Genomic DNA, 112,301 nt, shown 5'->3' with positions numbered 1-112,301 from the left:
GATTTTCGAAATGTTCTTGGATGGCTCGCTCATTCGCTCACCGCCAGTCGCTTCTCGCCGCGGCGGACGATGATGGTGAGCGGGATCAGGATCGCCGCATAGGCGACCGCGACCGCCGTGTAGGTCTCCAGCGGCCGGTAGCTGTCATGGGCCGCGACCTGGCTTTGATAGACCAGATCAGGCACCGCCAGCACCGAGACCAGCGAGGTGTTCTTGAACTGGATGATCGACTGGTTCATCAGGGCCGGGATCATGCGCTTGATCGCCTGCGGCAGCACGATGCGCCGCATGCTCTGGCCCGGCGTCATGCCGAGCGCGGCGCCGGCTTCCGACTGGCCCTTGTCGATCGAGATGATGCCGCCGCGGATGATCTCCGAATAGAACGAGCCGCCATAGAGCGAGAGCGCCAGCGCCGATGCGGTGATCGGTGTCATCTCGACGCCGGCGAGGATCGGCAGCGCGTAATAGAACCAGATCAGCTGCACCAGGATCGGCGTGCAGCGGAACGCCTCGATGAAGGCGAGGGCTGTGAGACGCACGGCCCTGAACCGCGACAGGCTGCCGAACGCGCCGAGCAGGCCGAACAGCAGCCCGCACACGACGATGACGATGGTGAAGCCGACGGTGACGCCGAGCCCGTTGAGAAAGAGCCAGCGATAGCTCCAGAGGATGCCGAAGTCCCACTGATACATGCGTGCGATTACTCGTCGTCGGTGCCGTCATTCCGGGGCGCCCGAAAGGGCGAACCCGGAATCTCGAGATTCCGGGTTCGATGCAGCGCATCGCCCCGGAATGACAGTGTGAAAATTTACAACGACACGCCCGGCGGAATGTCCGCTTCCGTCACGCCCACCAGCTCCATATTCGTGATGATCGCGTTGCGGATGAAGCCGAGGCCCTTGTTGAAGTCGATCCAGGTGTTGACGTAGTCGCGGAAGGTCTTGTCGTTCTCGCGGCGGAAGCCGGCGTTGGACGTGGTCGCGAAGATCGGCGTCGGCAGCACGAACTGGCCGAGCGAGGGGTTCTTCTTCAAGACGGTCAGCGAGAGCATGGTGATCAGGCACTGCGCGTCGACGCGTCCGGTCTGCAGCGCGGCGGTGGCATCGTCGGCGGTCTTCAGGCGCGAGATCTGCGCCTTTGGCGTCAGGCGGCTGACGACCTGGTCGTGCGAGGAGCCCTGGTCGACGGCGATCTTGACGTCCGGCGAGTTCAGCTCGGCCCAGGTCTTCGGCTTGAAGTCCTTCTTGCAGAGGATGCCGAAGGCGTTGTTGAAGACCGGCACCGAGAAGTCGACCACCAGCGCGCGCTTCGGCGTCGGGTTGAGGCCGAAGAAGATGTCGATCTTGTTGGACTGTAGATCGAGCACCGAATTGCCCCAGGTGGTTTCGGTGATCTCGAGCTCGGCCTCCATGTCGTCGGCGAGGCCCTTGGCGATGTCGATGTAGAAACCCTTCCACTGGCCGGTGGCGAGGTCCTTCATGTAATAGGGCGCGCCGCCGCCGACCGCACCGATCCGCATCTTCTTGGTGCGACGGATGCGGGCGAAGGTAGATTCGTTCGGGTCGCCGCGGTCTGGGCCACGGCCGGGGCGGCCAGCGCGGCCGCGGTCACCGCGCCAAGTCCGACAATCGATGCAACATCACGACGTGTAACCATTGGGATCAATCGCTTTTCTGGTTGGGTGGAGTTCCGGCAGCGTTCTTAGCAAGGTGGTCCCATCAGTGAAAGCACAGCCTATCGGCTGGGCAGATCCGGATTTGCCCGGATGCTGGGCAAACCCCGCTGGTTCGAGCCGATACCCGCTTGCTTTCCGCTTCCTTTGGCCCCAAATAGGGACCGGGAGATTGGCGGTGGACGAGCCACTCGCCAACCGGGTCAGGTCCGGAAGGAAGCAGCCCTAACGAGGTCCGGATCGGGTCGCTCGTCAGTCTCCTACCTGTTTTTCCGAGCGAATTGCGCCGGCGGGCCTCCCGCCAGCGCGCTCCTTTCCGCAAAAGCCGGCCGAGAGACATTTCATTGCGGATCGACCGATGACCGACGCTGGCGCCCCTCCGAACCCCGATAGCGCCGGCCAGGCCAATGCCCCCTACCGGGTGCTGGCGCGCAAATACCGCCCCTCTTCATTCGACGACCTGATCGGCCAGGAGGCCGTGGTCCGCACCGTCTCCAACGCGTTCGAGACCGGGCGGATTCCGCAGGCCTGGATCCTCACCGGCGTCCGCGGCGTCGGCAAGACCACCACCGCGCGCATCCTGGCCCGTGCGCTCAACTACGAGATGCCGGATGGCTCGGTGAAGGGCCCGACCATCCACATGCCGACCTTGGGTGTGCATTGCCAGGCGATCATGGAAAGCCGGCACATGGACGTGCTGGAGATGGACGCGGCCTCGCACACCGGTGTCGACGACGTCCGCCAGATCAATGACAGCGTGCGCTATGCGCCGGCCAGCGCCCGCTACAAGGTCTACATCATCGACGAAGTCCACATGCTGTCGACGGCGGCGTTCAACGCCTTCCTGAAGACGCTGGAGGAGCCGCCGGAGCACGCCAAGTTCGTGTTCGCGACGACCGAGATCCGCAAGGTTCCGGTCACCGTGCTGTCGCGCTGCCAGCGTTTTGACCTGCGCCGCGTCGAGGCCGACGTGCTGATGAAGCACCTCGCCAACATTGCCGCCAAGGAGAGCGTCGAGATCGAGCCGGAAGCGCTCGGCATCATCGCGCGCGCGGCGGAAGGCTCGGTGCGCGACTCTCTGTCGCTGCTCGACCAGGCGATTGCGCATGCGGCGGGCCAGGTGAAGGCCGACGCGGTCAGGCAGATGCTGGGCCTCGCCGACCGCACCCGCGTCATCGACCTCTTTGATTCGCTGGTCCGCGGCGACATCGCCGCCGCCTTCAAGGAGTTCCGCGACCAGTACGATGTCGGTGCCGATCCGATCGTCGTGCTGTCCGATCTCGCCGAGTTCGTGAACTTCGTCACCCGCGTGAAGATCGTGCCGGCGACCGCCGACAACGTCGCCTATGGCGAGACCGAGCGCGTCCGTGCGAGGGATTTCGCCTCCAAGATCTCGATGCGGGTGCTGTCGCGGATGTGGCAGATGCTGCTCAAGGGCATCACCGAGGTGCAGGCTGCGACGCGTCCCGCCGCGGCCGCCGAGATGGTGCTGGTGCGCATCGCCTATGTCGCCGACCTGCCGACGCCGGACGAGGCGATCCGGATGCTGGAGCAGAATGGCGGCGGCTCGCCGGTCGTGAACGGCGGAAGTAGCGCGCGCAGCAGCGCGCCGGCCGCACCGATGGCCTCCGCGGCGGCCGCCCAGCCGCCTCGCCGCGCTGCGCCTGCAGCAGCGCCGCCAGCGCGCGCTCATCCCACCACTGGGGCTTGCCTTGCGCCAGCGCAGCGACCGCATGCGCGGTGGGATACAGCCACGAAACGTGCCATTTTTCGTTGTCCCATAGACCGTGCGGGTTGCGATTGGCCTCGACATAGGCGCTGGTGCCGGCGGCGGGCTTTCCCAACAGTCGCAACGCATGCAGGGCGTGGATGTTGGTCGACAGCGAGGCATTGCGCTCGCCGGGAAAGGTGACGAACAGCTCGCCGATTTCAAAATGGCGCAACGCATCGACCGCCGCGTCGCGGCCTGCAATGTGCAGGACACACAACGCAACGGCGGTGTCGTCCGCATCAGCCGCGAAATGCAAGGCCGGACCCAGACCGCGCACGCTCAGGCGAGCGTCGAGCTGCGCGACAATCACGCGGACCGGCTCGGCGAGCGCGGGATGCGCGAACAGCCCGGCCAGATGAAGGGTGTACAGCGACCAGCATGGCTCGAACACATTGATCGGCCACACGTTGGGAACGACGCCTTCGATGCCGCTGCGCGTCGCCCGCGATGCCATCTGGAGATACGCATCCGCGCGCCCGACCTGTGGCGTGCTTCCCCGCGTCACGGCGTACGCACGCCACGCGGCGGTGGCCGCCGGACTGATGCCGATGCTGCCCTCGTCATCCGGGTATGCGGTCGTCGGCGACGTCCCCCAGGCTTCCCAGGAGTGCAGCAACGGATGACCGCTCGGCAACATCGCCAATGCCCGCAGCTTGTCCAGGCACGCTTGTCGCAACGGCAACAGCGCTGGATGGCGCGGAAACGCCGCGTCACCCAGCAAGGATGCGGCCTCACCGTAAAACTGCGGCAGGATCAACTCCGCGCCGATCGGCGCGTCTTCTGGCACCGCATGCGCGTAGGGATCGGGTTGGACCTGGAGGAACCGGATTGCAGCCCGGACAGCGTCGGCAGCACCGGGAAGAGGATCGGCACGCTGCAATGCCAATAACGCTGCCCAGGTGGGCGCATGCCGGAACTGCGGGAAGTCCGCGCTTCCCCATCCGCCGTCGGCCTGTTGCTGCGCGATGAGCCACGCGTATGCGTCCTGCCGACCGTTGACGTTGCCGTGGAAGCGCAGCGCCCGCGCCGTGTCGTAGACCGACGGACCGACGCTGCCGCCATCGCTCATTTCGCTCAGCAGGCCGCGCAATTCGGAAAGAATCTGTTCGGACAGCGCGTTCACGATGGATGTTCCTTATGCAGACGATTGAAGAGAACCGGGATCGGGCAGACGCAGTCCATGTCGCCCGCATGCTCGTCGCGTAGGCAGCGCCGGACGGCCGCCCTGCTCCGGCGCGGCGAGGTCCCCAATGCTCGCGCCGGTCCGCCGCGTAGGCTTGCGCGCGGGGCGCCGCGTGCGCCGGGGCGGACGATCGGCACCGCGACTCGGACAAAGTGCAGCATGTATCTCTCGCCGGTCGATCGCAGCGGCACGAGGGCGTCTCCATCCGGACGGGCGCGCTCATGCGCATGGCGCGTGCTTGAAGAGATACGCGTTGGCCCGCTCTAGGAGTTGCGCCAACCGTTCCGCACGCGGCCCCAGCGGCGCAATGGCGTCCCCGGCATCGCGCAACAGATCCAGCGCGAACTGGCGTGCTGCCTGCAGTCCCATGATCGACGCGCAGGTCGGCTTCTGCGCCGCCGCGTCCTTGCCGGGGGTCTTGCCCAGCATCGCGGCATCCGCTGTCACGTCGAGAATGTCATCGATCACCTGCAACGCCAGGCCGAAACAGGCGCTGTAGTGATCGAGCGCACAGTACAGCGCAGCGTGCGCGGCATTCTCCGCGAGCGCGCATAGAGCGCCCATGCGAACGGACGCGCGCACTAGCGCTCCGCTCTTCATCCGGTGCATCGCCACGATCCTGTCCAGCTCGACGTGCTTTCCCACCAGAGACAGATCCATGGCCTGCCCGCCGGCGGCACCCTCGGCTGACACCGCCCGCGCCAGTTCGCGCACGAGCGCAATACGGTTGTCGCCCGGCGCGTCCAGGCTCGCCAGGGTCAGGAAGGCGTGCGCTTGCAGCGCATCGCCGACCAGGATCGCTGTAGCTTCGCCGAACTTGACGTGCACCGTCGGAAGGCCGCGGCGAAGCACGTCGTCGTCCATCGCGGGCAGATCGTCGTGGACCAGGGTGCAGGCGTGTATCATCTCGATGGCGGCGCCAACGTCATCGAGCATGTGCGCCGGCGCGTCGGCCAGTGTGCCGGCAGCCAGACAGAGCAAGCCGCGGGTGCGCTTCCCGCCATGCAAGGTGGCGTAGCGCATCGCCGCCATCAGCTCGGTCTCACCGTCGTGTTGGGCGCAGAGAAGACGCGCCAGCACCTGTTCGACCCGGTTTGCGCCCTCATGCATCCAGATCTGGGGCAGCAGCCCGCCGGATGCGCCCCGCGCTTGCGTGCCCAATCCGCCGAGCGCGGAATCACCACTTCTGTCATCCTGTGGCGTAGAGCCGGTCTGCATGTTGTTCATTCCTTGTCCCTGACAGGCGAGCCGCCGCGGTGTTGTCTGCGTCGCAGGGAGTGCAGCAATCCCGCGCCTCGCCAGCGCCGCTGCCTCACCACAGGGGCATGTGATGCCAGCTCATGAGAATCCGATGCGGATAGTCATGGACGGATGTGCGGTCGGGTAATAGCGCCGGCCTTTTTCGACGCCGTTCAGCAACCGCGGCCGCGTCCCGCCCTCGTGCATGGTCAGCGCCAAGGCGATGCAGAACTGCACCAGTTCCAGACATGCCAGGTGGTAGCCGATGCAGACGTGTGGGCCGGTACCGAACTGCAGCATGTCCACCGGCCGGATAGGCTCGGTGCGTTCCAGCCAACGCGCCAGGCGAAACTGATGAGGCGCCTCGTACAGCAGCTCCGAGGTCGAGAAATGCAGCACCGGGATGCATAGATCAGTGCCCGCGGGAATGCGCCGTTGGCCGAGTCGCAATTCACGCACTGCGCGACGCACCAGGAGCGGCGTCGGCGGATGCATGCGCAGCGTCTCGCGGAACAGCGCTTCGGCGACCGGACACTGCGCCAAGTCCGCGTGCCGGGTCGGCACCGCGCCCACGCGTTGCGCCTCCTCGACCAGAGCGTCCCACAGCCCAGGCTGCCGCGCCAGCTCGATTACTATCCACGCCATAGTCGACGCCGTGGTGTCGTGACCACCGAGCAGCAGCAAGCGGATATTGGCGACTAGGATCTCATCGGAGGGCGCATCGTCGCTCCGATCGAAGGCGCTCACCATGTCGTTGATCAACCCGGTGGGCGCGACATGTTCGCGCGCGTCGCGAACGAACTCACGCAACCGCGCATCGATCCAGTCTCGGGCGGCGCGGCCGCGCCGCAAGGGCAGTCCGGGCAGGTCGACCGGGGGCGCGACGATCAACTGCAGCAGTTGCCGGTACTTGCGACGCCATTCCGGCAGGTCCTGCGCGGGGATTCCCATGAGGCTGAAGATGAGTTTGAGCATTAGATCGCCGCTTTCTCGCAGGATGGTTACGTCGCCCCGGTCGCGCCACCTCTGCACCCGCGCCCGGATGATGGGCGCGAACAGCTCACCGATGCCGGCCTGGGTCAGCGCCGTGGGCAGGAACGTCGCCTGGATCGCGCCGCGCGCCTGCCGGTGCGCGCCGCCGTCCTGGGCGACCAACGTTCCACAAAACAATTCGGGCGCGATATCTTCGATTAGCGCCGAGGACACGTCCTTGTGCCGGAGCAGTGCGATCGCATCCGGATCCAGACAGGTCACCATGTGTCCGGCAGGGCCGAAGTCCAGCCAGAAGTGGCTGCCCAGCGTCCGTTCCGCACGCCGCAGCAGGCGCGGCAGGTCGCAGACGATAGCGGGAAGGTGCCCGACCAAGGGGAAAGCGCCGGGCACGACCGGGATGTCGTGCCGCAGCCGATCTCGACGGTTCAGCGGGTTGAGCAGCATGTCCATCACCAGCGCGACGATGCAGCCGCTTCGGCGGTCTCGCCGGAAGGCGGCGCGGCGCGGCTGTTTCCACCGTCGGCGTACGTCGGCACATGCGCCAGCATGCCGCCGTCGATGCACACCACTTGGCCCGTGATGAACGCAGCATCGTCAGAGAGTAGGAACGCCACCAGAGCGGCCACGTCTTCGGGGCGGCCGACGCGCGGCAGGAGCTGGTGCCGGCGCAGATGCCGTTGCATGCACTCGTCCAGCTTGGCCAGGAGACGCTCGGTCATGATGAGACCCGGCGCAACCGCGTTGCAGCGGATCTTCGCATGACCGTACTGGGTGGCGAGCGAGGCCGATAGCATGTTCATCGCCGCCTTCGATGCGGCGTAGGACGTCAGCGTGGTGTCACCGCTGAGCCCCTGGCACGACGACATGTTGACAATCGCGCCACCGCCGCGGGCGATCATCCCTGGGATGGCCCGCCGGCAGCAGAGCAATGTGCCGCGCAGATTGGTTGCCATGGTCTCATCCCAGACCGCCAGGTCCAGGTCGAGGATCGCCCGGTCACGCGGAGTCAGGTGCATGGCGCCCGCATTGTTCACCAGGAGATCGACCGCACTGAAGTGCCGCTCCGCCGCATCGAACAGCGCTGCCACAGCCTGCGCCTCGGCGATGTTGATGGCCAGAGCCAGCGCGTGGCCCGCCTCGGCCGCGATTTGGGCGGTACAAGCCGTGGCCGCCGAACCATCAACGTCGGCGACCACCACTTTGCCGCCCTCGCGCGCGATTGCGAGGGCGCATGCCTTGCCGATCCCGGCGCCGGCGCCGGTCACCACGGCCACCTTGCCTTCAAACCGTCCCATCGTGTCCTCTTGGATTGCGTTGGTCTCTCGCGGCATGCCGCTCCGCGTCCGCCGGAGAAGGCGCACTGTCGGCGCTGGCGCGCTCGTCACGGCTAGCTTCGCTTCTGATGACCCGAATGGCGGCGACCGGGCACTGGCTGGCTGCGAGCCGCACGGCCGCGCGCAGCGCCTGCGGAACTGTCGCCCCGCACACTTCGGCCACGCCGTCCGATTCGCGCTGGCGAAAAATACCCGGTAGCGTCACCGCGCACTGTCCGCTGGTTCCGCACAGATCCTGGTCGACTAAGACTCGCATCGCAGCCCCTGCGCATGCAGCCGCACCGGCAGCGCGCGGAACGTCCTAAGGAATGCGGAGGGCTCCCGGGTCGCAGCTCGGCCAATGTCAGCGTGGGGAAGCGCGCCTGAATCCGCGGCAAACTTTCGGCCAACTGCACCCGGGCCAGTTGCGCACCGAGGCAGAAGTGGATGCCGTGGCCGAAGCTCAGCATGATCTTCCCGTCGGTCGACATGCCGGGACTAGTGCCGTAGAACCGGGCAGGATCGAAGCGGTCGGGATCGGCGAAGGCGTCGGGATCGCGATTCCCAGACGCGATCAGCACGCGCACGTCCGCGTTCTTCGGGATCACCACGCCGCCTAATTCGATGTCGTGCTGGGCGATACGCGGAATGGAGCTGAACATGGCGGGCGCGTCGCAACGCAGGACCTCTTCGACGAATGCCTTCACCCGCATGGCGTCTCCCTGCAGCCAGTGCCGCTGTTCGGGATAGGCCAGCATCGCCAGGACCGCATGGTCGATGGTCGCAGCAGTGGTGACGAAGCCACCCAGCAGCATGCCCCACAACATGCTGATCAACTCCGCATCTGAAAGCGTGTCGACATCATCGTCGTGTGCGAGGACCAGCATCGACACGATGTCGTGGCACGGATCGGTGCGCTTACGCTGTATGAGAGCGCCAAAGTAGGCCTTCACTTTGGCACTGGCCGCGTCCGCCGCGGCGAGCCGGGAATCGCTGGCGTGTGGGCTCAGGCCTTCCAGAATGGCGCCGATGCCCGCGGCGAGCCCGAACATGTCGTCCTGAGGCATGCCGAACAGTTCGGCGAAGACCAGTATGGGCAAGGCCAGCGCGAATTCCCGATGCAGGTCCACGGCCTCCCCGCGCTCCAGAGCGGGCGCCATGCCGTCCAGCCGCGCTTCGACGATACGCGCGATGCTCGGCCGCAGGTTGTCGATCTGGCCCATGGTGAAATCGCGCGAGATCAGCCGCCGCAGACGCGTATGCGTCGGTGGGTCCTTCATCGCTAGCGTGGAGGCCAGCAGATTGAGCGACAGGCTGGTCGCCGCATGCGGAAAATAGCGCGCCAGTTCGCCCGGCGCCGGTCCCCGAAACGCATCGCCCGTGGCCTTGAGGGCCCAGTAGATGTCGGCGTGGCGGCTCAACAGAAAGAGGCCCGACGCCGCGCGATGCACCGGGTCGTGCTCGCGCAACCACCGCATGAACGGATACGGGTCGTGGATCCACGCTGGCGACGCCAGTTCGGCGAACGCGTCCCGGCATGCTGCCGTGGTTTCTTGCACGTCCATCTTCGTTACCTGTTGGCTGGCTGATCTGAGCGGTGCAGGCAGGTGCGCCGGCAAACCGCGGACACGATTGCGTCCCCCCAGCGGCGTCCGCACATCACCAGAAAACCGGGAACTCCTCGAACCCGCCAGTGATGATCTCCTTGCGCAACTTCAATTGTTCGGGCGCGACGGCCAAGCGCAGCGCGGGAAAGCGCTGGAAGATCGAACCGAACACCGCCTTGAGTTCCAGCCTGGCCAGCTCTCCGCCGATACAGGAGTGCGGACCGTAGGAGAACGCCAGGTGCGGCTTTTCCTGGCGCCCGATGTCGAAGATTTCCGGCGCGTCGAAATGGCGCGGATCGAACGACGTTGCCGGCAGGCCGACCAGCACCTTGCTCTCGGCGGGAATATGCACGCCCGCGATGGTCACGTCGGTTTTCGGATAGCGCATGATGCCGTCCCAGCCCGCGCCCGGCGGATACATGCGCAGGATTTCCTCCACGGCCTTATCCCCCAGGGATGGATCGCCGACCAGGCGTTCGCGCTGTTGCGGATGGCGGAACATGGCCAGCAGGCCGCATTCGATCTGCGCGACGGTGCTCTCGTGCCCCGCCACCAGCATGCCTGCCGCCAGGCCGATCGCTTCTTCCTCGGCAGCCTTGCCCTGGTCGACCGCCGCGAGCAGATCCGTCAGCAGGTTGTCGCCCGGATTCTGGCGCTTGTCCCGCATCTTGTCCCGAATGTAGGCGCGCAGTTCTTCCCAGGCCAAGCGCGACGCTCTGCGCGGGCCGCTTTCATGCTGGTGCGTCATCACCTCGTCGGACAGCGGAGCGAAAAAGGCCTGATCCTCGTAGAGCAGGCCCATCAGGGCGCTGATGACCATCGCCGGAAGCGGAAACGAGAGGTGGCGCCGCAAGTCGGCGGGCTGGCGCTGGGCCGCCAGGTTCTCGAACAACTGCGCAGCGATCGCCTCGACATGCGGCGTCAGCAGCTTCACCCTGCGGCTGCTGAAGGCCGGCGCGACGAGCGTGCGTAGCCGGACATGCTCGCCCCCCTCGTGCGACACGAGCCACCCCGGCGAGCCAAGAATCACCGAATCCGGGGTGAACGCCGTCGGCGGCATTCCCGCCGGCCGGAACGCCGCGTCGGACAGCGCCGCCTTGGCCTCGTCGTAGCCTGTCACCCACCAGCCTTCGTGGCCGGACGGGAAGCGCACGCGGTGTATCGGACCGTTGGCGCGTAGCGCCAACATCTCGGGCGAGGGCTCGATGTGATCGACGCGCCACATCGGCAGCATCGGCAGGGGTTGTTCGGACACGGTAGCACTTCACTCTCTAAGCGATGGAGGGGGCGCAAGGTGCCCACAGGCGCTGCGGTCACCGACTTTACGTGCGCTTGTGTTCACTTCTGTTGGTCGATGATGCCGCGGGGAAGGAGACCGAATCCTAGGGCGTCAAGTTGGCTTTAGCCAGCTACCAAATCTTGTAGCCTCCTAAGCTAAGCGCCTGGTGCCACAAAACATATGCGGAAACTCTGTCGCCTCGCGCTACCATACGGAAACCTATTTCAGATGGGTATCCGCCTATGTTGGTTGGCGTCATGCGCGTCTCAGAACACGGACCTGCAGCGCGATGCGCTGCTCGGCTCGCCATCGTGACCTCGCTCGAAGGACAATCGGGTGGCGTTCCACTCGCTGACCGAGAACCTGCACACGGCGACGCCCTCGGGCGAATTCCTGTTCCGGCTGCACCGCGCTAGCACAGAGCGCGCTTTAATCTAGGACCATGTTGCCAGCTACTTGCGCACGTTCGCGTTGGCACCATTGCCAAACTCGAGAACCGCGTTCTCGTCGATGAAATACGCGGTTGCGGAATCCGGCGCGGCGCAACCTCGCCCGCCTCAGCTTCGTCATCGAACCCAAGGGCCGGGTAGCTCTGCCAGCGCCCGCTTCAGACACCGGGGAGATACGGGCACCTTCGCTACGGCTTATTCGAGCGCGGCCTCAACCTGATCGCGCGTCGACGGTGGAAAATCCTCGACAACCTCCTCGGCCGATTGCCCATGAGCGAGGGCGTCCCCCATAGACGGGAACTCTCGTGTTTTAATTGATGGGTTGGTTGCGATCACCTCCGACTTGTACCCATCGACGCAGTTCAGACGATGAACACGCCTTTGCGGGCGGCGTCGATCTTGCCAAGATCAAGGACTAATTCGCCAAAACGCGATTCGGTGCGAATCGAACGACAGCTGCCGGATCGCTTCATACAGGCGAGCCGGAGTAAGATCTCTGAAGGTCCATGAATGCCCGGCTCAGCCCGCAGGAAATAGCTACGGAAACACCCACCCAACGGCAGCTCGACGGACTGAAGCGGCTGAGTGGAATTGCCCGCGTCCCGAATAAATCCGAAGCCGTCACGTCAAAAGAGGAAGCGGAGAAGCTCTACGGGAGCGACTAAAACTGGCAGTTTTCTCGCATATTGACTTGCGTCTATCTCGACGACCTCCAACGGAGAGCCTTCATGTACATACCAACCCACTTTCGAGATGACGACATCGAGAATATTCGAGCGACAATCCGCTGCGCCCGATTGGCCAACCTAGTCACAGCGACATCAGATGGGCCACTTGCGACGCCTCTTCCGCTCTTCCTCGACGAGAGCGAAGGCGAACACGGCGCACTATACGGGCACCTGGCGAAGGGCAATCCGCAATGGCGCACGGCCCCGATCGGAGAAGCTCTGGCGATCTTTACTGGCGCAGAGGCTTATGCGACGCCATCCTGGTATCCTAGCAAGCGACAAGCTGAACATGTGGTTCCGACATGGAATTACATCGCGGTCCACGCCCATGGGCCGATTGAGTTCTTCGAGGATCCCACTCGCCTGCTTGAGGTTGTGACGCGTCTGACGAATATCCATGAGACATCACGTGCGACGCCCTGGGCCGTCAGCGATGCTCCCGCGGATTTCATCGGCGCCCAGTTGCGTGAAATCGTCGGCGTGCGCATCCCGATCACCATGGTCGAAGGCAAACGCAAGATGAGCCAAAACCGCCCCACGCCTGATCGTATTGGTATCGCCACCGGCCTAGCGGCGAGCAAACTGGCACGGGACCAGGAAGTTGCAGCTCTTATCTTGGTTCAGGACTGAGACGAAAATGTGCATGACCAGCAGTGCCGCAGCCATCTTACATCTACAGCTCTCACGAATCCAAGCGGTCGGGCCATCAATTAACTCGCGAAATTCACGAACGGAAACGTCAGCTCGGGCTTGCCGCACTGTGCAGGCACTTGTCCGTATTCTGACAGCGGCACAATCTGGTGTCAGGTCCAGCACAACGCGCATAGTAAGTGTCCAGACTTTCGAAAGCCCATCCGACTCTGCGGCTCCCTGCGCCGCCCGGGATGGCCATTGCTTAAAACAAAGCAATCCAGAAAAGAGCCGCGGAGGCAGCAATGCTCACGCTCTGCAAACTCCATCTCGCCCCCGGAAGCAATTACATTGTTGAACCAAGTCGCGCACAAGTGACAACAACTTGGAATGGAGACTCACGTCAGCGACATTTTGACAGTTGCGCGCCGCGCATCTCAGTCTAGGAGCATGAGCAAGCAAGAGCCGCGACGCTTGTATATGCACCAATGATTTGTCCCCAGAAAGAACCGTCATCGTCTAGTGAGCGACATGCCAGTTGAGACGGAACTTGCCCGCAATCTCGGTTCGTCAACGTATCAATCGTGGGATGATATGTTTTCGAGGCGCGCTTCCGCGCGGCAGGGCCGGACTACATAATTCATGAGCACCATAAACTATTGCCAACTCAAGATCTGCCGTTTGCTCGCTCCTGCTGTCGCTTCGCGATTCGACATTCGAAGGGTTGGCTCGGTGAGCGAATTCTTTCGTCACTCGGCCCAACCACTGGCTCAGTTCGAGTGACTCGCGCCAAATGCCACGATTCGTTTACTGCCCATGATCGAGTACATGCTAGCCTTTTGCTTGGCACGATGCTTGCTGAAGATCATTTATCCCAAGGGGTGAGGAAGAACTGCAAGGGCTTGGAAAAGTAAGATGAGCACAAACGCTTTGATCGGAGGCGCCATTCCGAGCACCGATGTTGTGAAACGTGCAGCGCGCATCGGTGCCGAAGTCAAAAATATCAAGCTATCAGGCGACCTACCGGACCACACGATCGCCGCGATCAACAGCTTACTGCTCGAGCACAAGGTGATCTTCTTCCGCAATCAAGGACATCTCAATGACGCTGAGCATGAGCGCTTTGCCGCTCGTCTCGGAAAGCTAGTGCCACATCCGATGCTCGGTGCTACCAAGGGGATGGCGTCGCTCCTCGAACTGGACTCCACTCGCGGCGGCGGTCGTGCCGACGTTTGGCATGCGGATGGGACCTTCGCCGACGCCTATCCCAAGATTTTGGTCCTGCGGGCCGTTGTAATGCCAATGTTCGGAGGCGACACCGTATGGTCGAACACCGCTGCTGCTTATCTTGGTCTGCCGCCGCCGCTACAACGGCTTGCCGAGGCCCTCTGGGCCGTTCACAGCAACGTCTTCGATTACGCCGGGATCGCGCGGGTCCGCGAGGTCGACAAGAAACATTTTGACGAGGTGTTCACCAGAACAGTTTTTGAGACCGAGCATCCCGTCGTACGCGTCCATCCCGAAACGGGCGAGCGGACGCTAGTGCTCGGCGCTTTGGTGAAGGACTTTATTGGAATCCGGAAATACGATGGACAAAAGCTGTTCGATCTGCTCCAGTCTCACATCACTGCGCCCGAAAACACTGTGCGTTGGAATTGGTTAGAGGGCGATATTGCGCTGTGGGATAACCGCGCAACGCATCATTACGCGGTCAACGATTACGGGAACCAGCATCGAGTCGTACGTCGGGCCACGATCGAGGGTGACGTGCCTCTCAGTGTCGATGGCCGGAGCAGTGTAACGCGAAAGATGACCGAATAACTGCACGTCGACGCCTAGCGCCCCCCGGCTGAAAACTGGGAAAAATTGGTAATCGGAGTTGTTTCGGGCAAACTCGAAAGCACACTTTGCGTCGCCATATCTCAGCTCTTGATGCCAACTCGGCAGCGCTTCGCTGTGCTGGCAACTATTTAGCGTGGGCAATGGCTTCGAGGAAACCACGAGCATCACTGTCCTTCGCCGGCGGCCGGTACGTGACCTTCACGTTTCAGTTTAGAAAATCCGCGGTCAGTAGCCATGAAACGCGCCAGCATGGGCGCGATCAGCTTCGTAGGATCGACGCGTTGCCCGTTTTCGCGTGCCAAAGCCACTGCATAGGCAACGAGATCCCGATGCACCGCTGCCGGAAGCTCAGTGGTGACCTTGACCGGCTTGTCGTCTGGAAGCGCTCCTATTCTAAGTTTCGGCATCGCTCATCCTCCCTATGGCGCAAGTATGAGGTCGCGATTGACGAGAACGCGAACCGGGAAACCAGGTCGTACGGTCAGCGTGGGCTGGATGTTGAGACTGCGCCGAACCACCTGCTGTCCGGTCTGGTTCAGCGAGTCCGAGGCGCCGTGCCGCAATGCTTGGATGATTGCGCTGTCGTTGCTGTTGGTGTCCGAGCCGGCACCCAGTTCGGTCCCGACAGCCAAAAACGTCGAAAGTGCCGCAGCCTTGAACAGCTCACCCCAGTGATTGTCGACCTGGTCTTCGAGGCCTGCATATCCGGCAGTGTCAGCGCCAGGCTGACGCTCGAGAACGATAGAACGTCCGTTCGGCATGATCAGCCGGGTCCAGACCAGCTGGACGCGGGATTGGCCGAAAGCGACCTGACTATCGTAGACCCCGATCAGACGCGCTCCCTGGGGCACAAGCAGAAAGCGGCCCGTCGGTGTGTCAAAAAGGTTCTCGGTGATCTGCGCGGTCACTTGGCCTGGAAGGTCCGATCGGATTCCGGTGATCAGGGCTCCCGGAATAACCGTCCCAGCCTGCACGATATACGGTGAGACTGGCTTGGTGACGCGATCAGGGCTGACTGTGCGGCGGTCCACAGAGGCGTTCACGAAGGCAAGCTTGCGGTCCTGACCATTCTGCACAAATCCGTCGTCATTGGCACTCGTCGGGCTTTGTGATACGATGCGATCGCCCCCTACACCTGCAGCCGTGGGCTCACGCACTTCTCTCCCATTGGTCGAAGCGAACAGATGGCTGATGCGGGCTGCTTCGATCTCTTGATCCCGGCGCTGCCGTTCCGGATCAGCGCCGATCGTGGGCGACTGGCCTTGGGCGGCAAGGATCGGCCGACCGAGGTCCCCGGGAAGCGGCGGACCCAGTTGCGGGATTGGCTGGCGTGGAACGCCAGCATAGTCCTTCGGCAGCCCTGTAATACCGTCGGCGACATTGTGATGGTCGGTACTGTAAAGCTCATCGGCCGCCTGGTCTCGAGGGCCAGTCTTCTGCAGCGACCACAGCACGGCTCCGCCGATGACAAGGAGGGCGACCGCGCTCCCTCCCGCCAGTACTTTCCGCGACAACCGCGTCACGCGCGGGTGCTCCGCTCTCAAGCGAAAGCTTCCGGACTGATCCTCTTGGGTCTCAGGCTGCGCCGCTTGCTCCTGATCGTTTCCATTTCTGACATTCATGACGACGGCCTCCCGTCGGTCCGGACAATACGGACCTTCTGCTGGTGCTCGCCGCCAAGCCGCAGTTCGGCGGCAGCAAAAAGCCGATCGACGATCAATACGTTGCCGTAAGCGCGATAGTTGACGAGTTCAGTCTTGCCGTCTGGACCGATGACGAAAAGCGGAGGCATCTCGCCCTGCACGATGCCTTGCGGGAATTCGACATAGGCCTTGCGGCCATCGTCATATGCGGCGAGCGGCCGCCAGGGAGGCCTGTCGCCTTCGATGGCATAGCGGAAGATACGCTGTGCCGGATCGGGAAGAACGGGTTTCAGAGCGACCGAACGCGATCGTTCGCGTACCGTTTCAGGATAGTACCAGATAACGGATGGCATGTATGGCCGCTCGCGGGAGCGGAGCTCAATCAGGTACGTGCGCCGGTCGGTGTTGACGACAAGATTGGTCTCGATCGATGCGCGGGTCGGCTTGACCAGGATATGGACGCGTCGTGTATCGCCGCTCCCGCTCTCGGTGTCGCCCACGACCCAGCGGACAGTATCTCCGGCCGCGATCGGCCCCGATCCCGTCAACTGCTCTCCTTCCTCGAGTGCGATATCCGTGATCTGCCCGGGTGCGGCATAAATCTGATAGAGGGCACCCGGGCTATAGGCGTAGATCTGGGCTGCGTTGAAATACCCTCGCTTGCGCGGTTCGACCCGGGCTGCGCTGTTTGCGGTCTCGACCCGGCTCACGGGTTCAGCGTCTTCCTTCCCTCCCGACTTGCCGCCGAAAGCCGGCTTCCAGAGGGGTGGAACGTGAAGCGGTCGCGATCTGTCGTCGAGAGCCACCGGCGTCGCCGGCAGCGCCGGGACCTCCGCGTCATAGCTGATCTCCGGCGGTATATAAGTCGCGCACCCAGCGAGCGCCGATGAACAAAGCAAGAGCACGGACAGAAGCGCTCGTTTTGAGCTGACCAACTCGGACCGAAGCGAATTGAGCTTGCTGTGCGAGAGGAAACGTTTCAAACGAAACTCAGATGGCGTCTTGGTCACTGACTCAACTCCTTTGACCAGTTGATAGCGTGGACATAGACCCCAAGGGGATTCTTGCGCAGGCGTTCGGCATCGCGCGGCGTCTCGGTCACGATCGAGAGAATTGCAGTCCAGCGTTCGGTCGAACTCAACGAGCCGTTGTCGTAGACACGCTCAGTCCACGCGACGCGAAAGCTTTCTGAAGAGGCGCGAATGACGCTCGAGACGTCGACTGAGATTTGCGCCTTACCTAGCTTGGCAAAGGGGTCATTGCTGCGCGCATAGTCATTCAGCGCAGCCGCGCCACGATCCGTCGTAAAATCATAGGCCCGGAGCCAGTTCTGGCGCAGAACGATACCGTCGGCCGGCAGCCCTCTGACGTCCTCGATGAAGCGCGCCAGATGGTAGGCGATCTGAGCGTCAGTCGGTTGATAGTCGATGCTGGCCGGCGCGACCCTTTGGGCCTGGCCGAGATGGTCGACTTCGACCACCCACGGCGTAATCGCGCCCCTGCTCGATTGCCAGACAAGGCTACCTGCGAGACCGCCTGACAGCACCAGGCAGCCGAACGCCATCAGGCGCCAGTTCCTGGCTTGCACGCGCGCCGATCCGATGCGTTCGTCCCAAACCTGCGCTGCCTTTTGGTAAGGCGTGATCGGCTCGGGCATGCGCCCGTAGTGTACGGAAGATCGTTTGAACATCGATAGTTGCCCCTGAGATCAAGTGATCGGTTTCAAGTCGTGCGATGGAAGGGTTTGGGCGCGGCTGTGCGGCAGAGGCGCAGTGGCTGCGTCTCAGCGCTCTCCTTCGGATAAATCGACGGAGGAGCCGCTGCCGCCATGATCGCCGGAGCGGACGGCGTGGCCAGCGGCCGAGGCCCCATGCCGAATGGTCTCGGCGCGCTTCATGCGTCGCGCCCAATCGGGCCGTCCTTCGGCCGAAGTGCTCGCGGCCTGCGCGCCAGCGTCGCCACCTGCGCCGAGCGCAGCAGCTGCGCGACGCAACGGGCTCATTGCAGCCGAGCTACCGCCTCCGTAACGCCAGCAATGCCTCCGCTCCGATACGCTCCACTCATGACAGCGCCGCCACCGCGCGCGGCACCTGCCATCGCGCCGCCAGCGAGACCAGCACCGCCGGCGGCGAGGCCTGCGCCGGCGGCAACAATACCGCCAGCGGCAAGGCCCGTTCCAATCGCCGCACCGGCGCCGAGCTGAGGTCCGCCGGATACCAGGCCATCGGCGATTCCTGGACCGAAGATGCCCAAGCCCAGCAACGAGAGTGCCGCGAGCACCAGAGTCATCGCGTCCTCTATGGTTGGCTGATTGCCGCCAAAGCCGGCGGTGAACTGCGAGAACAGGGTCGATCCAATCCCGACGATGACGGCCAGGACCAAGACCTTGATTCCGGAGGATATGACATTGCCCAGGACCCGTTCTGCTGCGAAGGCGGTTTTGCCAAACAAGCCGAAGGGAATGAGCACGAAGCCGGCGAGCGTCGTGAGCTTGAACTCGATCAGGGTGACGAAGAGCTGGATCGCCAAAATGAAAAAGGCGAGCAGCACCACGACCCAAGCGAACAGGAGAACGACGATCTGGACGAAATTCTCGAAGAAACTGATGTAGCCCATCAGATTGGAGATCGAGTCGAGCAACGGTCGGCCGGCGTCGAGTCCAACTTGAGCGATCTTTCCCGGCCTCAGGAAATCGGATGCGGACAGGCTTGCACCCGATGCTCTCAGTCCAAGGCCGGCGAAGCTTTCGAAGACGATGCGGGCCAGGCTGTTCCAGTTGCCGATGAGGTAGGCAAAGACGCCTACGAAGAGCGTCTTCTTGACGAGCCGCGCGATGATGTCTTCGTCCGGCCCCCAACTCCAGAACAACGCGGCAAGCGTGATGTCGATCGCAGCAAGGGTCGCTGCGAGATACCCGACGTCGCTACCGAGCAATCCGAAACCGTTGTCGATATAACGCGTGAACGTTTCCAGAAACTGGTCAATGATCCCCGTACCCGTCATGGCTTGCTCGCCTCAGGTGTCGCCAAGTTCGGATATCCCTGTGGAATCCGGCTTTGGTCCTTTGGAGCGAGCGCAACGCCAGCGGCGGAATCGTCGTGGCCAGGAGCTGCGGCACTACCTATCTTGCCAAAGAAGCGACGGCGGTTTTCGGCCCAAACGCCCTTACAATGGCGATAATCCGCTGTTTCTTCCGGAGTGACGCCGCGGCAGCGCGCGAGGTCGGAGCTGGTTGCATCGGTCGTCTGCTCCGCCTTCGGTGCCGGCGGAGAATTGTCTCCGCCACGCAGCTGAATCGTGCAGGCAGCGACGGCCACTAGGCCGATCGTCGTAAGCAGCGACAGAGCCTTGAATGCCTTTACGTCGGTCATTAGTGGAACATCTGCACGTTGGATGATTGATAACCCTGCCCAGGTGTCAGGAAGCGCCGAAGTTGTTCTCGCCCCTGATCCTGAGCCGAGGCGCGCTGAGCGGCTTCAAGACTCTGCGCCCGACCTTGCGCCGTCACGACAGCGGTGAGGTCGGCGAGCTGCTGCGCGTTCAGCGCGAGAATCTGATTGCCGGCCTGCGTTGCTTGCAGAGCGCCGCTGGCGCCTTGACTTGATGTTACAAGCGCGGACGTCTGGATGCGGTTGGTGTCGAGGTTGCCAACGATGCCCGCCTGGACGCGAAGCGCGTCTTGTGTTGCCGCGTAAGCATTTTGCCACCGCGATTGAGCGTTGGTGACCAGCAACTGGCTGGATTGGTTGCCAGTGGCCGGCGCGTAGCTTGTCGAGAAGGCATGATCGATCTGCTGGACGTCGTAGGCAATGCGCTGGGCCTGGGCGAGCAATTGCTGGGTGCGCTGGATCGATGATTGCAGTTGCTGCAGCGATGAATACGGCAGGTTTGCCAGGTTCTTCGCCTGATTGATGAGCATCTGCGCCTCGTTCTGCAACGAGGTGATCTGATTGTTGATCTGCTGGAGCTCCCGCGCGGCGGTCAGGACGTTCTGAACATAGTTGTTGGGATCAAAAACGATCCACTGCGCCCGCGCGGGAACAGTGACGCCGAGCATCAGCGCGACCGTGCCAGCGGTCGCCAATAGGCCAAGACGCCTCATAGGGATTTCTCCAGATTGACGAGATTGGGGATCAGGTCGAGGGCCCAGGCGACGCCGCGGTGCTGGAGCCAGGCGGGCACGAAGCCGTCGGCTCCATGTTCGGCGATGAGTTGCGTGATGGCGGCCTGGTCTGTCTTGGAAGAGGCTGCGGTGAATGCGAGCGCAACCTCACCAAGGCCAAGTTCGAACATCCGGTTGCCGCGACGAGACTGGCAATAGTAGTCGCGCTTTGGCGTTGCCCGGCTCAGAAGCTCGATCTGGCGGTCATTGAGGCCGAAGCGGCGGTAGATGGCAGTGATCTGCGGCTCAATCGCCCGTTCGTTCGGCAGCAACAATCGCGTTGGGCAGCTTTCGATGATGGCCGGCGCGATCGCAGATCCATCGATGTCCGAAAGCGACTGGGTGGCGAAGATGACGGACGCGTTCTTTTTCCGAAGGGTCTTCAGCCATTCCCGGAGTTGCCCTGCAAACTCCTCGTCATCGAGGGCAAGCCACCCTTCATCGACAATCAGCAATGTCGGCCGGCCGTCGAGACGATCCCCAATTCGATGGAAGAGGTACGCCAGCACGGCCGGCGCTGCACTCGTTCCGATCAAGCCTTCGGTCTCAAACGCCTGCACCGAGGCCTCGCCAAGGCGCTCGAATTCAGCATCGAGCAAGCGCCCGGAAGGTCCGCCCAGGCAATAGGGTTGCAAGGCGCGTTTCAGAGAGTTCGATTGGAGCAGGACTGACAGGCCCGTCAGGGTCCGCTCCTCCCTCGGCGCCGAAGCGAGAGATGTCAGCGCCGACCAGAGATGATCCTTGACCTCCGGCGTGATCTCGACCTTTTCCCGTGCCAGGATCGCGCCGACCCATTCCGTGGCCCATCCGCGCTCAGTGGGATCATCGATCCAGGCCAGCGGCTGCAGGGCGACGGGTTGTTCACTGCCGTCGGACAATGCGCCGCCGAGATCATGCCAGTCGCCGCCCATGGCAAGCGCGGCCGCCCGGATCGAACCGCCGAAATCGAACGCAAAGACCTGCGAGTTCGGGTAACGACGGAATTGTAGCGCCATCAGAGCGAGCAGGACCGACTTGCCGGCACCTGTCGGCCCTACCACGAGGGTGTGGCCGACGTCGCCGACGTGGAGAGAGAATCGGAAGGGCGTCGATCCATCCGTCTTGCCGAACAGAAGCGGCGGACCCTTGAAGTGCAGATCCCTCGCCTCACCGGCCCAAACGGCCGACATTGGAATCATATGGGCGAGGTTGAGGGTCGAGATCGGCGGCTGCCGCACATTGGCATAGACATGTCCCGGCAGGCTGCCGAGCCAAGCTTCGACGGCGTTCACCGTCTCGATCATGCAGGTGAAATCGCGGCCCTGGATGACCTTCTCGACCAGCCTCAGCTTTTCGTCGGCAGCACTGGGATCGCGATCCCAGACGGTAATGGTTGCCGTGACAAAGGCTTGTCCGATCTGATCGGACCCCAGTTCCTGCAACGCCGCGTCGGCATCAAGCGCTTTGTTGTGGGCGTCGGTATCGAGTAGCGTCTCCGCCTCGTTCGTCATCACCTCTTTGAGGACGGCGCCGATGGACTTTCGCTTGGCAAACCACTGCCGGCGAATCCTGGTCAACAGCTTGGTGGCATCGGTCTTGTCGAGCATGATCGCCCGGGTCGACCAACGATAAGAGAATGGCAGGCGATTCAGCTCATCCAGAATTCCCGGGGTCGTCGCGCCCGGGAAGCCGACAATCGTCAGGACTCGAAGATTAGCTGAGCCCAACATCGGCTCTAGCCCGCCGGTCAGCGGCTGGTCGGCCAACAGCGCATCGATGTACATGGGAATTTCAGGCACGCGAACGCGGTGACGCTTGGTCGAGATCGTCGAGTGCAGGTAGGTCAGCGTGTCCTGATCATCGAGCCAAGCACATTCCGGCATGAACCCTTCAACGAGTTGCAGCACGCGGTTTGTCTGGTCGATAAACCCGCGGAGGACCTCGCGCGCGTCGGCTCCGACGGTGCGATCGCGCCCCTCGTAAAGCAGTTGCTCTGCCCTGGCGGCCCCTTCCTCTGGAGGCAAATAGAGGAAGGTCAGGAAATAGCTGGACTCATAATGGGCACCGGCCTCCTCGAACTGAGCTCTGCGCTCGGCGTCGACCAGTGCGGACGCGACATCCGGGAAGGTGTTCGGAGGATAGGCCCCAGCAAAATGACGCTGCGCCTCAACAAATAAGGCCCAACCAGATCCCAGGCGACGCAAGGCGTTATTCAAGCGCCCCGCGACCGCGACGAGTTCAGCCGGCACTGCGCTATCTAGGTCGGGTCCTCGGAACTTTGCTGTCCGCTGGAAAGAGCCGTCCTTGTTCAGGATGATTCCTTCGTCGACGAGGGCTGCCCAAGGCAGGAAGTCGGCGAGGCGCGCGCTGGAATGGCGATATTCGGCAAGGTTCAACATGACCGAGAACTCAGGTGTTGAGATGTTCGGGAATGCGCAGATGTCGACGCACCACATCGACAAAGGCGGGATCGCGTTTGGCGGCCCAGACCGCGGCCATGTGGCCAATGAACCAGAGGACAAGGCCCGCGATCCAAAGCCGCAATCCGAGCCCAAGGGCTGCCGCAAGCGTGCCATTGACGATCGCGACCGACCGCGGCGCGCCGCCCATCAGGATTGGCTCAGTGAGCGCGCGGTGAACGGGAACGACAAAGCCTGTGACTTGACCATCCATCAGATCACCACGCCGCCGCCGAAGGAGAAGAACGACAGGAAGAAGCTCGAGGCGGCAAATGCGATCGACAGACCGAACACGATCTGGATCAGTCTGCGGAAACCACCTGACGAGTCCCCGAACGCAAGCGTGAGCCCCGTCACGACGATGATGATGACGGCGATGATCTTGGCGACCGGACCTTCAACCGACTGCAATATCTGATTGAGTGGCTGCTCCCACGGCATGTTCGAGCCAGCCGCCCACGCCGGTGCCGACGACAAAAGCACCGCGCCGAAGGCGGCCAACGATGCACCTCGAAGAAAGCGAAATTGCTGACGCATGTCAGTATCCTGCTGATGAAAGGTTGTAATCACCGGCGGCCCCGAGCCCGCTGACGATGGCGAGCTCAGCGAGACGACGGTCAGCGCCGCGACCCGCAAGGACAGCGACGAGGTTGATGGTCTCGGCGATCAGGGCGCGGGGAACCGTGATGACGGCTTCCTGGATGAGTTGCTCGAGCCGCCGCAGCGCGCCGAGCGCGCTACCCGCATGAATGGTGCCGATGCCGCCGGGATGGCCTGTGCCCCATGCCTTGAGCAGATCGAGTGCTTCGGCACCACGAACTTCGCCGACCGGAATGCGGTCAGGACGCAGTCGCAGCGAGGAGCGAACGAGATCCGATAGCGTGGCCACACCATCTTTGGTCCGCAAAGCCACTAGATTGGGCGCTTTGCACTGAAGCTCACGCGTATCTTCGATCAGCACGACCCGATCGGAACTCTTTGCCACCTCAGCCAGGAGCGCATTCGTTAATGTTGTCTTGCCGGTCGATGTCCCACCGGCGACCAGAATGTTCTTCCGTGCGGCGACCGCATCCTGCAGGATCTTGGCCTGCTCCGAGGTCATGATCCCCCTGGCGACGTAATCGTCGAGCGTAAACACGGCGACAGCCGGCTTGCGGATAGCAAAGGCCGGGGCCGCAACGACCGGAGGCAACAGACCTTCGAAGCGCTCGCCGGTCCCGGGCAATTCGGCCGAGACCCGTGGCGAGCCGGCATGCACCTCGGCGCCTACGTGATGCGCGACCAGGCGAACTATGCGCTCGCCATCCGCAGCCGACAGAGTTTCGCCTGTGTCGATCAGGCCATTCGACAACCGGTCGATCCACAGCCGCCCATCCGGGTTGAGCATCACCTCGATGATCGCTTCGTCTTCGAGGTAGCTGGCAATCGCAGAGCCAAGCGCGCTGCGCAGCATCCGCGCACCGCGCGAACTCGCTTCCGATTGAATGGAATGGACTGCCACCGTTCGCCCCCACCGAATGAGAGCGTCCACAGACCGCCCTCAGATGGGGATGATTAAAAAAGGCACCAACGGACTTGGTGCAACAATTGCTTTCAGCGATCGTAGACTGGCGTATAAAAAGAAAGACTGAGAACTTATCTCTGAGGCCTACTCAATCGTATCGGTTCGCTGCGAGTTACTGCTCACCACTCGGCATCATCATCCGCGGGCAGGAAGATGACCGGATCTTCATACAGCCCAACTGACTCGACAGCGTAGGAAACATCAGCCGGATTGAAGAAGAGGATTGAACTCATCCACGAAGCGATGGATCGGCGCCAAGGCAGCGCAAACCAGACCAACGCCGCGATCTGCAGTGCTACGTTCAGACCGAATGCGACTTGATAGGCTCGGACGGAGCTATGACCATCGTTGGCAGGCCATTGCTCCAGGATCAGGCCCGTCGCGTATTGTGCCAGAAATGCCCAACCAAAATGCAAGACGTTCAAGGCGCCATTGGCACGACCGGCAAGCTCCGGCGGGAAGTAGTCCGCTATCACGGCGAAGCTGATGACGGTTGCCGTTCCGACAATTGCGACAACGGACCAGGGCACAATGGACGGCAGAGGCGCTCGCAGGATCAAGGCTAACTCGGCTGCGATAAACAGCACCGCAACCATCGCCAATACCGTCTCCGCCCCGATTCCTCTTCGTTTGATGTAATGGACGGTCATACCGAACAGCCAGGCACCGCCGCTCAAGACGATCGACATTATGAAGAGCTGTCTGACGAGACTTGCGCGATCGACCCCCTCGACGTCTGTCAGCCACGGCGACGCCCACAATCCTTGCAGGGACCAGGACGATCCAACGCACGTCGCCGACAACGGGGCGATTCGCCAGAAGCGCCGATCCCTGAAGACGGAGCTCAGGGTGGTGACCGTTGTTGATGGGGCCACGCTTCGTTCAGGCACCACGAGATAGATGAGAATGGCCGTCGCACCGGTGGCGGCCGCCAGGATCTCAAAGAGCTGCCGCCAGCCCATCCAGGCGAGCAGGTGTTCGACGGGAGTCGTAGCGGTCACCGCTCCTAGCGAGCCGAGCATGACCATGTAGCCGTTCAGCAAGGCAACGCGTTCCCTGGGGAACCAAAGGATGATGGACTTTAGTCCTGCCGTGAGCGCCGCCGCGACACCAAGCCCGATCATTGAGCGCGCAATCAAAAGGGATAGGAAGCCGGTCGATACCGCGAACAGCCCGGCGCCGACTGCTGCGAGCAAAAGCAAAACGCTCTGAACGCGACGCGGACCAAAGCGGTCCAACAAAATGCCGACCGGGATCTGAGCCGCCGCGAACACCAGGAAATACACTGACGTAAGCAACCCGAGGTCGGCAGCCCCAAGCCCAGCATCCGAGATGAGATGACTGGCGATCAAAGCGTTGATCGTTCGAAACAGATATGAAAGATAGTACCCAGCTGCAAAAGGGAGAAAAACGCACGCGATGCGACGCCATGTTGTTGAGATTTGCATGCTGGCTCCTTTGCTCTCAGCTCGCTCGAGCCGATAGCGCGTCCAGCTTTTGTCAGTTCGGCTAAATCGCTGCGGTCGTGGGCTGGCGTAGAAAAAGAAGGACCGGCGCAATGGTCCTTCTACATGGTTCAATCAGGTTTCTTCGGCCGGTTCCTGACGGCGGATATCTTCTGGAATCTCGCGGAGAAAGCTTTGCCCCTTTTGCAAGCGGCGCCCGAGTGCCTCGACAAATCCTTCAAACCGCTCCCGGCCCTTTGCCTGCGCGGCCGCCTGCGCGTCATTGGGTAGCGGCGGCGTGATCGTCAGCCAGAACCGAATGAAGAGCGCCAAGCTTTCGGCCGTCAAACCCACGTCGCGCTCCAGCCTTTGCATCTGACGCGACAGCCGATCGAGGCGCCGGGCGAACGCTGCCTCCCGCCTGTCAGCGCCATCCGGCGATAGAAACGAAGCGACGGCGGCTTCCACGATCGCAGACCGGGAAAGCTTCTTGCGATCGGCAAGTTCAGAGATCTTTTTCAGAAGCTCTGGCGGGAAATAGACGTTCATCCGGTCGCGCATCTTGCCTCAGAGCTCCATACCGTCATTCGGGTCTAGGACTACTTGGCGGGCGACACCGCGCATCTGTTGGCGTATGAGCCGGGACTGACGGACCGCGTCCTCGTCGTCATCAAGAACGGCGGCAAACTCCTCTGCCGGTGTCGGTTCGGTCGTCTCCTTGGCGATCGCGACGTGATCGGGGAGTTCGGGCTCACGACGCAGTCCGCTATTCACCGCGTCTTCCTCGGCGTCGGAACCTTTGTCGGCTGAACCTGATGTCGGCTTCAGCTGCCCCAGCGCTGACCATCCGTCCGTTCGCGACGATCGGCCGGCGCTCGCCGGATCGGGCGGCGGCAGAACCCGCTCGTTGAACCGCCGATCCTCGTAGTAGCGGACCTTCTTCGCCCGGATCGGCGGCGTGCCGGCCACCATGACGATCTGGTCCATCGGCGGAAGCTGCATGATCTCGCCCGGGGTCAGCAGTGGCCTCGCCGTCTCCTGCCGCGAGACCATCAGGTGTCCCAGCCACGGGTTCAACCGATGTCCCGCGTAATTTTTCATCGCACGCATCTCGGTCGCCGTACCGAGCGCATCGGAGACCCGCTTGGCGGTTCGTTCGTCGTTGGTCGCGAAGGAGACGCGGACGTGGCAGTTGTCGAGAATGGCGTTGTTGGGCCCGTAGGCCTTCTCGATCTGATTGAGCGACTGCGCGATCAAGAAACTCTTGATGCCGTACCCAGCCATGAAGGCGAGCGCGGACTCGAAAAAATCGAGCCGCCCCAATGCTGGGAACTCGTCAAGCATCATCAGGATTCGATGCCGGCGGTCGCGGGCGTGCAAGTCCTCGGTCAGGCGCCGGCCAATCTGATTCAGCACCAGGCGGATCAACGGCTTGGTCCGAGAAATATCCGACGGTGGTACCACGAGGTATAGGGTCGTCGGGCGGCTATCTGCGATCAGATCGGCAATCCGCCAGTCGCAGCGCCGGGTCACCTGGGCTACCACGGGATCGCGGTAGAGCCCGAGGAACGACATCGCCGTGGACAGGACGCCGGACCTTTCATTCTCGGATTTGTTGAGGAGCTCGCGCGCGGTCGAGGCGACCACGGGATGAGCCCCCTGCCCATCAAGATGCGCGGTGGTCATCATCGCCTTCAGCGTCGCCTCGATCGGTCGCTTCGGGTCGGACAGGAAGGCGGCGACACCGGCCAGGGTCTTGTCCGCCTCGGCATAGAGGACATGGAGGATGGCGCCGACCAGGAGGGAATGACTGGTCTTCTCCCAATGGTTCCGCTTGTCGAGCGAGCCTTCGGGGTCGACCAGGACGTCGGCCACGTTCTGGACGTCGCGAACCTCCCATTCGCCGCGCCGGACTTCGAGGAGCGGATTGTAAGCTGATGACCTTGGGTCAGTGGGGTCGAACAAAAGTACACGGCCATGTCGCGAGCGAAAGCCTGCAGTCAATTGCCAGTTCTCGCCCTTGATGTCGTGAACGATGGCCGAGCCGGGCCAGGCCAGCAGAGAGGGAACGACAAGACCGACGCCTTTGCCGGACCGAGTTGGTGCAAAACACAGCACGTGCTCCGGTCCGTCATGGCGGAGGTAGTCGCGGTCGAGTTTGCCGAGCACCACACCATCCGGACCAAGAAGTCCGGCCGCTCTCACTTCCTCGAGACCGGCCCAGCGCGCCGACCCGTAGGTCTCGACATTCTTGGCTTCGCGTGCCCGCCACACCGACATGCCGATGGCCACCGCGATCGAAACGAAGGTCCCGGACGCCGCGATGAAAGCCCCCTCGACAAAGACCTGAGGTGCGTAGGCATCAAAGACGAACCACCACCAGAAGAAGATCGGCGGATAGTAAACCTTGAAGCCCGCCAGTTCGAACCAGGGTCGGCCAAGCTCCGGTTGCCAAGCGAGCCGCCAAGCCGTCCACTCGGTTGCGCCCCAGATGGCCAGCAAAACAATCAGGCCGACGACGATCACCTGTCCCCAGAGGATTTTGGCTCCGGACATCGCAAACCCCCTTCCGTAACTGAACTTGAGAAATTGCTAGAGACCCAGGTCGCGCTTGCGACCAAAGCCCCATTCGATGCCACCGCCGTCCTTCACGACGCCGGTGACGTGTTGACCGAGCTTCTTTTCGAGCTCGCGCGACCAAGGGACGAGCTGGAAGCCAAGCCCGTTGTCGATCATGGCGAAGCGTCCCGACGTGAGCGTCAGCCGCTGGCGATACGTGCCCGCCACATGCTTCCCGGAGTCAGGCTTCACATAAGGCAAGCCGGTGTCCGTCGAGACCTTTGTGGCCACCTCGTCCAGTTCGCGCCGGCGCAGCGTGTTCAGGAGGTCGCGCTGGAAGATGATGCGTTGGCCCTGCCGCCGCGCCAGGCCCTCCTCGATCAGATACTCGGTACGGGCTTCCATGGCGTCACGTGTCTCGCGGCCGAATCCACCCATGGCAAGCGGCATAGAGTCGCGTTCGACCAGCCTGTGGTCGAGCCAGGTCGCACCCTTCGCGGTGACCTGCTCGGCAAGATCGAGATCGGAGCGGATCGCCAGCACCACGGTCGGCCGTGGATCGCTGGCTTGACCGAAGCGTCGGACTTCGACGATGCCGCCGGCCGGTGGCGCCTGTTCGAAAGCGTCGATCCCACGGAAACGGACGTGGTGCGCGCGTCCGTCTGTTCCATCGATCACGGCATAGGCCTCACCGGTCAGTTCGTCATTCAATCCACGGTCGACCAGCCGTCCGATAATTTGGGACGTCGGCTGCCCGCCTTCAATGACGAAGTCGGCAACGCCGCGCGCTTCCCCACGCTCGGTAAAGGCGCGGTGCATGGTCTTGATGATGTCGCCGCGCATGCCGAGATCGCGCAAGCTGCGCTCGGCTTCGAGCCCAACCATCCATTCCCCAGGTAGCTCGGATGCGGCAAGGCCCATCTTCTCCAGGTGCTGAAGGCGGCCGACCATCAGGCGCCGGATCTCGGGATCGGACTTGCCGGGATTCTCTGGGCGAAGATCGATAGAGCCGGTCTCATCGGCCGCCAGCCGGATTTCCCGATCGAGCCGCGTCCATCGGTCCGCCGTGACTTCCTTCTCCAGCGCATTGCGGATCTCGTGCTCCGGCTTTGGGCCTAGTTCGATGGCAACCAGTTCCTCGGCGCGCGAGCGCAGACCCTGGCTGATGTAGTCGCGGGAGATCACGAGATCCGCCCCCTGCCCATCTACGCCCCGAACGAGAAAATGGACGTGAGGATTATCGGTATTCCAGTGATCGACAGCCACCCAATCGAGCCGCGTGCCGAGATCGGTCTCCATCTGTCTGGCGAGGTCGCGGGTGAAGGCCTTCAGGTCTGTCATCTCGCCGGCGTCCTCGGGCGAGACGATGAACCTGAAATGATGACGGTCGTCCTTGCAGCGTTCCGCGAAAGCCGCGCTATCGGCGCGGTCGCTGCCGGCATCGAACATCTCTGCCCGCTCGCCGCTCTGCGCCACGCCCTCGCGTTTCAGATACGAGAGATGGGCCGTCAGCGGCGCTGAGCGGAATGCTCGTCCTTTGTGCCGGACAACACGTGCCTTCACCACGACGCGCCGCTTCGGGCTGAACAACCGGCTGCGGCTGAACGCAAGCCGGCCGCGGCCAAACGTCGAGCGCCCATAAGCAGTGGAACGCGTGCCAACCGCAGACTGACTAGAGGTGTGCCCGGCCTTCTTCGCGGCACGTAGCACCTGGTTGATAAAGCTCTTCGGCTTCGGCGCACGGGTGCTGCGAATGCGCCCGGGCCGAATACGCAGATCACTGTCGCCCACGCTCATGGCAGAGCCTCCCAACGATCCGAAGCGCACACGGTGCCGAAAACGCCTTTGATTACCTTCGTGAAAATGCAAGGCGCGGCACGCGCCGCGACCGACCGGCACGCCAGAACCCAAGCCATGCCAATGGCTTGCGGTTCGACCGGCGAGCCCCTTTTATCTCGCCTTCCTAATCGGGCGTTCAAAGTCAACTCATTCCTACGCTTTTCTTCGACTCTTCGCACTTCAGCCATTGCAGACTCCCTGCATCGACAACGCACACACGTCACCACATCGCGCTCGCGATCAGCATTCACCAGGCGGGGTCCATGCGTTCCTTCGCGTTCAGCACTTTGGCCGTCGCATGCTCTTCATCAGGTTCGTAAACAGGGCTGTCCAAGCAGTCTGGCGCTCTCATCACGTAGATGGCAGCAGGCAAGAGATAGCGGACATTCCCCGTTTCGCGGCCCCGCCAGGGGACGCGCGCGCCGCGGGGGTCTCGGTTCCAGCAGGCGTTCGACGAGTACGCCGACTACTGCACCGAGCTGGTGGACCGGCGCTGGGGCCGGGTGCCCCGCAAGGAGACGTTCGACAAGAATATCCGGTACGCCTTCACCCGCCCCCTGGAATGGTGGGGCAAGCGACCGGTGTGCGAGATCACCAGCAGTGACATCAACGAGCTGTACAAGGCCATCGTCGCCGAAGGCAAACCGGCGCAGGCCAACAACGTGCGCGGCCAGCTGGGCACCTTCTTCGTCTGGGCCATGCACGATGACCGCGAGTACGTCACCGCCAACCCCTGCACCAAGATGCTGGAGGACGACATCGCCGTCGAGAAGGCGGACATCGAGGACGGGCGCGTGCTCACCGCCGACGAGCTGCGCACGTTCTGGTTCGGCCTCGACCGCAAGGTCTGCCCCGGGAGCCGCCTCGCCCGGCTGGCGCTGAAGCTGTCACTGGTCACCCTTCTGCGCACGGGCGAGTGCGTGAAGATCGAGCGCGGCTACGTCACGGCGGAAAGCGTCACCCTCCCGCTCCGCATCGTGAAGAGCCGCCGGTCAAAGAAGGCGCGCCCGGTCGTGCAGCCGCTCAACGCTCTGGCGCGGGAAATCTTGGGTGAGGTGTTCACGATAGGCGATCCGAACCGCCGCTGGGCCTTCCCCGGCAAGGACGAGCGCGAGGGCGAGCACATGACCCAGCAGGGGCTGGGCCGCCTCATGGCGCGCCGGACCACGCACAAGGGCCATCAGGGCGAAGGCATCTGCGAGTATCTCGGCCTCGTCAATGTCACGCCGCACGATCTGCGTCGCACCGCCGCCTGCATCCTTGAGCAGCTTGGCTATGACGACAAGACGATTGGCAAGGTGATGACACACAAGACCGCCGACAAGGAGGCCGCACCCGTCACCCGCGAGCGCTATCTCGTGCCGGTGCAGATCATCGCACGCCCGGTTGACGTGCGCGTCAAGGCGCTCGACGATCTCGACGCCGCCCTGCGCGAGATACTCGGGCTGCCAAAGGCCGGCACCAAGACCCTGCCACCAACGACAAAGCGGCTCCCCAAAGCTGCCTGACGTGCAATAGCCCCGCCGCCCGGCGGGGCTATTCGTTACGGCTTCATCTGGTCGTTGAGCAGCGGACGCAGCCGCGTCAATTCGGCGAGGCATCGCGCCACCACGCCCGTGACCTCATCGACGAAGGCGCGCGACTGCATCAGCTCGTCGAGCCCGTCGAAATTCGAGACATAGCGGCGCCGCTCCAGCCGGATCACGCCCTGCTCCGCGAGCCGCTCCAGATGCCGCACGACGTTGCTGCGGGGCATCTTGAGCTGGCGCGCGATCTCGCTGGTAATCAACGGCGTGCCGTCGGCGGTCGCGACCGACACCAGCATCGACACCATCATCAGCTCCAGCGCGGCGCCGAAATTGTTCGGCGTCATTTCCTCGTACCGCCGCATCCACGCGAGGCCGCACACCTCGATGAGCATGCGATTGACAGCCACCCCGAAGGCAGCAAACCGCAGGTTGTCTTTCTTCATGATCCTCTTTTCACCAATCTGGTGAAATCACCAATTTGGCGACGGTTGTACGAACCTCGGTCGCATTGCGCAGTGAGTTCGCCATGCGATAGACGCCTCCTTCAAGCGCATCGGGCAAAACTTGCAAACTATATTTTATGTAAGGTACTGCGACGTTTTTGCATGGGCGGTGTCACGCACAATTTGCGCGCGCCAATCGCTGCACTTTATAGGCTACGCGAGTGGCCAAACTTCAGCCATATTGCGACAAACAAAAGATGTTCGCACTAAGTACGCATCATTGACTCTTGTCGGAATCTAGGATGAGTTTTCCGACCTCGCCGGAGTTGAAAAGCAAGCAGCGAGATTGCGCAAATGCAAATGTTGCGCACGTAATCACGACAGGAGACCGGGAAGGAATGCCGAAGAGGAAGCGGGCCGCGAAGGGGCCGACGAAAATCGTTGTTGATCACGAGCGCGAATACGGCACCCGCCTGCGGCTGGCGCGCGTCGCGAAGAACATGAGCCAGGAGCAGCTCGGCAGCATGTTCGACCTCTCCTTCCAGCAGATACAGAAATACGAAAAGGGCACCAACCGCATGGCCGGCTCGCGCATCGTGCAGTTCAGCAAGGCGCTCGGCACCACGCCGCACCAGCTGCTGGGCTGGCACGAGACCCAGAGCGCGGCGATCATCGACGCCGAGGTCTACAAGATGGCGCAGGTGTTCATGCAAATTCCCGCGCTGCTGCGCCCGCTGGTGCTCAAGCTGCTCAACGGCATCGTGGAGCTGGTGAAGTGAGCAGAGTGTTCGCATGAAGGCGACGAGGGGCCGATCAACGAGCTGTTCGCTTTGATTTCGAACGACGACAAGGGCACCGCAAGTACAGCCACTGAAGAAGGAGCTAACAACCATGGCCTATTCCAATGAGCTGACCGAGATCGCGATCAACGAGCTGAAGGCGCACGGCATCAAGCCGCATCTGCGCGACACCAATGGGGGCCATATCGAGATCGCGTGGCAGGTGGTGCCCGAAAAGGAGGTTCGCAAGATCATCGTCGCCAAGACCACCAGCGACTGGCGCTCGCGCATGAACACCCGCGCCGACGTGCGCCGGCTGCTGCGGGCCGACAACGTCTCGCTGAAGATGTCGCAGGACAAGCCGAAGAAGCCGGCGCAGCTGCAGGCCGAGAAAGCGATGTCGCTGCCGCAGCCCGACGTGCTGCCGATTCCCGATCAGGTGGCCGCGATGCGCGGCGAAATGGCCGACCTCACCGAGCTGGTCGTGCGCCTCGTCAAGATGGTCGGCAACGTGCGCGACAACATCGCGGCCTACGTGCCGAAACCTGCGCAGGTCAAACCGGCCCCCACCTCCTCACGCAGCGTCAAGCTGGTCGAGTACCTCTCGCATGACCGCTGGGTCAACATCGACACCCTGCCGCGCGACACCGGCCTCGCCGCCGCGCAGATCAGGCTGAAACTGCAATATCTGAAGACCCACGGCGAGATCGAGCTGTTCAGAGGACAGGTCAGGCTGAAGCCGCCGAAGACGAGCGAGCCGAGCGAGCCGCCGAAGAAGAAGCTTCACTGGAAGACCGCGCAGAAGCTGGCGCGGGAGGCCGCAGCAGCGAAGGATGCAAAACATGGGACGACGGCCAAGGGCGCACTTCGTGCCGCTGTGTCCCTCGATCCCGCTCGTGCCGCTCGCGCAGTTTTCGGAGATGCGGCTCACGGAGGAGCAATGGGCGAAGGCGTGGTCGCTGTGCGGCCCAAGCATCGAGCGAAACATGAACGGACCAAGGCCGCTTGCGCTCTGGAAGGTGATCGCGCCGGCATATCTGGAGGGGCTGCAGCACGGGGCCGCAATCACGAGGCAGCCGCATGACTGAGCACACCAAGGACAAGCTGGCCGCCGCCCTGCGCGAGGTCGGCCTCGACGACATGGCCAACAAGGCCGCCACTGGCTACTACCACGACTTCCTGTCGCCGCTCGATCTGCCCGAGGTGACGCTGATGCAGCATCTGCGCGAGGCCGCCAGTGGAGACGGCGTGCGCCGTGCCGCCATCCTGGCGCTGCGTGGTCGGGTGATGGACGGAGACTTCGACGCGACAGCGGCCGAGAGCGAGGAGTGGGCGCAGAGCCCCGAGGGACTGGAGGCATTCCGGCGGCTGCTGGGGCCGAGCTGACGATGCCGAGGAGCTGTCCCATGTTGTGGCTGGGCCTTGGCCTTGGCTGCATGCTTGGCGCGACGCCGAGGGCAGCATCGTCGCGATCTGCGCCATGGGGCAGAAGAGTGACTGAAAAGCAAAAAGGCCCTGTGCCTGAGGGCACAGGGGCAGCTCGTTGCGCGGGAGTCGTTCCAAATTATTTCGTTTGCCATTTGCCATATCACCAGCGACCGGCGCCGGATGCATGGTGAGCTTGGGCTGGCGGATACGACGGCCTCAACTTAGCCCACCAGCGAGTTGGGGCCGCCTTTTTGCGACGACGGCGTCGTTCATCGCGGGCTGGAAGATCGGCCGGAGCCTGAAGTCGCTTCCTAAGTCTCGCTTGACCGAGCTGAGGCGTATGCCCTCGATCGCGCCGCAAGACCTAGCGGCTTGTCTCCGACGCGAGGGCGCGGAATCAATGAGCCGACCGCCAAGGTCTTGTCGCATGCCTCGCCCTATACGACGCCACACCCCAACCCACGCCGACGGCCGGCCGCGCAAGATCACGTTCGGCCAGATGCGCGAGATGGGCTTGCGCGGCGTGCTGGTGTATTGCCCCTGCGGCCACCACGTTGCGCTGGATGCGGAACGCTGGCCGGACGAAATGCGGCTGTCCGACCTCGAACCGCGGTTCGTCTGCCGAGCCTGCGGATCACGCGGCGCCGACGTTCGGCCGGACTTCGAGCGAGGTGATCCGCGGCGCGCGATCATGGGCCAATGCAGCAGCGGCTACTGAGTCAGCGAGACGGCCCCGGCCCGGCGGGGTATTTCGGGGGTGTGGGTCGGGGCCGCTGCGCTTGGTGTCGGTTGCACCTAGCAAAGGCGAGCCTACGCACACGCTGAACGGCTGTTTGTTCGCTTTCGCACAGTCCGTTGCCTATTTTTCCCGATCTGATTCACATAGGCAAATGCAGCCGGGACATGAGCGGCGTACTCGCCGCCTCCGCAGGTGATTGAGAGGCGATGGTGAGTGAAAGCGCGCGGCCAGCGAACAGATTTCTCATTCGCATGGGGGGCGTGGGTTGGATGGTTTACGATCGGGAGCGCCGGGGTCCGGCACTGATCGGCAGCGACTGGGCAGCGAGTTTGACGCGGGAGCAGGCCGAGCGAGCGTATGAAATCCTTGTTGGCTCAGCAGACGACTCTGAATAGGTTCTGCCGGCCGACTTGTGCTGCTCGATCAGTGCGGAGAGGAGCGCTGAACTTGAAAATGATCGATGAACGTGCCTTTACCAACCCCGAAACCGCCGCGCGCAAGCTGATAGAGATCGCCAAGGGCATCGAGGCCGTCCAGGACGGCCGCATCCATATTGAAAAGATCAATGCGCCGTTTCTCTACACGCTAAAGGCTAGCGGGCCCGAGTTCGGCGTCGCCCTCAAGTTCGCCATAGAAACGGGCTGGCTGGAGCTGCACGAAAGCGGAACTTACGTGCGACTCAAGACGGGCCAGGACTCCATTTGAAGCGATAGCGATAGCGAGCCACCAACTGAGGCGGCCTTACCGAATCATGAGCATAGCGATGCTTGCAATGAGGGTGCCGAGGCTCGTTACCATTGTGGCGAGCGCCAGCTTACCCAGCCTATCCAACTTGCTTCCCGTCACTATCAGCTTTCGCATGTGGAGATGGCTTAAGTACCAAAGTGAACACTTGTTCCAAAGCAGCCTAGGTTCATCTTAGGCGTAGCTTCTGGACGATCTCGCGCAACTCGGCAGCAGCTCATACTGTTCAATTATCCGCCGCGCCGGCTTTGGCTCCTTTCGGGGCTTCAGGATCTTGGCGGGCCGCACCTATCCACACCCACGACAGTAAGTGGCTCGCAAAAAAAACGGCCCCAGCACAAATATCCGGAGCCGCTGGAGGCCTCGACGGTAATGGGGGGCCGTCAAGGCTTCTTACGGTCTAGGACGATTCGGCAACGGCGTCTGTATACCTTTGGAGATATGCGCGGTTAGAGGGGCCGCCCTACTGAGGCCGCCCTATTCTTGCGGGATGGTAATGGAGTCCGATGAAGACCTATCGGGCTCTGGTCCTCATATCTGATGGGCAGATTATCCACTTGGTTGAAATGGTCTGTTCGACTGAGGAAAACGCCCGAGCACTTGCTGAGCCGCTAGCTGAAGCTAATCCCGTGAAGGGGCGCAGCGGATAGTACGTTTCGAGCCCAAGAAGACCAACTGAGGTGGCCTTACTTTTCTAGCTCTCTGAGGATGCGGGCCCGGTGCTCGATGTGCTGAGCTTGAGTTGCGTAGAAGTTGTTGAGTAGCTTGCGGGCCTCTGTCGTGTCTGCCCCGATCCGGGCAAGGGCCGCGATGCGCTCTTCCTGCTCGTCAATGTGCCGCTTGCCTTGGGCGATATGCCGCTCGGCCTGTTCCAAATGGCGCTGCTGCATTGGGCGGTCCATAAGCCAGCTTAAAGCGAATTTGGACACTCACAAAGTTAACTTAGGACACCTGGGGTCAAATACGGACAGGAGGTTCAAGAAGGAAGGTCGAGGCTCACTGCCTCCGCAAGCGTTCTACCTCGATCGTGAAGCGCACCCGCATGACCGGTCCTGTATCGTCGCGGACCTCAATGGCGGCCTCGCCGGGTTTGATAGGACGGTGCAAGCTTTCTCGGGCCGCGTCGGCCATGGCTCGCGTGGCTTCCCGCTCTACACCCTCCATGTCCGTGAACTCCAAGCCTTCCTCGTCAACGACAAGGCCCTCTTGGTCGACCAGATCGAAGTAGTAGCGCGCCATTTGATCCCGCCAGTCTTTGGGCCAGTCAATTAACGCGTGTTGGCTTCGTTCCAATTTGGACGCTGCGGAACCACCGGACCTAAAACACCGGGATGGCCAGCTAGGTGGGCACCGTTAATGGGGCCCGCTTGCGAATTACCGCACATCGAGTTCTTTGATCGCGAGAGCCGATATCTTGGCCGGTTCATGGACGCCGCTTTGGGCGATCTTGATGATCTTCTTCGCGATCATTTCGGCCAGGGGATCATCGCGATCCTTGACGCAAAGAGTATGGAGCGCTTGCCCGTAAGCTGCCGTGATGCGGCTGACCATTTCCGGCTCAATCGCGGCATCTCGAATTAGTTGATGAATAACACCCATCTCTCAACGGCGGGCGCGCCCAACAGCCTCCAACTCTTTCAGGATGCGGTCCCGATGCGCTACGTGGCAGACCTGTAGCTGGCAATAGCTATCCAGCAAATCCACCGCCAGGCTCGTATCGTGACCGGCCAGCGCTAGTTCACCAATGATTTCGACCTGCCGGGCAATATGGCGCTCACCGAGTGCAACGTGCTGCTCGGCTTCCGCTAAGTGCTGGCGCACCATGGGAAGGTCCATGGGTTCCATCTTCGCACGAAAGCGGAATCGGACCTAATTACAATCGCCCAGGGCGGCCTATTCTTCCGTCTGGTAAGGCAGCGGAATGGGGTCGTGATGCTTCCGCCCCAAGAAGGTATCGGGCGGCGGCTGGCTCAATAGCTTGACCGATCTTTCCACTACGTCGTGGTATCTGGTCCAAAGGTGAGCGATGCCGGCCTCCAAATTCTCAGGTCGATAGACGGTCATCCTCTGTTGCAGCATCGTCTCCCTCCCATGCTGAGACGAACCATGAGCAAGCTTCCCCAGACGGAATTGTCGAAGGGAAGACCGAATGCTGTGTAACACATCCGAAGTTCAGCGGTTCCCCCCGGAACCGCAAGGCCACGCGGGACGGCTAACCGCCCAGGGAGCAGGGCAGGAACGTTGGCTAATGCTCACGCTTGTTTTCTGCCGGGCTTGCCGCTGAGCCAGGCGGAGCGGCCCCGGCCATACCCCCCAAGCCTCTGCGCGCCGGGGCTGTCTCTCCGCCTTGGAGCAAGAGGGCATTAAAGCAGGGGAATAAAATCTGCCGGCGCCTCTACGGCTTCCAGCTGGACCGCACCCAACGTGCTCGCTGCCCGCTGGTCAGGTCGATCGGCTCTCAGCCTCTCCTGAAGAACCGGAGAGAGTGCGGCATGCTCCTTCTGCCTGCTCTCTCGTTAAATTGGCTGCCCAGTCGGTGCCGATCAGCGCTGGACCTCTGCGCTCCCGATCGTAAACCATCCAGCCGGCGGCTCCCATTCGGACAAGAAATCTGCCTGCCCTCGGCCCTCTTTCACTCACCATTGCCTCCTGTTTCCTGGTTGGGATGCAAATTAGGTTGTGCTCATTCCGGGATTGCATTTCCATGCATGAAACAGGCAAGCCAAAAATGCAATTCCGGGCCGGGCCAACGAGGTGGCTTGGTAAAGGCGCGGGTTCGCCGGCGCTGGCGAAACAGTAGCGCGGCAGCAGATCAATTGATTCGCATTTGTCTGTTTGTGCCCTATCTCTGATCCCAGGTCACTGGAGTTTCGCGTATGGCCTCGCCTTCCATTATTCCGAACGATCGCCTCGACAAAGATTTCTACGTGGTCCTGGAGGAGTTCCGGGACGGCGCAGCGTTTCGCGAGACGGACGAAGGCGTCACCTACGCCACACTGATCGGCGACATGCTCACCGGCCAATACGATCAGGTCCTTCGCGTCGTCGCGTTCAATCCGGTCGAGGGGTGGTCGCGAGACGCCTCCGAAGATGTCGCGCGCGAACTCGAGCGCCGCGTTGCCGCCGAAGGCCACGAGATCTCCGACGCCTTGAGGAACTTTGTTGAGAGCCAGCTCGGCCGCGCCATCGGCATCCAGCTGGCGCTCCCACTGCGGATGGCGAGCTATGCCTCGTGAAGGCAAACCGCACGGCAACTGGCGGCCGCAACGCGAGAGCGATCACTTCATCCGCTGCACGATCTGCGGCGAGTTGCTCGACATGCGCGGGCTCAGCGAGGTACTCGAATTGCGCGGGCAGCAGGTCGAGGAAGAGCCGACACAGCATTGAAGGGAGGCCCGGCATGACTTGCGCCCGCTGCGACGGCACGCACTGGGTTTGCGAGAACCACCCCGAGCGCCCGTGGGAAGGACCGAACGCCTGCGACTGCGGTGGCGCGGGTGCGCCCTGCCCCGTGTGCAACAAGATCGGCCCCGACGAGATGCCATCGCTGCCAAACGGGTTTGAGACCAGCTTTACGACCACCGACATCATGCGCCCATTTCTTCGCAAGCCAACGAAACAATAGTCGCTCTGAGCTACCGAGACCCCTTTTTGACGATGCGTAAAGCGTTTGAGTTTTGCTTACCGACGGCCGCCAATTCTGTCCCAGACGGCCCCGACTGGATTCACGAAGTCAAATACGACGGTTACCGCCTGATGGTGGTGCGGCAGAATGACCGCGTGCGCCTGCTCACCAGGAACGGCCACGACTGGACCAAGCGCTATCCTTTGATCATCGAGGCGGCGCTGAAGAACCGGCAGAAGCATTTCGTGATCGACGGCGAAGCCGTGGTGCTGACCATGACCGGCATCCCCGATTGGGACGCGCTGCATTCGCGCAAGCACGACGACGAGGTCCAGCTCTACGCCTTCGACATCCTCGCGGGCGACGGCAACGACTACCGCCGCCTGCCGCTGAAATTGCGCAAGCCGGCTGCTGCGAGGCCGCCCCGAGGGCATTTTCGCCGCACTGTTCGAGCAGGGCGAGATCGGCCCCGACCTGTTCCGGCACGCCTGCCTGCATGGCCTGGAAGGCTTGGTGTCCAAGCATGGCAACCGCGCCTATCGCGCGGGCCGCTGCGACCACTGGATCAAGGTGAAGAACCGTAAGCACCCTGCGTTCGGCCGCGTCCTTGACAGTTTCGACAGCACGACGAGCTAGGGCGGCGAGGCCAGCTGTTGATCCCAAGCGTCCGCTTATCGCGGCAGAACGGACCAGATTTACTCAACCTGAGTTCTTCGCATTTTTGACCCTCTGCAGACTCGTCTGCGACTTAGGACGCGTCTAGTTCGACGGGCGCGTCCCCGAGCCGCAACGCACTCCGGTCGGAGCTGGGTGCTGTGACGGACCGCAGCTCAGGGACTTGATTTTTCCGGCAGCGCTAAACGACAAAACCGCGTTCACTACAGTTGCCTCGCTGATGTACGAGATCAATATCCCACCGTGCGAGGGCTGAAGATCGTGCAGCTCGGTGGCGGGGCGATTCCGAAGACGAGCAGCCCAGTAGGCTCGAAGGCCTTCTCTGCCGGTGATAGCTACTTCGTCACAATCGCAGTACACCACGGCGTCGTCGGCGTACATTTCGAGTATCGCATCGATATCGCCCGCACGGTAGGCATCGAGCCAATCGACGGCAGCGGCCATCGGGTCGAAAGACATACATGCGCCTCCATGCCACCAGCATCAGAGATTTGGCCGGGGTAGCCAGCTAAGTCTCTTCGCGAATCAATCGCTGAATTTTGAGGTTCTCCGCGGCTAAGCCCATATGCCGAATGCCTTAGGGTGGAACCTGTCTGTGACGCGGGCTAATTAGCATTGGCGGCCGCAGTGGGCAGGACGGGAGCGGTCGCGCCACCCCATACATCGAATGCCATATCGCTAGAACCCCCGAGCCCTGTGGCCGTTAAGCCTTGGGCCAGCCTGATCCCCATCGGCTGGTCCGGCGTAGTGCATCGGCCCCAACTCACCCCCCGGAGTTGGGGCCGCTTTTTGCGGGACGGAAGCGTAGTGTTTCAACAAGCTCCGCTACGCCGCGCTCTTTGCTTCACGATTTCCGAAGTGAAGAAGCTCGGCCGATGACATGCCAGAAACTCCCGCTTTAAGGACTGACTGCTTGCCCAGCGCAAAGCTCAATTGACACCAACCAAAACGAGTATTGCCAGGTTTTCCCTAGCTGGTTGCATCGGCATTAACATGTGTAAAGCGTTTTCTCGTTGTGGTCTGCTTCAAAGCATCGCGGCCGCGCCACTGTCATGCAAATGGACGATGACGGTGTGCCCCTCAGTCTCCAGGGTCCGGCCAACTCGGCTTACTCAGCGCGAGAGCGCTCTACGTTGGCTTCGGATCAGGTCGAGCGGACCCGAGGGCGATCTTCAGCAATCGCTTCTTAATGAGGAGCTATCGAATGGACAGGTTGCAGGCCAAGCGGCGCGGCAGCTCCCGAGGCCAGCCATTCATTTCGGTCGCGATACCAACCTTCCGCCGTCCAGACATGCTGCGCCGTGCGGTCGAAAGCGTGCTGCAGCAGGACTTCTCCGATTGGGAATTGGTGATCAGCGATGACGAAGGCCCGGCGGGCGAGAGTTGGCATATCGTGTGCGAGTATGCCCACAAGGAGCCGCGCATCCGAGTTATCGAAAACCGCAGAGGCCGTGGTCAGGTCGAGAATACGAACAACGCGATGCTTACGTGTCGCGGCCCCTGGATCAAATTGTTGCACGACGACGACTGGCTAGCGCCAGGAGCGCTCACGACTTTCGCGAGGCTTGCGAGGGCTTACCCCACCGCGGCATTCATGACCTCCACATGCCATCTCGTGCAGGACAACGGCATAAGGTACCGACGAGGGGGCGAGATTTACCGCTATTCAAGTCAGCAGTGCCTAGTGGATCTCTATTTGGCGGGGAAGACCCGGTTGCTGCGGATGGTCCCTTCCACGCTGCTCGTCAACGGCAAGGTCATCAAGGCCGGATGCCTGATGCGAAACTACCAGTCGATAAGTTGGGGAGTGGATCAACTGTTCTTCGTTGATCTGGCCTGTCATGGCGACATGGTGGCGATAGACGAAGGTCTTATTTTTTACGACGCGACGAACCACGCCAGCATCACGGCTTCCGGATCGTTCAACCAAATTGACCGCGAGACTTTTGATCTCAAGCGCCTCACCTGGAGCCTTTTAGAAGATAAGACAGCGCTTCCCAATCCTGAAACGGTCGTGCGTGCACTACGGGTTGCTCGACTGCGCGGACGGATCGGCCGCCAACCAATCGCCGCAACTATCCGCGACGCCGTTCAAATCCTACGTCCCTCGGTTCTGAGAGCTGCCAACAGGACCATGCAAGCCTGGGCGCGCGCTCCGGGGACAATCATATTCGTGCTTTCTTGTGGAAACGCTCTGATCTGATGTGCTCTTCTGGGCAGCATTTTGGTGTGCTTGCTGGCGAGGTCCAAAAAGCAATGGAGAACCTGGCAGAGTTCATCTTAAGGAGCTTTTGGCCTTCTCCAACTTGGCCGGGTGATGACACCGCACGAGGTTCGACCTGAACGATCATCGCCGACACAGCCGCCCGATATCCTCAACGAGTTTTAACGGATCGAAAGGCTTCTGCCACCGTTTCACCCCCGCAAAGCGCTCCGGGATGATGTCGCCGCCGTATCCAGTATAGAAGACAAAGGGTACGCCCTGCCGGATCAGTTCGTCCGCGATGGGATAAGCCGCCCTATCGTGAAGATTGATGTCGATGATGGCGGCGTCGAAGTGATCGCGTGCGGCTCGGCGGTACGCTGCGTCAAAGTCACCAAAGGGTCCAATGATACTCGCGCCGCGGGATTTGAGCGCTACTTCCAGATCGTTCGCCAGAAAATACTCGTCCTCGACGATGAGAACACGGCAACCGTTTAGCTTGTTGTCGCAATCACTCATGGCACGCCCCATGAAAGAACGACTGCCACAGTACAATGGACGGGACTGCCCGATGGTTCCGCGACTAATCTTCACCTTTGAACATTCCGCCCCCGTCACGGGGCGGTATATCAAATGCTCTTTGTTGGCTGTAGCTAGAGTTTGACCGCCCCTCCTCCTTCGCGGCGCATCTCTCCACAAGCCGAATCATGACCTGGTCGCGCCGCTGCGACGACGCGCTGATCTCGCGCAGCATCAGCATGAAGCTGGCGAGGAACAGCACATTGAGGATCACCAGCGCGAGCGCGCGCGGCTGCGCCTGCAGGCTGGCGACGATGGCGCGCGCTGTCCGACGCATTAGGGAAGTCCTCCCGAAGCGAGTGAGGTCACGAGTAGAAGCTCGTGCTGTCGAAGGAACCGGCAGTGGTGCCCGGAATAACGTTCGCGCCGCCAAATCCCGCCATGCCACCGCAACTGGCACAGGAGTAGCGCTGCCCCGTCACCGTGAAAACGCCAAGGCTGAAGATCACGCCCGTGCCCTCGACATAACCGAAGCGACGCGCCGTGATGGTTGTCCCATAGGTCACGCTCGCGCCCCATGTGATGGTGGCGCTGTTGAGGAACGCTGTCGCCTGCATCTCAACGCAGATGAAACCGATGCCACCCATGAAAACCTTGTGGTTGGCACCCGAGAACGTGATCGCCGCGCCCCCTTGGCCATAGACGCGGTAGTTATTGCCCGATCCGTTATACTCAATGTTCTGGAGCGTCAGCTTGCAAAGCGTCGAGACTTGCACGTCCTGCGTGGTCGAGGACTGCAAGCGGAAGCCGCTGATGTTGAAGTTGCCGCCTGTACCATTCACAAGAATGGCGTTGCCCGCACTCGAAATTACGCATGACGAGGGTGAGGCATTGTTGCCGGTGAACGACACCTGCCCCGACCCGATATAACTCTTGAGAATAAGGGTGGCATAGGTGCCGTTCGCCACCGTGACGCTCGCGCCATAGATCGAGGTGTCTACGCTCGCGATGAAGTCCATTGCCTTCTGCAACGTCGCGAACGCGGTGCCAGCAGTCAGCCCATCGTTGCTGTCGCTGCCGGTCGTGCCGTTGACGAACAGGTTGAGGGTCGAAGTGATAATGAAACGCGAGCGCCCATCGACGTAAGCCTTGGTCGCGGCGTGCAGGCTGGCGGTGGGCGCACCCGACAGCGTGAGCAGGCCGCTCATGGTGTCACCCGCGAGCGCCACCGCGCGCGCCCATGCGCCCGTGCCTGCCGTGTTCTGCCGCCCGTACATGGCACCGTCAGCCGGTGGCTCTGCAATGCCGCCGCCACCACCCAGCAAGGAGATCGGCACTTGCGCATACTTGCCCGTCGCCGGGTCGTAAATCAGCGCGTAGGTGGCGCCTGCCGGGACCGCACCAATGACCGGGAAGTCGGTGTAATCGAGATCAAAGATGAAGTTGCCGCCATCCTTGGTCACGTCGATGCCGTTGCGACCGATCACGTTGGCGGGAAACTTCGGTGAGACCTTGAGCCTGATCGCGCGCGGTTTGACGGAGAGGAACGGGACACTCATGCGCCACCATCAGCCATAGCAGGTTGCCGTTAGCTGCGCCGTGATGGTCGGCGCTCCAACCTTGGTCCACGTCAGGGTAAATCCATCGGCATTGAGGGAGGCAACGACAAAAGACTGATAGTTGCTGGTGTCCTGCCGTTGAATGCCCGCCATCGTGGCTTGCGCGAACACGCTCCCCGCCATCTGCAACTCCATACAGCTATTGGACACGCTGTCAGACTGCCCGAACGACGCCCACGTCGCGCCGCCGACCACGCTGGTCTGAAATTGCAGCAAACGCGGCTTGAAACCGACCCCCGTCACGGCTTGTGCGCCGGATGCCAGGGTCAAGTCTCGACTGAATGTCACTGCCTTGTAGAGCCCGCTCGCACCGCTCCCCGCCTGCGCCACCCACTTCTCGCCGTCCCACACATAGACGGGCAGACCCGGTCCCGGCGAATAGGCCGCGCCCGGGGCCGAAGCGTCAGGGAAATTGAACATCAGCGCATCCTTCGAGCCCGGACGATGCCGTAAGAAGACAATGTGGAAACCGCAAAGTTGACCAAGCCAACGAGATAGATCGTCGTCGTCGCCGTAATGTTGAAGCGGTTCGGCAGAACAACGTTGTTGAACGTGCCGCCGCCACTCGCGAGCGCTGCCTGATAGAAGTCGGAATAGGAACCGACATTGCCGCCGATCACGCCAGACGTAACGTTCAGACCAGCGGCATAGCGGGTCACCGTCGTTGTCGCTGCGGGCGCATGGAACGCCATCGCGGTCACGTCCCAATCACCGGGGCTCAAGGTGATGCTGGTGATGTTCCTTTGCGTGCCGGTCGTCATCGACACTGCGGACCCAATCGTCGTGACGCTTTCGACATACTCGCCAATGTCGCCAGCCGCTGCATTGTCGCCCGCCACCGTGCCTTTCATCGACGGCGCGGCGGCTGCTGCCGAAACCCATTGCGTAGACGTGCCGTCGTTCATTCGCACAAACAGCCGACCGCTGTCGCTTTCGAACCACAGCGAGCTATCGGCCGCGCCCACAGGCGGCGTGTCGCTCACATAGACCGTGCTCCCGCTGCCGCCGAACAGCGCGACGGGCAACTGCGCATACTTCCCGGTCGCGGGATCGAAGATCAGCGCATAGGTTGTGCCCGCAGGCACACTGGCGATGACGGGAAAATCAGCGAAGTCCAGATCGAGCAAAAATTCGCCGTTCTGCTTGGTGACATCGATGCCAGCGCGCCCGGTCAGCTTCGCCGGAAATTTCGGGAGAACCTTGAGCTTGATCGCATCGCTCATTGCGCGTCGATGCCTTCCATCACGTTGATGTTGCCGATCACGAGCTGCACCGTGCGGGCGTCGCGCGAGATGCGGACGCCGACGTTGTAGGCGCCGGGGCACAGCCCGCCCATCGCGGTCGCGTCAAAATCCCACTGGAACGTGCCGACATCCGGCAGCGTGATCGAGCCGTCATCGGTCGAGGCCTTGAGCCGCACGCAGCCGCGTTCGTCGGTGACGCTGAGCGTCACCCGGCAGCCTGTGATCTCGATCACCTCGCCGCTCTCCACATCGGTGAGCACGACGGCTTCGGACCAGTCGGACCGATTGGAGGTGGTCGCGAAATGTCCGGTGTACATCGCGACCTCACAGCTTGATGTAGAGCGTGCAGAGCTTGCGCGGCGACACTATCGAATGCGGCCCATTACCAAGGGCAGCGCTGCCGTCGGTGTTGCCGCTGAAGGAGTGTTGGTGTCGCGCGTTCGCGCCGCCCGTTGTGTTGCCCGTGGTTGACGAATTGAAATAATTCGGTGTCGTACCTGTGCCTGCACCTACTGCGGGCGACGTATAACCATGCGCGTGATCGGGAAAGTCCGTGCCGGTCGTCCCGCTGAAACCATGAGAATGCTGCGGGATTTCAGCCACAGTCAGATAGTGATATTCCGAGCCTCCGCGCGATCCGAGCACGAGCGGATTTGCGCCGAAATAGGTTGCCGTCAGCCGCCCGGCCGCGCTGTTGCCCATATCGTCAAGGCCGCTGATCGCACAACCGCGAAAATCCGGCGTGCCAATCGTCTTGTTCGCCGCCCAATCGGCCGCCGACGACGCGCCACGGCTTGGCGACACCGGCAAGGCACCATCAGCATTCCAGAGAAAATTGAACAGCGCTTGGCAGTCGGCATTGGCGCGTTCCGATGCGCCCGACGTGGCCGAGCCAATCGTCCGCCCGTTCAAGCGCACAAAGCCCGCGAGCACGCCAACGCCGTAGAATGGCACGATGGCGCCGGTCTGGATCAGCGTGGTCGGATCGACACCACCACCGCTACCGCCGCCCGCGCTGGGGCCAATGACGAGGATGCCGTCGCGCGCGAGTTGGGTGACGCCGAACTTGTCGTCAAGCCGCACTTTCACATAGCCATCGGCGAGAAAAAACTGCGGAATGCGCCCGGCGGCATCGAGCGGGATCGGGTTCGGCTGCAAGATGGTCAACGCGGCGTCCTGATAGGGTTGCTGCGGCGTCGAGACCGTGCCCGCCTGGATGATGTAGAGCAGCGCGCCCGACAGCGGTTTGCCGTACTCGTCGAACTGCTGCGTCAACGAAAGCGGGATGGTGCCTGCCATCAGGTTGCCTCAATAAAAAACCCGCGGAAGCGGGTCACTGGTCGCGATTGGGTGAAACGTAGATGCGTGGGATGGGCCCGGCCGTGCGGCCCGCGATCTTCAGCGCGGGATACGCACTGTCCATGTAGCGCTGCGCCACGCCGAGCGCGTGCATGCCCACCCCTGCGAGACGCGGCGATGTGGCCGCGAGCGTTGCGGGGATCGCGGCCAGCGACCATGCGGAGCCGTGGTTGAGAACCTCCAGCAAAGCGGACCCGATCTCGCCGCCAGCAAGATATTTCGAGAGGCTGCGAGGCTCCCACGAGTTGAGCGAAGCACCCGCGATCTTGCTCGTCAGGTTCGGCGCGCCGACGCGCTCCAGCTCGCTGACCATCTCTGCGCGCTTGCCGAAGCTGGAGTTGACGTTGTTGCGCATGATCGAGGTCAGTTTGCGCAGCGCGGTGTCAACCGTCGCGCCCGGCTTGAGCGACAGCGTCTTCTCGATCTCACGCAGAGCGGTCGAGTAGCGCTCGTAATTCGCCATGGTCTTCGCGTAGAGTGGATCTTGCGCTGCGATAGTGTCCTTGATTGCGCCAAAGACATCGCCCGCCATCTTGCGCTGGGTGCCGTGCTCGAAGGGCAAGCGCTCGATGATGTCGTAGACTTCCTTTTTCAGGTTGTCGAAGCCTGCGGGCGTGTGAAACTGTTGTGGCGGCAGCGCCTTGTACTGGTTGACGAGATCGACCAGATCGTTGCGCACGCCGAGCAGCTTCTCGCGCGGCCTGCCGTTGAAGTAGACCATGTTGTCCACGCGCTGCAGAGCGGCGTCGATGTCCTTGAAGTCGAGCACTGCAGGGTTCCTGCCGATGGCCTGCATGTCGCGCTGGTAGGACGCCTGAGCGTTCTTGCGCATCTGGTCGGCGGCCGAGCGCGCGTCGGCGACGATCTCCTCGATGGGGGCCTTGCCGCGCATCTGCGAGGTCAGCGCCTCCGACGCCGCGCCGCCCTCGCGCCCGACCAGCCGTGCCTCCGTAACGGGGGTGGCGCCGACACCCGTCAAACCGCCGAGGGACCACTCACCCATCTTGACCGGGAGCATTGCGGGCTTCGTGACCAGATTGATCGGATCGGTGTAACGACCGACCTTGCCAGCGACGCTCGCAGCCTTGCCAACCATTCCTGGCGCACGCGCCAGCAGCGCTTCGCCGCCCGTAAGGAGCGACGAGATGTCCGCAACCACACCAGCCGGGTCTTTCGCCAGCGCCTGTTTCCAGCCCTCTGCCGAGCCGTAGCGGTTTACGAAATACTGGCCAACCGCGTCAGCATGTTGCGTGTGCTCGTCGCCCGACATCAGCCCGGTCTTTTCGAGCACGCCCTGTCCCACGTTCTTCAGCGCGGTCGCGGTGTCGATGGGGTGGATGACGGGCTGCACCAGATCGCGCATCACGCCGCTGAGACTGGGCAGGAAATTGCGTGCCGCTTGCCCCGGCACGTCCGACCAGTTCAGCGGGGCCTCCGGGGCAGCCGCCTCCGGTGGCGCTGCATCGATCACCGGAGCACTCTGCCAGCCGCCGCCAGAGACGACGGGAGCGTCCTGCCAGCCCATCAGGGTTTCCTTCGCGGCTTGCCGTCTGGCCCGACGAACACCGTCTTCGGCGGCAGTGCGTCGTACTCAGCATCTGTCGTGATTTTCACCGGAGCACCCGGCGCTGCAGGAGCAGGCGCAGCTGACGGCGCGGTGAGCAGGTTGCCGCCACCGCGTCCCTTGCCGAGCAGTTCGCCCATCGCGGTGAGATGACGCTCAAGGCCGTTGATCTTGGAGGTGATCGTGAACTTGGTGTCGCGCGGCGTGATGCGATACTGCGCCGCGTTCTGCTCTGCCTCCGTCTGGCTCATGCCAGCGCCGGTCAGCAGGCGAATGAGGCTTTCCGCCCCGGCATCGAGCATGCGCTTGGTCTCGCCGGGCGTGCCGACATTCGCAATCGCCTGCGCGTGGTTCTGCCAGTTCTCGATGCCGACATCGCCACGCTCAACGCGCTGCCGCAGTTCGGGCAGCGTGCTCATGAACGATTTGGCGAGACCGATACGCGCGACGATCTCGTCACCGATCTTTTCGGGCGTGGCACCGGGGATCGGCTCGACGCCCTTGCTGTGATCATTCGGATCGGCCCAGCGATAATTGGCGGGAAGCTTGCCGCCCTTGCCGCTGGCGTCGGCTGCGGCACCGGCAGCGTCGATGGGCCCTTCCGGCCCCTGCTTCTTCACGCGGACCAGCCGCTCGTTGCCGTCGCTGTCCTTGACCGTCTTGACCTCGTAGTCGTTCTTCACGTCGGTCATCATGATCTCGGAACGCCCGGTGCGGCTGTTGGTCCGCACCAGATTGTCGCCGACCACCTTGAAGTCGTAGCTGCCGGGGTCGAGCTGCTTCTGCAGCAGGCCAATCGCCAGCGGTCGCGTCACCGGGTTGCGATAGAGCGCCGCCATCTGCTCCGCGCCGATGGCGGGCTGCTGCGGCTGGTTGCTGGTGATGCTGTTCACGGCGCGGTCCTTCACCGCGTCGAACGCGAGCGCACTCTGCGCGCCGGGACGCGAGGTGCCGTCCGTGATCTCGGGCGGCAGGCCGAGGTTGCGGTTGAAGCGATCCGCGTAGGCCGACACCGTGGTGTAGCCGTCGCTCGCGCGCGGATTGTTCATGCCGCGCTCGCCCGCGAACCATGCCTTGGCCGCGCCGGTCGGGCCGTACTTGTCGGCGAGCCGTCCGAACTCGCCCTTGTAGACCGCGTCCTGCGCTTCGGGGTTGATCAGGAACTCGCGCGGCGTCAGGCGCTGGCCGTAATAGCGCTCCGTCCAGTCGGGGACATTGGCGCCCATGACCTGATAGCGGCCGAAGGCGCGGTCGCCGCTCCGAGTTGGCGGGCCGACCAGCCGGTAGTTGCCCTGCGGGCTGCCGCTCTCGATGGCGGACGTTGCGCGCGCATAGCGCGCCATGGGATCGGCCTGCGTTGCCATCGCCAATGCGTCAACGGGCTGCCGGGGTGCGGCAGGCGCAGCCTGCTGCGCCGGCTGCGGCGTCGGCCACGGCGCCACGGCGACGGCTGCGCCGCCTGAGGTGCAGCCGGACTGATGCCTGGCCGCCGTACCAGGCGCTCGCGACTCAGTTCGGCCGTCCTCAGCCTCCTCGCGGTTTTTCTGGAGCTGCTCGCCGATCCGCTGCAGCGGCGACCAGTCGATGGTGCCGATGAAGGAGCCGGGCGTGTCGTAGCGGGACGGATTGATTGCCATGGTCGCCTCACGCCATCCCGAACATTCCGCCCAGCTTGCTCAGGCCCTGCCCGAGCGGTGAGCCTGCGAAGTTGTAGGTGCCGTTGCTGTATGCGCCGCCACCGCCGCTGCCGCCAAAGACGGAGCCGAGGCCGGGCATGCCGAAGGCCGCGCCCGCGATGGACAGACCGGCACCGAGCAGGTTCTTCGCACCGGCAGCCTCGCCCGCGGCCTGCTGATTGTTCGCCGCGACGTTCTGGCCCATGTAGTTGTTGGCGACGTTGGTCTGGTTCTGCGCGTACTGGCTGGCGAGATCGGCGAGGCTGGAGTAGCCGACCTGTCGCCCCTGCGCAGCGCCAGCTGTGTACTGGCCGCCCATCCCGGCGGCGCTCTGCAGCCCCGCCATCCACGGCTGGTACTGCGTCTCGTAGAGGTTCTTGGTGATCCAGTTGGCGGTGTCCTCATCGGCGTTGCCGCTCGCATACATGCCGCCGATGGCGCGCCTGCGGTCGATGGCATCGAGCGCCGCCTGCTGCGTGAGTTCGTAGCCGGGGATGGTGGTGAATTGCGACCGCACCTGCTTCTGCGCGTCCGTGCCATTGACGCCGAGCGCATTGAGCCATGTGTCGCCTGCGGCGCTGTATTTGACGCTGAGCGCGGCGAGCGGATCGTAGGCCGCGATGCCCTTGTTGAGAGCGTCGGTCCCGGTGCCGTAGCCGGTCTTGAGATAGTCGAGCGCGCTGGTCTGGTACTGGGCCGCGAGCGCCCGGTTCTTTTCCGCAGCCTCCTTCTCGGCGCCACCGCCGAAGAGCGTGTCGAAAAAACCAGCCATGTCAGTTTGCTCCGGCCTTGAACTGGCCCTGTGTCGCGTCCCAGATCAGCACCTGATTGTTGGCAATCGCGGTGACGGTCGGCGGCGCAGCGGGTGGCGAAGTCGGCCGCAAAAACTCGATGTAGCCGAACAGATTGACGAAGCTCTCGATCACCTTGAGCTTCTCGTACCAAGTCGGGTTCATGCTGCCGTCAGGCAGCAGGATCGGCACGTCCTGCGCAGGCAGCGAGAACTTCGTCCTCATCGCAGCTTGTCTCCGAGCATGTCGGCACCCATGAAGGCGAAATCGACGCCCGCGCTTTCCTCGAAGCGCCAGCGCACGCCCTGTACTTCGGCCTGCCCCCAGATCGAGGACCGCACGCGCCCGTTGGTGATCGCCTGCCGCCCGATCCTGACGTTGCGCGGATTGCTCCAATCCTGACCGCCGTTGCGCGAGATCGAGATCGCGATCTCGGCGTTGGTCTCGTCGGGGTCGTGCCCGGTGGCGTCGCTGGCCCGCCAAGAAGCAGCCTGCTGCGAAGCGCGCGCCCGCCGCTGCTCCGGTTCCGCTTGCGCCGCCGGCCTCGACACCGGCTCCGCCGGCTGCGGATAACGAATAGATCGGCATTCCCAATGCGTGGCCGCCCGGCTAATGCTGGGGCATGCCACTCCATCTGATCAAGCTCGCCGTCGGCTGCGACTCCGTCAAGGAATTGAAGGAGTGGGTGGCCGAACGGATGCAGACCGCCAAGAAGAAGGGTCTGCCGCAACGTCACATCCACATCACGCGCATGGTCCCCAAGCGCGACGCCGAGATCCTGGCGGGCGGATCGCTCTACTGGGTGATCAAGGGCGAGATCGCCGCGCGCGAAAAGATCATCGGCATCGAGCCGTTCCGCGACAAGGACGGCATCGGCCGCTGCCGGATCGTGATGCAGCCGAAGGTGATCTCGGTGTCGCCGCGGCCGATGCGCCCGTTCCAGGGCTGGCGCTATCTCACCGACGATTCCGTGCCGCCCGATCTCGGCAAATCCGCCGCCGGCTCGATCGCGGCCATGCCGGAGCCGATGCGGCGCGAGCTGCGCGATCTCGGGCTGCTCTGACGAGCCCGCTTAGGGCGATGTGACGATGTGGAGCCGCGCCAGGTCGGCCGGCGCCATCACCATCGGGCGTCCGCCTTCGCCGATGCCGTCGACGATGTCGACCAGTGCGGGCTCGACGCCCATCTCGAGCAGGTATTTGCGGTACTGCTCGCCAAAGATCACGGTCAGGCTCTCGCGCTGCTCGGGTGCGACGTTGGGGGCGCGGCGGTTGCGGATCGAGCGGCCCGTCAGCACCACCTTGGCGCCATCAGGGAGACTGCGATGCACGCCGCCCGCGAGCATGAGGACGCAGGCGAGATCGCAGGCCGGATCCGGCATCGACACCTTGGCGTCGAGCGGGCCGCCCGGACGCTTCAGCGCAAAACACTCCGTCTCGGATTTGCCGGCACAGGCTTCGACCTCGGTCGCGCCTGCGGTGGCATCGAGGCCGTGGTCGCGCAGGATGCGGCCCATGCTGACCGCAACATTGAGGTTGGACCCGCCCCAGCTATGGATGACGAGCGGCAGCTTGTGTCCCGCCTGGCGATCGAGGATCGCGATCAACCGCTTGTAGCTGTCCCATTGCACCGTTCCCTCGGCAGCGATCCAGTCGGAACAGCCTAATCCGCAGGCGCCAGCGGGGCCGTGGGCGACGTAGAAGATCATCGCGTCCGGCGGTGAGCCGTACGGGCCGATCGGCGGCCGTTGCTGCGCCGGCGCAGCGGTCGCTGCGACGAGCGCCAATAGGCCGCTCAAGGTCATCGTGCGGATGGATGACATGCCTTGCCGCTCGGCTCGTTCCCTCGCGCCGATCATCCATCCGGGCGAGGGCGCGTGCAAGTCGATCCCGCCGGTTACACCGCGATATTGTCGATCAGCCGCGTCGTGCCGAGCTTGGCCGCCACCAGGATCCGCAAGGGGCCGTCCTTGCGCGAGGTGACCGGCGCCAGCGTCTCGGCGTGGCGGGCTTCGAAATAGTCGAGCGCGAAACCGGCCGCCTTGATCGTCTCGGCGCCGCGCGCCATCGCGCTTCCGAGGGCTTCGCCCGCCTTGATCCGTCCGGCGCTGTCCTTCATGGCACGGTAGAGCGTGGTCGCGGTCTGCCGCTCCTCCGCCGAGAGGTAGACGTTGCGCGAGGACATCGCGAGCCCGTCGCGCTCGCGCACCGTGCGGGAGCCGATCACCCTAACGCCGAGGTCGAGATCCCGCGCCATCTGCGTCACCACCCGCAGCTGCTGAAAGTCCTTTTCGCCGAAGATCGCAACATCCGGCCGGCACTGCGTGAACAGCTTGCCGACGACGGTGGCGACACCTCCGAAGAAGTGCGGCCGGAAGCGGTCCTCAAGGCCGGCGAGCGCTGGTCCCTCCGGCACGATGCGGGTGGCAAAGCCGTCCGGGTACATGGCCTCGACGCCGGGATGCCAGACGATGTCGACGTCCTCGGCCGCGAGCTTGGCGATGTCGGCCTTCCAGGTGCGCGGATAGCGCCGAAATCCTCGGTCGGTGCGAACTGGGTCGGGTTGACGAAGATCGACACCACGACGCGGGTGGCGCGCCGCTTGGCGAGGCGCACCAGCGACACATGCCCGTCATGGAGTGCCCCCATGGTCGGGACCAGCGCGATCGTGGCCTTTCGCTTGCGTAGATTGTCGACGGCGCGTCGCAGGGTGGGGACCGTGCGGGCGATCAAGGGGCTTCGTGACATCGGGACTCGAATCGGGACTCGAAGGGGGTGGGAATCGGCGCGGGCGCGGCCCGACGGCCGGCCGCCTAACCTTAACAAGCGGCGGTCGTGGACGCCATGCATCCGGATGCGGCACAGCAATTCGCATCGAGCCGCGCGCGATGTCGCGCGTGTGTGGGCTGGATCACAGACGCGCAGCGGCACTGCTACTCATGATGAAGAACGGCGCGTTGCGATTTGCATTACCTGTCACGCATTTCACTTGACCGCAGACGCGGTCAACTCGAAGATATTCGTTAGGGGTGTTGAGGATCGCAATGCTTGTGCAAGCTAGCCAAGGCCAATCCGGCTCGGCGCATGTGGTCGTGCTCGGCAATGAAAAGGGCGGCTCCGGCAAGTCGACCACCGCCTTGCACATCGCCGTTGCGCTTCTGAAGGCCGGCCAGCGCGTCGCCACCATCGACCTCGATTGCCGCCAGCAAAGCTTTACCCGCTACATCAGCAACCGCTCCGCCTGGGCCCGCCGCACCGGGCTCGGCCTCGAGCTGCCGGTGCATCGCTGCATCAAGCTCGGCGAGACCATGCAGATCGCCGACAACGAGAACTCCGAGTTCCAGCAGTTCATGGAGGCGGTCTCGGCGGTCGAGCGCAGCTTCGACTTCATCGTCATCGATACGCCCGGCACCGACAGCTATCTGATGCGGCTTGCGCACTCGATGGCCGACACCCTGGTGACGCCGATCAACGACAGCTTCCTCGACTTCGACGTGCTCGGCACCGTCGACCCCGCCAACTACGCGGTGACGGGCGAGAGCCATTACGCCGAGATGGTGCGCGATGTCAGGCGCAAGCGCCGCCAGCTCGACGGCGCGACCACCGACTGGATCGTCGTCCGCAACCGTCTGTCGATGCTCGGCTCCCGCAACAAGCAACTCGTTGCCGACGGCTTGAAGGATCTGTCGCTGCGGCTCGGCTTCCGCTACGTCGACGGCTTCGCCGAACGTGTCGTCTATCGCGAGTTCTTCCCGCGCGGCCTAACCGCGCTGGACGAGATCGACGAGGCCACGCTCGGCATGCGGCCCAATCTCGGCCATCTCACCGCGCGGGAGGAGGTGACCAGCCTGCTCCGCCAGCTCAAGCTGCCGCTCGACGAGCGCGGCCGCCGCCGCGCCGCCAACCGGGCCGAGTGGTTCAGTCAGGTCGACAAGCCGCTCGAGGTCCACGACATCCTCGGCGCCTGACGAGGGGCGGTATAGGACTACTTCCGCATCGATCCGCTTGGTCAGTTCCCAACGGAACCGGGCCCGCATTCGCCCGTTTTCACCTACGTTCGCTGCGAAATTGAACCGGATCGAGACGGGTTGCGTCCGACAGGGACCTGCACGCTGACGTAGCCGTAGGAGTACGGGTTGCCCAAGAATCGTGTGCGGCGCACAATGAAAGGGCTGTCAGCTCACAATATTTACGCTTCCTGTCACGTGGCTGTGACATATATTAGGGAATAGGCGACAAGGGGCCAAAGAGCCCCGGAAGAACACGATTTTCAACAGGGATTCAGGCCGCAAGAGCCTGAGGCTGAGGACGAAAATGAAGCGTGGAATTGCCGTTCTGGTTTCGGTCAGTGCCCTCTGCGGCATCGCTTATTTCACGGCGAGCAAGTGGGCGATCAAACACGAGACCATCACTTTCTACGACGCTTCGCGCGACAACCGTCCTGTGCCCGTCGACATCGCGGTGCGCCGTGACAAGGAAATGCAGGCCACTGCCGGCATGATCACGCTGCCGGTCGCGGTGATCAATCACGGCAACACCGTCAAGAACACCGAGTACGGCTTCCTCGCCAACATCTTCGCGGCGCGCGGCTATCTCGTCGTCAGCCCGCAGCATGATCTGCCGACTGATCCTCCGATGGTGACCAAGCCTGGCGAGCTCTATGTCGGCCGGCTGCCGCAGATCCTGCGCGGCGTCGCCAACATTCATCTCGCCATGCAAGAGATGAAGAAGGTTCAGCCCAACGCCGATTACGACAAGGTGACGATGGTCGGCCACTCCATGGGCGGCGACATCACGATGTACTTCGCCAAGCAGTATCCGGACGAGGTCAAGAAGGTCGTCACGCTCGACAATCTCCGTGTGCCCTTCGTCACCGCTGGCAAGTTCAAGATCCTGTCGTTCCGCTCCAAGGATCCCCAATTCAAGACCGATCCGGGCGTGATCCCCACGGACGAGGAGTGCGAGAAGGCCGGCATCCAGGTCGTGAAGACCGATTTCCAGCATAACGACATGCGCGACACCGGTCCGGACGACGCCAAGAACTCGATCCAGGGCATGCTCGACAAGTTCCTGAGCTCGACTGACAGCGAGGTGGCGCCGGTCGACACGCAATCGTCCCCGCCCAAGATTCTCGAGCCCGGTCCGGTCGCTCTGATGGCGCCTGCCAAGAGCTAACCTCTCGCTCCGGCCGATCCGATCTTTGAAGCCCCCGTCGGCGCCCGCCCGCGGGGGCTTTGCACATTGACCGGGCCGTCGTTGCTGACCACATTAGCTGCTCACGCAAGGCGAAGAGAAGAGATGTCGGGCGAACCGATCAAACCGCATGGTGGCGAGGCCGTCTCGGCGCGAGCGGACGGTGGGCTGCCGAAGGCAAGGACATCGACCTCGGAGGACATCGCCGCCTTCGTCGCCAGGGCACGCTCCCTGTCGCCGCATGCGCCCGGCGCGAAGGGGCGGCTGATCTTCGCGCTGGATGCGACGATGAGCCGGCAGCCGACCTGGGACATGGCCTGCGCGCTCCAGGCCGACATGTTCCGCGAAGCCGCGGCTCTCGGCAGTCTCGACATCCGGCTGGTCTATTATCGCGGTTTCAACGAGTGCCGCGCCACGGGGTGGATCTCCGACAGCAGCAAGCTTGCGACACTGATGAGCAAGATCGATTGCCGCGGCGGCGACACCCAGATCGGAAAGGTACTGAGCGAGGCGCGGCGCGAGGCGGTCGTCTCCGGCGTGCGCGCCGTCGTCTTCGTCGGCGACGCCATGGAGGAGAAGGTCGACGACCTCTGCGCCAAGGCCGGCGAGCTCGGCATGCTCAAGGTGCCGGTGTTCCTGTTTCAGGAAGGCGATGACACCGTGGCCGAGCGGACGTTTCGCGAGATCGCGCGACTGACCGGCGGCGCCTGGTGCCGGTTCGATCCCGGCGCGGCGGCGCAACTGCGCGAGCTGCTGCGCGCTGCCGCGGCCTACGCTGTCGGCGGCCGCGAGGCGCTGTTGAAACTGGCGAAGGGTGAGAGCGGCGCGGCCAGGCTGATCGGTCAGATGAAGTAGGCTAAAGCGTGATCCGGAAAAGTGCGCAGCGGTTTTCCGAAAAGGTCATGCGCAAACAACAAGCTAAAGCGCGATGACGATTCATCCTGATCTCATCGCGCTTTAAGCCGGCGCGGCCTGCGCCGGAGATGGCGCCGCGACCGGCGGCGGCAACAGCCGTCCCTGCAGGATCAGGCGCAGCGTGCCGAGGGCGGTCAGTCCGACCACGATGTTCGCGGCGCCAAACAGCCATGGCGCAAGCTGTGCGGTCGCGCCGGTATCGCCATGTCCGACCATCCGGACCGGTGCGATCGCAAGCGCGGTCGCGCCGAACGTAAAGCTCCAATAGGACACCGAGAACGGCTGCTCCATGATCCAGGGCAGCAGGCGGAGCAGCAAAAGCGCCATCATCAGCCCATAGCCGACCAGGACATGCGCGACCATGTCGGGCACGCCGCCATTCATCGCGAGATAGGCGACCGCGCCGACCGAGGGGGGCGCGAGCTGGATGCCAAGCGTCGGCCGCAACGCGACGGGAAGCGTCGCGGCGGTGTAGAGCCGGTGCAGCAGCACGGATTCGATCGCTAGCCAGGAAAAGAAGGCGACGCCGAAAGCCAGTTGTCCCCAATCGGGGTAGCCGAGCGCCGAGGCAACGCCAGCGGTGACGAAGCCGCCGGCAACGGTGGGCAGATAAAGGACCGGTGTCGTTGCGGTGTGATCGCGGTTACCGCGCCACAACAGCCCCGTCCGCCACAGCGCGAAACCGAGTGTGAACGCGGCGCCAGAGCCGAACAGCATGAGGGCGGCAAGATGCGAATAGGGCTCGGCTGCGATTGCGATCAGCATGGTCGAGACACCGGCAAGACCGATGAAGCAGCACTGCACGGGGTGATGGGCTTCGCTGAGCGACTCGGCACGCGCAAAAATCCAGCGCAGGGCGAACAGGACGATCAGCAGCGCCCAGACGATGGACGCAAGGCCGAGCAGGATTTCGCCGACGATCGCCGGCAGTTGCCAGACTTGGTGCGCCGCGCGCCAGGCATTGCCGAGGCCCGCAAGCCCAAGCACGATGCCGAAGAAGGCGGCTGGCACGATCGGCGGCTTGAATCCGTTGCTCATGGTCTCCCCCAACAGCTCGCTCATACCTCTACGGTGCTGATGCGGTCCTAGTTACCGCTGGGCGTGCCGGAATGATCGGACAGGGCGCTTATCGGCAAACGAACGTCTCGTGTCATCAGCCGATCGTGGACGTGAGCGAAGGACGCCATGCTTTTTGACAACAGGGCGACTATATTCCGGCCATGACCCTGATCGCCGGCGCTGTCGCCGTTATCACGCTCTATCTGCTGCTCCAGATGTTCCGCTCCGCCAATCCGGCGGTGCTGGCGCGCACCATCAAGTTTGGCGGCGGCGTCGTCGCGCTGGCCGTCGCGGCCTTCACGGGTCTGCGGGGTGAGTTGGCGGTGGCGATCCCGCTCGGAATCATGGGAGCTGGGCTGCTCGGCTGGACGCCGCTGGCCAACGCGGGCTTCGGCAATGTCGGCGGGCTGTTCGGCGGCGGCGGGACGCGTCCGACCGGCCAGGCCTCGCGCGTGCGCTCGCAGTTCCTGGACATGCGGCTCGACCACGATTCCGGCCAGCTCGCGGGCCAGATCGTCGCCGGGCCCAATGCCGGGCGCGACCTCGACGAGTTCGATCTCGCTGGTCTGTTGGCGATGGTCCCGGCGTTCGACGCCGAGAGCGTGGCCTTACTTGAAAGCTATCTGGACCGCCGGTTTCCCGCTTGGCGTCAGAACGCGCAAAGCGATGCGGCAGGGCGGCAGCGCGGCGCGGCGCCGGGCGGCAAAATGACGGCGGAGGAAGCCTATCAGATCCTTGGCTTGCAGCCGGGCGCGGGGCGCGACGACATCAGCCGGGCTCACAAGTCCCTGATGAAGAAACTCCATCCCGACCAGGGGGGCTCGACGTATCTCGCTGCCCGTGTAAACGAGGCCAAGGATACTCTGCTTCGTACGCATAACGGCTAACTCCGGCAACACGCCACAAACGCCCGTACCGCGTCAGCTCCGCTTCTCCGTTTACCGTCGCCCTGATGCCCGCCATTATCGGCGCGGTCGATCCCTTGCGTAAAGTTTTAACCGTAAAATCTTGACGAGAGGTTGTCGTGGAACAGCCTTTGGCGTCACCGCATCGCAAACGAAAAATGCCCGCGCAAGGCGCGGGCATTTGCTCTGGGAAAGGTCCGGCAGGTCAGTTGCGGACCGTGATGCAGGAGATTTCGGCGCGCTTGAGGGCGCGGCAGACGGCCTCGGCCTGGTCGCGCTCGAGCCCGGCGAAGCGGGCGCGGTAGAGCTTGCGATTGTCCTTGGCGACCACAGGCTCGGTGAACGGATCGGCCTTGCTGAGCAGGCCGCGGGCCGAGTTGCGCGCCGCGTCGATGCGATGCTGGGCTTCGGTCTCGCTCTCGAGCGCGCCAACCTGGACGATCCAGCCGCTATGGGTGACGACCGGCTTGGTGGTGGCGCTCATCTGGATCGGCTGCGGCGCCGGATCGGCGGACGCGAGCTTCGCAGCCGCCGGGGCAGGAGCGGCGGCGGTTCCGGCCGGCACCTGGACCTGCGGCGCGGGGCGGGCCGGGGTGTCCGAGGCATCGGCAACGTCGCTGCTCGCGTCTGCGCCGTTGCGTTCGGTGACCGCGGCGACGGTGTGGGTGGTTGCGCCCTTCTCGAGATTCTCGGCGAGCAGGTTGCGCATGATCGCGTCGCGCGAGCCGCCGCTGCGGCCGCCGAGCACCACGCCGATCAGGTGGCGGTTGCCGCGGCGCATCGAGCTCACGAGATTGAAGCCGGAGGCGCGGGTGTAGCCGGTCTTGATGCCGTCGACGCCCTCGACGCTGCCGAGCAGGTGATTGTGGTTGCGGATCGACTGGCCGCGCCAGTTGAACGTCGAGGTCGCGAAATAGCGATAGTAGCGCGGGAAGCGCTCCTGGATGGCGCGGCCGAGGGTGGCCTGGTCGCGTGCGGTCGTGACCTGCTCGTCGTTGGGAAGGCCGTTGGCGTTGCGGTAGACTGTCCTGGACATGCCGAGCGAGCGCGCCTTGCGCGTCATCATCGCGGCGAAATCGTCCTCGTCGCCGGCGATCGCTTCGGCGATGACCACGGCGGCGTCATTGGCGGAGCGGGTGACGAGACCCTTGATCGCGTCCTCGACGCGAATGGTCTGGCCGGCGCGCAGGTTCAGCTTGGTCGGATCCTGATCGGCGGCGTGCTGCGACACCGGCATCTCGGTGTCGAGCTTCATCTTGCCGGACTCCAGACGCTCGAACAGCAAGTAGAGCGTCATGATCTTGGTCAGCGAGGCGGGATGGCGGATCCCGTCAGGGCTGGTCGCCTGGAGCACGGAGCCGGAATTGCCATCGACGATGATAGACGCGAATTTGGGGCTGGAGCTCTCGGAGACATCGCGCTGCACCCGATGGCTCACGTGATGGCGGCGATGGCGCCGCGCCTCGGCCGCGTCGGTGGTGAAGATGACTGCGGTGGTGACTGTAAGAAGCCCGAAAACGCCGACCCGCGCCAAGCGCGAGGAAGACAAGCTTTTACGAAGCATGGAACCCCGTCCCCGTTTCTCACTTGATCACCGGCTCGTGAGGCGAAATTGTGCCCACTGGACCCGGGATCATTACCTGCTCAAGCTGTCCCTCCGCTGGCGTTCGCCACGGGAGACGTTCGGCCTGAGCCGCTGTTCTGGCTAAGGTGATGTTCTCAAACGGCTTTTGACCGCCTGCGGAAGCTGAACACGTCCAGGGAATCAGGGTAGGGCGCCGCGGTTTCCAAAAGCTTAAGGAACCATTGCGGGAACGCCCGGGAATTTCCGCGACTTGCATCCATTCTTGCATCTGCTTTTGTGCGTCGCACAAGATTCTTGACATTTTTGTGCGTTGCACTAATTGTGGGCAGAGTCAGGGAGCCGGGGCTTCCCGACGAGAGCCAGGGAAAAGGATTGCGAATGTTCAAGGTTGAAGACTTTCAGAACTACGGGAAAGAGCAGTTCGAGCAGTGCGTCGCCTCCGCGACCTCGGTGCAGCACGGCCTCCAGGCGATCGCGAGCGCCTATGGCGACTACACCAAGAAGTCGTTCGAAGACACCAAGTCCTTCGTCGAGAAGCTTTCCGGCGTGAAGTCGCTGGACAAGGCCATGGAAGCCCAGACCGATTTCGCCCGTTCCGCCTACGAGACCTTCGTCGCGGAATCGCAGAAGATCGCCGGCCTCTACAGCGACCTCGCCAAGCAGGCGTTCAAGCCGGTCGAGACCATCGTCTCGAAGTTCACCCCGGCCGCCAACTAAGCCTTCCCGGTCATCCTGGAATCAAAAAGCCCGGCTGATCCAGCCGGGCTTTTGTTGTTGTTGTTGTGGCGGGTGGCCTCAGCGCGCCACGCGCAGCTTGGACAGCGAGGTGCCGATGTCCTTGAACACCGAAACGGTCTGGTCCGCCGACGTGACCAGATAGAACTTGTCGGAGCTGCTGGCGCAATATTGCAGCACGCTCGAGGTCGCATCGTGGCCGGTGTTGACCTGCACCGTGTAGATCGTGATGTTCGCGGCCTTGGCGTTGTCGCACAGCTTCTTCTGCCGCGCGTCGATCTGCGAGGCATTGTTGTACCAGCGGTTCTGCGTGTTCAGACCGTCCGAGAGCAGCACGATCGCGTCCTTGTAGGTGTAGTTGGTGTCCTTGGCCGGCGCGTTCATGGGATCGCCGGTCGACAGCGTCATCCAGCCCCAGGCGAGCCCGATGCCCTGGTTGGTGTTGCCGGTCGGCTTCATGTTGTCGATCACGGTCTTGAGCGAGGACCAGTCGTAGCTCAGCGGCACGATCGGCTGCAGATAGGCCGAGCTTCCGGATCGGCAATACGAATATTGGTCGGCCGGGAACAGCGTCCCCGCATTGCCGCTGGTCGGCGTGGTGTTCTTGGTGTCGTAGTCCTGGTCGCGGTCGACCACGCAACCGGTCCAGGTGCTGTGATCGGCCGGCGTCCACTTCCAATTGTTGCAATTATTGTTGCTGCCCGATGTGCAACTCCAGCTGCCGTTGGCGGCGTCCCAGTCGCTGAAGTCGATCCAGTACTTGTTGTAATTGCTGGCGCCGACATTGACGTCCTTGGCGAACGGCACGATCGAGATGTAGACGTCGCCATTGGTCTTGGCGAGGGCGCTGAGCTGATCGACGAGGTTCTTGGCGGCGGTCTGCATCGCCGGCATCTTGCCGTCGTCGGCCATCGATCCGGTGTTGTCGAGCACCATGGCGACGCGCATGCGCACCAGGCCCCAGGCGCTGGTGGATGTGGTGCCGATGTCGAGCGTCGGGAAGCCGGCGATCTTCATGAAGCTGGTCGTGTAGGTGCCGCTTCCGGTGACCTGGATCGTCGAGCCCATACTGGTGCTCGCGGTGTAGGTGGCCGCGACGCTGACCGTCGGGATCGCGTTGGTGCCGGTGAACAGCGCGTTGAAATACTGCTGCGCCTTGGTGCTCAGCTGCGACGTGGTGATGGCACCGGTCGACAGGTCCTTGGAGAGCATCAGCGCGGTGGAGTCGAGGGCGGCCTGCATCGAGGTGCGGGCCTGGACTGCACGGCTGTAGTCGACCGCGGCGCCGATGAATGTCAGCACCGGGACCAGCGCGATGGCGAAGATCACGGCGATATTGCCTTGCTCGGCCGCTGCAAAGCGGGCGAGCTGTCGACCAAGACGGCGGATAACGGGCAGGCGAAACATGACGATCCCCGAAATCTGTAAATTTTGCCCGATTTCGCGCCAAGCCCTTGAACGGCAGGTAAACGGGGCCGTAGAAAACCGGAGATACCCCGCGAGAAACCGTCGCGGCCGCGTTGCAGCCGGGTTCCTGGTCAACAGGTTCTAAACGGGTGGGCGGAAATTTTTGTCAAATCGATCCGGATTGATTAACCTTGGCCAGGATCGCCCGGACCGGAGTCGGGACCGCCGCGGCCGCATCGGCCAGACCTTTGCACGCTTGCGGCGAGCCGGGGGCAGGCCCATATTGCTAGCGAACGATCCGGCTGGACCGGATCCGTCGGGAGCGGCGATCCAACAAGGCGGCGCGCCAGTGCGAAGCTCCGGAGGGCGGGGTTGCGCGGCGAGCCGTAATCCGCTTCCGTTGGGAATTTGAACACCTGAGCCATGCCGCACCTGTCTTCCAGACTCGACCTGTCCGCGCCAGCCGCTGCCCACGCTCCGCGTATGAGCAATGACGACAACCGCTCGGGCGGCCCGACTGCGCCGAGCACGTCGGTCATCACCAAGGTCAAGCCCAAGACCAAGCGGCCGAACCTGTATCGCGTGCTGATCCTGAACGACGACTACACGCCGATGGAATTCGTCGTCCACGTGCTCGAGAAGTTCTTCCAGAAGGATGTCGAGGCTGCGACCAAGATCATGCTGCACGTCCATCACCACGGCATCGGCGAGTGCGGGGTGTTCACCTACGAGATTGCCGAGACCAAGGTGACGCAGGTGATGGATTTCGCCCGCAAGCACCAGCATCCGCTGCAATGCGTGATGGAAAAGAAGTAATCGCGCGTCGCGTTCCTTAGAGTGGTTCTGTTTGTGTGGTGTGTGACGGCAGCAGATCCCGCTGCATGATCCGACGAACATCGGCGCGCGCGTCAATCCTGCCCAAATGGGTAGTCCTGCCCAAATCGGAACGGGTTTTGCATTGAAAATACCGCAGGCGTGTCGCTGCCGAGTCGCGGAACCGGTCTTTCGCCGCGATCTTGTATAACTATATGTGACAAAGGTTGTTGTTGCCTGACCGGGCGATGGCGATCATGATGGTGGGGGCCATAGAGGACGCGAATGCCGACTTTTTCCCAAAGCCTTGAACAATCCCTGCATCGTGCACTGGCGATCGCAAACGAGCGTCATCACCAATACGCGACGCTCGAGCATCTTCTGCTCTCTTTGATCGACGATTCCGATGCAGCTGCGGTCATGCGCGCCTGTAGCGTCGATCTCGACAAGCTCCGCACGAGCCTCGTCAACTATCTTGAGACCGAATTCGAGAATCTGGTGACGGATGGCGCCGACGATGCCAAGCCGACGGCCGGTTTCCAGCGCGTGATCCAACGCGCGGTGATCCACGTGCAGTCGTCCGGTCGCGAAGAGGTGACCGGCGCCAACGTGCTGATCGCGATCTTCGCCGAACGTGAAAGTCATGCAGCGTATTTCCTGCAAGAGCAGGACATGACGCGCTATGACGCGGTCAACTACATCAGCCACGGCATCGCAAAGCGGCCTGGTGTGTCCGAGGCGCGCCCGGTTCGCGGCGTCGACGAGGAGACCGAGGCCAAGGGCAACGAGGACGCCAAGAAGAAGGGCGAGGCGCTCGAGACCTATTGCGTCAACCTCAACAAGAAGGCGCGCGACGGCAAGATCGATCCGGTGATCGGACGCAATTCCGAGATCAACCGTGCGATCCAGGTGCTGTGCCGCCGGCAGAAGAACAACCCGCTGTTCGTCGGCGAAGCCGGCGTCGGCAAGACCGCGATCGCGGAAGGTCTCGCCAAGCGCATCGTCGACAGCGAGGTGCCGGAGGTTCTGGCGGCTGCAACCGTGTTCTCGCTCGACATGGGCACGCTGCTCGCCGGCACGCGCTATCGCGGCGACTTCGAGGAACGCCTGAAGCAGGTGCTGAAGGAGCTCGAAGCTCATCCCAACGCTATCCTGTTCATCGACGAGATCCACACCGTGATCGGTGCGGGCGCGACCTCGGGCGGGGCGATGGATGCCTCGAACCTGCTCAAGCCGGCGCTCGCCTCGGGCACCATCCGCTGCATGGGCTCGACGACCTATAAGGAATACCGGCAGCACTTCGAGAAGGACCGCGCGCTGGTGCGGCGCTTCCAGAAGATCGACATCAACGAGCCGACGGTCGAGGATGCGATCGCGATCCTCAAGGGCCTCAAGCCTTATTTCGAGGACTACCACCGGCTGAAATACACCAACGAGGCGATCGAGGCTGCGGTGCAGCTGTCCTCGCGCTACATCCACGACCGCAAGCTGCCCGACAAGGCGATCGACGTGATCGACGAGTCCGGTGCGGCGCAGATGCTGGTGGCCGAGAACAAGCGCAAGAAGACCATCGGCATCAAGGAGATCGAGACCACGATCGCCTCGATGGCGCGGATCCCGCCGAAGAGCGTGTCGAAGGACGATGCCGAGGTGCTCAAGCATCTCGAGCAGACCCTGAAGCGCACCGTGTTCGGTCAGGACAGGGCGATCGAGTCCCTTGCCGCTTCGATCAAGCTGGCGCGTGCCGGCCTGCGCGAGCCGGAGAAGCCGATCGGCTGCTACCTGTTCTCGGGTCCGACCGGCGTCGGCAAGACCGAGGTCGCCAAGCAGCTCGCGGCGACGCTCGGCGTCGAGCTGCTGCGCTTCGACATGTCCGAATACATGGAGCGGCACACCGTGTCGCGCCTGATCGGCGCGCCTCCCGGCTATGTCGGCTTCGACCAGGGCGGCCTGCTCACCGACGGCGTCGACCAGCATCCGCATTGCGTCGTGCTGCTCGACGAGATCGAGAAGGCACATCCTGATCTCTACAACGTGCTGCTCCAGATCATGGACCACGGCCGGCTCACCGACCACAACGGCAAGCAGGTCAACTTCCGCAACGTGATCCTGATCATGACCACGAATGCGGGCGCGGCGGATCTCGCCAAGCAGGCGTTCGGCTTCACGCGCTCGAAGCGGGAAGGCGACGCCACGAGGCGATCAACCGGCAGTTCGCGCCGGAATTCCGCAACCGTCTCGATGCCATCGTCTCGTTCGGCCATCTCAGCGTCGAGGTGATCGGCACCGTCGTCGAGAAGTTCGTGCTTCAGCTCGAGGCGCAGCTCGGCGATCGCGACGTCACCATCGAGCTGTCCGAACCCGCCAAGGCCTGGCTGGTCCAGCACGGTTACGACGAGCAGATGGGTGCGCGTCCCATGGCACGCGTGATCCAGGAGCACATCAAGAAGCCGCTGGCCGACGAGGTGCTGTTCGGCAAGCTCAAGGGCGGTGGCCACGTCCGCGTCGTCCTCGTCAAGGACGAGGCCGACGAGACCAAGGACAAGATCGGCTTCGAGTTCGTCGAGGGCCCGGTCACGCCGAAGCAGGAAAAGCTGCCCGGCACCCGCAAGCGCCCGCCGGGCAAGTCCAAGCCGGGCGGCGGCCCCGGCGGCTCGAAGGGGCCGACCTCGAAGGGCCCGCTGGTCAAGGCTTGATCGCGAGCGACATGAATCGAAAAGGCCGGCTGCAAAGCCGGCCTTTTTGTTTTGGCGAAGCCGGCAGCGCCTCGCTCTAAACCAGGCGTCGCGCGCTCAATCGCCCTTCATCCGCTGCCCGTCCTGCACCCGCACATGCTCGGCGCCGCGCGCGCCGGTGGGCGACAGGCGCAACATGCTGAGCAGTGCGCCGCATAGCGCAAAGCCGACGGCGGCCAGCAGCGCGATCCTGGTTCCTTCCTGCGGATAGCGGCCGAGGAACAGCGCGACCAGGGCAGCGCCGGTGGTCTGGCCGAGCAGCCGGGCGGTGCCGAGCAAACAGGAGGTTAGAAATGCCAGTCCAGAAGCCAGTTCTCACGGCGCTCAAGGGCGTGCGGCTTGCGTCGCGGCTGCGGGCTTCGCGGCCGGGGTCTGCGACCATGCCGCGCCCGTCATTGCAAGAGACATCGCGCTTGCCAAAATCAGTCCTGCCGCCACACGCATGGTGTTGTCCTCGAGATTGATCCCGTTGTTCCGCCGCGGCTTTTAGCCTCCGGCAAAACCCATCCTGCCCCAAACGATCCTAGCCTAGATGGTGGGCCATCGCCATTGCAACGGCTGTTTGGCGCCCCGCCACAATTGTGCCCAGCCGGATTGCGGCGCGGCGCCTCAACTGTCAGCCAGTGCCTTCGCGATGGCCGTCTTGACCCGGGTGTCGGCCGGCTCGACCGCGGATGAAAATACCTCGGCGATATAGCCGTCGCGGCCGATCAGGTATTTGTGGAAGTTCCAGCGCGGAACTTCCCGGGGGCGCGCCTCGGCCGCCCATTTGTAGAACGGATGCGCTTTCGCCCCGACCACAACGGACTTGGCGGTGATCGGGAAGGTCACGCCGTATTGGTGGTGCGCGGTCTCCGTGATCTCGCTGGTGCCGCCGGGCTCCTGTCCGCCGAAATCGTTGGAGGGAACGCCGATCACGGTCAGTCCGCGCCCGCGAAACTCGCTCCAGAGCTCCTGCAGGCCGGCATATTGCGGGGTGTAGCCGCACAGCGAGGCGGTGTTGACCACCAGCAGCGGTTTGCCAGTGAAAGCGGCAAGGCGGATGTCGTCGCCTGACAAGGCAGGGAAGGAAAACGCGTAGGCGGAGATCCGGCTCATGCCGCCGTCGGCGAGCGCGCGGCCTGCCGGCGCGAGCGTGCCTGCCAGCGCCGCGATCAACATCGTCCTGCGGTTCATCATGAGCGGCGTCCCCCGAAATGAATCCGGGCCGGATGTTACTCCGCCGGCGCGAGCGGGCCGCTCAACACCGCGTTATCGGACGTGGCGACGCGCGGGCTAATACAGGCGAACGATGAAGTCGGTGCCTTCGCCGGTCTCGCCCTGGTTGATGCCCTGGTCGGAGACGATGATCGAGCCGCCCGATGTCAGCATCTCGTTGACCTTCGCCATGGTGTCGGCGGGGATCGTGATGCGGTCGAGCGCTTCCGCCGGGCTATCCGGTGTGACCACGGGCTTGGCCGCGACCGGGATCACGGCGGCACCACCCTTGCGGCGCGACACGCGTCCGTCGTCCTCGCGCGCGGCGGCGCGGACCGAGACCGGCAGCGATACCACGGACCAATGCAGCGCATTGGAATCGGTCTTGTCGATCTCGGCGGTGAAGACGTGGGTGCCGAGCGGGCGGTCGCTCGCGGCGATCGTGATCGGCACCTCGAACAGCGGCGCAAAGTTCTGCCGCACGTAGACCTTGGAATCCTTGCGGCTGATGAAGACCGCGATCTGGCCGGCCCGCTTGGGCGCTTCCGGCTTTGCCGCGGGCGCAGGGTCTGCGACCCGCGTCTCATCCTTCTTGGCGTCCGGCGCAGGCGCCGTCGCGGTCACGGCCGCGTCGGGCTTCTTGGCGGTGTCGGCGGCTTCGGCTTTCGCGGGTTTGGACTTTGCAGCTTCGGACTTCGCCGGTTCGGATTTCGGTGCGCTCGCCGGCTCGGTCTTGGTGGCCTCGACCTTGTCCGCGGGCTTTTCGTTGGCGGAGGCCGCGGGCCTGGCTTCGGCACGCGCCGGCTTGGCGGCTTCGTCCGACGGCGGCTTGGCCGCATCAGACGCCTCGGCCATCTTCATCTCGGGTTGGGTGGCCGCTTCGATCTTGTCGGTCGGCGCCCTTGCCTCCTCGCGGGCCGATGCATTGCCGGTCGTCACGTCGGACATCACGGTGTGACCGACCGACGCGCGCAGCTCGAGCGCGCCATCGGCGCTCGCAGTCTTCGTCTCGACCGGCTTTGCTTCAGCGGCCTTGACGTCGGCCGCGCCCTTGTCGGCCTTGTCGCCGGCATTGGTCTGCGGCTCGAGGCTGGCGGCGGGCTGCGGCGGCACGCGCACCGAGGCGAGCAGCGGATGCGAGAAGCTTTGCGGCGACATCTGGCCGGGCGCGACGATGACGCGCGCGCCCATCTTGGTCCAGTTCCACATCTTCACCGCGAATGCCATCGGCATGCGGATGCAACCATGCGAAGCGGGATAACCCGGCAGCACGCCCGCATGCATCGCAACACCGGACCAGGTGATCCGCTGCATGTACGGCATCGGCGCGCCGCTATAGATGTTGGAGTGGTGGAATTTGTGCTTCTGGATGACGCTGAACACACCCATCGGCGTCGAGTGGCCCTTCATGCCGGTCGACACCGGCGATTCCGCGAACACGCCGTTGCTGTCGTAGATGGTCACCTTCTGCCGGTCGATCGAGACGACGATGACGAGCGGCCCTTGCGGCTTCGTGCCGGCTTCCTTCTCGGCGACGAGTCCTTTTTTTCTTGCTCGAGACGCCCTGCTTTTGCGGCTTCTGGCGCGAGATTTCGGGATGCCGCTCCTGCCGGGCGTAATAGGATCCGTCAGAATAATCCGTCCAATAATAAAACGCTGCGTCCGCCCGGCTGGTCGTGCCGAACGCACCCGCCGCCGCCAAAATGGCGACCCGCCACAGCCGCGCCGGCTTGGTAGAGAAACCGGACCCGTTCACGCTGTTCATCCTCGAATCCACAATCCAAATCAGACATTAGTCTCGCAGAGGGGTCATGCGTTCACCAGCGCGGCGGTTCCGCGGTCCGCTACTTTTGTCCAAGACGTAGCAAAAAAGCCTCACAGAGCGGTAAACGGCGGCCGGGCCTGGCGGGCCGTCGTCTTCCTGTCCGCCTGCCGCGCCCCTACATTGCGGGGACTTGTTACCGGAGAACTTCATGTCATCTCGTTTCCCCGGTCTTTCCGGCATCCGCTTGAAGGGCCTCGCTTTATTCCTCCTGGCTTTGGCTCTGCCGGCCACTTCCGCATCCGCCGCCGATGAGCCTGATCTGATCTTCCGCCGCTCCACCGTGTTCAAATGGATGAGCCCGAACGACAAGCTCGCGACCTATGGCCTGGACGATCCCGAAGTCGAGGGCGTGGCCTGTCACTTTACCGTGCCGGAGAAGGGCGGCTTCAAGGGGTGGCTGGGCCTGGCCGAGGAGGTCTCGGACATCTCGCTGGCCTGCCGCCAGGTCGGACCGATCAAGTTCAAGAACAAGATGGAGCAGGGCGACGACATGTTCCGCCAGCGCCGCTCGCTGTTCTTCAAGAAGATGCAGATCGTGCGCGGCTGCGACGCCAAGCGCAACGTGCTGGTCTACATGGTCTATTCGGACAAGCTGATCGAGGGCTCGCCGAAAAACTCGACCTCGACGGTGCCGATCATGCCGTGGGGACCGGCCGACGCCAACGTCCAGAAGTGCGGCGAGTTCTTCACTCAGTGACGTAGTTGTGTTCACCCGGTGACGGTGGCGCGGCTGGATTGCGGTCGCACGAGGTGCGAGCCGGTCAGCCGCACGAACGCTTGCGGCGCGGCGTCATAGCCGCGGCCTGACTGGAGCGACATCGCGCCGACGGAAGCGACGCTGTTGCGCATGGATTGTTGCTCGGCGCGGCCCGTCTCTGCGTCGCGCGCCGCTGCGCGATCTTGCGCCATCATGATGGCCATCCCTCACGTGATTGCGCCCGGTGTACCGGGCGTCCTGGTTTCGATGGCTTGGGTCGCTGCCGATGCGTCTCGCGTTCGACTTGGCCCAGCCTTCGTTCGGGCTTCTCTTCAGCAGAAAAACGTAAAATGCATGTGAAGTGCGGAAGGCACGGGCGTGACGGCGTGCGGTGCGTGGCATCCCTACCGGTGTGGACGGTGCTTGCGAATCGGCTTTGAGCGGCCGGGCGAGCCATCTGAAAAGATTGGGATTTTCCGCCGAATGTTTCGTCGCTCCGGCCGCGACGAAACAATTATCACGAAGACGAAACCATTTTCCGCTTTTGGCGCATCACGCGCGAAACGACGCATGGTTATCAGCGTCCCAACGACGACGACGGACCGCCGGCCATCGAATGGGACAGACGATCATGCGCGCACTCAGCTTCATCCTTGCTTTTGGTTTCGTGCTCGCGGGTTCCTCGTTTGCGGGTACGCCGGACGGCAACCTGCCCGGCGTCGGAACCTTCCAGTACAGCGGCTCGCCCATCACTCCGGCCCCGCAGCCGATCGTGGTCGCCGCGCGCTTCTGATCGCCTTCAAGAACATCAGCTGATGAAGGCCATTATGATTGCTCGTTTCTGCGTCGCCGCATTCGTAGCTGTTCTGACGATCAGCGCTGCCCAGGCGCAGGTGCGCGCTCCATCAAGGCTACCGGATCCCCGCAGCGAATTCGTGCGCCAGTGTGCGCCGCGCATGCTCGGGCGCTGGGAGCATCCGGAGGAGGTGTGCGGCTGCCTGCATGATCATGCCGCCGCCGCCGTCGAGGACCGCGATTTGCGCGAGGCGCTGCTGCGCGGCATCAGTGAAACCGGCGTGCCGACGATCGAGACCGATTGGGTGCCGGCGTCCAAGCAGAGCGAGATCGGCCCGACCTTCACCAAGATCGCCAAGCCGACCCTTCAGTGCATGTTCGATCCGGCGAAATCCTGATCCGCTATTTCGATTTCGGACCATAGCGCGGCACGCAGGTGGCGGTCCGCGCCACGCCCTTGTCGGTCATCTTCGAGCCCCGCACTTCCTTGACCTGTCCGGCGGGGCAAGTTCCGTCGTCCACCTGCACGCGTTGGCCGAGCTTGAGATCGGTGATGTCCTGCTCGCGTCCGACGGTGACGGCATGCGCCGTCGTCACGAGCGCGGCGGAGATCAGGAGCGAGAGGCAGGCTGCACGGTAGAGAGGCATGATGAGAGGTCCCGGCATCGATGCCGCAATGTAGGGACGGGCCCGCGATTCTGATAGTGAACCTTCGTCACGCCCGCCGGGCCGATTTGCTTCTGGCGCGCAAGGCTGCGCGCGATTCCCGCGCCAGCCGCCGGGCAGAGGCGACGAGCTCAGGAACCGCGTGCCCCGAAAATCCCAGCACGAAGCCGGGCAGGGGACGGGCGCGCGAATAGGTGTCGGCGAGCAGCCAGCCTTCCGCACCGGCGGCCTGCTTGGCCTCTGCCGCGACCGACAGATCGACCGCTGGATCGAACCGGGCGACCAGATGTAGTCCTTGCGAGGGCACCGGCACCGACAACGCGCCCTCGGATGTGGCTTCCAACGTCTCGGCCAGCACGTCGCGCGCTTCGCGATAGAGTTTTCGCACCCGCTTCAGGTTTGCGGCGAAGGCGCCGGAATTGAGCATGTCCGCGACCGCGCCTTCCATCAGCGTGCCGGGAAAGCGGTCGAGCGCAGCACGCGCGGCGGCGACGTCAGCGATGAGGCGCTCGGGCAGGGCGCAATAGCCGATGCGCAGGCCCGGAAACAGCGTCTTGGCGAACGTGCCCATGTAGATCACGCGCTGGAGGTGGTCGATGCCGGCGAGCGACATCAGCGGCGCGCCGTCATAGCGGAACTCGCTGTCGTAATCGTCCTCCAGCACGAAGGCGTCGGCTTGCCTCGCCCAGTCCAGCAGCTCGAGCCGCCGCGGCATCGACATCTGCACGCCCAGCGGAAACTGGTGCGATGGCGTCACATAGGCCGCGCGCGCGGACCGCGCTGCGGTACGCCCCTTGGCGACACGCATCCCATGCTCGTCCACGGGAGCGGGGACCGCGCGATAGCCGCAATGCGCGATGGTTTTGCGTGCGGCAGGGTAGCCGGGGTCCTCGCACCAGACCTGATCGCCAGCCTTCAGGATTGCGCTCAACACGATGCGCAGCGCATGCAGCGTACCTGACGTGAGCATGATCTGATCAGGGTCGCAGCGCAGCCCGCGCGCCGACAGCAGATGATCGGCAATCGCCGCGCGCAGCTCGCGGCTGCCGCGGGGATCGCCATAATGCAGATGCTCGGACCCGAAGGCGCGCATGCGCCGGCCGACAAAGGCGCGAAAACGCTGCACCGCGCGCTCGTCGATATGGGTGCAGCCAAGCGCGAACGCTCCTTGCCGGGGCGCCTCGACTACGATCTTCGAACTCTTCGGCTCAGTCGCGCGCGCCGGAATGCGCGCCGCAACGAACGTACCGGAGCCGACGGTCGCCTCGGCAAAGCCGTCGGCGATCAGACGCTCATAGGCGGTGACGACGGCGTTGCGGCGGAAGCCGGTTTGCTTCGCCAGCGTGCGCGATGGTGGCAACGGCTCGCCCGGTTTGACGAGACCGGAGACGATCTTTTCGCACAGCGCCTGGTACAGCCGGTGCGCGGCGGAAGCGCCTGGCGTGATGTGCGCCCCGGTGAGATCGAGCGGCAGCTCGGCTTTGGCGGGCGCAGAGGAATTGGTCGGAATTTTTTGCATGGAATTGGCACTATCGCAGACCAAATCGGCCGCTACAACTCTCCTGGAATTGTTCCAATCCCGACAGGAGCGGCCGTGAGCCAGACCGAAAGCCCAAATTCCTACCCGACGTCGCGCGCAACCAGGTCAAGCGCCGTCATGACCGCGGCTTCTACGATCACGAGACGGTTCATCGCATCCTGGATTCCTCGATGCTGTGCCACGTCTCCTACGTCATCGACGGCCAGCCCTATTGCACGCCGACCTTCTTCTGGCGCGAGGGCACGAAGCTCTATTGGCACGGCTCGAGCGCCAGCCGCATGCTGCGCAACCAGACCAAAGGCGAGCGCGTCTGCCTGACGGTCGCTCATCTCGACAGCCTCGTGCTGGCGCGGTGCGGCTTCAACCATTCCGCCGACTATCGCGCGGTGATGGCGTTCGGCACGGCCTATCTCGTCACCGACGCGGAAGAGAAGAAGCGGGCGGTGGTCGCCATGGTCGACCGCTTTTTCCCGGATCGCACCGCCACCTTGCGGGCAAGCAACACGCAGGAGATCAAGGCGACGTCCTTCATCGCGATGGAGATCGAGGAAGCCTCGGCCAAGGTCCGCGCCAAGGGGGTTGCCGACGACGACGAGGACTATGCGCTGCCGATCTATGCCGAGCGCATTCCTGTCCGTACCGTGCTCGGCGCGCCGGAACCTTGCCCGCGCCTGCTCGACGGCGTAACGCGCCCTGCGACGCTCAATGGCTATTCGGAAGGCCGGTTGCTCGAAGATGCATTGCGGGATGCTTATTTTGTGGAGTACCCGAACAGCTGAAATCGGCTAGCTTCGCGCTCCCAAGGATCATTGAAATGCCTGGAGTTGCCTGATGAATGCCGAAACGCAGCAAAGGATTCTCGACGCCGTCGACGCCGGCTTCGAAGCCCAGCTTGCGACCACCCGCGATTTCGTCGCGATCCCTTCGACCCGCGGTGCGGAGGGACCGTGCCAGGACATGATCGGCGACCTCCTGCGCGCGCGCGGCTATGAGGTCGACGACTGGCACATCAACGTCGACGATCTCAAGGATCTGCGCGGCTTCGGCCCGATCGAGCACGATTTTTCCAAGGCGCGCAGCGTGGTCGGCACCTATCGTCCCGCGACCGAGGCCGGCAAATCGCTGATCCTCCAGGGACACTGCGACGTGGTGCCGGCTGGACCTTTGGAATTGTGGGACACCCCGCCGTTCTCGCCGGTCATCAAGGACGGCAAGATGTTCGGGCGCGGCGCCTGCGACATGAAGTCCGGCACGATCGGCGCGCTCTATGCGCTGGATGCCATCAAGGCGGCCGGCCTCAAGCCGACGGCCCGGATCCACTTCCAGTCGGTGATCGAGGAGGAGAGCACCGGCGTCGGCGCGCTCTCGACATTGCAGCGTGGCTATCGTGCGGATGCCTGCTTCATTCCGGAGCCGACCGGCGGCAAGATGGTGCGCTCGCAGGTCGGCGTGATCTGGTTTCGCCTGCGCGTGAAGGGCCACCCGACCCATGTTGCCTTTGCCGGCTCGGGCTCGAATGCGATCATGGCGGCCTATCATTTGATCCAGGCGCTGCAGAAGCTCGAGATCGAGTGGAACGAGCGTGCCAAAGCCGATCGGCACTTCAAGACGCTCAACCATCCCATCAACTTCAACCCCGGCATCATCAAGGGCGGCGATTGGGCCTCCAGCGTACCGGCCTGGTGCGACGTCGATTGCCGCATCGCGGTGTTGCCGGGCTGGTCGGTGGCCGATCACCAGAAGGAAATTCTGGCCTGCGTCGCCGCCGCCGCGCGCAACCACCGCTTCCTCGCCAATAATCCACCGGAGGTGGAATGGTCGGGCTTCCTTTCGGAAGGCTATGAACTGACCGACGCCGCCGCGCCGGAAGCCGCGTTCGGCAAGGCCTTCAACAAGGTCTATGGCGGCGCGGTGGAAGACCTCGTCTTCACCGCGCTCACCGACACCCGCTTCTATGGCCTCAATTACGGCATCCCCAGCCTCTGCTTCGGCGCCAGCGGCGGCGAGATGCACGGCTTCAACGAATTCGTCGATCTGGACTCGCTGAAGCAATCGACCAAGGCGATGGCGCTCTTCATCGCGGAATGGTGCGGGGTGGAGAAGGCGTAGGCGCTGCCGCAGCTCTCGTAGGGTGGGCAAAGGCGGATTTGCGCCGTGCCCACCAGTTGTATCCGACATGACCAGGGCGTGGGCACGCTTCGCTTTGCCCACCCTACGACGTCTTGGCTCGAGCGCTCAGTTGCCCGAAGCAATGGCGCGCCCAAATCCTTTAAGCTTAAAAGAAAGACTAGGATGCGGCCTTTAGCGGTGGCAGACTGGCGCCCGGTTCGGTGGACGAGTCCTCGGGAGCAACAATGCGCGATTGGGATGATGCTTACGCCAATTCGGCCCATATCCCGGGCTCCGACAAAATGCCGGCACAATGGGCGGAGCGGGCGGCGGCCTACCGCGCCGGGCTGAAGCATTTTCGCCCTGACATCGTTTACGGCTCCGGCGAGCGCCAACGCCTCGACCTGATCCTGCCCGACGGCGACAGCAAGGGCCTCGTCGTGTTCGTCCATGGCGGCTACTGGATGCGCTTCGACAAATCGACCTGGACGGATCTGGCTGAAGGCGCACGGCACCACGGCTGGACGGTCTGCTTGCCGAGCTACACGCTGACGCCGGCGGCGCGCATCTCCGACATCACCGCAGAGATCACCGCTGCGATTGCGAAAGCGGCTTCGCTTGTCGCAGGACCGATCCGGCTCGCCGGCCATTCCGCCGGCGGCCATCTGGTCACCCGCATGCTGTGCGACGACAGCCGGCTCGAGGGCGCCATCTACAACCGCATCGCCGGCACGCTCTCGATCAGCGGCCTGCACGACCTGCGTCCGCTGCTGAAGACCAAGATGAACGACACGCTGCGCATGACCATGGAGGAGGCGAGCCTCGAAAGCGCCGCGCTGCATCTGCCGCGCGGACATTCGCCTGTGACCGCCTGGGTCGGCGGCAGCGAGCGGCCGGAGTTCATCCGCCAGTCCGATCTGATGGCCAATGTCTGGACCGGGTTCGACGTGCCGACCCGCCTCGTCGTCGATCCCGGGCTGAACCATTTCACCGTGATCGACGGGCTCAAGGACCCGTCGTCGCCGATCACCGCGCGTCTGATCGGCCTCGACTGAGCAAGGGCAGGGATGTGATCGATCGGGAGGGATTGTCATGACGTCCAGCGATTACGATCCTGCAAGCGAAGGCGCCGAGACCGATTTCGCCCGGCGCATGTCCTATGGCGACTACCTGGCGCTCGATGCGATCCTCGGCGCGCAGCATCCGCTCTCGGAAGCGCATGACGAAATGCTGTTCATCATCCAGCACCAGACCACCGAGCTGTGGATGCGTCTCGCCATCCACGAGCTCAGCGCCGCGCGCCGCGCCATCGCCAAAGACGAGGTGCAGCCCGCGATGAAGATGCTGGCGCGGATGTCACGCATCTTCGAGCAGCTCAACAACGCCTGGGACGTGCTGCGCACGATGACACCGAGCGAATACACGCGCTTCCGCTCCCAGCTCGGCCAGTCCTCGGGCTTCCAGTCGCGGCAGTATCGGCTGATCGAGTTTTTGCTGGGCAACCGCAATCACGCCATGCTCAAGCCGCACGCGCACGATGCGGAGACGACGAAGCTGCTTGAGGACGAGCTCGCGACGCCAAGCCTCTATGACGAGGTGTTGCGGCTCGCCGATCGCAATGGGCTGAAGATGCCGGCGGCTGTACTGGCGCGCGACGTCCGCGAAACTCATAGTCTCAACGAAGGCGTGCTTCAGGCCTGGCGGATCGTGTACGAGGCACCGGAGACGCACTGGATGCTCTACGAGCTCGCGGAAAAGCTGGTCGATTTCGAGGACTACTTTCGCCGCTGGCGCTTCAACCATGTCACGACGGTCGAGCGCGTCATCGGCTTCAAGCGCGGCACCGGCGGCACCGGCGGTGTCAGCTATCTCAAGCGCATGCTGGAGGTCGAGCTGTTCCCCGAGCTCTGGCGCGTGCGTACCATTCTCTAGAGATGTCCATGACCAAGCTTCGCGTCTACGACGACACCAGGGCGCTGTTTCATCTGCCCGACGGCGTGATCTATCTCGACGGCAACTCGCTCGGGGCGCTGCCGCTGGGCGTCGCCGAGCGCGTCAATCGTGTTATCACGGACGAGTGGGGCCATGAGCTGATCCGCGCCTGGAACACGGCCGGCTGGTATGCCCAGCCGCGCCATGTTGGCGATCGCATCGCGCGGCTGATCGGCGCGGAAGCCGGCTCGGTGATGGTCGGCGACACGCTGTCGCTGAAGGTCTATCAGGCGCTCGCCGCCGCGCTCGATATGAACGCGTCGCGCAAAATCGTCCTGTCGGACACCGGCAATTTCCCGACCGATCTCTACATGGCCGAGGGCCTGATCGCGACGTTCGGGCGCGGCCATCAATTGCGCCTGGTGGCGCCGGAGCAGATCGAGGCCGCGCTGTCGGAGGACATCGCGGTGCTCTACATCACCGAGGTCGACTACCGCACCGGCCGCCGCCACGACATGGCCACGCTCACCGCAAAGGCGCATGCGCTTGGGATCGTCACGGTGTGGGATCTCGCGCATTCGGCCGGCGCGCTGCCCGTTGACCTCGCCGGCTGCGGCGCCGACTTTGCGGCTGGTTGCACCTACAAATACGTCAACGCCGGCCCCGGCGCGCCGGCCTTCCTCTACGTCGCGCCGCGCCATGCCGATGATGCACGCGCTGCGCTGTCGGGCTGGATGGGGCACGCAAAACCCTTTGCATTCGAGCTTGGCTATGCGGCTGCCGGCGGCGTCGAGCGCATGCGCGTCGGCACGCCGCCGGTGCTGGCGATGGCGGCGCTGGAGGCTTCGCTCGATATCTGGGATCGGGTTGATATTGACGAGGTCCGCGCGCGTTCGCTGGCGCTCGGTGATTTGCTCATCGCCGAGGTCGAACGCCGTTGTCCGTCTCTGAAGCTGGTGACGCCGCGTGCGCATGCGCGCCGCGGCTCGCAGGTCTCGTTCGCCTTCGACGGCGGCTACGCCGCCATGCAGGCCCTGATTGCCCGCGGTGTGATCGGAGACTTCCGCGCGCCTGACATCATGAGGTTCGGCATCACGCCGCTGTATATTGGAGAAGATGAAATCATCCGCGCAGCCGAGATCATCGAGGAGGTGATCGCAGGCGAGGTGTGGCGGCGGCCGGAGTATCAGGTCGTCAATGCGGTGACGTGAAAGGATCTATCACCGTCACTCTGAGGTGCGAGCTGGGCGGCGCCGACGCGCCGCTGGGCGAGCCTCGAAGGGCGACGGCCGAGCTGCATCGGGGCCGTGCATCCTTCGAGGCTCCCTGCACGGTGCTGCGCACCGCGCAGCTCGCACCTCAGGATGACGGCGACAGAGAGGCGGTGCTTGCGCGTTCACCCCACAGCGCTTTCACGATCGCATCCAGCCCGTCCGTTAGAGCCGCCGGCCCCGGCTGCAAAATGATCGTCGACTTGATCTCGACGATGCGATCATGCCGCACCGCCGGAATGTCACTCCACCCCTCACGCGCGCGGATACGGCCAGGGACAACCTTCTTGCCGCACCAGGAAGCAAGGATCACGTCGGGCGCGGCCTCGCGCACAGCCTCGGCCGTCACGATCCGATCCTTCGCGGCCTGCCGATGCCGCAGCTCCGGAAACACGTCCACGCCTCCGGCGATCTCGATCAGCTCGGAGACCCAGCCGATGCCCGAGATCAGCGGATCGTCCCACTCCTCGAAATAGACTTTTGGCCGGGACGAAGGGCGGGGCGTTGCGGCGATCGCGGCGAGGCGTTGCTCAAAACCTTGCGCGAGGTCCTCTGCGCGCCCATTCGCGCCAACCAGCGCGCCGAGCGTGCGGATCATCGCGAGAATTCCGGCGATGTCGCGCTGGTTGAAGACGTGGACATCGATGCCGGCGCGCACAAGGTCGGCGACGATACTGGCCTGGAGGTCGGAGAAGGCCAGCACGAGGTCCGGTTCCAGTGCGAGGACCTTTGGAATGTCCGCGGAGACGAAGGCCGACACCCGCGGCTTCTCCCGCCGCACCTGCGGCGGTCGGACGGCGTAGCCGGAGACGCCGACGATGCGGTCCTGCTCGCCGAGCAGGTACAGCGTTTCGACCGTCTCTTCGGTCAGGCAGACGACGCGGCGGGGCGGGAAGTGGCGCATGGGAGGAGCATATGCGCAAATGCGGGCTCTGATGTCACGGCGGCCATTACCTCGGACGTCATTGCTTTGCCGCGCGAAGCCATTCACCCTGAGACAACAAGAAATTGGGAGGACTTTGATGACGCCGCTCGAGAAACTTAAAGCGATGAAGATGCCGTTCGCCGAGCTCAAGGGCGTCGAGTTCGTCGAGGCCGATAGGGATCGCGTGGTGGCGCGGATGACGGTCCGCCCCGATCTCTGCACGCTTCACCACACCATCCACGGCGGTGCGGTGATGGCGCTGGCTGATTCCGTCGGCGCGGCTGCGACCGTGATCAACCTGCCCGAGGACGCCAAGGGTACGACCACGCTGGAGAGCAAGACCAACTTCATCGGCGGCGCCAAGGAGGGAACCACTGTTATCGCCACCGCGAGCCCGGTGCACCGGGGCCGGCGGACCCAGGTCTGGACCACCCGGCTGGAGACCGAGGACGGCAAACTGGTCGCGATCGTGACCCAGACCCAGCTGGTCCTGTAAGATTACGGGGCCTTGATTTTGTTAACGAATTAGTCGCTTCCGATGCCTCTAAGTTGGGCAGGTTCCCGTCTTGAAAAATTTGTTGCGACGCACAATATTGGAGGCCTAGGGATTCGAACGCCTCCTCGAGGGACACCAAGAGGAGTTTTGACGTGGTACTTGAAGACACCGCCCGCACGAGGTCCGTTCCGGGCTATGTGCGGACCCTGAGCCAGCAGGAAGAATTGCCGCTTCTGCGCGATCACCTGCTCAGGCTCGATGCCGCAAGCCGTCACGACCGCTTCAACGGTTTTCTCGACGACAGTTTCATCGAGCGTTACGCCGCCCGCTGCGCCGAGGACGGCACCGTGATCGTCGCCTACATCGTCGATGGCGTGGTGCGCGGCGCGGCCGAGCTGCATCCGCCGGAAGGTGATTCGCTGCCCGAAGTGGCCTTCAGCGTGGAAGCATCAGTGCGCCGCCAGAACGTCGGCACCATCCTGTTCAGCCGCCTGATCGCCGAAGCGCGCTGGAAGGGCTTCAAGCGCCTGCGCATCACCACCGGCGCCGAGAATCACGCGATGCGGGCGCTCGCCAGGAAGTTCGGCGCGCATCTGCAATTCCGCCATGGCGAATCGACCGGGACGATCGATCTCACCAAGACGACCGAAGACGAGCTCGCCGATCTCGCCGCCGCGCCGTTCAAGGCCGGTCGCGCGCTTCTCAGCTTCAACTCGACCTGCTGGAAGATCATCTCCAGCATGTACGGCAGTCGCGCCGCCTAGCTCGAAGAGCGGACGAATCAAAAAGCGGACCGGCAAAACCGGTCCGCTTTCGTATTTTGGGGTCGTGAAATGAGCGCTCAGGTGCCGGTGCGCTTGTCGTTGCCGAAGCGGCGAACGACGCGGCGTTCGACCACGACGGAGCGCTGCGCACCCTGTTCGCCGGCGATCACGCGCGTGGCGGTAATGCGGCTGTTGGTGCGGGCCTGCTTCTTCACCTCGGCCTGAACGACGTCGAGCGGCATGCCCATCAGCGCTGCGGCGATCTCGGCCTGCTGCTCCTGGTCGTCGGTGATGCCGACGGCGGCGAAGATCGCCTCGTCCAGGGTGGGCGGATCGTGGCGCACGCGCCGCGTGCCATATTTGGTATTCCAGTCTGCGCTCATAACGGCCTCATTTCGATGCCGGGATACCTAGTGCTACCGATGTTGCATTGCAATATGGAATCGGTGTGGCATCACAGCTATGCGCCGGTCGGGTGTCAGGGCGGTGACGCGACACCGGCGTCGACCCCAACACGCTGCTGTGGCCAGCGTTTCAGGGCTGCGTGCCCGGCCTCGGTCAGCCCGTAGATTCCCCGGTCGGCCCGTTCGAACCAGCCATACACATTGTTAAGCAAGATCTTGCCGGCATCGGGACAGCGCTCGCGCAATTCGCGCACGCGCCGCGGACCGTCGGCGAGCGCCGATGCGCAGGCGAGCGCCTGCTGGCGATACGCCGTCATGATCGGCGCGCGCGTGCTGCCGCCGAGCACGGGATCGCCCTGGCGGCGCTGATGCTCGGCGACGAGACGTGAGCGCACCTTCGGTTCGCGGCGCGGCGCCGCGGTCGGCGGCTTCACCAGCACTTCGACCTGGCCGCGATCGGTCACCCCGAGCATGCCGAAGCCGAGCCGGCGGCAGAGATTGCGATAGCGCGCATCGCTCTCGCGCCCCTTGCCGCGGATCGACATCTTGGCGGCGATCCAGACCTCATCGGCTGCCGATGCACGATCGACCGCCTGCAGGATCAGCTCGAGATTGAACGCGAGCTTGAGCTCGCCGATCACGACGACCGGCGGATCGCCGGCGCTGAGGCCGACGAGATCGCAGCCACCGATCTCGCCCTTCACGGTGAAGCCGAGCTCTTCGAGGAAGCGTTTGACGGGAAGATAGAGCGCGGTTTCCACGGGACGTCCGATCGGAGAATCAGTTGCGTGCAGTCTAGCCCGGATCAGACTCACCCTCCGCGTCATTTGATCGGGAACAGAAGGTGCGATTATGCTGCGGACGGGGACAGGTGGGCGGCTTGCGACATGACGATCAGGAACGGGCTCTATCACATCCGGATCAAGTTCCTGGATAGCATCGAGGGCGGCAATCAGGGCGTCATGGTGCTGCGCGACGGCACCATGCGCGGCGGCGATTCATTCTTCTTTGCGTATGGCAGCTACGCCTCGGCCAACGGCAAATGGAAGGGCGAGCTGACCAACGAGGAGCACTCGCCCTCGTTCGACGAGCGCCCGGTATGGGGCCGCAAGGTGGTGACCATCGGCTTCAGCGGCACCTATACCGACGAGACCGCCTATGGCGAGGGCATCGCGCTCGCCGGCAAGCAGAGCATCCGCTTCAAGGGTGATCTGCGGCTGCTGGTGCCGGACTAGACGCGCCCGCCGACCGGGATCAGCGCCCCCGTAACGCCGCTCGCGGCGTCGCTGGCGAGGAATAGGATCACCTCGGCGAGTTCTTGCGGCGTCACCCATTTCGAGAAGTCCGCCTTGGGCATGTCGGCGCGGTTCGCTTTGGTGTCGATGATCGAGGGCAGCACCGCGTTCACGGTGACCTTGCCTTTCCACTCGTTCGCCAGCGCCTCGGTCAGACGATGCACGCCGGCCTTCGACGCGGCGTAGGGGCCCATGCCGGAGCCGGCCTGGAGCGCGCCCATCGCGCCGATGTTGACGATGCGGCCGGCCTTCGAGGCGGCGAGATGCGGCAGCGCAGCGTGGGAGGCGTTGAGCGCCGTCAGCACGTTGAGCGCATGCATGCGCTGCCAGGTCTTGATGTCGCCGTCGCCGACCGTCTCGAAGGCGAAGCCGCCGGCGATGTTGATCAGCGCGTCGAGCCGACCGAAATGCTTCGCAGCGGCCTCGATCGCCGTCTTCGCCTGCGCAGCGTCGGACAGATCGATGCCGCCGATCTCGATGCGCTCAGGCGTTGCCGAAAATTGCGAGGGCGCATAGTCGATGCTGGCAATGCGCGCGCCGCGCGACTGCGCGGTCTCGGCGACCACCTTGCCGAGTGCGCCGAGCGCACCGGTCACGACAATGACTTTTCCCTGCACGAAACACTCCGTTCGTTCACTTCGGGCCGACTATTGCTCCGCTTGAATTGGACTTGCAATGGCGGCGGCTTCCAAACTGGGCTATAAATGCAACTTTAGATCGTAGAGGAGGTTGTTCCATGCCTGACAATTTTCCTGCCCTCGAATTTCCCGCTTCGATCGTTGATCTCAAACATCCGCTGGACAATTTCCGAGCTGCGTTGGCCGGAACCGGGCCCGTACGCATCGTGGCGATGGGATCGTCTTCGACGGCCGGACTCGACAATGTCATTGCCTATCCCGCACGGCTCGAACTGTATTTGAGAAGACATTTCAAGGACCACGATCAGCGTCCGAACATCCGGATCGACGTATTCAACCGGGGCAAGGGCGGCGAAGAAGCGAACCTGGAAGTGCCTCGGTTCAACGACGACATCTTTGCTGACAATCCATCGCTTGTGCTTTGGCAGGTTGGAACCAACGCCGTCTTTCGCAAGGAACAGTTCAACTTCGATGAGGTGGTCGGCAAGATCGCAGAGGGATTGAAACTCCTGCACGACCATCCGACCATCGATGTCGTGCTGATCGATCCGCAATACACGACGGCCATGCTGTTCGACGACAACGCCGAGCTGGCCGAAAAGATGGTTTCAGCGATCCGAACCGCTGCGCAAGACGCCAAGGTCAACCTGTTCCAGCGGTGGGCGCTGATGCGGCACTGGCACGTCTCCAACAAGGCGTCGTTCGAGCAGCTCGTTGCCCCGGACGATGATCTGCAGCTGCACCAGAGCGACTGGAGCACAATGCACATCGCCCGTGCCCTTCGTTCGGCGATCCTCAAAGCCACCGGAGCCACGAAAAAATGCGGGTGCTTGATTACGACTGCAGATAACGCGCCCGCAGCGCCTCCTGCTCCGGTGGGCCAATCCTGAGCCCATCGCGCAAATAGGTTTCGAGGTCGCCATATTCCTTGCCGACGGCTTCGAAAGCCGCGGCAAGATATGACGCCTCGACGCTGCCGATGGCATTGCGCACATCCTCGGGCAGGTCGATGGCGGCCAGCGCATCGCGCTTGTAGTGTTGGTTGGTCAGCAAATAGTCCTCGGCAATGACGTCGTCGGGCACGCCCAGCGTTTGCAGGATCAGCGCGCTGGCAAAGCCGGTGCGATCCTTGCCGGCGGTACAATGGATCACGAGCGGCGCACGGTCTTCCAGCAGATGGCCGAACAGCGTGCGGAAGCTGTGTGTGTTGTGGCGGACATAGTTGCGGTAGGAGTCGCGCATGATCTCGCTCGCGACCGGCGCGGTCAGTCTGCCCGCGACGAGCTCGGCGCGTAGCGCAGCGACCACCGTCGGCTCGATCGGCAGCGAATGCACGGTGATCTCCTCCACCACACAGATGTCGGCCGCGCGCTCCTCGACGCCGCGAAAGTCGAACGCGCTGCGCACGCCCAGTGCGCGGATGATCTCGACGTCGGCGGCCGTGAGCTGGCCGAGATGGTTGGAGCGGAAGATGTGCCGCCAGCGCGTGGTGCGGCCGTCGGTGGTCGGATAGCCGCCGAGATCGCGAAAATTGCTGGCGCCTTGCAAGGCGAGGTGACGGGCAGGGGAGTGCTTTAAGGAAGAGTCTTGCATCGGATCAGCTTGGGTTATGGTTCCACTGGACGCACGGCTGGCGTCCTTCAAGTCTATCACGGGGGCGATCATGGACCGGCACAAGGCCATTGTTTTGGCGATCACCATGTTGGCGGGCGGAGTTTCCGGCGCGCGGCAGGCCGACGCGCAGACGTTCCGGACCTACCGCTGCGCCGATGGTACGCAATTCATCGTGGGGTTTTATGACTACGACAAGCGCGCCTTCCTCCAGATCGACGGCGAACCGGTCACGCTGGCGAAGCGGCTCACGCTGTCTGGCGCGCGCTATTCGGGGGCAGGGGTGACGCTGAAGATTGGCAAGACCGGAGCGACCACGGTCAAGCACCTCAAGCGGCCAGTCACGGCGTGCGCGGTAATCGAAAGACCTCAGCTCTAGACGGGAGGCCACCCGGAATCAAAAAGGGTCGAAACACCGTTGTTTCGACCCTTTTTCAAACTGCCGCCGGTCGCTCGAGAGAGCGCGGCGGTATCAACCCTGCCACAGGCATTAGCGGTCCCATTTTGGCTTGGCTTCGTCGACCGCGTCCTGGTGATACCAGCTGTCGCTGCAGATCGAGACGTTCGCGGGAAGCGAAGCCTGATCGGCGGGAAGGCGGGTCTCGCCATAGCGGCGTCCGGCGAGAGCTGCACGGCCCCCGACGGGAAATTGATAGATCTTTGCAGATCCCTGACTCAGACCATTGTTCATCATTGCGATTTCTCCTTGGTCAAAGCGCCTTGGCCTCCATGGTGCGCCCGACTCGTTCGATTGTGGTTACTGGAATCCCCATATCGGCCGCGCTTCCCGAATTGGAAAGTGCCCAAGAGGAAATCAGTTGCAGCCTAATTTGTGGGCAAGCGACCCTCTGCACCCCCTAAGGCACCGTCGGGATGATCAACGCCTGTGCCATTCCAAAGGTTGCTAGGCAGGGGCCCATCGCTTTACGAAAATTGCCGGACGTTGATGCGCGTTTGATCGGCAACCTCCGGCGACGGTCGGCATGCTTCAGAATCGGGCGTTTTCCGCGGGATTTTTGCAGTGCAGCTTCACGCGAAGGTGCGCGCCTATGACGCACGTCGCTGTGGACAGTCCGCCCCCAGCGGGCCGAGGCCGACGGTGGTGGAAAACCTCCCGGGCTGCGGCCATTTGGCACGCAACGTGCTTATAAGGCGGCGGCCGATGATGGCCGGGTACAAACGTGCGGGGGCTCTCAACCCCACCTTTCGCATCATCTACAGAGAGGCTCAATGACCAAGTATAAGCTCGAGTACATCTGGCTCGACGGATATACGCCGACTCCGAACTTGCGCGGCAAAACCCAGATCAAGGAATTTGCGTCGTTCCCGACGCTCGAGCAGCTTCCGCTCTGGGGCTTCGATGGCTCCTCCACCCAGCAGGCCGAAGGCCACAGCTCCGATTGCGTGCTGAAGCCGGTCGCCGTCTTCCCGGACGCGCGCGCACCAACGGCGTGCTGGTGATGTGCGAAGTCATGATGCCCGACGGCAAGACCCCGCATGCGTCCAACAAGCGCGCCACCATCCTCGATGACGCCGGCGCCTGGTTCGGCTTCGAGCAGGAGTACTTCTTCTACAAGGACGGCCGTCCGCTCGGCTTCCCGACCGCCGGCTATCCGGCGCCGCAGGGCCCGTACTACACCGGCGTCGGCTTCTCGAACGTCGGCGACGTCGCCCGCAAGATCGTCGAGGAGCATCTCGACCTCTGCCTGGCTGCCGGCATCAACCATGAAGGCATCAACGCGGAAGTCGCGAAGGGCCAGTGGGAATTCCAGATCTTCGGCAAGGGCTCCAAGACCGCTGCCGACCAGATGTGGATGGCCCGCTACCTGATGCTGCGTCTCACGGAGAAGTACGGCATCGACATCGAGTTCCACTGCAAGCCGCTCGGCGACACCGACTGGAACGGCTCGGGCATGCACGCCAACTTCTCGACTGCCTATATGCGCGAAGTCGGCGGCAAGGAGTATTTCGAGGCGCTGATGGGCGCGTTCGAGAAGAACCTGATGGACCACATCGCCGTCTACGGCCCGGACAACGACAAGCGTCTGACCGGCAAGCACGAGACCGCGCCCTGGAACAAGTTCAGCTACGGCGTGGCCGACCGCGGTGCTTCGATCCGCGTTCCGCACTCCTTCGTCAACAACGGCTACAAGGGCTATCTGGAAGACCGCCGTCCGAACTCGCAAGGCGACCCCTACCAGATCGCTTCGCAGATCCTGAAGACGATCTCGTCCGTGCCGACCGACAAGAAGGCCGTGGCCTAACATCCTCCCGGTCCGGGCTGGGGGGCTGGCCCGGGTTGGTCTTCAATCCGCCGGAGCAGACAAGCTCCGGCGGATTTTTCATTTTGATGACGTCCATCATTTGCGGTCTGCCGGTCATGCCGGCTTGAAATCTGTCCACCGCCGCCGAAACCGGGATAGAGTGCCAGCGGGATGCGCGCGAGGGCCGGGGACACGGCTGGTGTTTGAAGGCTTCTACAAGGTGCGGTTTCAACTCGGCGACGCGGTCGGCCGGAGCGTGATGCATGCCGGCCACGGCAAGATGCTCGGCGGCAACTCGGCCTTCGCCCATATCGGCACCTACAAGAAGACTGACGACGGCGTCGACGTCGTGATCAAGACCGTCCGTCACAACCCCGACCCGAACTACCGCGCCATGGCGGGCACCGACGATGCGACCTTGCTCGCCAAGGGCTGGGCCGAGGGCAATCTCTATCGCTTCAAGGGCGAATTGAAGGAGCTGCCGGGCGTGCCATTCCAGTCGGTGATGACGCCGATCACCGAAGACGAGGTCCCCATCGCCGGCGGTGTCCGCGAGGGCGGCATCGTCGACGGGCTCTATTCGGTGCATCTGCGCATGCTCGACGGCGTCGACGGCGGCCTCACCGGCGTGATGCTGCTCAAGGGGGGCCGCATCCTCGGCGGAGATGCCGCGTTCTACTATCTCGGCAGCTACACCGCCGCGAACGGCCGCTGGAAGGGACAGATCCTAAACCAGGAGCACACGCCCGCGAAGGACGATCCGATCTTCGGCGGCCACGAGGTCGGCATCGGCTTCTCCGGCCGCTATGACGGCGAAGAGGCGGTGCTGGAGGCGACCGCCCTTGCCGGCAAGCGCAGCCTGCGCCTCACTGCCGCGCTCAAGCTGATGCACCGCGCCTGATCGCACCCTTAGGAATTGCCCATGGAAACAATTCGCATGCTCTCGACGCTCGGCCTGATGGGCGCGATGCGCAGCCTGTCCTCCGCCTTCGAGGCCGCCAGCGGCAGCCATGTCGATGCGGACTTCGCGCCGACGCTTGCGCTGCTCAAGCGTCTGCGCGACGGCGAGGCCGCCGATCTCGTGATCCTCACGCGCGAAGGCCTCGACGAGATGATCGGCGAGGGCCGCGTGATCGCTGGCAGCGCAGCCGATCTGGCGCGCTCCTTCGTCGGCATCTCAGTGCGGGCAGGGCAGGCCCATCCCGACATCGCAACTGAAGCCGCGCTACGCACGACGCTGCTCGCGGCGCGGTCCGTCGCCTATTCGCGGCTGGGCGCGAGCGGCGTCTACTTCGCCCAGCTGATCGTGCGGATGGGGATCGCGGAGAAGATCAACGCCAGGGCCACCATCGTCGAGCAGGGGTTTACGGCGGAGCGGCTCGTCAGCGGCGAGGCTGATCTTGCCGTGCAGCAGATCAGCGAGCTGAAGCAAGTTGATGGCATCGAGGTGGTCGGCGCGGTCCCGCATGAGCTGCAAACGCCGGCCGTGTTCTCCGCCGGCCGCATCGCCAGCGCGCAGCATGCGGAGGGCGCGGATCGTCTGCTCCGCTACCTGTCATCGCCGGAGGTCGTGCCCGTGTTGCGCCAATCGGGACTCGAGCCTTGAATTTGCCGGGGCGGGGACGCAACGTGGCGTTCATGCGAACCTATTTCCTTGCCATCCTCTTGACGCTCGCGGCGCCGCTGGCGGCGCATGCGCAATCGGCTGATCTCGTCCTGTGCGACAGGGTCGCCGCCGATCCCAGCGATCCCGACAAGCCGGCCGATGTGAAAGGCGTGACTGATATCGCGCCCTCTGACATCGCGACCGCGATCAGGTTTTGCAAGCAGGCCGCGTCATCCTCGCGGCGGGCGATGTTCGCGCTCGGCCGCGCCTATGCGGCCAACCGCCAGACGAACGAGGCGATCGCTGCCTGGCGCAAGGCGGCTGAGAAGGGATCGAGCGCGGCGATGGTCGAACTCGGCGTGGCGTATGGCACCGGCGCTGGTGTCGCCAAGGATGAAGCACAGGCGCGAAAACTGTTCGAGAAGGCGGCGCAATCAGGCAATCCCCGCGGCGTCAGCAATCTCGCCGCGCTCGGCGGCTCAACCGGCACGCCGGCCGATCCCGCGCAAGCGCGCGCGCTGCTCGGCAAGGCCGCCGAGACCAATGCGGAGGCGCAGTACCAGCTCGGCCTGATGCTGGCGAGCGGCAATGGCGGCGAGAAGGACGACGTCGCGGCGCGCGCGCTGTTCGAGAAGGCGGCGGCGCAAAACCATCCCGGCGCGCTGGAGCGGATGGGCGCCTTCGCGCAGGAAGGCCGCGGCGGTCCCAAGGACAAGGACGCTGCAAAAGCCTATTACGAGCGCGCCGCAGCTCTCGGCGACGAGGACGCCAAGAAGGCGCTGGAGCGGCTGCGCTGTCCCTATGCGATCAAGAACAAGCAGGGCCAGCTCGTCACGACCCTGTGCTTCTAGCTCACTTGTAGTAGTAGGCGACGTTGTTGCGGGCGTCGCGATAAGTCGTATCGAGAAAGTCCGGATATCGAGCGGCCGCGCGCGCGACCGCGCGCACGACGCATTCCCAGAAATCACCGTTCCAGTTGAAGTGCTCGAAGGTGGCATCTTCGAACTTGACGGCGGTGATGATGGCCCGCCGGATCGCATCGTCATCGGCGCGCGGATGGGCGCGCTTGAGATAGCCGAACATCGGCCCTTCATGGGCGTGGTCGCGGTCGTAGCGGTATTTCTCGGACATCTGCTGCGGCGTGAGGGTGCGATTGATGCGGACCTCTTCGGCGGTCGGGCGCCCCTCGATCGAATTGAGCCGATAGCGCCAGCGCCACAGTTCGAAGGCGGCATCGAGCAGCGGCTGCTTCGCCGCGCTGGCGATGAATTCTCCGATCTGCTGTTCGGCTGATGGCTCTGTCTGGGTCATGCCTCTTTGTCGCGCGCCGGCGCCAACGGGTTCGACCGAGCTTCGAGCGCAAGGAACCAGCGCCGGTGCGGGCCGTTGACATCGCAACGAGCGGGAGGTGCAGCCATGATCCGCAAACTCGCATCCGGCGAATATCGCCTCTATTCACGCAAGGTGAATCCCAAGACCGGCAAGCGCCGCAACCTCGGCACGTTCAAGAGCCGCGCGGCGGCCGAGAAGCACGAGCGCGAGGTGCAATACTTCAAGCGTCATTGAAGCGCGACCCGCCGCGCGAACAAGAAAATCGAAACAACCCCATGCACAGTAGCCAGGCGGTTGAAATCGCCTGATACGGATTTACCGAATTAAAACTTGACCCGTCGGGCAAAACAGGGGCATGATGGCACCATGCCTGAGTGGGTTCCGCGAGCCGCCCTGCGCGGAAAAGCCGGATGGCCTTGGTCGGGCGCCGGTGCTAGGTAGCCCACGATTCTTTTTTTGATTTTGCGGGTCGATGACATTGCTGGACGGGCTCTACAAGGTTGAATACGGCGTTGGCGGCGCCTTCGGCCGCAGCATCATGTGCATGCACAAGGGCAAGCTGCTTGGCGGCAATTCCGCCTTCGCCCATCTCGGTTCCTATGAGGTCAGGGACGGCGTGATCGAAGGCGAGGTCATCACCGAGCGCCACAACGACGATCCCAATTACAAGCCGTTGATGGGCACCGACATCGCTGCGATCAAGGTTCGCGGCCGGACCGAAGGATCGACGATCCTGTTCGAGGGCAGGGCGGAGCCGATGCCGGGCAACGTGTTCTGGGCCAATCTCGCGCCGCTCGACGACGAGGCTCTGCCGCCGCGCGGCACGGTCGGTCCCGACGGCATCGTCAACGGGCTCTACGCCATCCACATCCGCGCGCTCGACGGCGTCGATGCCGGGCTCTCCGGCGTGATGCTGCTGATGGACGGCCGCATCCTCGGGGGCGATGCGTTCTTCTACTATCTCGGCTCCTATTCCTCGGCGGACGGCCGCTGGAAAGGCGAGATGCTGAACCAGGAGCACACGCCGGCGAAAGACGACAATCCCGTGTTTGGCGGTCTCGAGGTCGGGATCGGCTTCTCCGGGACCTGCACCGCCGACAGCGGCGAGCTCGAAGGCATTGCGCTCGCCGGCAAGCGCAGCCTGCGCCTTGCGGCGTCGCTCAAGCTGATGCGACGGGCGTAAGCTACGGGTGGTTTCGTCGCGTCCGCTGTGCTGTCACAAGGCGACGTTGAAGTCGTGCATCTGGATGTCGGTCTCGGGCCACAACCGGACCCCTTCATCGTTCACCCTTTTGTTGCCGATGAGCGTATTCCGCCCCCCATCCAAGGCCCAAGGTAACAGAGATAAGCGAGCCGAACAGCACGCCAAACTTCGACGCATCCAATAACTTTTCGTCCGTGAACGCGAGCATGGCGATGAAGATTGACATGGTGAAGCCGATGCCGGCTAGGAGCCCGATGAGGCAGACGCCCGACCATGAGACATCAGGCGCAAGGCGGCACCAACCGATGCGCACCGCAAGCCATGTCGTACCGATCACGCCGATCGGCTTGCCCGCGCACAACGCAAGCGCAACGCCTAGCGTCACGAGCTGAGGGCCACCTGACAGCTCCATGCCCTTGAAGCTGACCCCCGCATTCGCCAGCGCGAAGATCGGCATGATGACGTAGGCCACCCACGGATGCAGCGCCGTCTCCACGCGGATAACGGGCGGCAGGATCTCGGGACGGAGCGACCACACCGGCGTGATCAGGCCAAGTACGACCCCTGCCAACGTCGGATGAACCCCGGTCATCAGAAACCCCGCCCAGACGATAAACGCCGGCACGACATAGACATAGGCAGAGCCAATCCCGAGGCGCTGAAAGACGAGCGCCATGACAACGCCGAGCGCCGCGACCGCGAGGCCGCTGGGATCGATTCCGCTGGTGTAGAACAGCGCGATAATGAGCACCGCGATGATGTCGTCGATGATCGCAAGCGCCAGCAAAAAGACTCTGACGTTGCCTGGAATCGATTTTCCGAGCAACGCCAGCACGCCCACAGCGAACGCGATATCGGTGGCGGTGGGTATCGCCCAGCCGTGGCCGCGCCCCGGAACGGCGTTGAAGCTCAGATAGATCAGCGCTGGAACGACGACCCCGCCGAATGCCGCCAGCACCGGCAAGATGGCTTGGTCGAACCGGCTCAGCGTGCCCTCGTGGATCTCGCGGCGAATCTCCATGCCGACGACGAGGAAGAACACCGTCATCAGCGCGTCGTTGACCCAGAAATGCAGCGGCTCTTCGAAGGCAAATGCGCCGAAGCGAAGTGGAATCGGCAAGTTCCAGAGATCATGATACGAATGAGCAAATGGCGAATTGGCCCACAGCAATGCAGCCGCCGCGGCCGCGAGCAGCACAATCCCGCTGATCGCCTCGACATGTAGGAAGTGCTGGAGTGTCGCGAGCGCTCGCTCAGCGAGAGATTGGGACCCTGAAGGGTTTCTGCCGGGCCGCTGATCTGTCATGGGCACACGCATCCTGCGTGGCGGCCCGACCATCGCTTAACCTGTCACTGCTTCATGCAGTAAGCACCCGTCGTCCTTCTACACAACAGAGCCGAGAACGCAACTGCGATGGTAATGGTTCAAAAGCCAACGTGGCGCACCATGCCGCGATTGGTCCGCTAAGGGCCAAAATCCGACGTGGAACGAGCCGTCGGAATGTCCCGCTCTTGATCGAGAAATGAGGGCGCCGACTAGCGACGTGTGCTAAATAGTGAAAGCTTCAATTCCGATCGCATCAGCCAGAGTGGTTAGTGATGCTTCCCGAAACCCGATACGCCAGAAGCGGCGAGGTCCATATCGCGTATCAGGTCATTGGGAACGGTCCACTCGATCTTGTCTGGGTACCGGGATTTATCTCGCATGTCGATCATGTTTGGGATGAACCTCGCTGGGCCGGCTTCATGGAACGGCTCGCCTCCTTCGCTCGCTTGATCTGCTTTGATAAGCGCGGAACCGGGTTATCAGATCGGGTTACGGCAATTCCTACGCTTGAGGAGCGAATGGATGACGCGCGTGCGGTGATGGACGCGGTCGGTTCGAAACGCGCAGCATTCCTCGGCATTTCCGAGGGCGGTCCGATGTCACTGCTGTTCGCTGCCACATATCCTGACCGCACCCTTGCTCTGATGCTCTATGGCTCTTATGGGCTATTTTCGACGGCCGTGATGTCGCCGGATAAACTTGCCAGTTTCTTGGAAGAGGTTGAACAGTCATGGGGGAGCGGAGCGCTTGTTCCCGGGTTTGCACCGAGCCTTGCCCAAGACAGGGCGTTTCGCAACTGGTGGGCGCGCTTCGAGCGCCTCGGCGCCAGCCCGTCGGACGTGAAGACACTCATGCGGATGAACAGCGAAATTGATATCCGCGGCGTCTTACCCGTCATTCACGTACCCACGTTGATAATGCACAGAACAGATGACCCGCGGGTGGATGTCGAGGCGAGCCGTTATCTGGCCACACACATTGCCGGTGCGCGCTACGTCGAGTTGTCGGGAAGTGATCACCTGTTCTGCGCAGGAGACTCACAACGCATTCTCGACGAGATAGAAGAGTTCTTGACCGGGTCGCGCTCTCATTCCGAAATGGAACGTTGTTTAGCGACTGTATTGATCACCGATATTGTTGGTTCGACAGAGCGCGTGTGTTCCCTTGGCGACCGCGAATGGCGCCACCTTTTGGTCAGGCACGACTCGAGCGTGCGTCGCGAGATCGCTCGATTTCGTGGCAAGGAAATCAGGACGACCGGCGATGGGTTTGTTGCAACGTTCGACGGTCCCGCCCGTGCAGTACGTTGCGCCGCGGCTGTCCGTCAAACCGTGCGCGACCTGGGCCTGGAAGTTCGGGCCGGTCTGCACACCGGAGAGATAGAGATTTTGCCGAATGATATTGGCGGGATTGCCGTACACGTCGCAGCTCGCGTTGCTCAACTGGCTGCCCCGGGGGAGATCCTAGCGTCGAGTGTGCTCAGGGATCTGGTTGCGGGTTCTGGTCTCTCCTTCGAGGATCGTGGCGTTTATGCGCTCAAGGGACTGGCCGAAGGGGTGCGGATCTTCGCTGCGCGGTGTACTTCAATCGTGTAGGCGGCGAACGTGATGTCCGCTCGGGGGCAATCGCTGACAGTCGGCGGGCTTTCCTAAAAGGTCGGCTGAGGGCCAGAAGGCGAAGTCCCAGTGCCTCTCGGAATACCCTCCGCAAACAAGGTCAGCCCAGTGTCGCTTCGATGGACCGACGCGACGTTGGCGCATGGCTTTTGAGTTTGCATCAAGCTGCACAGCCTCGGTCAAAAGCTGACTGCTGGCGAGCTTCGCTGCAACGTCAGCAACGGGCCAGAAGCGGGCGTGATTGCCTGTGAATAATCTAAGAGTCCGGGCCGTGGAGCGGCACTGGTCGAGGTGTTGGGTCGGTCCGGCCGCCGGAGCCGAACAACCACCCAGTCTCGTAGCGGAGCGCGAACTTACCCGGCGCCGGAAACTAGATTGCCGACACAGCATCTCGACGAAACGAATGTGGACCCAGAGGTGTGCGTGTGGGTAGTGCCAGCCGTCCTATCTCGCGCGTTCGGCCGCCGCAGTTAGCACAGGATAGCGGGCATAGAGCGTGTCGACGCGGTCCCGCCACATTGCCACGAACGCACCCGAGGTGAGACTATCGACCGACTTCCATTCGCGTTTGACCGCAGGCAGCGTGTTCCCCCAGATAGCGCGCTTGCACCATCGCTCGCCCTTCGCCGAGCCCTCCCGGGTTGCGCACATCGACTTCCAGGCAATCCGCTGCGGACTGCTGATGTGTTGGGCGGCTCCTTCCCAGCCCTGCTGGTGGATCAGGTAAAGGTCGGAAAAGGTCGGCTTCTTGTGCGTCATTATTTCGAATAGCGCAGCCTCGCTGAGAAACTTGTAGGCCGCACTCATAGCGTTGTCGCGAGGATTGAGAATGTCGCCCGATCCGTATTTGCTGAACTCATACTTGCTCAGCTGGAACAGGCCGATATAGGAGCCGGTGCGTTGCTTGGGATTGAAATCGGATTCGATTTTGGCGACCGCCTTCATGAAATTGACATCGACATCGAACGCTTCGGCTGCACGTTCGATCTCCTGGACGGGCGTTCCGAGCGGAACGCCGCTCAACGCCGACAAGGCGATCTTCGCGGGTTTCTCCGGCGGCGGAATTTCCGAGTAGACGTAGTATTTGAGATACGACGGTTTGCCTTCGGCCGGATTGGGCGAAGCAACGGGCGGCCCGTCCTGCTGTAGCTTTGCCGAGTTCTCGGGCGGCGCTGCCTCAAGGCTGGCGACCTGCAACATTGGCTCTTGAGAAGTGGTTACATCGGATGGCGGCACCGAGTCCCGGGCCGCGGCGCTGAATCCCGCCGCAACGATCGCATTAGCCGATAATCCTGTATCGAATTTCGTTTCGATGGCCGGGGCCGGAAACGCGGCGCCGGCATTTGTCAGGACCGCCGTCACATTCGGCGGGATGCCGCTGAATGCATCAGCCACTCTTGCATTCGGCGTTGCGGCGCTTGGGCGCGGTACCGCGAGTTGACCAATCGCGGCAAGCGAAGTCGCTGTCAACGCACCAGCGATACAGCCTGCCTGCCAAATCTTCAGTGTCGCCAGCCGCGCGGCCACGGTTCCCCCAATCGATCCAACCACAGATCCCCAATGTTCAGCCCGGGCCCTGGATCGATTTATCTTTTGGATTTGCCACAACGAAGGCGTGAGGTCAGACGGCTCGCATTTCTCACTGGCTGTTGCGGCAAAGACGCACTCGACAGCGCTGCTGACCAACTTCGGAACGATTTTTCCGTCTGTTTGCCTCGTAAGCGAACGCCGTGTCAGTTGAGCTGCAAGCCGCATCCGCACCACAGTACCGATCATTGCGATGGCGGTTCCGCTGTATCGGCGTCCTCAGGGTCATTGGCTGCTCTGGCCAGCATGCATGCCACTGTTGGGGTCACCTTCAGGAAGCAGGTCTCCAGCGCTCTGAGCCAAGGTCAGCACGGGCCACAAGCGGACGTGAACAAGCTGATGCCACGGTCGGGACGGCCAATCGGTCGTCAAATCCATCCCGCGAGGGCGCCAAGAAACCAACCACTAAAGAAAGAAACAACAAGCAAGAGGAGATCGGTCGTGGTGAAGGGACCGACGCCTTGACTGCCTTGAGCACGTTCAAAGCCGATCAGTCCCAGCGCAAAAACTCCCGCGCAGAATACGGGCCAAATTGCTGCTAAGCGTCCTCGCGCGTCGCGCGATAGAGACCTGGAGCGACGAAACGATACCGCGGCACTCAGGACAATCACGACAAGACAGGCGGTGAGGAGGTACATGGACATTATCCTTCGCGCGTTGCCGTTTTACTGGCCGGCTCCAAAGAAAGGCTTGCCGAGCAGATCGAAGTTTATCAATCGCGGTACTGGTTGATATCCGTAACCGCAGCCGATGCGGACGTCGTCTGCTTTGGCTCAATCGCCTGACTTTGGGCAAGCGCCGCTCTTTCCAGCTTGCACCTCCAGACATGATCAGACCGTCTCGGCCCGCTGCAAACGGGGCGAGGAGCGGACTTGGCAAACTTGCTCCGATAAGAAAGATGCCACACTCAACTTGAGGATCGGTCTATGGCGATAGACAAACGAGCTTCTCGTGTCTGGCGCGGTCGCGTCAGAGATATTCTGAACCAGCAGTGGGATCCGATTGGCGGGTGCCCTGCCGATGAATACGATGGCTATGTTGGTACTATCGCTGCCATGGTTCGCGACAATACGACCGATGAGGGAAGTATCTCGAATGGGCTGAGTCCGTACACCTGGGCTTTGGCTGGTTCGACCCCGAGCGCGCTAGGACGGTCATCGCATCAATAAGAGCACTTGGTACGGCGCCGTAGCTTGGGAGGCGTCCCACGAACTTCCGCTACGGGTCAGAAGTTGACCGTCGGAGAGCCCGGCAGCTTGGTCTGCAACGGGCCAACAGCGGAAGCCAGGCCCGTCCCAACGTCACACGATCTGGCGAACAAGTCGCACCACGTTTGCGGGTTCGCCAGAATCGTTCGCCAATTTCGGCGAGCGACGACGCAGGAGAAAGGAAACGCCGCAAAGCGTCGCCTTTCTCCACACGACGCGGCAGATGAAAATTCCGGAATGGCCTTCGAACGACAGCACAAACTCATTCGCAAATATGTAGTACGGCGTGGAGATACAGGCCCCCAGGGCGCTTATGTCGCGCACCACGCATGGAGGCGTCCCACGAATTCCATCGAATGACAGCCGCGCGGCCCGGTTGATCGGTATGCGCTCCATTGCTCGACGTTCGATCATCATGGCGAGATGCTCCGGGTGAGAAGGCTACTTCCCATCGAACGACCGCAGCGATTGCGTTCGCGCTCCATGAGTCAGCTTCCCGGTCCCGCCGACGTCCGGAAAACGGCAACATCTGCAACGTTGATTTGCCCGGCTCGCATTAACAAGCAGTCCTGTTGTCTTATTAAAATTGGATCGAAGTCGATGGTTAACTCGCACGCTTGACGCCGACCCGGCAGGCGGATGTCTGTGCTTTCGAGGCAGGCGGTCGGCTTCCCCGTAGCGCATGGATGCCGCCTTTGGCGCGCAAATGCACGACCAGCAATCTTGCTCAGTTGGTTCATCTGACGACCGCCAACCGTTCTCGACCGATGGACTGAATCGTATGTTTCGGGTCCCTTGCAGGCGTCGCGGGAACGAACGCCAACGCAGCTATGGGTCACAAGCTGCCCTTGGCGGGCTGCTTCACCTTGGTCGGCTCATCTCCCGGAAGAAGACTTTTCGGCTCTCCGAGCGAAGGTCAGCAACGTGCACCGCAGCAAATTAACCGCTCTTCCATCACCTCATCGCAGTTGGAGAGCTACTCGGGCAACCCCGCTTTCCGAAGCCCCTCAATCATCAGCTTCGCGTTTGATTGCCCGCCCCGCGCGATGAACGCTGATATTGTAAAGGCGGGATCGAACTCAAGCAGACGCGCCACCGCCTCATGGGCCTCTGTCTCGCGCCCGAGATGGGCGAAAGCGGACGCGAGACAGCAGTAAGCTGGCCAAAAGGAGGATTTCTGGCGTTGGGCTTTCTTGCCTGCGACGATGGCCTCGTCAAAGCGACGAAGCTCGATCAAGGCTATGCCCATCCCGACAAACGACGGATGTAGCAGCGGATCTATTGGGTTCATGCGAATGGCACGTTCGAAGCTCTGGACCGCTTCCTGCGGTAGTCCCGCAGCTCTACAGACCCAGCCTCTGGCCGACCATGCGCCAAATGAATTGGGATTGAGCGCGACCGCCCGGTCTGCCATTTCGGGCGCACTTTCAATATCGCTGACCATGAACGCCGAGATTACAGCAGCCGCTGCTAACGTGTCTGGATCACTATCGTCGAAGCTCAATGCCAAGCGAGAAAGCCGAACGGCTTCCCTGCGGTCGAATTGGGGATCGTCAGCATAGCCGATAATGACGTTTCGCATGTAACAGAGACCTGCCAGAGTCGCGGCACCGCCGAACCGAGGGTGCAGTTCCAAGGCGCGGTGAGCCAACCTGATCGCCTCGGCCAACCCTTCGCGGGTCGCCATGTAAGACTGCGGCAGAGCGCGGAGATAATAATCATACGCAGTGAGATTCTCCGGCCGCCGCCGCGCCGCCAATGCGATTTCTGTTTGAATAATCTTTGGCTGAATGGCCGAGACGACGGCGACCGTCACTTCGTCCTGAAGCGCGAAAACGTCTGTCAGGTCGCGCTCGAACCGATCCGCCCAGATGTGCGCCCCTGTAGTCGCGTCGATCAACTGCCCTGCAATGCGAACTTTCCCTGAGGCCTTGCGCACAGACCCCTCAAGGACATAGCGGACGCCAAGCTCGCGTCCCACCTGCTTCACGTTCACCGCCTTGCCCCTGTAGGTAAAGCTGGAATTGCGGGCGATCACGAACAGCCATTTGAACCGCGAAAGCGCCGTAGTGATATCCTCAACCATCCTGTCCGCAAAATACCTGCTCGGGGTCGCCGCTCATGTTCTCGAACGGCAGCACGGCGATGGAGGGTATGTCCGGAAGTGGTGGGGCAGCACTCAGCCTATCGCTTAGCGGGCTATGCGCTCCCGCGCGTATAGCAAAAGCGCGGACTGGCCTGGCGATGTTCTTGAGAGGCTGTTCGCCCCGGTCCTCGAAGCCAACGTCCAGCTTGCCTTCGACTTCGCTATACACCTTTTCGGAGATCAGGATGCCGCTCGGATCGGCGACCCCCTCCAGCCGGACCGCGATGTTGATCCCGTCGCCAAAAAGGTCGCCGTCAGCCCCGACGATAACCTCCCCGAGATTGACCCCAATGCGCAGCTTAAGGGAGCTTCGGCCCGACGCGATCCTTTCCTGAATCTCCACCGCACATCGCACCGCAGCCGACGGACTTGCGAACTCGGCCAAGGCGCCGTCGCCCGTGGTCTTGATCAGTCGCCCGTCGTGGCGGGAGAGGCCAGGCTCGATTACTTCGCGCTTCAGCCGCTCGAACTCGGCGTAGGTGGCTTCCTCAGCGCGTTGCATCAACGCAGAGTAACCGACCACGTCGGCAGCCAAAATCGCCGCTAGTCGCCTTTGAACCCGCTGCTCGGTCACAACGCCCTCCGAACGGCCAGACTTGCCACGGCGGTAGACGGGAAAAGTCTAGCACTTTGCAGAGGACCGTGAGCGATAATTGCGGGAGAGAATGAGCGTGCGTCACCTTGGAGGTCCGCTTCGGGTCAATAGCTGACAGTCGGCGGGCTTTCCTAAAAGGTCGGCTGTGGGGCCAATAGGCGACATTGACCAGGGACGAATGAGCCTCGTGAGCGGCCACAGTGAAGGTCGCGTCACCGTGCCCGAGGTCGATGCAGCAACTACTCGGGATAGACCTGAACGTCCTTCGGCCCCGGCTTGTTGAAAAGGATGAATACCAAGGGGTTGCCCGGCTCGGACATTGCGTCGCTGCGCTGGCCCGTTATCTCTCCGGCTACGGCACTTATGTACTCCGCAACCACCTCGCCGAAGCTATTGCGCTGGATGGCAACCTTCTGTCCGGCTTTGACCTTGTCGTTGAGTTTGACCAAATGCTCAACGAGACCGCCCGCGGTGGCCAGGATCGGGTATGCGCTGTCTCCGACAAAGACAGTCACGTTCTTTCCTGTACGTCCCATTGGCCCGGCAACGATGCCGTGATGCTTGAGGACGTTCATCGTGCCTTCGACGAAGAGCGAGATCATCTCGGGATCCAGGACGCGCGCAGCGCCGATTTCCGGCGTGAAGGACGGGATGCCCACGTCCATAAACGCGTTGTGCAGGACGCCGGGATAGACATGATTGTCGAAAATCTGGCTGACGGGATAGAGCTCCACCATCGCCTTGACCTCGGGCACATCCATCCCGCCAATATTGAATGCGGTGACTTCGAATCCGGTTGTCCCTGTGTGGAAGTCGATCGCGAAGTCGGCGTTCGGCCGCAGCAGCCGGTTGAACAGAAGGCCGGCGTGTCGGCTGGGTGCGGTGGCGCCGTTCTCGTTCCCGGGCCACTCCCGGTTCATGTCGATCAGATCGACGCCTCGGCCCTGATTGGGCCATCTGCGCTGCATGCTTTCCAGGGCCGGACGGGACACGTCGGTGACCGCCATGACCGTGCCCGACATCTGCGCCGGGTCGAGTTGGCTCATCACGGTCTGGACCGTATGCACAGAACTCATCTCGTCGCCATGCACGCCACTGGTCAGGACGCCGCGTTTGCCCGGCTTTGCTCCCTTGGCGACCGTCACAGACACATACCAGTGCTGTCCGGTTGGCATCTCAACGCCCTGAAAATACAGAAGGTGTTTCTTGCCGGGCTCCAGGTCGTTGACGTCGAGCGCGCTGACGACCTTTTTGCCTTCGATAACATCGCCGGTATAGACCGTTCTTGATGCCGGATTTGCAGGGGGTGTCGCCGCGCCCTGGGCATTCGCGGCACCAGCGTTGACGACGATGGCGGCCGCGGCGCCGACCGTGGCAACGGATGCCATCATGAGATCGCGGCGATCAATGCCTTTTGCAGACTTGTCCGGCATGATGGGGTCCTTCGTGATTGTGAAAGGCAGCTGTCGTTGTGAAGGCAAGTTCGTACGACGGCACGGCATGCACATTGGTCGCAAAATCCCACGGGACTTCAAATACCGGTCCGCCGCTGAAGTCGCAAGATTGCGTGATTTCTACCCCGCCTTGTTTTCGGAGGACGACATTGAAGCCGGGTCTGCCCATCGCCGCACGAAAGGGCTCAAACTCTCGGCTAAGGGCCGGATTTGGCATTTCGGCTCGCGACTGGCTCCGAGGCCTGCACAGCCTGGTCTTCCCAGTCCTCCCACTCGACGTTGTTGATCTCGAGATAACGGGAGACGGCGACGCCGATGGTCGGGAAGAAGTAATGCTCTCCCAATTGCGCGAACAAGCCAAATCTCTTCAGCTTGTCCTTCACGGGATCCTTCAACTCGGCGAAGCAGAGCTCGATACCATCCGCGTGTAACGTCTGGTCCAGTTCGGCCACCACGTCGCAGGCGGTTACATCGACGCTGGTCACCGGCTCTGCGGCGACGACCAGCCAGCGCACCGGCGTCGGTGAGGTCGCAACTGCATGCAGGATGCGTTCCCTGAAGAACTCGGCGTTGGCGAAAAACAACGGCGCATCCCAGCGAAACAGCACGAGCCCGGGGATCAGCCGTGCATCCGGATATCGCGTGATGTCGTGATAGCCCTTCACGCCGTAGGCACGCCCCAATATCGCGGAATGAGGGCGCCAACCATCCCACAGGAATTCGATAATCGCGAGGACGATCGCAAGACCGATTCCCTGGATCACTCCGAGCACGGCGACACCGACAAAGCAGACGATCGCCAGCCAGAATTCCCAGCGCTGGATGCGATAGATCCGCTTGAGGTCGGCAATCTCAAAAAGGCCGAGCGCCGCCGCAATGACGACCGCGGCCAATGCGGCGGTCGGCAAATGCTGAAGCAGATTCGGCGCGACAAGCAGCAGCAAGGCGATGGCAAGTGCGCCGACGACGCTGGTGAGTTGCGTGCGGGCGCCGGCGGCTTCGGCGACAGGGGTCCGCGAACTGCTGCTGCTGATCGGAAACCCCTGGAAAAATCCGGCCGCCAGATTGGCGGCCCCAAGCCCGACCATTTCCTGGTTGGAATCGACCCGATCTCCCAATCGCGCGGCGAAGGCACGTGAAAGTACGCTGGTATCGGCAAACGAGACCATCGCGACTGCACAGCCGCCGAGCACCACTGAAACGATGTCGCCGGTGGTGATCCACGGGATGACGAAAGCCGGCAGCCCCTGAGGAAGGGGACCCAGCACCTTGACGCCGTGCTGCGTTCCAAGATCCAGCGCTCCAACGATGATCGTGGCCCCGACGACCGCAATCAGGATGCCCGGCAGCTTGCTGTTCTTGAGAAGCAGGATCACGATCAACGTGGCGAGCCCGATCGCGAACGCGACCCAGTTTATCTCTCCGGCAAGGATCGCGCTGGCGATCGCCCAAAGGCTCCGCAACGGTCCTTCGCTGTCAATGGAAAAGCCGAACAGCTTCGGCAACTGGCTGATCAAGACCGTCAGCGCAATTCCGTTCATATATCCGTAGCGGATCGGCTTGGAGAGAAGCTCGGTGACGAAGCCGAGACGCGCGATGCCTGCCAGGATGCAAACCGTCCCCGAGACGATCGCCATCATGCCGGCGAGGGTCACGGCGCGCATGGGATCGCCCTGAGCGAGCGGAGCAATGACGCCCAGGAGGATTGCTGCCAGTGCCGAGTCTGGTCCGAGGACGAGAATGCGGCTTGGGCCGAACAACGCGTAGGCCAGCAGCGGCACGATGGTTGCGTAAAGGCCATAGATGCCGGGCAGGCCCGATGCGGCTGCATAGGCAATGCCGACCGGGACCAGCATTGTCGCAAGGACGAGACCTGCAAAGACGTCGTGCGGAAGCCAGGCTGCCTCATACCGGCGAATTGTCTCGAGGCCGGGCAGCCAGTGCTTCATCAATGCTCCCTCCGGTAGGCCACGTTGCAGCCGCTGTGACGTTCGTGCGGCTCTGCTGCGCCGCAACAGGACCTCATGGGCTGGAAGGCCATCGAGTTCAGCGATCGCCTGGCAGGCCATTGATCAAGATCAATACTGCGCGCGGCTCTTCTTGAAGTCAGGCCGGCCTCTTGCCGCGCGGCTGATCGCGCGCGCCGGCAAGCGCGGCCTGCGCGTAGCGGCATCGCTCGAGCTGGTGCGGCGGGCGTAGGGTGAGCGCCGTATGGAAGTCGCGTCCGCTTCCAAAGCAATGCGTACACCGAACCGGGCTGCGTTTGTCTGCAGTGACCCGTCTCGGACATTGAGCAATCGGACATCGGCGTGTTTTTCTGCTAAATGATTATCTTTGCTGGCCGAGGTGCGTCTTGAGCAAAGAGCGCGTGGAGCGGCGACTGGCGGCTATTCTTGCGGCGGACATCGCGGGATATAGTCGGCTGATGGGTGCCGACGAAGAAGGTACCCTTGCCCAGGTCAAGTCGATTAGGACAGCGCTTGTCGATCCCACCATCGCGGCGCATCGCGGTAACATCGTCAAGACCACGGGCGACGGGATGCTGATCGAGTTTGCCAGTGCCGTCGATGCGGTGCGCTATGCTATTGAAATCCAGCGCAGCCTGGCCGAGCAAAACGCCGCCGAGCCGCAGGATCAAAGGATCGAATTCCGCATCGGCATTCACGTCGGTGACGTCATTTTTGACGACGATGATATTTTCGGCGACGGCGTCAATATTGCTGCCCGGCTTGAAGGCCTCGCGGAACCGGGCGGGGTCTGCATGTCCGATGATGCCTATCGGCAGGTTCGAGGCAAGGTCGAGATCGCCTGCGATGATATCGGACAGCAGTCCCTCAAGAATATCGCTGAGCCGATGCAAGCGTGGCGGGTCCGGTTGACTGATCAAGACCCTTCCGCGGCAAGCCAACCTCAGGTCCTGCCTCCCTCCGACAGGCCGTCCATCGCCGTGCTCCCGTTTCAGAACATGAGCGGCGACCCGGAACAGGAATACTTCGCCGATGGAATGGCCGAGGACATCATCACGGCGCTGTCCCGTTTCAAGGCGCCATTCGTCATCGCCCGAAACTCCAGCTTCACCTACAAGGCGCGGGCCGTCGACGTGAAGCAGGTCGGGCGCGAGCTTGGAGTGCGCTACGTCCTGGAAGGGAGCGTTCGCAAGGCGGCAAACCGAGTGCGCATTACGGGACAACTCGTCGACGCCGCTACCGGAGCACATATTTGGGCCGATCGGTTTGATGGCGAGCTCGGCGACATCTTCGATTTGCAGGACCAGGTGACTGAGAGCGTCGTCGGGGCGATCGCGCCTGCGGTGGAAAAAGCCGAGATCGAGCGCGCCAAGCGCAAGCCGACCGCCAGTCTCGACGCCTATTCCCTCTATTTGCGCGGTCTGGCCCGGCTTCATCAGTTTGGTAACCGGCAGGCAAACGGTGAGGCATTGCGCCTGTTCAACAGCGCGATCGAGCTCGACCCGGAATTTGCCACCGCCTACGGTCGTGCAGCCTCTTGCTACCTCACTGCCAGGATCAATGGCTGGATTCCGGACACGGCGAAAGCGATTGCCGAAGTGAAGAGACTGACCCAACGGGCAGTCGAGTTGGGCAAGGATGACGCGATCGCGCTCTCCGCTAGCGGGAATGCCTTAGCCTTCGTTGTCGGGGATGTCGGGGTCGGCGCAGGCCTGGTCGATCGCGCGCTTGCGCTCAATTCCAATTTGGCTGAGGCATGGCATTTCGGCGGCTGGGTCAAGATCTGGCTCGGCTAGCCGGAATCGGCAATCGAACGCTTTGCACGTGCCATTCGCCTCAGCCCACTTGATCCGTGGCTGATGGGAATGCGAGCTGGAACCGCGTACGCACATTTCTTCTTGGACCGCTATGACGAAGCGGCATCATGGGCGGCAATGGCATTGCAGTGCAGTCCGGATTATCGGCCTGGATTACGTATCGCTGCCGCAAGCAACGCAATGGCGGGTCGGCCGGAGCAAGCAAACAAGGCAATGGCCCGGCTGCGAGACCTGAGCCCCACGCTGCGCCTGTCCAATCTCAAGGACGTGCTCGGCCCTTATCGACGTGCCGAGGACGTCGCGCGATATGAAGAAGGACTGCGGCAGGCTGGGCTGCCCGAATAACCGTGCCGTCTAGAAAGCACACCGCCTGACGACCGCCCCTAGAGTTCTGCGAACCCACCGTCGACGACCATTTCCGATCCGAGCATGTAGCTGGAGGCGTCGCTGGCGAGGAACAGCACCGCTGCGGCGATCTCGTCGGGACGTCCCAGGCGCCCGAGAGGGATGAGCTTGCTGGCACCGGCGAGATAGTCGCGAAACTGTGCTTCGGTCTGACCGGGATGTTCGGACTGACCGACACCGCGAAGGATGGGCGTCTCGATCAGGCCAGGGCTGACCGCGTTGACCCGAATGCGCCGGCCAAGCAGCTCGGCCGACAAGGTCCGGGCAAACGAGCGCACCGCGGCCTTCGATGCCGACAGGACGGCGCGCCCAGGCACGCCGACCTGGTTCAGCCAGGCCGTGTTCAGGATGATGGAGCCGCCATCCCGCATGACCGGCTCGATCGCCTGGACCGAGAAGAATACGGACCTGACATTCGTGTCCATCAGAGCGTCATATTGCGTCTCGCTGGTCGTCGCCAGCGGCGTGACATAGGCGACCCCCGCGTTGGCGAAGAAGACGTCGAGCGCGCCAAAGGCTTTCCGCACGTCCGAAGCCATCTTCTGAAGAGCTGCGCTGGACAGCACGTCGGTCTGCAGCGTCAGCACGTCGGCACCAACGAACTTGCGCGCGCGCTCGAGGGCATCTGCCTCGCGGCCGGTGATGGCGACCCGCGCGCCATTGGCGTGCAACTGCTTCGCAGTGGCAAGGCCGATGCCCGAAGTGCCTCCGGTAACGAGTGCAGTCTTTCCGTTGAGCATGGAATTCTCCCGATCGGTTAGGGCGCTCGACGTGTCGAGTGCGATTAGCTGGTTCAAATGATCCGATCCAGCTACTTGCCGTGGCCGGCGTGACCCATATTTTCGTGCCCGGGCACCGTGAACGACAGCGTCGTGGTCTGGCCCGGGAAGACGTTGTGATCAGGATCGACCAAGGCGATCGTGACCTTGTGCGGACCGGCAGGCAGCCCGGCGATGTCGACGGTATTGTTGTCGCTTGCGTCCGCCCACCACCACGGCAGATCGTCGACGGTGATGTGCAGATGCCCGACGCGCGGAGATACCTGACGGGCGCCTGCGCCGAAGACCTGCACGATGCGCAGGTTCTCCACGCGGTACTGCGCCCAGAACACACCCTGCGCCAGCGCCTCCGGAACCGGAGGATCCACGATCAGCCTGGGCGCGGGCTCGTGTTCGACCGCGATGTAGGGCGAGGCGCCGCGGATGTCCTTCGCGGTCTGGGCGAGGGCGCTCGCGGCGAGCATGGCGGTCGCAGTTGCCGACGCAATGCAGGTTCTGGCGAAAGGCATGGCATTGCTCCAATGAGTACAGGGTCGTTGTTGGTGAATGACCGCGTCAGTTGCGGCTGACGCGCCAGGGCAGACTGCGCAGCTCTTGAGCCAAGGCGTGGATGCCGGACTCCCGATGGCGACTGGCCCAAAGGCCGAGCCAGTCCTCGGAGTCCAGAAAGAATTTCCAGTCGCTGACGACCGCGTGCCTCAAGAGCAGGAACGGCACTGGCGCAGGACGTCGTCGAGGAATGCCTTTGCGCGGTCCGTCGTCAAATCCGTGAAGACGACGACGATCGATTGGTAGTTTGGCTTCTCGCCATCGACCGGTCGAGGCTCCTGAAGCAACATCCTGTAGCCGTTGAGGGCCTCGATGACATCCGCCTGGCTTCTGCCAGTGGTCTGCTCGGGCGCCAGCCAGAGCGTCCTGCGCTCGCGGGCCGCCGGCACGAAGGGACACACCGGCCCGGCGCGGCCGAGATCCTTGTGCGGTTTGGCGACAAATTCCCTGATCCAATGGGCAACCGCGCGTAGCGCGGTCAGCTCGCTTTTTGCGAGCGTGCTTGCCCTGCTGCCGTCCTCGAGATCCTCGAAGAGGAAGAGATTTGCGGCCTGCGCCAACGAATGAGTCCCGTCCATGGGTGGCTCTCCTCGAGACGGATCGGTCCAGATCGACCGGCGGGCGATCCCTGCCGCCGTGCGCTGCAATCTGGACGCTCGCCAAACTGTCCACTAGCTGGCAAAATCGGGAATGACCGCACAGGATTTTGGACAATGCCGCTATGGACGCAGTCACGGTCTTCGTGAGAGTCGTGGAAGCTGGTAGCTTCGCCGCCGCTGCGAAGCGTCTGGGCATGCCCAAGACGACAGTCAGCGCCAAGGTAGCGGGATTGGAGAAGCGTCTCGGCGTAAACCTGATCCAGCGCACGACGCGCAAGCTGCGCATGACCGACGTCGGCGAGAAATACTTCCATCATTGCGCGATCGCGGCGCGCGAGATCGAGTTGGGCGAGGCCGCTCTGCAGTCGGCGAAGGTGAAACCGTCCGGCGTCCTCAAAGTGACGGCGCCGATCGATCTCGGACATGTTCTTCTGCCGCGCATCGCGCAGGCCTACACCGCGAGATATCCGGACGTGTCGCTCGAGTTGATCCTGACCAACCGGGTTGTTGATCTGGTGGAGGAAGGTGTCGATCTCGCCATTCGCTGGGCCGGCGCGCTGAAGGATTCCTCGCTCATCGCGCGGCGCTTCATCGAGACGGACTCGAACCTGTGGGCGTCGCCGAAATATCTGAAGAAATTCGGCAAGCCGAGCCATCCGCGCGATCTCGTGAACGCCGCGTTCCTGGCTCACCCTGTTCTGAGGACGGTCATGCTGACGAACGGCAGGTCCGATTTCGAGCTTCAGCTGAACGGGCGGACCTACGTCGATGACCTCGAAGTGGTGGCGGCGCTGGTCGTGCTGGGAGAGGGGATCGCCTGGCTTCCGGACTTCCTGGTCCGGGACGCAGCGGCGGCCGGCAAGCTCGGTCCGGTCCTGTCGCAATGGCGGCCGAAGCAATACCAGAACTGGACCTACTACTTTGTCTATGCCGGCCGCCGCTACACCCTGCCGAAGGTCGAAAGCTTCATTCAAACGGCCTTGGCGCAGATTTGACAGAGGCATCCGCTTCGTTGAAGTCGTGCCTCCAGATGTGGGTCTTAGGCGCCAAAAGCTGATGTTTAATCGTTAGGTCAGGCATGTCCGGAGCCCTGTCTGATCGCCAGCCCTTTTGAAAATAGCGATCGGGACCACGAACGTTGGGAAAGGTGGCGCGTTGAGCGGGATAGGGCACCGCACTGGAGACGAAGCATGCGTACCGTTACTCTCGCGATGATTGTAGTTGCCGGAAGCGCAATTGCCTTCCAAGCAACGGCGCAACAGCAAAAGGCCGCGCCTAGTGACCAAACCAAGGACGAGATGCGCACTGACGTAGACAAAGGGCTCAAGACGAGCGAGCCCAACGAGCAGATGCAGCGCGACGCAGATAAAGGAGCCAAGACACGCAATTCAGGCGCGTCCGGATACGTCGCCGACCAAGACAAGCCGGGCGCCTCTGCGCATCCCCCGGGCCAACCGGGGGGTGAGCAAACGACTGGTTCTGGCAGCCAGACTGGCCCTTCGAAACAAGGCCGGCAGTAATCGCTTTGGTCCGACCTCGCGCGCACACGCCGCCGCCGATCCTATCGTGCGCTTCTAGTCATCCCTCCGGCACGCCGGCGAGGCGCAAGCCCTCGAAGTAGCGCTGGCGCCGAGCGAGATATACCGGATTGTCACCCTTGGCGTTGATGCGGTAGCGGCGGATCGTGAAGCCGGGATCGAGGGCAAGTCCTGCTTCGGCGATCGATCGCGCCTCCTTCAATTCCCCCACCAGCGCCAGGGCGGTCGCAAAGTGAAAGTGCGACAGCGCGTGATTGCGGTTGAGTTCGAGGCTGCGGCGAAACCAGCCGATGGCTTCATGGTCTTGCTTGATGCCCAGCTTGGCCAGCCCGACAAACATGTACCACAGAAAGGCGCGCGTATCGCGCGGGGACAGCCGAAGCGCCTCCTGAATGTGACCCTCGACTTCCTCGCAACGGGCGGACTGATATTTGCCGAGGCCGATGAACCCGTGGGCATCGGCCAGATTCCGGTCGAGCGCCAGAGATCTCAGGCATTGGGCGATGCCGTTCTCGATACGGTTCGTCTGAATCTGCACGGCGCCGAGCAGCATGTGGGCTCTGGGGTGATCGGGGGCATGGAGCAACACGCCGTTCAAGGCCGTTTCCGCGACTTGAAAATGAGTGTTGACGTCGTCGGCCATAAACGCCGATCCCACGGACACCTCGACCTGAGCCGCGGCGACCGCTGCTTCGATGTTTCCAGGATCAAGCACCAGCGATCGCGCGAAGAAATCCTTGGCCTGCGTCAAGAGCGCGCGAGTGACGCCTCTGTTTTGGAGCGCGCGGCCCTGGAAATACAGATCCATCGCGTCCGGACGGGGCGATCGCTCCGCGCGCGCGCTTCGGCGGCAATGAGCTCGGCATTCAGGGTGTTGGCGAGGCGCGACACGATCTCGTCCTGCATGTCCAGCAGTTCGGCCGCGCGCTTGTCGAAGCGGTCGGCCCAGAAATGGCTTCCGGTCTCGGTGTCGGTCAGTTGCGCATTCAGGCGAAAACGGTTGCCGCCGCGTTGCACCGAGCCTTCCAGCACGTAGCGCACGTTGAGATCGCGGCCGATTTGCCTGGTGTCGACGGCCTTTCCCTTGAAGGTGAACGCGGTGTTGCGGCCAATCACGAACGAGCCGGCGATGCGCGACAAATCCGTCGTCAGGCTTTCGGTCACACCATCGACGAAATCGTCCTGCGCGGGATCGCCGCCGATGTTGGCGAAAGGCAGAACGACGATCGACAAATGCGGCATCGAAGCCGCCGGCAGCTCTGCGGTATCGGATGGCCGCGGCGTGTCGCCGGAAACGACGGTGGCATCGATCGGCTTTGCATCGACAACAAGCATGTAGCCGCGGCGCGGCATTGTCTTCAGAGCCGAGCGGCCGGCGTCTCCCAAAGCGCGCCTGATGTCGCCGATCGCCTGGACGAGAGAATCCTCCGTGACCTCGCAGTCTGACCAGACCTCGTCCATGATTTCGTCCTTGCTGACCAGTTGCCCAGGCCGTGTCGCAAGCAGCCGCAGCACCGCCCAGGCGCGGGGGCGTAAGGGGACGACGTCGCCGCGTCCGTCGCACAGGGTTTCACGGGCCAGATCCACCATCCGGTCGCCGACGAGGATCGGGGGCTGCGACGATCTCAACAAGAACGCCTCGTGGAACTTGCTTTCGGAAAATTTCGGCGGAGTTTCGGGACGCTGGGACGATTGTACAGCATTATGTTGCAGCTCGGGGTGGCAAAACGCCGCCCTCACGGCCGCCAGTATGAGGTAGCCTCCATGATCCGGCCTCTGATCCTTGCTGCGTTAAGCCTTTCGATCGTCGGCCCTTCACCCGTCGCTGCGGCCGACAAGAAATACGGTCCCGGCGTTAGCGACACCGAGATCAGGATCGGGCAGACCGCTCCTTACAGCGGGCCGCTCTCGTCGCTGAGCCGCTTCGGCCGGATCGAAGCCGCCTATCTCAACATGATCAACGCGGCTGGCGGCATCAACGGCCGCAAGGTGACGCTCGTTTCGCTCGACGACGCCTTTTCGCCGACCAAGACGGTGCAACAGACGCGAAAGCTCGTCGAGGACGACAATGTGCTCGCGATCGTTGGATCGATCGGCACACCGACCAACCTGGCCGTGGCGAAATATCTCAACGGCAAGCAGGTTCCGCAGATATTGGTGCTTGCCAGTACCCCGAAGCTCGACGATCCCGAGAACCTGCCATGGACGACCACGTTCATGATGCCGCAACCGGTCGAGACCAAGATCTATGCCGAGTATTTGCTGAAGACCAAGCCTGATGCGAAGGTCGCCGTGATCTATCAAAACGATGATCTCGGGAAAGGCAATTTGGCCGGGTTCAAGGCCGCCCTGGGATCGAGAGCCTCGACCATGGTGGTGGCAGAGGCGGCCTACGACATCATGGAGCCCACGGTCGATTCACAAGTCGTGGTCCTCAAGGCGTCCGGCGCCGATACGTTATTCCATGCCTCCAATGCACGCTTCGCGGCGCAAGCGATCCGCAAGGCGCATGAGCTCAACTGGAAGGTCCAGCATGTGCTGCTGTCTGGCGTCAGCAGCATTTCGGCCGTCCTGCGGCCGGCCGGACTTACCGCATCGACGGGGGCGGTTAGCGCGTGCTGGCTGAAGACGTCAGAGGATCCCATGTGGGATGACGATGCCGGCATGCGAGAGTTTAGGGCCTTCATGAAGCAATGGGCACCGAACGACGATATCGAGGAATCGATCTTCCCCTATGCGACCGCTCAAATGATCGTCGAGGTCCTGAAGAAGTGCGGCGACGACCTGTCGCGGGAAAATCTGATCAGGCAGGCCACCAGCGTCCAAGGGCTCCAGCTGCCGACATTTCTGCCCGGCCTGACCATCAACATCACCCCGTCGAGCCGGATCGGCTGGACAAAGGCCAGGATGGCGCGCTTCAACGGCACCCGATGGGTGCTGCTCGATGATTTCGTCGGCAACTGACCACAGATCGAATCCGGAAATGACACTGTTCGAGGTGATCGGGTCATGACCGGCCGGCTGAATGTCGCGATTGTCGGCGCAGGGATCGGCGGATTGTCTGCGGCGCTCGCGCTGAACGCGCGGGCCCTGAACGTCACCGTCTTCGAGGGAGCAGAGTCGCCGCGCGAGGCCGGGGCAGGGCTCTCCATTCCTCCGAATGCGCTGACCTTGCTCAAACGTACCTCGCTTTGCGAGGCGATCGAGCAGATCACCACGAGGAGCCAGGGGCTGACGCTGCGAACGTCGCAGGGACAGCCCGTTTCGAGGCCGGGTGCGCCGATGGCGCTGAGCTATCAGATTCACCGCGTCGAGCTGCTCGAGCTGCTGCTTGGTGCGGTGAAAGGACCGGTCCGGTTCGGACATCGCTGCATCGCCGTTGCTGACACCGAGCGCGGAGCGCGATTGACCTTTGCCAATGGCGTGGTCTGCGATGCGGACGTGGTGATCGGTGCTGACGGCATCCATTCGGTGGTCCAGCGGCAGATCGGCCTCGTGGCGCGC

At 63.0% G+C, this 112,301-nt stretch carries 109 protein-coding genes, 1 other RNA gene and 12 pseudogenes (2 of these 122 cut by a window edge); 47 read left to right on the top strand and 75 right to left on the bottom strand.

Annotated features, from left to right (window positions below; all coding sequences use genetic code 11):
* The 3 genes and pseudogenes from FOM02_RS44745 to FOM02_RS44735 form a co-directional block, all read right to left on the bottom strand.
* A protein-coding gene (locus FOM02_RS44745; protein ID WP_027561567.1) for an amino acid ABC transporter ATP-binding protein crosses the window boundary here: on the bottom strand, positions 1–33 show its start. 774 nt of this gene lie to the left of the window's left edge; the window shows 33 of its 807 coding nt (coding positions 1–33); it begins with the start codon at positions 31–33; the stop codon falls past the left edge of the window.
* Positions 30–692 (bottom strand): amino acid ABC transporter permease, encoded by a 663-nt coding sequence (locus tag FOM02_RS44740; RefSeq protein WP_027561566.1) that lies wholly within the window; start codon positions 690–692, stop codon positions 30–32. The genes FOM02_RS44745 and FOM02_RS44740 overlap by 4 nt, the downstream gene beginning before the upstream one ends.
* Positions 693–808: 116 nt before the next feature.
* A pseudogene (locus FOM02_RS44735) lies at positions 809–1,656 on the bottom strand (transporter substrate-binding domain-containing protein).
* Positions 1,657–1,839: 183 nt separating this feature from the next.
* On the opposite strand from FOM02_RS44735, the gene ffs reads away from it, so the two are divergent.
* Both ffs and FOM02_RS44725 read left to right on the top strand, forming a co-directional pair.
* An RNA gene (ffs, locus tag FOM02_RS44730) (signal recognition particle sRNA small type) lies at positions 1,840–1,936 on the top strand.
* Between the two features lie 94 nt (positions 1,937–2,030).
* Positions 2,031–3,410 (top strand): annotated as a pseudogene (locus tag FOM02_RS44725) (DNA polymerase III subunit gamma/tau); the annotation flags it as partial.
* Here the strand turns inward: FOM02_RS44725 and FOM02_RS47035 are convergent.
* From FOM02_RS47035 to FOM02_RS44690, 7 genes and pseudogenes are all read right to left on the bottom strand, one after another.
* Positions 3,310–4,566, bottom strand: a pseudogene (locus tag FOM02_RS47035) (hypothetical protein); the annotation flags it as partial. The pseudogenes FOM02_RS44725 and FOM02_RS47035 sit on opposite strands and share 101 nt — an antisense overlap.
* Positions 4,567–4,845: 279 nt before the next feature.
* Positions 4,846–5,844, bottom strand: coding sequence for a polyprenyl synthetase family protein (locus FOM02_RS44715; protein WP_265442272.1), 999 nt, complete (start codon positions 5,842–5,844; stop codon positions 4,846–4,848).
* 120 nt (positions 5,845–5,964) lie between these two features.
* Positions 5,965–7,308, bottom strand: coding sequence for a cytochrome P450 (locus FOM02_RS44710; RefSeq protein WP_265441210.1), 1,344 nt, complete (start codon positions 7,306–7,308; stop codon positions 5,965–5,967).
* A complete protein-coding gene (locus FOM02_RS44705; RefSeq protein WP_027564013.1) occupies positions 7,308–8,153 on the bottom strand; it encodes an SDR family oxidoreductase in 846 nt (281 codons plus the stop codon). The genes FOM02_RS44710 and FOM02_RS44705 overlap by 1 nt, the downstream gene beginning before the upstream one ends.
* Positions 8,140–8,448, bottom strand: a complete 309-nt coding sequence (locus FOM02_RS44700; RefSeq protein ID WP_265441209.1) for a ferredoxin — start codon at positions 8,446–8,448, stop codon at positions 8,140–8,142. The genes FOM02_RS44705 and FOM02_RS44700 overlap by 14 nt, the downstream gene beginning before the upstream one ends.
* A pseudogene (locus FOM02_RS44695) lies at positions 8,436–9,736 on the bottom strand (cytochrome P450). The gene FOM02_RS44700 and the pseudogene FOM02_RS44695 overlap by 13 nt, the downstream one beginning before the upstream one ends.
* Positions 9,737–9,830: 94 nt before the next feature.
* A complete protein-coding gene (locus FOM02_RS44690) occupies positions 9,831–11,033 on the bottom strand; it encodes a cytochrome P450 (RefSeq protein ID WP_265441208.1) in 1,203 nt (400 codons plus the stop codon).
* 1,201 nt (positions 11,034–12,234) lie between these two features.
* Here FOM02_RS44690 and FOM02_RS44685 point away from each other — a divergent pair.
* The gene (locus FOM02_RS44685) at positions 12,235–12,864 is read left to right on the top strand and encodes an FMN-binding negative transcriptional regulator (protein WP_265441207.1); all 630 of its coding nucleotides are present in this window, start codon (positions 12,235–12,237) and stop codon (positions 12,862–12,864) included.
* A 915-nt stretch (positions 12,865–13,779) separates the two neighbouring features.
* The gene (locus FOM02_RS44680) at positions 13,780–14,685 is read left to right on the top strand and encodes a TauD/TfdA dioxygenase family protein (protein WP_265441206.1); all 906 of its coding nucleotides are present in this window, start codon (positions 13,780–13,782) and stop codon (positions 14,683–14,685) included.
* Between the two features lie 185 nt (positions 14,686–14,870).
* Here FOM02_RS44680 and FOM02_RS44675 read toward each other — a convergent pair whose 3' ends face one another.
* The 15 genes and pseudogenes from FOM02_RS44675 to FOM02_RS44605 form a co-directional block, all read right to left on the bottom strand.
* A complete protein-coding gene (locus FOM02_RS44675; RefSeq protein ID WP_084334931.1) occupies positions 14,871–15,113 on the bottom strand; it encodes a DUF2274 domain-containing protein in 243 nt (80 codons plus the stop codon).
* Between the two features lie 12 nt (positions 15,114–15,125).
* Positions 15,126–16,328 carry a TrbI/VirB10 family protein gene (locus tag FOM02_RS44670; protein WP_027564008.1) on the bottom strand — a complete coding sequence of 401 codons (1,203 nt, stop codon included), beginning with the start codon at positions 16,326–16,328 and terminating at the stop codon, positions 15,126–15,128.
* A complete protein-coding gene (gene trbG / locus FOM02_RS44665; RefSeq protein WP_027564007.1) occupies positions 16,325–17,359 on the bottom strand; it encodes a P-type conjugative transfer protein TrbG in 1,035 nt (344 codons plus the stop codon). Before trbG ends, FOM02_RS44670 begins: the two co-directional genes overlap by 4 nt.
* Complete coding sequence (gene trbF / locus FOM02_RS44660; protein WP_265441205.1) at positions 17,356–18,039, bottom strand: conjugal transfer protein TrbF; 684 nt, start codon at positions 18,037–18,039, stop codon at positions 17,356–17,358. The genes trbG and trbF overlap by 4 nt, the downstream gene beginning before the upstream one ends.
* A gap of 93 nt (positions 18,040–18,132) precedes the next feature.
* Positions 18,133–19,352, bottom strand: a pseudogene (gene trbL / locus FOM02_RS44655) (P-type conjugative transfer protein TrbL).
* Positions 19,349–19,720: a putative entry exclusion protein TrbK-alt gene (trbK-alt, locus tag FOM02_RS44650; protein WP_265441204.1), complete on the bottom strand. Its 372-nt coding sequence runs from the start codon at positions 19,718–19,720 to the stop codon at positions 19,349–19,351. Before trbK-alt ends, trbL begins: the two are co-directional and overlap by 4 nt.
* Positions 19,720–20,451: a P-type conjugative transfer protein TrbJ gene (gene trbJ / locus FOM02_RS44645; protein WP_265441203.1), complete on the bottom strand. Its 732-nt coding sequence runs from the start codon at positions 20,449–20,451 to the stop codon at positions 19,720–19,722. Before trbJ ends, trbK-alt begins: the two co-directional genes overlap by 1 nt.
* Positions 20,448–22,889, bottom strand: a complete 2,442-nt coding sequence (gene trbE / locus FOM02_RS44640) for a conjugal transfer protein TrbE (RefSeq protein WP_265441202.1) — start codon at positions 22,887–22,889, stop codon at positions 20,448–20,450. Before trbE ends, trbJ begins: the two co-directional genes overlap by 4 nt.
* A gap of 10 nt (positions 22,890–22,899) precedes the next feature.
* A complete protein-coding gene (locus FOM02_RS44635) occupies positions 22,900–23,163 on the bottom strand; it encodes a VirB3 family type IV secretion system protein (protein ID WP_265441201.1) in 264 nt (87 codons plus the stop codon).
* A complete protein-coding gene (locus FOM02_RS44630) occupies positions 23,163–23,486 on the bottom strand; it encodes a TrbC/VirB2 family protein (protein ID WP_179734534.1) in 324 nt (107 codons plus the stop codon). The genes FOM02_RS44635 and FOM02_RS44630 overlap by 1 nt, the downstream gene beginning before the upstream one ends.
* 1 nt (position 23,487) lies before the next feature.
* Entirely contained in the window at positions 23,488–24,402 is a 915-nt protein-coding gene (gene trbB, locus FOM02_RS44625) for a P-type conjugative transfer ATPase TrbB (RefSeq protein WP_265442271.1), read from the bottom strand.
* Between the two features lie 230 nt (positions 24,403–24,632).
* Positions 24,633–25,961: an MFS transporter gene (locus tag FOM02_RS44620; protein ID WP_265441200.1), complete on the bottom strand. Its 1,329-nt coding sequence runs from the start codon at positions 25,959–25,961 to the stop codon at positions 24,633–24,635.
* 132 nt (positions 25,962–26,093) lie between these two features.
* Entirely contained in the window at positions 26,094–26,519 is a 426-nt protein-coding gene (locus FOM02_RS44615; RefSeq protein WP_265441199.1) for a CopG family transcriptional regulator, read from the bottom strand.
* Between the two features lie 6 nt (positions 26,520–26,525).
* Positions 26,526–28,514: a conjugal transfer protein TraG gene (locus tag FOM02_RS44610; RefSeq protein ID WP_265441198.1), complete on the bottom strand. Its 1,989-nt coding sequence runs from the start codon at positions 28,512–28,514 to the stop codon at positions 26,526–26,528.
* 36 nt (positions 28,515–28,550) lie between these two features.
* The gene (locus tag FOM02_RS44605; RefSeq protein WP_265441197.1) at positions 28,551–30,314 is read right to left on the bottom strand and encodes a relaxase/mobilization nuclease domain-containing protein; all 1,764 of its coding nucleotides are present in this window, start codon (positions 30,312–30,314) and stop codon (positions 28,551–28,553) included.
* Between the two features lie 524 nt (positions 30,315–30,838).
* Here FOM02_RS44605 and FOM02_RS44600 point away from each other — a divergent pair.
* Positions 30,839–31,864 carry a tyrosine-type recombinase/integrase gene (locus tag FOM02_RS44600; RefSeq protein WP_265441196.1) on the top strand — a complete coding sequence of 342 codons (1,026 nt, stop codon included), beginning with the start codon at positions 30,839–30,841 and terminating at the stop codon, positions 31,862–31,864.
* Between the two features lie 35 nt (positions 31,865–31,899).
* Here the strand turns inward: FOM02_RS44600 and FOM02_RS44595 are convergent, their stop codons facing one another.
* Entirely contained in the window at positions 31,900–32,328 is a 429-nt protein-coding gene (locus FOM02_RS44595) for a winged helix-turn-helix domain-containing protein (protein WP_265441195.1), read from the bottom strand.
* A 398-nt stretch (positions 32,329–32,726) separates the two neighbouring features.
* On the opposite strand from FOM02_RS44595, the gene FOM02_RS44590 reads away from it, so the two are divergent.
* The 5 genes from FOM02_RS44590 to FOM02_RS44570 all read left to right on the top strand — a co-directional run bounded on the left by FOM02_RS44590 (position 32,727) and on the right by FOM02_RS44570 (position 35,979).
* Positions 32,727–33,107 carry a helix-turn-helix domain-containing protein gene (locus FOM02_RS44590; RefSeq protein WP_265441194.1) on the top strand — a complete coding sequence of 127 codons (381 nt, stop codon included), beginning with the start codon at positions 32,727–32,729 and terminating at the stop codon, positions 33,105–33,107.
* A gap of 112 nt (positions 33,108–33,219) precedes the next feature.
* Positions 33,220–34,191, top strand: coding sequence for a hypothetical protein (locus FOM02_RS44585; RefSeq protein ID WP_265441193.1), 972 nt, complete (start codon positions 33,220–33,222; stop codon positions 34,189–34,191).
* The gene (locus tag FOM02_RS44580) at positions 34,188–34,493 is read left to right on the top strand and encodes a hypothetical protein (protein WP_265441192.1); all 306 of its coding nucleotides are present in this window, start codon (positions 34,188–34,190) and stop codon (positions 34,491–34,493) included. The genes FOM02_RS44585 and FOM02_RS44580 overlap by 4 nt, the downstream gene beginning before the upstream one ends.
* 469 nt (positions 34,494–34,962) lie before the next feature.
* Positions 34,963–35,253 (top strand): hypothetical protein, encoded by a 291-nt coding sequence (locus FOM02_RS44575; RefSeq protein ID WP_265441191.1) that lies wholly within the window; start codon positions 34,963–34,965, stop codon positions 35,251–35,253.
* A 468-nt stretch (positions 35,254–35,721) separates the two neighbouring features.
* Positions 35,722–35,979, top strand: a complete 258-nt coding sequence (locus tag FOM02_RS44570) for a hypothetical protein (protein ID WP_265441190.1) — start codon at positions 35,722–35,724, stop codon at positions 35,977–35,979.
* 725 nt (positions 35,980–36,704) lie between these two features.
* Here the strand turns inward: FOM02_RS44570 and FOM02_RS44565 are convergent.
* From FOM02_RS44565 to FOM02_RS44550, 4 genes are all read right to left on the bottom strand, one after another.
* On the bottom strand, positions 36,705–36,908 hold the full coding sequence (locus FOM02_RS44565) for a hypothetical protein (RefSeq protein WP_265441189.1): 204 nt from the start codon (positions 36,906–36,908) through the stop codon (positions 36,705–36,707).
* 106 nt (positions 36,909–37,014) lie between these two features.
* The gene (locus FOM02_RS44560) at positions 37,015–37,257 is read right to left on the bottom strand and encodes a DUF6894 family protein (protein WP_265441188.1); all 243 of its coding nucleotides are present in this window, start codon (positions 37,255–37,257) and stop codon (positions 37,015–37,017) included.
* A gap of 135 nt (positions 37,258–37,392) precedes the next feature.
* On the bottom strand, positions 37,393–37,617 hold the full coding sequence (locus tag FOM02_RS44555) for a hypothetical protein (protein ID WP_265441187.1): 225 nt from the start codon (positions 37,615–37,617) through the stop codon (positions 37,393–37,395).
* A 3-nt stretch (positions 37,618–37,620) separates the two neighbouring features.
* Positions 37,621–37,854 carry a hypothetical protein gene (locus FOM02_RS44550; RefSeq protein WP_265441186.1) on the bottom strand — a complete coding sequence of 78 codons (234 nt, stop codon included), beginning with the start codon at positions 37,852–37,854 and terminating at the stop codon, positions 37,621–37,623.
* Positions 37,855–38,894: 1,040 nt separating this feature from the next.
* Here FOM02_RS44550 and FOM02_RS44545 point away from each other — a divergent pair.
* From FOM02_RS44545 to FOM02_RS44535, 3 genes are all read left to right on the top strand, one after another.
* A complete protein-coding gene (locus FOM02_RS44545; protein ID WP_265441185.1) occupies positions 38,895–39,254 on the top strand; it encodes a hypothetical protein in 360 nt (119 codons plus the stop codon).
* Positions 39,244–39,405, top strand: coding sequence for a hypothetical protein (locus FOM02_RS44540; RefSeq protein WP_265441184.1), 162 nt, complete (start codon positions 39,244–39,246; stop codon positions 39,403–39,405). The genes FOM02_RS44545 and FOM02_RS44540 overlap by 11 nt, the downstream gene beginning before the upstream one ends.
* Positions 39,406–39,675: 270 nt before the next feature.
* Positions 39,676–40,227 carry an RNA ligase family protein gene (locus FOM02_RS44535; protein WP_322597003.1) on the top strand — a complete coding sequence of 184 codons (552 nt, stop codon included), beginning with the start codon at positions 39,676–39,678 and terminating at the stop codon, positions 40,225–40,227.
* 175 nt (positions 40,228–40,402) lie between these two features.
* On the opposite strand, the gene FOM02_RS44530 is transcribed toward FOM02_RS44535, so the two are convergent.
* Positions 40,403–40,777, bottom strand: coding sequence for a nuclear transport factor 2 family protein (locus tag FOM02_RS44530; protein ID WP_265441183.1), 375 nt, complete (start codon positions 40,775–40,777; stop codon positions 40,403–40,405).
* Positions 40,778–41,522: 745 nt separating this feature from the next.
* On the opposite strand from FOM02_RS44530, the gene FOM02_RS44525 reads away from it, so the two are divergent.
* Positions 41,523–42,521, top strand: coding sequence for a glycosyltransferase family 2 protein (locus tag FOM02_RS44525; RefSeq protein WP_265441182.1), 999 nt, complete (start codon positions 41,523–41,525; stop codon positions 42,519–42,521).
* A 144-nt stretch (positions 42,522–42,665) separates the two neighbouring features.
* Here FOM02_RS44525 and FOM02_RS44520 read toward each other — a convergent pair whose 3' ends face one another.
* From FOM02_RS44520 to FOM02_RS44465, 12 genes are all read right to left on the bottom strand, one after another.
* Complete coding sequence (locus FOM02_RS44520; protein WP_265441181.1) at positions 42,666–43,040, bottom strand: response regulator; 375 nt, start codon at positions 43,038–43,040, stop codon at positions 42,666–42,668.
* Between the two features lie 64 nt (positions 43,041–43,104).
* Positions 43,105–43,377 carry a hypothetical protein gene (locus FOM02_RS44515; protein WP_265441180.1) on the bottom strand — a complete coding sequence of 91 codons (273 nt, stop codon included), beginning with the start codon at positions 43,375–43,377 and terminating at the stop codon, positions 43,105–43,107.
* Positions 43,378–43,405: 28 nt separating this feature from the next.
* Positions 43,406–44,599, bottom strand: a complete 1,194-nt coding sequence (locus FOM02_RS44510; RefSeq protein WP_265441179.1) for a hypothetical protein — start codon at positions 44,597–44,599, stop codon at positions 43,406–43,408.
* 9 nt (positions 44,600–44,608) lie between these two features.
* Positions 44,609–45,079 carry a hypothetical protein gene (locus tag FOM02_RS44505; RefSeq protein ID WP_265441178.1) on the bottom strand — a complete coding sequence of 157 codons (471 nt, stop codon included), beginning with the start codon at positions 45,077–45,079 and terminating at the stop codon, positions 44,609–44,611.
* A complete protein-coding gene (locus tag FOM02_RS44500) occupies positions 45,079–45,882 on the bottom strand; it encodes a hypothetical protein (RefSeq protein ID WP_265441177.1) in 804 nt (267 codons plus the stop codon). The genes FOM02_RS44505 and FOM02_RS44500 overlap by 1 nt, the downstream gene beginning before the upstream one ends.
* Positions 45,879–46,220 carry a hypothetical protein gene (locus FOM02_RS44495; RefSeq protein ID WP_265441176.1) on the bottom strand — a complete coding sequence of 114 codons (342 nt, stop codon included), beginning with the start codon at positions 46,218–46,220 and terminating at the stop codon, positions 45,879–45,881. The genes FOM02_RS44500 and FOM02_RS44495 overlap by 4 nt, the downstream gene beginning before the upstream one ends.
* 7 nt (positions 46,221–46,227) lie before the next feature.
* A complete protein-coding gene (locus tag FOM02_RS44490; protein WP_265441175.1) occupies positions 46,228–47,202 on the bottom strand; it encodes a hypothetical protein in 975 nt (324 codons plus the stop codon).
* 34 nt (positions 47,203–47,236) lie between these two features.
* A complete protein-coding gene (locus FOM02_RS44485) occupies positions 47,237–48,787 on the bottom strand; it encodes a hypothetical protein (RefSeq protein ID WP_265441174.1) in 1,551 nt (516 codons plus the stop codon).
* On the bottom strand, positions 48,787–50,463 hold the full coding sequence (locus tag FOM02_RS44480; protein WP_265441173.1) for a hypothetical protein: 1,677 nt from the start codon (positions 50,461–50,463) through the stop codon (positions 48,787–48,789). Before FOM02_RS44480 ends, FOM02_RS44485 begins: the two co-directional genes overlap by 1 nt.
* 7 nt (positions 50,464–50,470) lie before the next feature.
* The gene (locus FOM02_RS44475; protein WP_265441172.1) at positions 50,471–51,274 is read right to left on the bottom strand and encodes a hypothetical protein; all 804 of its coding nucleotides are present in this window, start codon (positions 51,272–51,274) and stop codon (positions 50,471–50,473) included.
* Position 51,275: 1 nt separating this feature from the next.
* Positions 51,276–51,518, bottom strand: a complete 243-nt coding sequence (locus tag FOM02_RS44470; protein ID WP_265441171.1) for a hypothetical protein — start codon at positions 51,516–51,518, stop codon at positions 51,276–51,278.
* Positions 51,515–51,844 (bottom strand): hypothetical protein, encoded by a 330-nt coding sequence (locus tag FOM02_RS44465; protein WP_265441170.1) that lies wholly within the window; start codon positions 51,842–51,844, stop codon positions 51,515–51,517. The genes FOM02_RS44470 and FOM02_RS44465 overlap by 4 nt, the downstream gene beginning before the upstream one ends.
* Positions 51,845–51,915: 71 nt before the next feature.
* Between FOM02_RS44465 and FOM02_RS44460 the strand changes: the two genes are divergently transcribed.
* The gene (locus FOM02_RS44460) at positions 51,916–52,356 is read left to right on the top strand and encodes a DUF1489 family protein (protein WP_027559701.1); all 441 of its coding nucleotides are present in this window, start codon (positions 51,916–51,918) and stop codon (positions 52,354–52,356) included.
* A 9-nt stretch (positions 52,357–52,365) separates the two neighbouring features.
* On the opposite strand, the gene FOM02_RS44455 is transcribed toward FOM02_RS44460, so the two are convergent.
* Complete coding sequence (locus FOM02_RS44455; RefSeq protein ID WP_027559700.1) at positions 52,366–53,115, bottom strand: hypothetical protein; 750 nt, start codon at positions 53,113–53,115, stop codon at positions 52,366–52,368.
* Positions 53,116–53,189: 74 nt separating this feature from the next.
* Positions 53,190–54,040, bottom strand: a pseudogene (gene panC, locus FOM02_RS44450) (pantoate--beta-alanine ligase).
* 296 nt (positions 54,041–54,336) lie between these two features.
* On the opposite strand from panC, the gene FOM02_RS44445 reads away from it, so the two are divergent.
* The 3 genes from FOM02_RS44445 to FOM02_RS44435 all read left to right on the top strand — a co-directional run bounded on the left by FOM02_RS44445 (position 54,337) and on the right by FOM02_RS44435 (position 57,340).
* On the top strand, positions 54,337–55,260 hold the full coding sequence (locus FOM02_RS44445) for a division plane positioning ATPase MipZ (protein ID WP_027559698.1): 924 nt from the start codon (positions 54,337–54,339) through the stop codon (positions 55,258–55,260).
* Between the two features lie 346 nt (positions 55,261–55,606).
* Positions 55,607–56,467, top strand: coding sequence for an alpha/beta fold hydrolase (locus FOM02_RS44440; RefSeq protein WP_027559697.1), 861 nt, complete (start codon positions 55,607–55,609; stop codon positions 56,465–56,467).
* A gap of 123 nt (positions 56,468–56,590) precedes the next feature.
* On the top strand, positions 56,591–57,340 hold the full coding sequence (locus tag FOM02_RS44435) for a hypothetical protein (protein WP_027559696.1): 750 nt from the start codon (positions 56,591–56,593) through the stop codon (positions 57,338–57,340).
* 102 nt (positions 57,341–57,442) lie between these two features.
* On the opposite strand, the gene tehA is transcribed toward FOM02_RS44435, so the two are convergent.
* Positions 57,443–58,438: a dicarboxylate transporter/tellurite-resistance protein TehA gene (tehA, locus tag FOM02_RS44430; RefSeq protein WP_167336497.1), complete on the bottom strand. Its 996-nt coding sequence runs from the start codon at positions 58,436–58,438 to the stop codon at positions 57,443–57,445.
* A gap of 182 nt (positions 58,439–58,620) precedes the next feature.
* Here tehA and FOM02_RS44425 point away from each other — a divergent pair, with 182 nt between their 5' ends.
* Positions 58,621–59,346 (top strand): DnaJ domain-containing protein, encoded by a 726-nt coding sequence (locus FOM02_RS44425; RefSeq protein WP_027559694.1) that lies wholly within the window; start codon positions 58,621–58,623, stop codon positions 59,344–59,346.
* A gap of 223 nt (positions 59,347–59,569) precedes the next feature.
* Here FOM02_RS44425 and FOM02_RS44420 read toward each other — a convergent pair whose 3' ends face one another.
* Entirely contained in the window at positions 59,570–60,928 is a 1,359-nt protein-coding gene (locus tag FOM02_RS44420; RefSeq protein WP_265441169.1) for a D-alanyl-D-alanine carboxypeptidase, read from the bottom strand.
* A gap of 399 nt (positions 60,929–61,327) precedes the next feature.
* Between FOM02_RS44420 and FOM02_RS44415 the strand changes: the two genes are divergently transcribed.
* Entirely contained in the window at positions 61,328–61,666 is a 339-nt protein-coding gene (locus FOM02_RS44415; protein ID WP_024341049.1) for a phasin family protein, read from the top strand.
* Between the two features lie 78 nt (positions 61,667–61,744).
* On the opposite strand, the gene FOM02_RS44410 is transcribed toward FOM02_RS44415, so the two are convergent.
* Positions 61,745–63,091, bottom strand: coding sequence for a vWA domain-containing protein (locus FOM02_RS44410; protein WP_027559692.1), 1,347 nt, complete (start codon positions 63,089–63,091; stop codon positions 61,745–61,747).
* Positions 63,092–63,574: 483 nt separating this feature from the next.
* Between FOM02_RS44410 and clpS the strand changes: the two genes are divergently transcribed.
* Together clpS and clpA are read left to right on the top strand one after the other, a co-directional pair.
* Positions 63,575–63,907, top strand: a complete 333-nt coding sequence (gene clpS / locus FOM02_RS44405; RefSeq protein WP_027559691.1) for an ATP-dependent Clp protease adapter ClpS — start codon at positions 63,575–63,577, stop codon at positions 63,905–63,907.
* Positions 63,908–64,189: 282 nt separating this feature from the next.
* A pseudogene (clpA, locus tag FOM02_RS44400) lies at positions 64,190–66,600 on the top strand (ATP-dependent Clp protease ATP-binding subunit ClpA).
* A gap of 96 nt (positions 66,601–66,696) precedes the next feature.
* Here the strand turns inward: clpA and FOM02_RS44395 are convergent.
* The 4 genes and pseudogenes from FOM02_RS44395 to FOM02_RS44385 form a co-directional block, all read right to left on the bottom strand.
* Positions 66,697–66,924, bottom strand: a pseudogene (locus FOM02_RS44395) (MFS transporter); the annotation flags it as partial.
* A 48-nt stretch (positions 66,925–66,972) separates the two neighbouring features.
* Positions 66,973–67,083: pseudogene (locus FOM02_RS47460) on the bottom strand (polysaccharide deacetylase family protein); the annotation flags it as partial.
* Positions 67,084–67,248: 165 nt separating this feature from the next.
* Positions 67,249–67,818 carry a glutathione peroxidase gene (locus tag FOM02_RS44390; protein ID WP_027557646.1) on the bottom strand — a complete coding sequence of 190 codons (570 nt, stop codon included), beginning with the start codon at positions 67,816–67,818 and terminating at the stop codon, positions 67,249–67,251.
* Positions 67,819–67,914: 96 nt separating this feature from the next.
* A pseudogene (locus FOM02_RS44385) lies at positions 67,915–69,601 on the bottom strand (L,D-transpeptidase family protein).
* A 208-nt stretch (positions 69,602–69,809) separates the two neighbouring features.
* Between FOM02_RS44385 and FOM02_RS44380 the strand changes: the two are divergent.
* A complete protein-coding gene (locus FOM02_RS44380; RefSeq protein ID WP_027557648.1) occupies positions 69,810–70,358 on the top strand; it encodes a CreA family protein in 549 nt (182 codons plus the stop codon).
* Between the two features lie 11 nt (positions 70,359–70,369).
* Here the strand turns inward: FOM02_RS44380 and FOM02_RS44375 are convergent, their stop codons facing one another.
* Positions 70,370–70,573, bottom strand: a complete 204-nt coding sequence (locus FOM02_RS44375; RefSeq protein ID WP_027557649.1) for a hypothetical protein — start codon at positions 70,571–70,573, stop codon at positions 70,370–70,372.
* Between the two features lie 416 nt (positions 70,574–70,989).
* Here FOM02_RS44375 and FOM02_RS44370 point away from each other — a divergent pair, with 416 nt between their 5' ends.
* Both FOM02_RS44370 and FOM02_RS44365 read left to right on the top strand, forming a co-directional pair.
* Positions 70,990–71,151, top strand: a complete 162-nt coding sequence (locus tag FOM02_RS44370) for a hypothetical protein (protein ID WP_167336512.1) — start codon at positions 70,990–70,992, stop codon at positions 71,149–71,151.
* A 34-nt stretch (positions 71,152–71,185) separates the two neighbouring features.
* The gene (locus tag FOM02_RS44365; protein WP_027557650.1) at positions 71,186–71,551 is read left to right on the top strand and encodes a hypothetical protein; all 366 of its coding nucleotides are present in this window, start codon (positions 71,186–71,188) and stop codon (positions 71,549–71,551) included.
* A gap of 4 nt (positions 71,552–71,555) precedes the next feature.
* On the opposite strand, the gene FOM02_RS44360 is transcribed toward FOM02_RS44365, so the two are convergent.
* Positions 71,556–71,801: a DUF6719 family protein gene (locus FOM02_RS44360; RefSeq protein WP_027557651.1), complete on the bottom strand. Its 246-nt coding sequence runs from the start codon at positions 71,799–71,801 to the stop codon at positions 71,556–71,558.
* Positions 71,802–71,868: 67 nt separating this feature from the next.
* A complete protein-coding gene (locus tag FOM02_RS44355) occupies positions 71,869–73,338 on the bottom strand; it encodes a PLP-dependent aminotransferase family protein (RefSeq protein WP_027557652.1) in 1,470 nt (489 codons plus the stop codon).
* A 191-nt stretch (positions 73,339–73,529) separates the two neighbouring features.
* Here FOM02_RS44355 and FOM02_RS44350 point away from each other — a divergent pair, with 191 nt between their 5' ends.
* From FOM02_RS44350 to kynU, 5 genes are all read left to right on the top strand, one after another.
* A complete protein-coding gene (locus tag FOM02_RS44350; protein ID WP_265441168.1) occupies positions 73,530–74,138 on the top strand; it encodes a pyridoxamine 5'-phosphate oxidase family protein in 609 nt (202 codons plus the stop codon).
* A gap of 52 nt (positions 74,139–74,190) precedes the next feature.
* Positions 74,191–75,468 carry an ArgE/DapE family deacylase gene (locus tag FOM02_RS44345; RefSeq protein WP_027557654.1) on the top strand — a complete coding sequence of 426 codons (1,278 nt, stop codon included), beginning with the start codon at positions 74,191–74,193 and terminating at the stop codon, positions 75,466–75,468.
* A gap of 245 nt (positions 75,469–75,713) precedes the next feature.
* A complete protein-coding gene (locus FOM02_RS44340; protein ID WP_027557655.1) occupies positions 75,714–76,523 on the top strand; it encodes an alpha/beta hydrolase in 810 nt (269 codons plus the stop codon).
* Positions 76,524–76,560: 37 nt separating this feature from the next.
* Positions 76,561–77,400, top strand: coding sequence for a tryptophan 2,3-dioxygenase (gene kynA / locus FOM02_RS44335; protein ID WP_027557656.1), 840 nt, complete (start codon positions 76,561–76,563; stop codon positions 77,398–77,400).
* A gap of 8 nt (positions 77,401–77,408) precedes the next feature.
* Positions 77,409–78,611, top strand: coding sequence for a kynureninase (gene kynU / locus FOM02_RS44330; RefSeq protein ID WP_027557657.1), 1,203 nt, complete (start codon positions 77,409–77,411; stop codon positions 78,609–78,611).
* A gap of 148 nt (positions 78,612–78,759) precedes the next feature.
* On the opposite strand, the gene FOM02_RS44325 is transcribed toward kynU, so the two are convergent.
* A complete protein-coding gene (locus FOM02_RS44325; RefSeq protein WP_027557658.1) occupies positions 78,760–79,575 on the bottom strand; it encodes a cobalamin-binding protein in 816 nt (271 codons plus the stop codon).
* A gap of 118 nt (positions 79,576–79,693) precedes the next feature.
* Here FOM02_RS44325 and FOM02_RS44320 point away from each other — a divergent pair, with 118 nt between their 5' ends.
* Entirely contained in the window at positions 79,694–80,092 is a 399-nt protein-coding gene (locus tag FOM02_RS44320; RefSeq protein ID WP_027557659.1) for a PaaI family thioesterase, read from the top strand.
* 152 nt (positions 80,093–80,244) lie between these two features.
* Positions 80,245–80,856: a GNAT family N-acetyltransferase gene (locus FOM02_RS44315; RefSeq protein WP_027557660.1), complete on the top strand. Its 612-nt coding sequence runs from the start codon at positions 80,245–80,247 to the stop codon at positions 80,854–80,856.
* A 77-nt stretch (positions 80,857–80,933) separates the two neighbouring features.
* Here FOM02_RS44315 and FOM02_RS44310 read toward each other — a convergent pair whose 3' ends face one another.
* Together FOM02_RS44310 and FOM02_RS44305 are read right to left on the bottom strand one after the other, a co-directional pair.
* Complete coding sequence (locus FOM02_RS44310) at positions 80,934–81,239, bottom strand: hypothetical protein (RefSeq protein ID WP_015686575.1); 306 nt, start codon at positions 81,237–81,239, stop codon at positions 80,934–80,936.
* Positions 81,240–81,334: 95 nt separating this feature from the next.
* Positions 81,335–82,021 (bottom strand): DUF2161 domain-containing phosphodiesterase, encoded by a 687-nt coding sequence (locus FOM02_RS44305; protein WP_027557661.1) that lies wholly within the window; start codon positions 82,019–82,021, stop codon positions 81,335–81,337.
* A gap of 126 nt (positions 82,022–82,147) precedes the next feature.
* Here FOM02_RS44305 and FOM02_RS44300 point away from each other — a divergent pair, with 126 nt between their 5' ends.
* On the top strand, positions 82,148–82,495 hold the full coding sequence (locus tag FOM02_RS44300; protein WP_027557662.1) for a GrlR family regulatory protein: 348 nt from the start codon (positions 82,148–82,150) through the stop codon (positions 82,493–82,495).
* Here FOM02_RS44300 and FOM02_RS44295 read toward each other — a convergent pair.
* Positions 82,492–83,172, bottom strand: a complete 681-nt coding sequence (locus tag FOM02_RS44295; protein ID WP_027557663.1) for an SDR family oxidoreductase — start codon at positions 83,170–83,172, stop codon at positions 82,492–82,494. The two genes, FOM02_RS44300 and FOM02_RS44295, sit on opposite strands and share 4 nt — an antisense overlap.
* Before the next feature lie 119 nt (positions 83,173–83,291).
* Between FOM02_RS44295 and FOM02_RS44290 the strand changes: the two genes are divergently transcribed.
* On the top strand, positions 83,292–84,083 hold the full coding sequence (locus tag FOM02_RS44290) for an SGNH/GDSL hydrolase family protein (protein ID WP_051377923.1): 792 nt from the start codon (positions 83,292–83,294) through the stop codon (positions 84,081–84,083).
* Here the strand turns inward: FOM02_RS44290 and FOM02_RS44285 are convergent.
* Entirely contained in the window at positions 84,028–84,786 is a 759-nt protein-coding gene (locus FOM02_RS44285; protein WP_027557664.1) for a tyrosine-protein phosphatase, read from the bottom strand. The two genes, FOM02_RS44290 and FOM02_RS44285, sit on opposite strands and share 56 nt — an antisense overlap.
* Before the next feature lie 70 nt (positions 84,787–84,856).
* Here FOM02_RS44285 and FOM02_RS44280 point away from each other — a divergent pair, with 70 nt between their 5' ends.
* Positions 84,857–85,183 (top strand): MliC family protein, encoded by a 327-nt coding sequence (locus FOM02_RS44280; RefSeq protein ID WP_027557665.1) that lies wholly within the window; start codon positions 84,857–84,859, stop codon positions 85,181–85,183.
* A 111-nt stretch (positions 85,184–85,294) separates the two neighbouring features.
* Here the strand turns inward: FOM02_RS44280 and FOM02_RS44275 are convergent, their stop codons facing one another.
* Complete coding sequence (locus FOM02_RS44275) at positions 85,295–85,498, bottom strand: DUF2735 domain-containing protein (RefSeq protein WP_027557666.1); 204 nt, start codon at positions 85,496–85,498, stop codon at positions 85,295–85,297.
* 536 nt (positions 85,499–86,034) lie between these two features.
* Between FOM02_RS44275 and FOM02_RS44270 the strand changes: the two are divergent.
* The 4 genes and pseudogenes from FOM02_RS44270 (at position 86,035) to FOM02_RS44255 (ending at position 89,525) form a co-directional block, all read left to right on the top strand.
* Positions 86,035–87,068 (top strand): annotated as a pseudogene (locus FOM02_RS44270) (glutamine synthetase beta-grasp domain-containing protein).
* Positions 87,069–87,267: 199 nt separating this feature from the next.
* Entirely contained in the window at positions 87,268–87,969 is a 702-nt protein-coding gene (locus FOM02_RS44265) for a GrlR family regulatory protein (protein ID WP_027557668.1), read from the top strand.
* 21 nt (positions 87,970–87,990) lie between these two features.
* The gene (locus tag FOM02_RS44260) at positions 87,991–88,674 is read left to right on the top strand and encodes a substrate-binding domain-containing protein (RefSeq protein ID WP_027557669.1); all 684 of its coding nucleotides are present in this window, start codon (positions 87,991–87,993) and stop codon (positions 88,672–88,674) included.
* Positions 88,675–88,706: 32 nt separating this feature from the next.
* A complete protein-coding gene (locus FOM02_RS44255; protein WP_027557670.1) occupies positions 88,707–89,525 on the top strand; it encodes a tetratricopeptide repeat protein in 819 nt (272 codons plus the stop codon).
* Position 89,526: 1 nt separating this feature from the next.
* On the opposite strand, the gene FOM02_RS44250 is transcribed toward FOM02_RS44255, so the two are convergent.
* Entirely contained in the window at positions 89,527–89,985 is a 459-nt protein-coding gene (locus tag FOM02_RS44250) for a hypothetical protein (RefSeq protein WP_027557671.1), read from the bottom strand.
* Between the two features lie 105 nt (positions 89,986–90,090).
* Here FOM02_RS44250 and FOM02_RS44245 point away from each other — a divergent pair, with 105 nt between their 5' ends.
* A complete protein-coding gene (locus FOM02_RS44245) occupies positions 90,091–90,240 on the top strand; it encodes a hypothetical protein (protein ID WP_007609497.1) in 150 nt (49 codons plus the stop codon).
* Positions 90,241–90,484: 244 nt separating this feature from the next.
* Positions 90,485–91,189 carry a GrlR family regulatory protein gene (locus FOM02_RS44240; protein WP_027557672.1) on the top strand — a complete coding sequence of 235 codons (705 nt, stop codon included), beginning with the start codon at positions 90,485–90,487 and terminating at the stop codon, positions 91,187–91,189.
* 94 nt (positions 91,190–91,283) lie between these two features.
* On the opposite strand, the gene nhaA is transcribed toward FOM02_RS44240, so the two are convergent.
* Complete coding sequence (gene nhaA / locus FOM02_RS44235; protein ID WP_027557673.1) at positions 91,284–92,516, bottom strand: Na+/H+ antiporter NhaA; 1,233 nt, start codon at positions 92,514–92,516, stop codon at positions 91,284–91,286.
* 293 nt (positions 92,517–92,809) lie between these two features.
* Here nhaA and FOM02_RS44230 point away from each other — a divergent pair, with 293 nt between their 5' ends.
* Positions 92,810–94,132 (top strand): adenylate/guanylate cyclase domain-containing protein, encoded by a 1,323-nt coding sequence (locus tag FOM02_RS44230; RefSeq protein WP_028146315.1) that lies wholly within the window; start codon positions 92,810–92,812, stop codon positions 94,130–94,132.
* A gap of 465 nt (positions 94,133–94,597) precedes the next feature.
* Here FOM02_RS44230 and FOM02_RS44225 read toward each other — a convergent pair whose 3' ends face one another.
* The 7 genes from FOM02_RS44225 to FOM02_RS44195 all read right to left on the bottom strand — a co-directional run bounded on the left by FOM02_RS44225 (position 94,598) and on the right by FOM02_RS44195 (position 103,092).
* The gene (locus FOM02_RS44225; protein ID WP_231164351.1) at positions 94,598–95,680 is read right to left on the bottom strand and encodes a transglycosylase SLT domain-containing protein; all 1,083 of its coding nucleotides are present in this window, start codon (positions 95,678–95,680) and stop codon (positions 94,598–94,600) included.
* A 428-nt stretch (positions 95,681–96,108) separates the two neighbouring features.
* Positions 96,109–96,378 (bottom strand): hypothetical protein, encoded by a 270-nt coding sequence (locus FOM02_RS44220; protein WP_084334167.1) that lies wholly within the window; start codon positions 96,376–96,378, stop codon positions 96,109–96,111.
* Positions 96,379–97,041: 663 nt separating this feature from the next.
* Complete coding sequence (locus FOM02_RS44215) at positions 97,042–97,365, bottom strand: PilZ domain-containing protein (protein WP_231164352.1); 324 nt, start codon at positions 97,363–97,365, stop codon at positions 97,042–97,044.
* 559 nt (positions 97,366–97,924) lie between these two features.
* Complete coding sequence (locus FOM02_RS44210) at positions 97,925–99,034, bottom strand: tetratricopeptide repeat protein (protein WP_265441167.1); 1,110 nt, start codon at positions 99,032–99,034, stop codon at positions 97,925–97,927.
* Positions 99,027–99,668, bottom strand: a complete 642-nt coding sequence (locus FOM02_RS44205) for an adenylate/guanylate cyclase domain-containing protein (RefSeq protein ID WP_265441166.1) — start codon at positions 99,666–99,668, stop codon at positions 99,027–99,029. Before FOM02_RS44205 ends, FOM02_RS44210 begins: the two co-directional genes overlap by 8 nt.
* Before the next feature lie 260 nt (positions 99,669–99,928).
* Positions 99,929–101,122, bottom strand: coding sequence for a succinylglutamate desuccinylase/aspartoacylase family protein (locus FOM02_RS44200; protein ID WP_027557677.1), 1,194 nt, complete (start codon positions 101,120–101,122; stop codon positions 99,929–99,931).
* Between the two features lie 218 nt (positions 101,123–101,340).
* Entirely contained in the window at positions 101,341–103,092 is a 1,752-nt protein-coding gene (locus FOM02_RS44195; protein ID WP_027557678.1) for a SulP family inorganic anion transporter, read from the bottom strand.
* 404 nt (positions 103,093–103,496) lie between these two features.
* Here FOM02_RS44195 and FOM02_RS44190 point away from each other — a divergent pair.
* Positions 103,497–105,272 (top strand): annotated as a pseudogene (locus FOM02_RS44190) (adenylate/guanylate cyclase domain-containing protein).
* A gap of 38 nt (positions 105,273–105,310) precedes the next feature.
* Here the strand turns inward: FOM02_RS44190 and FOM02_RS44185 are convergent.
* The 3 genes from FOM02_RS44185 to FOM02_RS44175 form a co-directional block, all read right to left on the bottom strand.
* Positions 105,311–106,072, bottom strand: a complete 762-nt coding sequence (locus tag FOM02_RS44185) for an SDR family oxidoreductase (RefSeq protein WP_027557680.1) — start codon at positions 106,070–106,072, stop codon at positions 105,311–105,313.
* Between the two features lie 71 nt (positions 106,073–106,143).
* Positions 106,144–106,620, bottom strand: a complete 477-nt coding sequence (locus tag FOM02_RS44180; RefSeq protein ID WP_027557681.1) for a DUF6130 family protein — start codon at positions 106,618–106,620, stop codon at positions 106,144–106,146.
* Positions 106,621–106,809: 189 nt separating this feature from the next.
* Positions 106,810–107,238 carry a DUF6875 domain-containing protein gene (locus FOM02_RS44175; RefSeq protein WP_027557682.1) on the bottom strand — a complete coding sequence of 143 codons (429 nt, stop codon included), beginning with the start codon at positions 107,236–107,238 and terminating at the stop codon, positions 106,810–106,812.
* Positions 107,239–107,381: 143 nt separating this feature from the next.
* On the opposite strand from FOM02_RS44175, the gene FOM02_RS44170 reads away from it, so the two are divergent.
* Both FOM02_RS44170 and FOM02_RS44165 read left to right on the top strand, forming a co-directional pair.
* On the top strand, positions 107,382–108,254 hold the full coding sequence (locus tag FOM02_RS44170) for a LysR family transcriptional regulator (RefSeq protein ID WP_027557683.1): 873 nt from the start codon (positions 107,382–107,384) through the stop codon (positions 108,252–108,254).
* A gap of 195 nt (positions 108,255–108,449) precedes the next feature.
* Positions 108,450–108,779, top strand: coding sequence for a hypothetical protein (locus tag FOM02_RS44165; protein WP_035729808.1), 330 nt, complete (start codon positions 108,450–108,452; stop codon positions 108,777–108,779).
* Positions 108,780–108,837: 58 nt separating this feature from the next.
* Here FOM02_RS44165 and FOM02_RS44160 read toward each other — a convergent pair whose 3' ends face one another.
* Together FOM02_RS44160 and FOM02_RS44155 are read right to left on the bottom strand one after the other, a co-directional pair.
* The gene (locus FOM02_RS44160) at positions 108,838–109,548 is read right to left on the bottom strand and encodes a tetratricopeptide repeat protein (RefSeq protein ID WP_265441165.1); all 711 of its coding nucleotides are present in this window, start codon (positions 109,546–109,548) and stop codon (positions 108,838–108,840) included.
* Positions 109,545–110,429 carry a winged helix-turn-helix domain-containing protein gene (locus tag FOM02_RS44155; RefSeq protein WP_265441164.1) on the bottom strand — a complete coding sequence of 295 codons (885 nt, stop codon included), beginning with the start codon at positions 110,427–110,429 and terminating at the stop codon, positions 109,545–109,547. Before FOM02_RS44155 ends, FOM02_RS44160 begins: the two co-directional genes overlap by 4 nt.
* 132 nt (positions 110,430–110,561) lie before the next feature.
* On the opposite strand from FOM02_RS44155, the gene FOM02_RS44150 reads away from it, so the two are divergent.
* Both FOM02_RS44150 and FOM02_RS44145 read left to right on the top strand, forming a co-directional pair.
* Positions 110,562–111,761, top strand: coding sequence for an ABC transporter substrate-binding protein (locus tag FOM02_RS44150; protein ID WP_265441163.1), 1,200 nt, complete (start codon positions 110,562–110,564; stop codon positions 111,759–111,761).
* Between the two features lie 45 nt (positions 111,762–111,806).
* Positions 111,807–112,301 carry the start of an FAD-dependent monooxygenase gene (locus tag FOM02_RS44145; protein ID WP_051377919.1) on the top strand. The gene runs 705 nt beyond the window's last position, so only the first 495 of its 1,200 coding nucleotides appear in the window; it begins with the start codon at positions 111,807–111,809; its stop codon lies off the right edge, out of view.

The sequence above is a fragment of the Bradyrhizobium sp. SEMIA genome, assembly GCF_014844175.1.
GTDB classification, from domain to species: domain Bacteria; phylum Pseudomonadota; class Alphaproteobacteria; order Rhizobiales; family Xanthobacteraceae; genus Bradyrhizobium; species Bradyrhizobium arachidis.
Note: the sequence above shows the minus strand (reverse complement) of the source record. Positions and strands in the feature narration are given on the sequence as shown.

Coding starts and splice junctions, on each gene's coding strand:
- FOM02_RS44740 (WP_027561566.1), bottom strand. CDS start 692: ATGTATCAGTGGGACTTCGGCATCCTCTGGAGCTATCGCTGGCTCTTT.
- FOM02_RS44715 (WP_265442272.1), bottom strand. CDS start 5,844: ATGCAGACCGGCTCTACGCCACAGGATGACAGAAGTGGTGATTCCGCG.
- FOM02_RS44710 (WP_265441210.1), bottom strand. CDS start 7,308: ATGGACATGCTGCTCAACCCGCTGAACCGTCGAGATCGGCTGCGGCAC.
- FOM02_RS44705 (WP_027564013.1), bottom strand. CDS start 8,153: ATGGGACGGTTTGAAGGCAAGGTGGCCGTGGTGACCGGCGCCGGCGCC.
- FOM02_RS44700 (WP_265441209.1), bottom strand. CDS start 8,448: ATGCGAGTCTTAGTCGACCAGGATCTGTGCGGAACCAGCGGACAGTGC.
- FOM02_RS44685 (WP_265441207.1), top strand. CDS start 12,235: ATGTACATACCAACCCACTTTCGAGATGACGACATCGAGAATATTCGA.
- FOM02_RS44680 (WP_265441206.1), top strand. CDS start 13,780: ATGAGCACAAACGCTTTGATCGGAGGCGCCATTCCGAGCACCGATGTT.
- FOM02_RS44675 (WP_084334931.1), bottom strand. CDS start 15,113: ATGCCGAAACTTAGAATAGGAGCGCTTCCAGACGACAAGCCGGTCAAG.
- FOM02_RS44670 (WP_027564008.1), bottom strand. CDS start 16,328: ATGAATGTCAGAAATGGAAACGATCAGGAGCAAGCGGCGCAGCCTGAG.
- trbF (WP_265441205.1), bottom strand. CDS start 18,039: ATGTTCAAACGATCTTCCGTACACTACGGGCGCATGCCCGAGCCGATC.
- trbK-alt (WP_265441204.1), bottom strand. CDS start 19,720: ATGACCGACGTAAAGGCATTCAAGGCTCTGTCGCTGCTTACGACGATC.
- trbJ (WP_265441203.1), bottom strand. CDS start 20,451: ATGAGGCGTCTTGGCCTATTGGCGACCGCTGGCACGGTCGCGCTGATG.
- trbE (WP_265441202.1), bottom strand. CDS start 22,889: ATGTTGAACCTTGCCGAATATCGCCATTCCAGCGCGCGCCTCGCCGAC.
- FOM02_RS44635 (WP_265441201.1), bottom strand. CDS start 23,163: ATGGATGGTCAAGTCACAGGCTTTGTCGTTCCCGTTCACCGCGCGCTC.
- FOM02_RS44630 (WP_179734534.1), bottom strand. CDS start 23,486: ATGCGTCAGCAATTTCGCTTTCTTCGAGGTGCATCGTTGGCCGCCTTC.
- trbB (WP_265442271.1), bottom strand. CDS start 24,402: ATGCTGCGCAGCGCGCTTGGCTCTGCGATTGCCAGCTACCTCGAAGAC.
- FOM02_RS44620 (WP_265441200.1), bottom strand. CDS start 25,961: ATGCAAATCTCAACAACATGGCGTCGCATCGCGTGCGTTTTTCTCCCT.
- FOM02_RS44615 (WP_265441199.1), bottom strand. CDS start 26,519: ATGCGCGACCGGATGAACGTCTATTTCCCGCCAGAGCTTCTGAAAAAG.
- FOM02_RS44610 (WP_265441198.1), bottom strand. CDS start 28,514: ATGTCCGGAGCCAAAATCCTCTGGGGACAGGTGATCGTCGTCGGCCTG.
- FOM02_RS44605 (WP_265441197.1), bottom strand. CDS start 30,314: ATGAGCGTGGGCGACAGTGATCTGCGTATTCGGCCCGGGCGCATTCGC.
- FOM02_RS44595 (WP_265441195.1), bottom strand. CDS start 32,328: ATGAAGAAAGACAACCTGCGGTTTGCTGCCTTCGGGGTGGCTGTCAAT.
- FOM02_RS44590 (WP_265441194.1), top strand. CDS start 32,727: ATGCCGAAGAGGAAGCGGGCCGCGAAGGGGCCGACGAAAATCGTTGTT.
- FOM02_RS44585 (WP_265441193.1), top strand. CDS start 33,220: ATGGCCTATTCCAATGAGCTGACCGAGATCGCGATCAACGAGCTGAAG.
- FOM02_RS44580 (WP_265441192.1), top strand. CDS start 34,188: ATGACTGAGCACACCAAGGACAAGCTGGCCGCCGCCCTGCGCGAGGTC.
- FOM02_RS44575 (WP_265441191.1), top strand. CDS start 34,963: ATGCCTCGCCCTATACGACGCCACACCCCAACCCACGCCGACGGCCGG.
- FOM02_RS44565 (WP_265441189.1), bottom strand. CDS start 36,908: ATGCAGCAGCGCCATTTGGAACAGGCCGAGCGGCATATCGCCCAAGGC.
- FOM02_RS44560 (WP_265441188.1), bottom strand. CDS start 37,257: ATGGCGCGCTACTACTTCGATCTGGTCGACCAAGAGGGCCTTGTCGTT.
- FOM02_RS44555 (WP_265441187.1), bottom strand. CDS start 37,617: ATGGGTGTTATTCATCAACTAATTCGAGATGCCGCGATTGAGCCGGAA.
- FOM02_RS44550 (WP_265441186.1), bottom strand. CDS start 37,854: ATGGACCTTCCCATGGTGCGCCAGCACTTAGCGGAAGCCGAGCAGCAC.
- FOM02_RS44545 (WP_265441185.1), top strand. CDS start 38,895: ATGGCCTCGCCTTCCATTATTCCGAACGATCGCCTCGACAAAGATTTC.
- FOM02_RS44540 (WP_265441184.1), top strand. CDS start 39,244: ATGCCTCGTGAAGGCAAACCGCACGGCAACTGGCGGCCGCAACGCGAG.
- FOM02_RS44535 (WP_322597003.1), top strand. CDS start 39,676: ATGCGTAAAGCGTTTGAGTTTTGCTTACCGACGGCCGCCAATTCTGTC.
- FOM02_RS44530 (WP_265441183.1), bottom strand. CDS start 40,777: ATGTCTTTCGACCCGATGGCCGCTGCCGTCGATTGGCTCGATGCCTAC.
- FOM02_RS44525 (WP_265441182.1), top strand. CDS start 41,523: ATGGACAGGTTGCAGGCCAAGCGGCGCGGCAGCTCCCGAGGCCAGCCA.
- FOM02_RS44520 (WP_265441181.1), bottom strand. CDS start 43,040: ATGAGTGATTGCGACAACAAGCTAAACGGTTGCCGTGTTCTCATCGTC.
- FOM02_RS44515 (WP_265441180.1), bottom strand. CDS start 43,377: ATGCGTCGGACAGCGCGCGCCATCGTCGCCAGCCTGCAGGCGCAGCCG.
- FOM02_RS44510 (WP_265441179.1), bottom strand. CDS start 44,599: ATGAGTGTCCCGTTCCTCTCCGTCAAACCGCGCGCGATCAGGCTCAAG.
- FOM02_RS44505 (WP_265441178.1), bottom strand. CDS start 45,079: ATGTTCAATTTCCCTGACGCTTCGGCCCCGGGCGCGGCCTATTCGCCG.
- FOM02_RS44500 (WP_265441177.1), bottom strand. CDS start 45,882: ATGAGCGATGCGATCAAGCTCAAGGTTCTCCCGAAATTTCCGGCGAAG.
- FOM02_RS44495 (WP_265441176.1), bottom strand. CDS start 46,220: ATGTACACCGGACATTTCGCGACCACCTCCAATCGGTCCGACTGGTCC.
- FOM02_RS44490 (WP_265441175.1), bottom strand. CDS start 47,202: ATGGCAGGCACCATCCCGCTTTCGTTGACGCAGCAGTTCGACGAGTAC.
- FOM02_RS44485 (WP_265441174.1), bottom strand. CDS start 48,787: ATGGGCTGGCAGGACGCTCCCGTCGTCTCTGGCGGCGGCTGGCAGAGT.
- FOM02_RS44480 (WP_265441173.1), bottom strand. CDS start 50,463: ATGGCAATCAATCCGTCCCGCTACGACACGCCCGGCTCCTTCATCGGC.
- FOM02_RS44475 (WP_265441172.1), bottom strand. CDS start 51,274: ATGGCTGGTTTTTTCGACACGCTCTTCGGCGGTGGCGCCGAGAAGGAG.
- FOM02_RS44470 (WP_265441171.1), bottom strand. CDS start 51,518: ATGAGGACGAAGTTCTCGCTGCCTGCGCAGGACGTGCCGATCCTGCTG.
- FOM02_RS44460 (WP_027559701.1), top strand. CDS start 51,916: ATGCCACTCCATCTGATCAAGCTCGCCGTCGGCTGCGACTCCGTCAAG.
- FOM02_RS44455 (WP_027559700.1), bottom strand. CDS start 53,115: ATGTCATCCATCCGCACGATGACCTTGAGCGGCCTATTGGCGCTCGTC.
- FOM02_RS44445 (WP_027559698.1), top strand. CDS start 54,337: ATGCTTGTGCAAGCTAGCCAAGGCCAATCCGGCTCGGCGCATGTGGTC.
- FOM02_RS44440 (WP_027559697.1), top strand. CDS start 55,607: ATGAAGCGTGGAATTGCCGTTCTGGTTTCGGTCAGTGCCCTCTGCGGC.
- FOM02_RS44435 (WP_027559696.1), top strand. CDS start 56,591: ATGTCGGGCGAACCGATCAAACCGCATGGTGGCGAGGCCGTCTCGGCG.
- tehA (WP_167336497.1), bottom strand. CDS start 58,438: ATGAGCAACGGATTCAAGCCGCCGATCGTGCCAGCCGCCTTCTTCGGC.
- FOM02_RS44425 (WP_027559694.1), top strand. CDS start 58,621: ATGACCCTGATCGCCGGCGCTGTCGCCGTTATCACGCTCTATCTGCTG.
- FOM02_RS44420 (WP_265441169.1), bottom strand. CDS start 60,928: ATGCTTCGTAAAAGCTTGTCTTCCTCGCGCTTGGCGCGGGTCGGCGTT.
- FOM02_RS44415 (WP_024341049.1), top strand. CDS start 61,328: ATGTTCAAGGTTGAAGACTTTCAGAACTACGGGAAAGAGCAGTTCGAG.
- FOM02_RS44410 (WP_027559692.1), bottom strand. CDS start 63,091: ATGTTTCGCCTGCCCGTTATCCGCCGTCTTGGTCGACAGCTCGCCCGC.
- clpS (WP_027559691.1), top strand. CDS start 63,575: ATGAGCAATGACGACAACCGCTCGGGCGGCCCGACTGCGCCGAGCACG.
- FOM02_RS44390 (WP_027557646.1), bottom strand. CDS start 67,818: ATGATGAACCGCAGGACGATGTTGATCGCGGCGCTGGCAGGCACGCTC.
- FOM02_RS44380 (WP_027557648.1), top strand. CDS start 69,810: ATGTCATCTCGTTTCCCCGGTCTTTCCGGCATCCGCTTGAAGGGCCTC.
- FOM02_RS44375 (WP_027557649.1), bottom strand. CDS start 70,573: ATGATGGCGCAAGATCGCGCAGCGGCGCGCGACGCAGAGACGGGCCGC.
- FOM02_RS44370 (WP_167336512.1), top strand. CDS start 70,990: ATGCGCGCACTCAGCTTCATCCTTGCTTTTGGTTTCGTGCTCGCGGGT.
- FOM02_RS44365 (WP_027557650.1), top strand. CDS start 71,186: ATGATTGCTCGTTTCTGCGTCGCCGCATTCGTAGCTGTTCTGACGATC.
- FOM02_RS44360 (WP_027557651.1), bottom strand. CDS start 71,801: ATGCCTCTCTACCGTGCAGCCTGCCTCTCGCTCCTGATCTCCGCCGCG.
- FOM02_RS44355 (WP_027557652.1), bottom strand. CDS start 73,338: ATGCAAAAAATTCCGACCAATTCCTCTGCGCCCGCCAAAGCCGAGCTG.
- FOM02_RS44350 (WP_265441168.1), top strand. CDS start 73,530: ATGCTGTGCCACGTCTCCTACGTCATCGACGGCCAGCCCTATTGCACG.
- FOM02_RS44345 (WP_027557654.1), top strand. CDS start 74,191: ATGAATGCCGAAACGCAGCAAAGGATTCTCGACGCCGTCGACGCCGGC.
- FOM02_RS44340 (WP_027557655.1), top strand. CDS start 75,714: ATGCGCGATTGGGATGATGCTTACGCCAATTCGGCCCATATCCCGGGC.
- kynA (WP_027557656.1), top strand. CDS start 76,561: ATGACGTCCAGCGATTACGATCCTGCAAGCGAAGGCGCCGAGACCGAT.
- kynU (WP_027557657.1), top strand. CDS start 77,409: ATGACCAAGCTTCGCGTCTACGACGACACCAGGGCGCTGTTTCATCTG.
- FOM02_RS44325 (WP_027557658.1), bottom strand. CDS start 79,575: ATGCGCCACTTCCCGCCCCGCCGCGTCGTCTGCCTGACCGAAGAGACG.
- FOM02_RS44320 (WP_027557659.1), top strand. CDS start 79,694: ATGACGCCGCTCGAGAAACTTAAAGCGATGAAGATGCCGTTCGCCGAG.
- FOM02_RS44310 (WP_015686575.1), bottom strand. CDS start 81,239: ATGAGCGCAGACTGGAATACCAAATATGGCACGCGGCGCGTGCGCCAC.
- FOM02_RS44300 (WP_027557662.1), top strand. CDS start 82,148: ATGACGATCAGGAACGGGCTCTATCACATCCGGATCAAGTTCCTGGAT.
- FOM02_RS44290 (WP_051377923.1), top strand. CDS start 83,292: ATGCCTGACAATTTTCCTGCCCTCGAATTTCCCGCTTCGATCGTTGAT.
- FOM02_RS44285 (WP_027557664.1), bottom strand. CDS start 84,786: ATGCAAGACTCTTCCTTAAAGCACTCCCCTGCCCGTCACCTCGCCTTG.
- FOM02_RS44280 (WP_027557665.1), top strand. CDS start 84,857: ATGGACCGGCACAAGGCCATTGTTTTGGCGATCACCATGTTGGCGGGC.
- FOM02_RS44275 (WP_027557666.1), bottom strand. CDS start 85,498: ATGATGAACAATGGTCTGAGTCAGGGATCTGCAAAGATCTATCAATTT.
- FOM02_RS44260 (WP_027557669.1), top strand. CDS start 87,991: ATGGAAACAATTCGCATGCTCTCGACGCTCGGCCTGATGGGCGCGATG.
- FOM02_RS44255 (WP_027557670.1), top strand. CDS start 88,707: ATGCGAACCTATTTCCTTGCCATCCTCTTGACGCTCGCGGCGCCGCTG.
- FOM02_RS44250 (WP_027557671.1), bottom strand. CDS start 89,985: ATGACCCAGACAGAGCCATCAGCCGAACAGCAGATCGGAGAATTCATC.
- FOM02_RS44245 (WP_007609497.1), top strand. CDS start 90,091: ATGATCCGCAAACTCGCATCCGGCGAATATCGCCTCTATTCACGCAAG.
- nhaA (WP_027557673.1), bottom strand. CDS start 92,516: ATGACAGATCAGCGGCCCGGCAGAAACCCTTCAGGGTCCCAATCTCTC.
- FOM02_RS44230 (WP_028146315.1), top strand. CDS start 92,810: ATGCTTCCCGAAACCCGATACGCCAGAAGCGGCGAGGTCCATATCGCG.
- FOM02_RS44220 (WP_084334167.1), bottom strand. CDS start 96,378: ATGTACCTCCTCACCGCCTGTCTTGTCGTGATTGTCCTGAGTGCCGCG.
- FOM02_RS44215 (WP_231164352.1), bottom strand. CDS start 97,365: ATGATGATCGAACGTCGAGCAATGGAGCGCATACCGATCAACCGGGCC.
- FOM02_RS44210 (WP_265441167.1), bottom strand. CDS start 99,034: ATGGTTGAGGATATCACTACGGCGCTTTCGCGGTTCAAATGGCTGTTC.
- FOM02_RS44200 (WP_027557677.1), bottom strand. CDS start 101,122: ATGCCGGACAAGTCTGCAAAAGGCATTGATCGCCGCGATCTCATGATG.
- FOM02_RS44195 (WP_027557678.1), bottom strand. CDS start 103,092: ATGAAGCACTGGCTGCCCGGCCTCGAGACAATTCGCCGGTATGAGGCA.
- FOM02_RS44185 (WP_027557680.1), bottom strand. CDS start 106,072: ATGCTCAACGGAAAGACTGCACTCGTTACCGGAGGCACTTCGGGCATC.
- FOM02_RS44180 (WP_027557681.1), bottom strand. CDS start 106,620: ATGCCTTTCGCCAGAACCTGCATTGCGTCGGCAACTGCGACCGCCATG.
- FOM02_RS44175 (WP_027557682.1), bottom strand. CDS start 107,238: ATGGACGGGACTCATTCGTTGGCGCAGGCCGCAAATCTCTTCCTCTTC.
- FOM02_RS44170 (WP_027557683.1), top strand. CDS start 107,382: ATGGACGCAGTCACGGTCTTCGTGAGAGTCGTGGAAGCTGGTAGCTTC.
- FOM02_RS44165 (WP_035729808.1), top strand. CDS start 108,450: ATGCGTACCGTTACTCTCGCGATGATTGTAGTTGCCGGAAGCGCAATT.
- FOM02_RS44150 (WP_265441163.1), top strand. CDS start 110,562: ATGATCCGGCCTCTGATCCTTGCTGCGTTAAGCCTTTCGATCGTCGGC.